The organism is Azospira inquinata (assembly GCF_018905915.1).
GTDB classification, from domain to species: Bacteria; Pseudomonadota; Gammaproteobacteria; order Burkholderiales; family Rhodocyclaceae; genus Azospira; species Azospira inquinata.
Genome location: NZ_CP064782.1, coordinates 2,838,694 through 2,953,003 on the forward strand (window position 1 = coordinate 2,838,694; position 114,310 = coordinate 2,953,003).

96 protein-coding genes, 11 tRNA genes, 1 other RNA gene and 1 CRISPR repeat array (2 of these 109 running past the window's edge) are annotated in these 114,310 nt (G+C 61.8%); of the genes, 58 read left to right on the plus strand and 50 right to left on the minus strand.

Annotated elements, in window-relative coordinates; translation table 11 throughout:
- From der to Azoinq_RS12925, 8 genes are all read left to right on the plus strand, one after another.
- Positions 1–1,134, plus strand: the 3' portion of a protein-coding gene (gene der / locus Azoinq_RS12890) for a ribosome biogenesis GTPase Der (RefSeq protein WP_216128485.1). The gene continues 249 nt to the left of window position 1, outside the view; 1,134 of the gene's 1,383 nt are visible here — the last part of the coding sequence; the start codon falls outside the window, past its left edge; it ends in the stop codon at positions 1,132–1,134.
- An 84-nt stretch (positions 1,135–1,218) separates the two neighbouring features.
- Positions 1,219–1,461, plus strand: coding sequence for an RNA chaperone Hfq (gene hfq, locus Azoinq_RS12895; RefSeq protein ID WP_216128484.1), 243 nt, complete (start codon positions 1,219–1,221; stop codon positions 1,459–1,461).
- A gap of 98 nt (positions 1,462–1,559) precedes the next feature.
- On the plus strand, positions 1,560–2,756 hold the full coding sequence (gene hflX / locus Azoinq_RS12900) for a GTPase HflX (RefSeq protein ID WP_216128483.1): 1,197 nt from the start codon (positions 1,560–1,562) through the stop codon (positions 2,754–2,756).
- Positions 2,757–2,776: 20 nt separating this feature from the next.
- Complete coding sequence (hflK, locus tag Azoinq_RS12905) at positions 2,777–4,051, plus strand: FtsH protease activity modulator HflK (protein ID WP_216132403.1); 1,275 nt, start codon at positions 2,777–2,779, stop codon at positions 4,049–4,051.
- Positions 4,052–4,063: 12 nt separating this feature from the next.
- Entirely contained in the window at positions 4,064–4,948 is an 885-nt protein-coding gene (hflC, locus tag Azoinq_RS12910; protein ID WP_216128482.1) for a protease modulator HflC, read from the plus strand.
- A 24-nt stretch (positions 4,949–4,972) separates the two neighbouring features.
- A complete protein-coding gene (locus Azoinq_RS12915) occupies positions 4,973–5,158 on the plus strand; it encodes a DUF2065 domain-containing protein (protein WP_216128481.1) in 186 nt (61 codons plus the stop codon).
- Positions 5,155–6,309 (plus strand): ATP phosphoribosyltransferase regulatory subunit, encoded by a 1,155-nt coding sequence (locus Azoinq_RS12920; protein ID WP_216128480.1) that lies wholly within the window; start codon positions 5,155–5,157, stop codon positions 6,307–6,309. The genes Azoinq_RS12915 and Azoinq_RS12920 overlap by 4 nt, the downstream gene beginning before the upstream one ends.
- A gap of 6 nt (positions 6,310–6,315) precedes the next feature.
- Positions 6,316–7,626: an adenylosuccinate synthase gene (locus tag Azoinq_RS12925; RefSeq protein ID WP_216128479.1), complete on the plus strand. Its 1,311-nt coding sequence runs from the start codon at positions 6,316–6,318 to the stop codon at positions 7,624–7,626.
- A gap of 71 nt (positions 7,627–7,697) precedes the next feature.
- On the opposite strand, the gene Azoinq_RS12930 is transcribed toward Azoinq_RS12925, so the two are convergent.
- Positions 7,698–9,185, minus strand: a complete 1,488-nt coding sequence (locus Azoinq_RS12930) for an MFS transporter (protein ID WP_216128478.1) — start codon at positions 9,183–9,185, stop codon at positions 7,698–7,700.
- A 97-nt stretch (positions 9,186–9,282) separates the two neighbouring features.
- Here Azoinq_RS12930 and Azoinq_RS12935 point away from each other — a divergent pair, with 97 nt between their 5' ends.
- A complete protein-coding gene (locus Azoinq_RS12935) occupies positions 9,283–10,188 on the plus strand; it encodes a LysR family transcriptional regulator (protein ID WP_216128477.1) in 906 nt (301 codons plus the stop codon).
- 196 nt (positions 10,189–10,384) lie between these two features.
- The gene (locus Azoinq_RS12940; protein WP_216128476.1) at positions 10,385–12,139 is read left to right on the plus strand and encodes a PHA/PHB synthase family protein; all 1,755 of its coding nucleotides are present in this window, start codon (positions 10,385–10,387) and stop codon (positions 12,137–12,139) included.
- Positions 12,140–12,601: 462 nt separating this feature from the next.
- On the opposite strand, the gene Azoinq_RS12945 is transcribed toward Azoinq_RS12940, so the two are convergent.
- Positions 12,602–12,688 (minus strand) — tRNA-Leu (locus Azoinq_RS12945).
- 42 nt (positions 12,689–12,730) lie between these two features.
- On the opposite strand from Azoinq_RS12945, the gene rnr reads away from it, so the two are divergent.
- Positions 12,731–15,412 (plus strand): ribonuclease R, encoded by a 2,682-nt coding sequence (rnr, locus tag Azoinq_RS12950; protein WP_232368492.1) that lies wholly within the window; start codon positions 12,731–12,733, stop codon positions 15,410–15,412.
- Positions 15,413–15,656: 244 nt separating this feature from the next.
- Positions 15,657–17,009, plus strand: coding sequence for a diguanylate cyclase (locus tag Azoinq_RS12955; RefSeq protein WP_216128475.1), 1,353 nt, complete (start codon positions 15,657–15,659; stop codon positions 17,007–17,009).
- On the opposite strand, the gene Azoinq_RS12960 is transcribed toward Azoinq_RS12955, so the two are convergent.
- Positions 17,006–17,773: a pseudouridine synthase gene (locus Azoinq_RS12960; RefSeq protein ID WP_216128474.1), complete on the minus strand. Its 768-nt coding sequence runs from the start codon at positions 17,771–17,773 to the stop codon at positions 17,006–17,008. The two genes, Azoinq_RS12955 and Azoinq_RS12960, sit on opposite strands and share 4 nt — an antisense overlap.
- A gap of 249 nt (positions 17,774–18,022) precedes the next feature.
- Here Azoinq_RS12960 and Azoinq_RS12965 point away from each other — a divergent pair, with 249 nt between their 5' ends.
- The 4 genes from Azoinq_RS12965 to Azoinq_RS12980 all read left to right on the plus strand — a co-directional run bounded on the left by Azoinq_RS12965 (position 18,023) and on the right by Azoinq_RS12980 (position 20,969).
- Positions 18,023–18,913 (plus strand): Dyp-type peroxidase, encoded by an 891-nt coding sequence (locus tag Azoinq_RS12965; protein ID WP_216128473.1) that lies wholly within the window; start codon positions 18,023–18,025, stop codon positions 18,911–18,913.
- Between the two features lie 238 nt (positions 18,914–19,151).
- Positions 19,152–19,640 carry a hypothetical protein gene (locus Azoinq_RS12970; RefSeq protein ID WP_216128472.1) on the plus strand — a complete coding sequence of 163 codons (489 nt, stop codon included), beginning with the start codon at positions 19,152–19,154 and terminating at the stop codon, positions 19,638–19,640.
- Between the two features lie 75 nt (positions 19,641–19,715).
- A complete protein-coding gene (locus tag Azoinq_RS12975) occupies positions 19,716–20,282 on the plus strand; it encodes a DNA-3-methyladenine glycosylase I (RefSeq protein WP_216128471.1) in 567 nt (188 codons plus the stop codon).
- A gap of 18 nt (positions 20,283–20,300) precedes the next feature.
- Positions 20,301–20,969, plus strand: coding sequence for a hypothetical protein (locus Azoinq_RS12980; protein WP_216128470.1), 669 nt, complete (start codon positions 20,301–20,303; stop codon positions 20,967–20,969).
- Between the two features lie 4 nt (positions 20,970–20,973).
- Here Azoinq_RS12980 and ureG read toward each other — a convergent pair whose 3' ends face one another.
- From ureG to xdhA, 18 genes are all read right to left on the minus strand, one after another.
- Complete coding sequence (gene ureG, locus Azoinq_RS12985; RefSeq protein ID WP_216128469.1) at positions 20,974–21,606, minus strand: urease accessory protein UreG; 633 nt, start codon at positions 21,604–21,606, stop codon at positions 20,974–20,976.
- Between the two features lie 5 nt (positions 21,607–21,611).
- Positions 21,612–22,331, minus strand: coding sequence for an urease accessory protein UreF (locus Azoinq_RS12990; protein ID WP_216128468.1), 720 nt, complete (start codon positions 22,329–22,331; stop codon positions 21,612–21,614).
- A complete protein-coding gene (ureE, locus tag Azoinq_RS12995; RefSeq protein ID WP_216128467.1) occupies positions 22,328–22,879 on the minus strand; it encodes an urease accessory protein UreE in 552 nt (183 codons plus the stop codon). The genes Azoinq_RS12990 and ureE overlap by 4 nt, the downstream gene beginning before the upstream one ends.
- Positions 22,873–23,265, minus strand: a complete 393-nt coding sequence (locus Azoinq_RS13000; protein WP_216128466.1) for an OsmC family protein — start codon at positions 23,263–23,265, stop codon at positions 22,873–22,875. Before Azoinq_RS13000 ends, ureE begins: the two co-directional genes overlap by 7 nt.
- 2 nt (positions 23,266–23,267) lie before the next feature.
- On the minus strand, positions 23,268–25,007 hold the full coding sequence (gene ureC / locus Azoinq_RS13005) for an urease subunit alpha (RefSeq protein ID WP_216128465.1): 1,740 nt from the start codon (positions 25,005–25,007) through the stop codon (positions 23,268–23,270).
- Positions 25,004–25,312 (minus strand): urease subunit beta, encoded by a 309-nt coding sequence (locus Azoinq_RS13010; protein WP_216128464.1) that lies wholly within the window; start codon positions 25,310–25,312, stop codon positions 25,004–25,006. Before Azoinq_RS13010 ends, ureC begins: the two co-directional genes overlap by 4 nt.
- 16 nt (positions 25,313–25,328) lie before the next feature.
- Positions 25,329–25,631, minus strand: coding sequence for an urease subunit gamma (ureA, locus tag Azoinq_RS13015; RefSeq protein WP_216128463.1), 303 nt, complete (start codon positions 25,629–25,631; stop codon positions 25,329–25,331).
- A gap of 347 nt (positions 25,632–25,978) precedes the next feature.
- The gene (locus tag Azoinq_RS13020) at positions 25,979–26,881 is read right to left on the minus strand and encodes an urease accessory protein UreD (protein ID WP_216128462.1); all 903 of its coding nucleotides are present in this window, start codon (positions 26,879–26,881) and stop codon (positions 25,979–25,981) included.
- Positions 26,878–27,717, minus strand: coding sequence for an NADPH-dependent 7-cyano-7-deazaguanine reductase QueF (queF, locus tag Azoinq_RS13025; RefSeq protein ID WP_216128461.1), 840 nt, complete (start codon positions 27,715–27,717; stop codon positions 26,878–26,880). Before queF ends, Azoinq_RS13020 begins: the two co-directional genes overlap by 4 nt.
- Positions 27,718–27,940: 223 nt before the next feature.
- A complete protein-coding gene (locus Azoinq_RS13030) occupies positions 27,941–28,807 on the minus strand; it encodes a hypothetical protein (protein WP_216128460.1) in 867 nt (288 codons plus the stop codon).
- A gap of 708 nt (positions 28,808–29,515) precedes the next feature.
- The gene (gene guaD, locus Azoinq_RS13035; protein WP_216128459.1) at positions 29,516–30,853 is read right to left on the minus strand and encodes a guanine deaminase; all 1,338 of its coding nucleotides are present in this window, start codon (positions 30,851–30,853) and stop codon (positions 29,516–29,518) included.
- A gap of 96 nt (positions 30,854–30,949) precedes the next feature.
- On the minus strand, positions 30,950–32,308 hold the full coding sequence (locus tag Azoinq_RS13040; RefSeq protein WP_216128458.1) for an 8-oxoguanine deaminase: 1,359 nt from the start codon (positions 32,306–32,308) through the stop codon (positions 30,950–30,952).
- 173 nt (positions 32,309–32,481) lie between these two features.
- Positions 32,482–33,408, minus strand: a complete 927-nt coding sequence (locus Azoinq_RS13045) for an ABC transporter permease (protein ID WP_216128457.1) — start codon at positions 33,406–33,408, stop codon at positions 32,482–32,484.
- Positions 33,405–34,535: an ABC transporter permease gene (locus Azoinq_RS13050; protein WP_408627075.1), complete on the minus strand. Its 1,131-nt coding sequence runs from the start codon at positions 34,533–34,535 to the stop codon at positions 33,405–33,407. Before Azoinq_RS13050 ends, Azoinq_RS13045 begins: the two co-directional genes overlap by 4 nt.
- Positions 34,516–36,099: an ABC transporter ATP-binding protein gene (locus Azoinq_RS13055; RefSeq protein WP_216128456.1), complete on the minus strand. Its 1,584-nt coding sequence runs from the start codon at positions 36,097–36,099 to the stop codon at positions 34,516–34,518. Before Azoinq_RS13055 ends, Azoinq_RS13050 begins: the two co-directional genes overlap by 20 nt.
- A complete protein-coding gene (xdhC, locus tag Azoinq_RS13060; protein ID WP_216128455.1) occupies positions 36,096–37,403 on the minus strand; it encodes a xanthine dehydrogenase accessory protein XdhC in 1,308 nt (435 codons plus the stop codon). Before xdhC ends, Azoinq_RS13055 begins: the two co-directional genes overlap by 4 nt.
- A 16-nt stretch (positions 37,404–37,419) precedes the next feature.
- Positions 37,420–39,729, minus strand: coding sequence for a xanthine dehydrogenase molybdopterin binding subunit (xdhB, locus tag Azoinq_RS13065; protein WP_232368493.1), 2,310 nt, complete (start codon positions 39,727–39,729; stop codon positions 37,420–37,422).
- Between the two features lie 169 nt (positions 39,730–39,898).
- On the minus strand, positions 39,899–41,407 hold the full coding sequence (xdhA, locus tag Azoinq_RS13070) for a xanthine dehydrogenase small subunit (protein ID WP_216128453.1): 1,509 nt from the start codon (positions 41,405–41,407) through the stop codon (positions 39,899–39,901).
- 474 nt (positions 41,408–41,881) lie between these two features.
- Between xdhA and Azoinq_RS13075 the strand changes: the two genes are divergently transcribed.
- The 3 genes from Azoinq_RS13075 (at position 41,882) to Azoinq_RS13085 (ending at position 45,270) form a co-directional block, all read left to right on the plus strand.
- Entirely contained in the window at positions 41,882–42,904 is a 1,023-nt protein-coding gene (locus Azoinq_RS13075) for a BMP family ABC transporter substrate-binding protein (protein WP_232368494.1), read from the plus strand.
- A 109-nt stretch (positions 42,905–43,013) separates the two neighbouring features.
- The gene (locus tag Azoinq_RS13080) at positions 43,014–44,087 is read left to right on the plus strand and encodes an adenosine deaminase (protein ID WP_216128451.1); all 1,074 of its coding nucleotides are present in this window, start codon (positions 43,014–43,016) and stop codon (positions 44,085–44,087) included.
- A gap of 232 nt (positions 44,088–44,319) precedes the next feature.
- Positions 44,320–45,270 (plus strand): LysR family transcriptional regulator, encoded by a 951-nt coding sequence (locus tag Azoinq_RS13085; RefSeq protein ID WP_216128450.1) that lies wholly within the window; start codon positions 44,320–44,322, stop codon positions 45,268–45,270.
- Positions 45,271–45,394: 124 nt separating this feature from the next.
- On the opposite strand, the gene uraD is transcribed toward Azoinq_RS13085, so the two are convergent.
- Positions 45,395–45,922, minus strand: coding sequence for a 2-oxo-4-hydroxy-4-carboxy-5-ureidoimidazoline decarboxylase (uraD, locus tag Azoinq_RS13090; RefSeq protein WP_216128449.1), 528 nt, complete (start codon positions 45,920–45,922; stop codon positions 45,395–45,397).
- A 305-nt stretch (positions 45,923–46,227) separates the two neighbouring features.
- Between uraD and uraH the strand changes: the two genes are divergently transcribed.
- The 9 genes from uraH (at position 46,228) to Azoinq_RS13135 (ending at position 56,879) form a co-directional block, all read left to right on the plus strand.
- Complete coding sequence (gene uraH / locus Azoinq_RS13095) at positions 46,228–46,584, plus strand: hydroxyisourate hydrolase (protein WP_216128448.1); 357 nt, start codon at positions 46,228–46,230, stop codon at positions 46,582–46,584.
- A gap of 1 nt (position 46,585) precedes the next feature.
- Complete coding sequence (locus Azoinq_RS13100; RefSeq protein WP_216128447.1) at positions 46,586–47,770, plus strand: urate hydroxylase PuuD; 1,185 nt, start codon at positions 46,586–46,588, stop codon at positions 47,768–47,770.
- Positions 47,771–47,819: 49 nt separating this feature from the next.
- A complete protein-coding gene (gene puuE / locus Azoinq_RS13105; RefSeq protein ID WP_216128446.1) occupies positions 47,820–48,764 on the plus strand; it encodes an allantoinase PuuE in 945 nt (314 codons plus the stop codon).
- Between the two features lie 105 nt (positions 48,765–48,869).
- Complete coding sequence (gene alc / locus Azoinq_RS13110; protein ID WP_216128445.1) at positions 48,870–49,913, plus strand: allantoicase; 1,044 nt, start codon at positions 48,870–48,872, stop codon at positions 49,911–49,913.
- Complete coding sequence (locus Azoinq_RS13115; protein WP_232368495.1) at positions 49,906–50,436, plus strand: ureidoglycolate lyase; 531 nt, start codon at positions 49,906–49,908, stop codon at positions 50,434–50,436. The genes alc and Azoinq_RS13115 overlap by 8 nt, the downstream gene beginning before the upstream one ends.
- Positions 50,437–50,694: 258 nt before the next feature.
- Positions 50,695–52,392, plus strand: a complete 1,698-nt coding sequence (locus tag Azoinq_RS13120) for a diguanylate cyclase domain-containing protein (RefSeq protein ID WP_216128443.1) — start codon at positions 50,695–50,697, stop codon at positions 52,390–52,392.
- A gap of 79 nt (positions 52,393–52,471) precedes the next feature.
- The gene (locus tag Azoinq_RS13125) at positions 52,472–53,449 is read left to right on the plus strand and encodes an ABC transporter permease (RefSeq protein WP_216128442.1); all 978 of its coding nucleotides are present in this window, start codon (positions 52,472–52,474) and stop codon (positions 53,447–53,449) included.
- Positions 53,450–53,453: 4 nt separating this feature from the next.
- Positions 53,454–54,866 carry an ABC transporter permease gene (locus tag Azoinq_RS13130; RefSeq protein ID WP_216128441.1) on the plus strand — a complete coding sequence of 471 codons (1,413 nt, stop codon included), beginning with the start codon at positions 53,454–53,456 and terminating at the stop codon, positions 54,864–54,866.
- Positions 54,867–54,875: 9 nt separating this feature from the next.
- A complete protein-coding gene (locus Azoinq_RS13135; protein ID WP_216128440.1) occupies positions 54,876–56,879 on the plus strand; it encodes an ABC transporter ATP-binding protein in 2,004 nt (667 codons plus the stop codon).
- Positions 56,880–57,044: 165 nt separating this feature from the next.
- On the opposite strand, the gene Azoinq_RS13140 is transcribed toward Azoinq_RS13135, so the two are convergent.
- From Azoinq_RS13140 to gltX, 9 genes are all read right to left on the minus strand, one after another.
- On the minus strand, positions 57,045–58,931 hold the full coding sequence (locus tag Azoinq_RS13140; protein ID WP_232368496.1) for a LysM peptidoglycan-binding domain-containing protein: 1,887 nt from the start codon (positions 58,929–58,931) through the stop codon (positions 57,045–57,047).
- Between the two features lie 160 nt (positions 58,932–59,091).
- The gene (locus Azoinq_RS13145; RefSeq protein ID WP_216128438.1) at positions 59,092–59,874 is read right to left on the minus strand and encodes an NAD-dependent protein deacylase; all 783 of its coding nucleotides are present in this window, start codon (positions 59,872–59,874) and stop codon (positions 59,092–59,094) included.
- A gap of 91 nt (positions 59,875–59,965) precedes the next feature.
- A tRNA-Asp gene (locus tag Azoinq_RS13150) sits at positions 59,966–60,042 on the minus strand.
- A 71-nt stretch (positions 60,043–60,113) separates the two neighbouring features.
- Positions 60,114–60,189 (minus strand) — tRNA-Glu (locus tag Azoinq_RS13155).
- A gap of 22 nt (positions 60,190–60,211) precedes the next feature.
- A tRNA-Ala gene (locus Azoinq_RS13160) sits at positions 60,212–60,287 on the minus strand.
- Between the two features lie 121 nt (positions 60,288–60,408).
- Positions 60,409–60,485 (minus strand) — tRNA-Asp (locus Azoinq_RS13165).
- A 70-nt stretch (positions 60,486–60,555) separates the two neighbouring features.
- Positions 60,556–60,631, minus strand: a tRNA-Glu gene (locus tag Azoinq_RS13170).
- Between the two features lie 22 nt (positions 60,632–60,653).
- A tRNA-Ala gene (locus Azoinq_RS13175) sits at positions 60,654–60,729 on the minus strand.
- A 65-nt stretch (positions 60,730–60,794) separates the two neighbouring features.
- Complete coding sequence (gltX, locus tag Azoinq_RS13180; RefSeq protein WP_216128437.1) at positions 60,795–62,186, minus strand: glutamate--tRNA ligase; 1,392 nt, start codon at positions 62,184–62,186, stop codon at positions 60,795–60,797.
- Between the two features lie 124 nt (positions 62,187–62,310).
- Between gltX and Azoinq_RS13185 the strand changes: the two genes are divergently transcribed.
- Positions 62,311–62,385, plus strand: a tRNA-Val gene (locus tag Azoinq_RS13185).
- A 318-nt stretch (positions 62,386–62,703) separates the two neighbouring features.
- Here Azoinq_RS13185 and Azoinq_RS13190 read toward each other — a convergent pair.
- The 12 genes from Azoinq_RS13190 to Azoinq_RS13245 all read right to left on the minus strand — a co-directional run bounded on the left by Azoinq_RS13190 (position 62,704) and on the right by Azoinq_RS13245 (position 78,063).
- Entirely contained in the window at positions 62,704–63,579 is an 876-nt protein-coding gene (locus Azoinq_RS13190) for an HDOD domain-containing protein (RefSeq protein WP_216128436.1), read from the minus strand.
- Positions 63,580–63,777: 198 nt separating this feature from the next.
- Positions 63,778–64,407: a CRISPR direct-repeat array (repeat unit 28 nt; unit sequence TTTCTGAGCTGCCTACACGGCAGTGAAC).
- 129 nt (positions 64,408–64,536) lie between these two features.
- Positions 64,537–65,106, minus strand: a complete 570-nt coding sequence (gene cas6f, locus Azoinq_RS13195) for a type I-F CRISPR-associated endoribonuclease Cas6/Csy4 (protein WP_216128435.1) — start codon at positions 65,104–65,106, stop codon at positions 64,537–64,539.
- A 5-nt stretch (positions 65,107–65,111) separates the two neighbouring features.
- Positions 65,112–66,152 carry a type I-F CRISPR-associated protein Csy3 gene (gene csy3, locus Azoinq_RS13200; protein WP_216128434.1) on the minus strand — a complete coding sequence of 347 codons (1,041 nt, stop codon included), beginning with the start codon at positions 66,150–66,152 and terminating at the stop codon, positions 65,112–65,114.
- A gap of 47 nt (positions 66,153–66,199) precedes the next feature.
- Complete coding sequence (gene csy2, locus Azoinq_RS13205) at positions 66,200–67,276, minus strand: type I-F CRISPR-associated protein Csy2 (protein ID WP_216128433.1); 1,077 nt, start codon at positions 67,274–67,276, stop codon at positions 66,200–66,202.
- Positions 67,273–68,607 (minus strand): type I-F CRISPR-associated protein Csy1, encoded by a 1,335-nt coding sequence (gene csy1, locus Azoinq_RS13210; protein WP_216128432.1) that lies wholly within the window; start codon positions 68,605–68,607, stop codon positions 67,273–67,275. The genes csy2 and csy1 overlap by 4 nt, the downstream gene beginning before the upstream one ends.
- Positions 68,608–68,664: 57 nt before the next feature.
- A complete protein-coding gene (gene cas3f / locus Azoinq_RS13215) occupies positions 68,665–72,030 on the minus strand; it encodes a type I-F CRISPR-associated helicase Cas3f (protein WP_216128431.1) in 3,366 nt (1,121 codons plus the stop codon).
- On the minus strand, positions 72,027–73,007 hold the full coding sequence (gene cas1f, locus Azoinq_RS13220; RefSeq protein ID WP_216128430.1) for a type I-F CRISPR-associated endonuclease Cas1f: 981 nt from the start codon (positions 73,005–73,007) through the stop codon (positions 72,027–72,029). Before cas1f ends, cas3f begins: the two co-directional genes overlap by 4 nt.
- A gap of 370 nt (positions 73,008–73,377) precedes the next feature.
- Complete coding sequence (locus Azoinq_RS13225; protein ID WP_216128429.1) at positions 73,378–74,349, minus strand: DUF535 family protein; 972 nt, start codon at positions 74,347–74,349, stop codon at positions 73,378–73,380.
- A 441-nt stretch (positions 74,350–74,790) separates the two neighbouring features.
- Positions 74,791–75,151, minus strand: a transfer-messenger RNA (tmRNA) gene (ssrA, locus tag Azoinq_RS13230).
- A gap of 98 nt (positions 75,152–75,249) precedes the next feature.
- A complete protein-coding gene (gene ubiG / locus Azoinq_RS13235) occupies positions 75,250–75,951 on the minus strand; it encodes a bifunctional 2-polyprenyl-6-hydroxyphenol methylase/3-demethylubiquinol 3-O-methyltransferase UbiG (RefSeq protein ID WP_216128428.1) in 702 nt (233 codons plus the stop codon).
- A 65-nt stretch (positions 75,952–76,016) separates the two neighbouring features.
- On the minus strand, positions 76,017–76,670 hold the full coding sequence (gene ompA / locus Azoinq_RS13240) for an outer membrane protein OmpA (RefSeq protein WP_216128427.1): 654 nt from the start codon (positions 76,668–76,670) through the stop codon (positions 76,017–76,019).
- Positions 76,671–76,749: 79 nt separating this feature from the next.
- A complete protein-coding gene (locus Azoinq_RS13245) occupies positions 76,750–78,063 on the minus strand; it encodes a TRZ/ATZ family hydrolase (RefSeq protein WP_216128426.1) in 1,314 nt (437 codons plus the stop codon).
- Positions 78,064–78,276: 213 nt separating this feature from the next.
- Here Azoinq_RS13245 and gyrA point away from each other — a divergent pair, with 213 nt between their 5' ends.
- The 15 genes from gyrA (at position 78,277) to Azoinq_RS13320 (ending at position 95,982) form a co-directional block, all read left to right on the plus strand.
- The gene (gene gyrA, locus Azoinq_RS13250; protein WP_216128425.1) at positions 78,277–80,817 is read left to right on the plus strand and encodes a DNA gyrase subunit A; all 2,541 of its coding nucleotides are present in this window, start codon (positions 78,277–78,279) and stop codon (positions 80,815–80,817) included.
- Positions 80,817–81,926, plus strand: coding sequence for a 3-phosphoserine/phosphohydroxythreonine transaminase (gene serC, locus Azoinq_RS13255; RefSeq protein WP_216128424.1), 1,110 nt, complete (start codon positions 80,817–80,819; stop codon positions 81,924–81,926). The genes gyrA and serC overlap by 1 nt, the downstream gene beginning before the upstream one ends.
- 33 nt (positions 81,927–81,959) lie before the next feature.
- Positions 81,960–83,039, plus strand: coding sequence for a prephenate dehydratase (gene pheA / locus Azoinq_RS13260; RefSeq protein ID WP_216132396.1), 1,080 nt, complete (start codon positions 81,960–81,962; stop codon positions 83,037–83,039).
- A gap of 22 nt (positions 83,040–83,061) precedes the next feature.
- Entirely contained in the window at positions 83,062–84,153 is a 1,092-nt protein-coding gene (gene hisC / locus Azoinq_RS13265; RefSeq protein WP_216128423.1) for a histidinol-phosphate transaminase, read from the plus strand.
- A gap of 27 nt (positions 84,154–84,180) precedes the next feature.
- Entirely contained in the window at positions 84,181–85,053 is an 873-nt protein-coding gene (locus Azoinq_RS13270; RefSeq protein WP_216128422.1) for a prephenate dehydrogenase, read from the plus strand.
- 87 nt (positions 85,054–85,140) lie between these two features.
- Complete coding sequence (locus Azoinq_RS13275) at positions 85,141–87,081, plus strand: bifunctional 3-phosphoshikimate 1-carboxyvinyltransferase/cytidylate kinase (RefSeq protein ID WP_216128421.1); 1,941 nt, start codon at positions 85,141–85,143, stop codon at positions 87,079–87,081.
- A 173-nt stretch (positions 87,082–87,254) separates the two neighbouring features.
- Positions 87,255–88,970: a 30S ribosomal protein S1 gene (gene rpsA, locus Azoinq_RS13280; protein WP_216128420.1), complete on the plus strand. Its 1,716-nt coding sequence runs from the start codon at positions 87,255–87,257 to the stop codon at positions 88,968–88,970.
- A 10-nt stretch (positions 88,971–88,980) separates the two neighbouring features.
- Entirely contained in the window at positions 88,981–89,265 is a 285-nt protein-coding gene (locus tag Azoinq_RS13285) for an integration host factor subunit beta (RefSeq protein WP_216128419.1), read from the plus strand.
- A 105-nt stretch (positions 89,266–89,370) separates the two neighbouring features.
- Positions 89,371–89,670 (plus strand): lipopolysaccharide assembly protein LapA domain-containing protein, encoded by a 300-nt coding sequence (locus Azoinq_RS13290; RefSeq protein WP_216128418.1) that lies wholly within the window; start codon positions 89,371–89,373, stop codon positions 89,668–89,670.
- Positions 89,670–90,836, plus strand: a complete 1,167-nt coding sequence (lapB, locus tag Azoinq_RS13295) for a lipopolysaccharide assembly protein LapB (RefSeq protein ID WP_408627121.1) — start codon at positions 89,670–89,672, stop codon at positions 90,834–90,836. Before Azoinq_RS13290 ends, lapB begins: the two co-directional genes overlap by 1 nt.
- Positions 90,837–90,889: 53 nt before the next feature.
- A complete protein-coding gene (locus Azoinq_RS13300; RefSeq protein WP_216128416.1) occupies positions 90,890–92,215 on the plus strand; it encodes a UDP-glucose dehydrogenase family protein in 1,326 nt (441 codons plus the stop codon).
- 100 nt (positions 92,216–92,315) lie between these two features.
- On the plus strand, positions 92,316–93,263 hold the full coding sequence (rfaE1, locus tag Azoinq_RS13305) for a D-glycero-beta-D-manno-heptose-7-phosphate kinase (protein WP_216128415.1): 948 nt from the start codon (positions 92,316–92,318) through the stop codon (positions 93,261–93,263).
- Between the two features lie 12 nt (positions 93,264–93,275).
- A complete protein-coding gene (rfaD, locus tag Azoinq_RS13310) occupies positions 93,276–94,268 on the plus strand; it encodes an ADP-glyceromanno-heptose 6-epimerase (protein WP_216128414.1) in 993 nt (330 codons plus the stop codon).
- 3 nt (positions 94,269–94,271) lie between these two features.
- Complete coding sequence (gene cysM / locus Azoinq_RS13315; RefSeq protein ID WP_216128413.1) at positions 94,272–95,171, plus strand: cysteine synthase CysM; 900 nt, start codon at positions 94,272–94,274, stop codon at positions 95,169–95,171.
- A gap of 10 nt (positions 95,172–95,181) precedes the next feature.
- Positions 95,182–95,982 (plus strand): 3'-5' exonuclease, encoded by an 801-nt coding sequence (locus Azoinq_RS13320; protein ID WP_216132394.1) that lies wholly within the window; start codon positions 95,182–95,184, stop codon positions 95,980–95,982.
- A 37-nt stretch (positions 95,983–96,019) separates the two neighbouring features.
- On the opposite strand, the gene trhA is transcribed toward Azoinq_RS13320, so the two are convergent.
- Entirely contained in the window at positions 96,020–96,655 is a 636-nt protein-coding gene (trhA, locus tag Azoinq_RS13325) for a PAQR family membrane homeostasis protein TrhA (RefSeq protein WP_216128412.1), read from the minus strand.
- A gap of 124 nt (positions 96,656–96,779) precedes the next feature.
- Here trhA and Azoinq_RS13330 point away from each other — a divergent pair.
- The 3 genes from Azoinq_RS13330 to menA all read left to right on the plus strand — a co-directional run bounded on the left by Azoinq_RS13330 (position 96,780) and on the right by menA (position 98,443).
- Positions 96,780–96,856 (plus strand) — tRNA-Val (locus Azoinq_RS13330).
- A gap of 192 nt (positions 96,857–97,048) precedes the next feature.
- Positions 97,049–97,471, plus strand: a complete 423-nt coding sequence (locus Azoinq_RS13335) for a glycine zipper 2TM domain-containing protein (protein ID WP_216128411.1) — start codon at positions 97,049–97,051, stop codon at positions 97,469–97,471.
- A 99-nt stretch (positions 97,472–97,570) separates the two neighbouring features.
- Positions 97,571–98,443, plus strand: coding sequence for a 1,4-dihydroxy-2-naphthoate octaprenyltransferase (gene menA, locus Azoinq_RS13340; RefSeq protein ID WP_216128410.1), 873 nt, complete (start codon positions 97,571–97,573; stop codon positions 98,441–98,443).
- A gap of 136 nt (positions 98,444–98,579) precedes the next feature.
- On the opposite strand, the gene Azoinq_RS13345 is transcribed toward menA, so the two are convergent.
- From Azoinq_RS13345 to Azoinq_RS13355, 3 genes are all read right to left on the minus strand, one after another.
- A tRNA-Arg gene (locus tag Azoinq_RS13345) sits at positions 98,580–98,656 on the minus strand.
- Between the two features lie 101 nt (positions 98,657–98,757).
- Positions 98,758–98,851 (minus strand) — tRNA-Ser (locus Azoinq_RS13350).
- 62 nt (positions 98,852–98,913) lie between these two features.
- Positions 98,914–100,140: an aspartate kinase gene (locus Azoinq_RS13355; RefSeq protein WP_216128409.1), complete on the minus strand. Its 1,227-nt coding sequence runs from the start codon at positions 100,138–100,140 to the stop codon at positions 98,914–98,916.
- Positions 100,141–100,427: 287 nt separating this feature from the next.
- Between Azoinq_RS13355 and Azoinq_RS13360 the strand changes: the two genes are divergently transcribed.
- Positions 100,428–100,733, plus strand: a complete 306-nt coding sequence (locus tag Azoinq_RS13360; RefSeq protein WP_216128408.1) for a helix-turn-helix domain-containing protein — start codon at positions 100,428–100,430, stop codon at positions 100,731–100,733.
- 65 nt (positions 100,734–100,798) lie between these two features.
- On the opposite strand, the gene Azoinq_RS13365 is transcribed toward Azoinq_RS13360, so the two are convergent.
- Positions 100,799–101,656 (minus strand): radical SAM protein, encoded by an 858-nt coding sequence (locus tag Azoinq_RS13365; protein ID WP_216128407.1) that lies wholly within the window; start codon positions 101,654–101,656, stop codon positions 100,799–100,801.
- Between the two features lie 67 nt (positions 101,657–101,723).
- Here Azoinq_RS13365 and queD point away from each other — a divergent pair, with 67 nt between their 5' ends.
- Positions 101,724–102,179: a 6-carboxytetrahydropterin synthase QueD gene (queD, locus tag Azoinq_RS13370; protein WP_216132391.1), complete on the plus strand. Its 456-nt coding sequence runs from the start codon at positions 101,724–101,726 to the stop codon at positions 102,177–102,179.
- A gap of 126 nt (positions 102,180–102,305) precedes the next feature.
- On the opposite strand, the gene Azoinq_RS13375 is transcribed toward queD, so the two are convergent.
- A complete protein-coding gene (locus tag Azoinq_RS13375) occupies positions 102,306–102,767 on the minus strand; it encodes an Lrp/AsnC family transcriptional regulator (protein ID WP_216178422.1) in 462 nt (153 codons plus the stop codon).
- Positions 102,768–103,019: 252 nt separating this feature from the next.
- Between Azoinq_RS13375 and leuA the strand changes: the two genes are divergently transcribed.
- The 9 genes from leuA (at position 103,020) to Azoinq_RS13420 (ending at position 113,897) form a co-directional block, all read left to right on the plus strand.
- Positions 103,020–104,711, plus strand: coding sequence for a 2-isopropylmalate synthase (gene leuA / locus Azoinq_RS13380; RefSeq protein ID WP_216128406.1), 1,692 nt, complete (start codon positions 103,020–103,022; stop codon positions 104,709–104,711).
- A gap of 242 nt (positions 104,712–104,953) precedes the next feature.
- Positions 104,954–105,595, plus strand: a complete 642-nt coding sequence (locus Azoinq_RS13385) for a response regulator (RefSeq protein WP_216128405.1) — start codon at positions 104,954–104,956, stop codon at positions 105,593–105,595.
- Between the two features lie 280 nt (positions 105,596–105,875).
- The gene (locus Azoinq_RS13390) at positions 105,876–106,991 is read left to right on the plus strand and encodes a methyl-accepting chemotaxis protein (RefSeq protein WP_216128404.1); all 1,116 of its coding nucleotides are present in this window, start codon (positions 105,876–105,878) and stop codon (positions 106,989–106,991) included.
- 13 nt (positions 106,992–107,004) lie between these two features.
- Complete coding sequence (locus tag Azoinq_RS13395) at positions 107,005–107,373, plus strand: response regulator (protein ID WP_216128403.1); 369 nt, start codon at positions 107,005–107,007, stop codon at positions 107,371–107,373.
- A 76-nt stretch (positions 107,374–107,449) separates the two neighbouring features.
- Complete coding sequence (locus Azoinq_RS13400) at positions 107,450–107,776, plus strand: STAS domain-containing protein (protein WP_216128402.1); 327 nt, start codon at positions 107,450–107,452, stop codon at positions 107,774–107,776.
- 10 nt (positions 107,777–107,786) lie between these two features.
- The gene (locus Azoinq_RS13405; protein ID WP_216128401.1) at positions 107,787–110,048 is read left to right on the plus strand and encodes a chemotaxis protein CheA; all 2,262 of its coding nucleotides are present in this window, start codon (positions 107,787–107,789) and stop codon (positions 110,046–110,048) included.
- Positions 110,049–110,086: 38 nt separating this feature from the next.
- The gene (locus Azoinq_RS13410; protein WP_216128400.1) at positions 110,087–111,694 is read left to right on the plus strand and encodes a methyl-accepting chemotaxis protein; all 1,608 of its coding nucleotides are present in this window, start codon (positions 110,087–110,089) and stop codon (positions 111,692–111,694) included.
- The gene (locus tag Azoinq_RS13415; protein ID WP_216128399.1) at positions 111,679–112,227 is read left to right on the plus strand and encodes a chemotaxis protein CheW; all 549 of its coding nucleotides are present in this window, start codon (positions 111,679–111,681) and stop codon (positions 112,225–112,227) included. The genes Azoinq_RS13410 and Azoinq_RS13415 overlap by 16 nt, the downstream gene beginning before the upstream one ends.
- 17 nt (positions 112,228–112,244) lie before the next feature.
- Positions 112,245–113,897, plus strand: a complete 1,653-nt coding sequence (locus Azoinq_RS13420; protein ID WP_216128398.1) for a sensor domain-containing protein — start codon at positions 112,245–112,247, stop codon at positions 113,895–113,897.
- On the opposite strand, the gene Azoinq_RS13425 is transcribed toward Azoinq_RS13420, so the two are convergent.
- A protein-coding gene (locus Azoinq_RS13425; RefSeq protein ID WP_216128397.1) for a response regulator crosses the window boundary here: on the minus strand, positions 113,894–114,310 show its 3' portion. 219 nt of this gene lie beyond the right edge of the window; only the last 417 of its 636 coding nucleotides appear in the window; its start codon lies beyond the right edge, outside the window; it ends in the stop codon at positions 113,894–113,896. The genes Azoinq_RS13420 and Azoinq_RS13425 overlap by 4 nt on opposite strands.

Sequence of the window (114,310 nt, forward strand, 5' to 3'; positions counted from 1 at the left end):
GATGTGGTGGTGTTCGTGGTGGATGGCCGGGTAGGTTTGACGACCCTGGATAAGGAAATCGCCAACAAACTGCGCCGTACCCAGCGCTCGGTGCTGGTGGCCGTCAACAAGGCGGAAGGCCTGGACCGGGGCGTGGTGTCCGCAGATTTCCACGAACTGGGGCTGGGGGATCCCTACGCCATCTCCGCTGCCCACGGGGAAGGGGTGAGGGATCTGCTGGAACTGGCTCTGGAGCCCTATCCGGAGCCTGATCCGGATGAGGAAAAGGATGAAGTGCCCCGGGTGGCCATCGTGGGCCGTCCCAATGTGGGCAAGAGCACCCTGATCAATGCCCTGATCGGGGAAGAGCGGGTGATTGCCTTCGACATGCCCGGTACCACCCGGGACTCCATTTTTGTGGATGTGGAACGGAATGGGCGCCCCTATACCCTGATCGACACCGCCGGGCTGCGGCGTCGGGGCAAGGTGTTTGAAGCCGTGGAAAAGTTTTCCGTGGTGAAGACCCTGCAAGCCATTGAAGACGCCAACGTGGTGGTGCTGGTGCTGGACGCCCGCCAGGATATTTCCGAGCAGGATGCCCATATTGCGGGCTTCATCCTGGAATCGGGCCGGGCCCTGGTGGTGGCGGTAAACAAGTGGGACGGCCTGGACCCCTATGTGCGGGAGCGCACCAAGGCGGAACTGGAACGCAAACTGAAATTCCTGGATTTCGCCAAGTTCCACTACATTTCTGCCCAGCAGGGTCAGGGCCTGGATACCCTGTTCCGCTCCGTGGATGGGGCCTACCGCAGCGCCATGATGAAGCTGCCCACCCCTAAGCTGACCCGCCTCCTCATCGACGCCGTGGCCCGTCAGGCGCCGCCCCGGCACGGTCTCAACCGGCCCAAGCTGCGCTACGCTCACCAAGGGGGCTCCAATCCGCCCCTGGTGGTGGTGCACGGCAATGCCCTGGAACATCTGGCGGACAGTTACAAACGTTACCTGGAACATTATTTCCGGGAAGGGTTCAAACTCCAGGGTACGCCGCTACGTATCCAGTTCAACGTGACCCACAATCCCTATGCGGAGCGGGGGGAACGGAAGCTCACCAAGCCCTCGGACACCTTCAAGAAAAACCTGAAGCGAAAGTCCTGATTCCGGTTCCGCCCCGGTGGCGCTCCCGGGGAAAATACTTTAAAGTGACCCATTCATATAACTACGAACCATGGAGCTAATACCATGAGCAATAAAGGGCAACTCCTACAAGACCCCTTCCTCAACACTTTGCGCCGTGAGCATGTGCCCGTTTCCATTTATCTGGTGAACGGCATCAAGCTTCAAGGCCAGGTGGAGTCTTTTGACCAGTATGTGGTCCTCTTGAAAAACACCGTCACCCAAATGGTTTACAAACACGCCATTTCCACCGTGGTTCCGGCCCGTCCGGTGAATATCCAACAGGAGCAGACCACTGCTGAATCCTGATTTTTCCACGTCGGAAAAAACGGCCCGCAACGCCAAGTTGCGGGCCGTGTCGTTTCTGCCGCGCCCCGTCCGTGGGCAGCGGCTAGGGGAGACTGGCCATGTTTGAGCGTCCGGGCAAAGGGCAGGGGGACGGCGCACCCGAAAAAGAGCGGGCCCTGCTGATCCAGGTGGATTTTGGCCGGGAGGCGGTGGGGGAATCCCTGGAAGAACTCCAGCTTCTGGCCACCTCCGCTGGCGCCGAAGTGGCGGAAACCCTGATTGTGCGGCGCAGTGCCCCGGATCCGGCCACCTATATCGGCAAGGGCAAAGTGCAGGACATTGCCGCCCTAGTGTCCACCTACCAGGCTTCCCTGGTGATTTTCAACCATGAGCTGTCCCCCGGCCAGGAACGGAACCTGGAAAAGGCCATGGCCTGCCGGGTCATCGATCGGACCAGCCTGATCCTGGATATTTTCGCCCAGCGGGCCAAGAGCGCCGAGGGCAAGCTCCAAGTGGAACTGGCCCAGCTGGAACATTTGGCTACCCGCTTGGTGCGGGGCTGGACCCACTTGGAACGGCAGCGGGGCGGTATCGGTTTGCGGGGCCCGGGGGAAACCCAGTTGGAAACGGACCGCCGTCTGCTGGGTATCCGGGTCAAATACCTCAAAGAACGTCTGGTCAAACTGTCCAAACAACGGGGGGTGCAGCGCCGCGCCCGGGCGCGGCGGGAAGTGCTGAGTGTGTCCCTGGTGGGCTATACCAATGCGGGCAAATCCACCCTGTTTAATGTGCTGACCAAGGCCGGGGTTTATGCGGCGGACCAGCTTTTTGCCACCCTGGATACCACTTCCCGCAAGGTCTGGCTGGCAGAGGCGGGGTCCGTGGTGGTCTCCGACACTGTGGGTTTTATCCGGGACCTGCCCCATTCCCTGGTGGAAGCCTTTAAAGCCACCCTGGAAGCCACGGCGGACGCGGACCTGCTCCTCCATGTGGTGGATTCCGCTTCCCCCGTGCGGGATGAGCAGATCGCCGAGGTGAATAAGGTGCTAGAAGAAATCGGTGCCCTGGGGGTTCCCCAGATACTGGTGCTCAACAAGACAGACCTCACCGGCCTGCCGGCGGCGGTGGAGCGGGACGAGTGTGGTAGAATCCGGCACGTCCGCTTGAGCGCGAAAATGGGCGAAGGCCTGGATCTTCTCCGTTCGGCACTAGCCGAGTTCGCACGGGACAAGTCACGGGGCGGCGCCGGCGGCCCAACTTCCGATGGCGAATCAACGGCGGATGCCGCCGACATCAACGCGAGTTCCCCGAAATGATTTCTACCCTCGGCCTTCTTATGTCCCTCAATGATCCCCAATGGGGCAATCAAGGCAACAATTCCCAAGGTAACAACAACGGTCGCAAACCCGATCAGGGACCTCCCGATCTGGAAGAATTGTGGCGGGATTTCAATCGCCGTCTGGCCGGTCTGTTTGGCGGCAAGGGCGGTGGCAAGCCCAATAACCCCAATAATCCGGGCTCCGGCCCCGATTTCTCTCCCCGTTTCCTGGGGAGCAGCGTGGGGTTGATTCTGGTGCTTCTGGTTCTGGCCTGGTTGGCCAGCGGCTTTTACATTGTTGACGCCTCCCAACGGGGGGTGGTGCTGCGTTTTGGCAAATTCCAGGAAGTGACCGAGCCGGGCCTGCGCTGGCGCCTGCCCTATCCCATCGAATCCCATGAGGTGGTCAATCTCACCGGGGTGCGTACCGTGGAAGTGGGCTATCGGGGCAGCGAAAAGAACAAGGTGCTGAACGAGTCCCTGATGCTCACCGATGATGAAAACATCATCAACATCCAGTTCGCCGTCCAGTACTACCTGAAAGACCCGGTGGATTACCTGTTCAACAACCGCCATGCGGATGAAACGGTAATGCAGGCGGCGGAAACCGCCATCCGGGAAGTGGTGGGCAAGAGCCAGATGGACTACGTGCTCTATGAAGGGCGGGAACAGGTGGCCTCCCACGCGGCCAAGCTCATGCAGGACATCCTGGACCGTTACAAGACCGGCATTGTCATTTCCAAGGTGACCATGCAGAACGCCCAGCCCCCGGAACAGGTCCAGGCCGCCTTTGACGACGCGGTCAAGGCCGGACAAGACCGGGAACGGCAGAAAAACGAAGGTCAGGCCTACGCCAATGACGTGATCCCCAAGGCCCGGGGCACGGCGGCCCGCCTCACCCAGGAAGCCCAAGGCTATCGCCAGCGCATTATCGCCACCGCGGAAGGGGATGCTGCCCGCTTCAAGCAAATCCTGCCCGAATACGCCAAGGCGCCCCAGGTCACCCGGGAACGGATGTATCTGGAAACCATGCAACAGGTGCTGAGCAACACCTCCAAGGTGATGGTGGATGCCAAGGGCCAGGGCAAGCTCCTTTACCTGCCTCTGGATAAGCTTATGCAGGCGGCGGGTGCCCCCAATGCCAACAACGGGGCCAATGCCGCTCCGGGGACCGAGGCCAATGCCCGCAGTACCACGTCTCCGGCGGGAGGCAATGGGGCAGCCCCCGTCGGGCGGAGCGACGATCAACATTCCCGGGAAGGTCTGCGCTCCCGGGACCGGGACGGACGCTAGGAGACGGGACCCATGAACAATAGTCTGAAATTCGTCCTCGGCCTGGTAGTGGGCGTGCTGGTGCTTGCCGCCCTGTGCCTCTTTACCGTGGATCAGCGCCGTTACGCCATCGTCTTCCAACTGGGGGAAGTGAAGCAGGTCATCACCCAGCCGGGCTTGAACTTTAAATGGCCGTTGATCCAGAACGTCCGCTATTTCGACCGGCGCATCCTGACCCTGGACAGCCCGGACCCGGAACGCTTCATCACCTCCGAAAAGAAAAACGTGCTGGTGGATTCCTTCGTCAAATGGCGCATCGTGGATCCCAAGCTCTACTACATCTCCGTGGGCGGCGATGAGGAACGGGCCCGTATCCGCCTGTCCCAGACCGTCAATGCGGGGCTGCGGGAAGAGTTCGGCAAGCGCACCGTCCATGACGTGGTGTCCGGCGCCCGGGACGTGATCATGGACGACATGCGGGCCAAAGCTGACCAGGATGCCCGGAAAATCGGCGTTCAGATCGTGGATGTGCGCTTAAAGCGGGTGGAGCTGCCGGAAGAGGTGAGCGAATCCGTCTATCGGCGCATGGAAGCGGAACGGAAGCGGGTCGCCAATGAGCTCCGCTCCCAGGGCTACGCGGAGGCGGAAAAAATCCGCGCCGACGCGGACCGGCAGCGGGAAGTGATCGTGGCCGAAGCTTACCGGGACGCGGAAAAGATCAAAGGGGAGGGGGATGCCAAGGCGGCGGCCATTTATGGCCAGGCCTTCAACAAAAATCCCGAGTTCTACGCCTTCTACCGCAGCATGGAAGCCTATCGGGCCTCCTTCAAGGATAAGAGCGACGTGCTGGTGCTGGAACCCAATTCCGACTTCCTGAAATACATGAAAGGACCCGGGGGCGCCCATCACGGCAAGTGAGGACGGCCCGGTTTCCCTTTATCCATGGCGAATTCCCTGCTTCTGGCTTTTGCCCTGATGCTGGTGCTGGAAGGGCTCTTGCCCCTGCTGGCGCCCCAGGCGTGGAAGGAGTCCTTCCGCCGCCTGATCCAGCTCAAGGACGGGCAGATTCGCTTTATCGGCCTGGTGTCTTTGGCAACAGGCTTTATTCTGTTGATGATATTTAAATGAACTGGCTGCTTCCCGAATACTTCGCCGACGCCCTGCCCGCCGAAGCTCAACAAATTGAAGGCCTGCGTCGCCGCCTGCTGGACCTGTACCGGGTCCATGGCTATGAACTGGTGATGCCCCCCACCCTGGAATATCTGGATTCCCTGCTCACCGGCTCGGGCCAGGATCTGTCCCTGAAAACCTTCAAGCTGGTGGATCAGGTTTCTGGCCGCACCCTGGGGGTCCATGCGGACATTACGCCCCAGGTGGCCCGGATTGACGCCCATCTGCTCAATCGCCAGGGAGTGGTGCGCCTGTGCTATTGCGACAGCGTGCTGCACACCCGTCCCGCCAGCATTTCTGCCACCCGGGAGCCGGTCCAGATCGGTGCCGAAGTCTATGGTTACAGCGGTTTGGCGGCGGATCTGGAGGCGGTGCGCCTCATGGCTGCTTCCCTAAGCGCCGCCGGGCTTTCCGCCACCCGCCTGGATCTGGGCCATATGGGCATTTTCCGGGCCCTGGCCAAGGCTGCTGGCCTGCCCAAGGAAGGGGATGAGGAACTCTTCGCCCTGCTGCGGGAAAAGGATGTGCCGGGGCTGGCGGCGGCTTGCGCTTCTTTGCCTGAACCCTATCGTTCCGCCCTCCTGGCCCTGCCAGACCTCTACGGGGATGCCCGGGTGTTGGCCCAGGCCAAGGCCCGTCTGCCCGATTTGCCCGCGGTGAGCGAAGCCCTGCAAACCCTGTCCCGGCTGGCCGAACTGCTGGCGGATTTGCCCGTGGATTTTGATCTCTCGGATTTGCGCGGCTACCACTATCATACCGGGGTGGTGTTTGCCGCCTACGCGCCGGGTTACGCCAGTGCCATTGCCCAGGGGGGCCGTTACGACGGCGCTGGGGCGACCTTCGGCCGGGCCCGTCCGGCCACCGGTTTTTCCATGGACTTGCGGGAAGTGGCCCGTCTGGCCCCGGCCCTGCCCGTGGCAGGCGCGGTGCTGGCCCCCATTGCGGTGGAAGATGGGGCCCTGGTGGCCAAGGTGGCGGCTCTGCGCGCCGCCGGTACGGTGGTGGTGGAATTGTTGCCCGGCGAAACCCGGGTGGCGGGACCGGTTTGCGATCGACGCCTGGTACAGACCGGCGGCGAATGGATTATTGAAGCAATCAAAGAGGACTAAGCGGCAATGGCAAAGAACGTGGTGGTGGTCGGTACCCAGTGGGGCGACGAAGGCAAGGGCAAGATCGTCGATTGGCTGACCGATAACGCCCAAGGGGTGGTGCGTTTTCAAGGCGGACACAACGCCGGCCATACCCTGGTGGTGGGGGACAAGGTCTATAAGCTCAATCTGGTGCCCTCCGGCATTGTCCGGGAAGGGGTGACCTGCTACATCGGCAATGGGGTGGTGCTGGACATCCACCACTTGCTGAAGGAAATCGACGGCTTGGAAGCCGGCGGTATCGAGGTGGCCTCCCGGCTCAAGGTGAGTCCGGGCTGCCCCCTGATCCTACCCTACCACTCTGCCATTGACCGGGCCCGGGAAGCGGCCAAGTGTGCCGACCAGAAAATCGGCACCACGGGCAAGGGCATCGGCCCGGCCTATGAAGACAAGGTGGCCCGGCGTGCCCTGCGGGTGTACGACCTCTTCCACCCGGAACGCTTCGCGGAAAAGCTCAAGGAAGTGCTGGCCTACCACAACTTTATCCTGACCCAGTACCTGGGTGCCGAAGCGGTGGATTACCAACAGGTGTACGACCAGGCCATGGCCGACGCGGAACGCATCCGTCCCATGGTGGCGGATATTTCCGCCGCCCTTTACGCGGTTAACAAAGCCGGTCAGAACCTGCTCTTTGAAGGGGCCCAGGGCACCCTGCTGGACATCGATCACGGCACCTACCCCTTTGTCACCTCCAGCAACTGCGTGGCGGGTCAGGCGGCGGCGGGCAGCGGTATCGGCCCGGGCATGCTCCATTACATCCTGGGTATCACCAAGGCCTATTGCACCCGGGTCGGCGGCGGTCCTTTCCCCTCCGAACTGGAAATCGACGCGGAAGGCTGCCCGGGTTACCAAATGTCCCAAAAGGGCCGGGAATTCGGCACTGTGACCGGGCGCAAGCGCCGTTGTGGCTGGTTTGACGCCACCGCCCTGCGCCGCTCTATCCGCATCAACGGAGTCACCGGCCTGTGCATTACCAAGCTGGACGTGCTGGACGGCCTGCCCGAACTGAACATCTGTACCGGCTACCGGCTGGATGGGGAAGTGGTGGATTTGCTGCCCATCGGCGCGGACCAGGTGGAACGGTGCGAGCCCATCTACGAAACCCTGCCGGGCTGGAGCCAATCCACCTACGGGCTGAAGCACTGGGATGAACTTCCCGCCAATGCCCAGGCCTATCTGAAGCGCATCGAGGCCCTGGTGGAAACCCCCATCGATGTGATTTCCACGGGTCCGGAACGGGAAGAAACCATTCTGCGGCGCCATCCTTTCTCCGTTTGAGAAGGCTAGTTCACGGAGCAAAAAGCCGGCTTTAGGGCCGGCTTTTTTATTGCCAATATGGGCTTCGGGCTTTAGCGCAAATTTTTCTGGGACAAAATGGCCACCATGCCCAGTAGGGCCACTAGGGCCAGGGCATAAAACACCTGCTGGGCGCTGAGGAGGGCGGCCTGACGGTCAATTTCCTGGGAGAGGCGAGCCAGCCACTGGGAATCGGGGGCCGGGCCCAGTTCCGGATTCCAGACGTTGATGCGCTCCACCAGCCGGGTGCGGGCCTGGGCGCTCACGTCCTGCCAGTAGAGGTTGCCCAGTCCCGCCCCCACGGCAATGGCCAGTTGGCGCAGAACGTTTTTCAGGGCATAGGCGTGGGCGAAATCCAGGTGCTTGAATTCCCGGAAGGTGAGCCCGGCCACCTGGATGACCACCAGAATGGGAAACAGCCCCTTAAGCAAAAAAGGCCAAATCTGGGCCTGGTAAGGGGTGCTCCCGGTGACGTTGTGGGCCATCCAGGCCAGGGTGCCTCCCACCAGGGCAAAGCCCAGGGCGATGACCCGGCGCCGGTCCCCCAGATAGGGCACCAGACGGAAATAGAGGGGCAGGAGCAGGGCCGTGGCCAGGCCGGTAAGGGTCAGCACCTGGCCCGCCGTGCCCACGTCGTAACCTTCCCCCCCTTCCAGATAGAGGGGAGTGAGGTAGCTCAGGGCGCCGGTGACCAGGTAATAGAGGCCGTAAAACACCACCCCGGTGAGGTACCGGCGGCTGGCGATGCGCCCCAGGTTGAACCAGGGATCCGGGTGGCGGTGCAGGTGCCAGGCCAGGTGGGCGAAAAGGCCCAGGGCTAACAGCAGGCTGAGGACCATGCCCCGGTCCAGCCACTGGTAACGCATGTCCTGAAGGGTGTGGAGCAGGATCAGGGTGCCCAGGCTGAAGGCCAAGGCGGACATCCAGTCGAAATGGCCCAGGGAGCGGGGCAGGTGGGCCTCCTTGGGCAGGGCGAATCCCGCCAGGAGCCACATGGCGGTTCCGTAAGCCCCCTGGAGGGCGAACACGGCCCGCCAGTCCTGCCACTGGACCAGGGCGGTGGCGGCCCAAGGGGCCAGGGCCGTGGATAGGAAAATGCCGGTGATAAAGCCCCGCAGCTGGGGGCCACGCCGTTCCGCCGGGACGGACATTTGCAGCATGACCCGGGCGGCGGTCATGAGGGGGCCGCCCCCCAGGCCCTGGAGTACCCGGGCCGCCATGAGTTGGTTGAAGGACTGGCTGCAGACCGCTACCCCGGAACCGAGAATAAAGAGCCCCAGCCCCAGGCGGATCAGGGTGCGGAAGGGCAACACCCGGGATAGGCGCTCCAGCACCAGGATGGCGGCGGTGCCCGCAGCGGCGTAGAGGGTGATGATCCAGAGAAAGTCTTCCGGAGAGGCCCCAATGCCGCCCCGGATGTAGGCGCCGGACACATAGACCGTGCTGCTGGCGAGAAAATCGGTGCCGGTGATGAGACCGGCGCATACCCCCGCGTGTCGGCGGCGCAGACCGGAAAGCCAGGAACGGGGGAGAAGGAACACAGGGTCAGGGGAAAAACCGGAGAGACGCCATGGTAAGGTCTTTTGTGGTGTAAATAGCGTTATATTCCGGGCTTCTTTGTTGCAATATCGGAACAATATGGCCCTGGATGATCTTCAGCTATTTCTCGCCGTGGCGGAAGGGGAGGGCTTTACCGCCGCCGCTCGGCGTCTGGGCTTGCCCAAATCCACCCTGAGCCGGGCCGTGGCCCGCCTGGAGGAGCGCCTGGGCCAGCGCCTCTGCGAACGGAGCACCCGCCATCTGCGCCTCACCGAGGCGGGTAAGCTGCTGGAGGAACAAACCCGGCCCCTGGTGGGCCGTCTGGGGGAACTGCTGGATTACGCCCAGAGCCGTCAGGACACCCCCCAGGGCCTGCTCCGTATCGCCGCTCCCTATGAATTCGGCGTGCTGCGCCTGGGAGACGTGCTGGCCGACGTGCTGGTGCGCTATCCGGGGCTGGAGGCGGAGGTGGATTTGTCCTCCCGGGTGCCCGATCCCCGGGCCGAGGATTACGACATCGTTTTCCGTATCCAGTCCGGCCCCCTGCCGGATAGTGAACAGGTGGCCCGGCGCATTTATGCCGTGGCCCGGGGCCTGTACGGCTCCCCTGGCCTCCTGGCCCGCTACGGGGAGCCTCGTTGTTTGGCCGATCTGGCCGCCTGGCCCTGCCTGCCCAGCCCGGATGAGCTGGTCTGGTCCCTGCGCCGGGGGGATGGGAAAATCGAGGAACTGCGGCCTTCCGGCCCCCTGCGGGCCCAGAATGTGGGGATGCGGCTCCGGGGGGTGCGGGCCGGACTGGGGGCGGCCATCCTGGCCAGCGCCTATTGCCGGGACGCCCTGGCGGCCAAGGCCATCGTGCCCCTCCTGCCTGGCTACCAGATCCCTCCGGTACGGGTGTATGCCCTGTTGCCCGGTCGCCGCCTCATGCCCGCCAAGGTCCGGGTGTTTCTCGACGCCCTGGCGGAGGAACTGGCGGAACTGGACGCAGAACGCCCCGCCCTTTAAGGCCGAGGGTTTCCGCCGGGAGCGGACCATGGGCCGAAGAAAGGCTCAGGCTATGGACTTGGGGGAAAAATGGACATCGAAATGCCATACCAATGGGGGCGAAGCATCGTAGAATGTTTCCCATGCGGGAGCCGGTCCCTGGCAGTGAATGGGGGTCGGGCTCCGGACGGAATTTTCAAATCATGGGAGATTGAATATGGGTAATGCGTCATCCTCATCCGGCAGCCACAAGAACATGGATCTCCTCTCGGCCCTGCCCCTGGAGAGCATGGGTAAGGCGGTGGGCAAGAATCTGGACCCCTACGGGATGTTCACTTCCATGATCAATGCCCAGACCGCTTGGCTCATGCACCCCCGGGAGCTGAGCAAGGCCCTGACCAACCTGTCCAGCGACATGATGGCCCTCCAGACCCATCTGGCTCAGCGCTCCCTGGGGCTGCCCACGGAGGACGTAGTGACGCCCCATGGGGATGATGTGCGTTTTGCCGAGCCCATCTGGAGCGAATCCGCCTCCTGGGACATCATCAAGGAATGGTATCTGGCCTTCACCCACCGCACCCAGGACATGTATTTCGACACCCCCGGGCTGTCGGACAAGGAACGGCGCCGTTCCGCCTTCTGGGCCCGGATCTGGGTCAATGCCCTGGCGCCCACCAATTTCTTCTGGAGCAATCCGGTGGCCATGCAGAAATTCGTGGAAACCCAGGGCAAGAGCCTGAGTGACGGTTTCCAGAATCTGCTGCGGGACATGAAGGCCAAAAACATTCTCATGGTGGAACAGGATGCCTTCAAGGTGGGCCAGGATCTGGCCACCACCCCGGGCAAGGTGGTGTACCGCAACCGGTTGCTGGAGCTGATCCACTACGCTCCCACCACCAAGGAAGTGCGCAAGACCCCTCTCCTGATCGTCACCCCCTGGATCAACAAGTTCTACGTTCTGGATCTGAACGCCAAGAAGAGCCTGGTGAAGTACATGACCGACCAGGGCTTTTCCGTGTTCATCACCAGCTGGAAAAATCCCACCGCCGACATGGCCGACGTCACCTTCGACGACTACCTGACGGAAGGGGTGAATCAGGTGGTGGAAACGGTGCGGGATTTCTGCAAGGTGCCCAAGATTCACCTGGTGGGCTACTGCATCGGCGGCACCCTGGTATCCACCTACATGGCCTGGGCCAACAAGCGCTTCGGTCCGGAAAAGCTCCCCGTGGCGGACTGGACCCTGTTTACCACCCTGACGGATTTCACCCACCCGGGGGACATCGATGTCTTCATTGACGAAGACATCATCCGCCTGCTGGAAGAAAAGATGGCCAAGACCGGCTATCTGGACGGGGGGGACATGGCCACCTCTTTCCGCCTGCTGCGTTCCAACAGCCTGGTCTGGCATTACTGGGTGCACAGCTACCTTTACGGCGAGCCCCTGCCGGCCTTCGACGTGTTGTTCTGGAACATGGATTCCACCCGCATGCCTCGGGCCATGCACTCCTTCTACCTGCGGGAAATGTACCTGCACAACAACCTGGTCAAGCCGGACCACCTGACCATCGCCGGGGAATCCATCGACCTGGGCCGCATTACCCAGCCCCTTTACGTGGCCACCGCCCAGGACGACCACATCGCCCCCTGGCGCCAGTGCTACCACATCCGCAAGTCCGTGAACACGGAAGCGGAGGTGCGCTTCGTGGTTTCCACCTCCGGCCACATCCTGGGCATCGTCAATCCCCCGGTGAATCCGCCCAAGCGGGCTTTCTGGGCCGGGGAGCCCCAGCCCAACGAGCATTACGAAACCTGGATGAACCGCACTGAGCGCCAACCCGGCACCTGGTGGGGCGACTGGGTGCAATGGCTGGATAAGCGGGGCGCGGAAATGGTGCCCGCCTATCCGGTGTCCACCAAGGCCTTCCCGGCCCTGGCTGATGCTCCGGGGACTTACGTGCTGGAAAAGTAAGTCACTCCATTGCCGCGGATTGGCTACCCATGGGCCCGGGCTAGTCCCGGGCCTTTTTGTATCCGAAGGATTGGGGGCGTTTTCCCGGGAAAATACGGGAAGGGGAAAAAAGTATAGGTTTGCCCGTTTTCCCCGGTCGCCAGGGAAAGGGTGGGGGAGGGAATGGAAAAAGGGGGGAAAGGTGCCCCCTGGGGCGGAGAATCACCGGGGAAAAGGGCGCAGCCCGGCCGCCGGTGGTATGATGCGGAAGCTTCGCGGAGCAGACGGCTTTGACCGTCTGGCCTCTGCCCAGCCCCATGCTTTCCCGTCTCATCCTTTTCTGGGATGTCCCGATGTCAGCCGCAACAGGCGGTTCCGGGCCGACGGATCTTTTCCATCAACAAAAATAGGCAGGACCGGCTTGCACGCAACCCAAGACAGAAAAGAAAAAAGCCAGCTAAAAGCTGGCTTATTCCTGAAGCTTGGTGCCCAGGAGAGGACTCGAACCTCCACAGTGTTGCCACCGCTAGGACCTGAACCTAGTGCGTCTACCAATTCCGCCACCTGGGCAAGGCGTCGAAAGAAGTCGCTATTATAAGGGTTAAAACGGACATGTCAACAAGAAAGTTATCAAAAGTAAGAAAGAGCGACCCCTACTTCGCCCGGGAGGTACAAAAGTACGCAATTCCCCTCCCGTCCCGGGAGTATGTGCAAATGCTCCTGGCCGATCAGGGCAAGCCCCGCAGCTTCGAGCAGATTTGTATCTTGCTGGATATTTCGGCGGAGGAACGGGAGCTCTTCCAACGTCGCCTGAACGCCATGGAGCGGGCTGGCCAGCTGATGCGCAACCGGCGCGGGGATTACATCCTGCCGGATAAGGCGGATTTGATTCCGGGTAAGGTGGAAGGTCACCCGGATGGTTTTGGCTTCCTTTGCCCGGATGACGGCAGCGACGACCTATTCCTGGACACCAAGCAGATGGACAAGGTGTTGCACGGGGACCGGGCCCTGGTGCGGGCCGTGGGGGTGGATCGGAAAGGCCGTCGGGAGGCGGTGGTGGTGGAAGTGCTGGAGCGGGCCAACCAGGAAGTGGTGGGTCGGCTCTATGAGGAACACGGGGTCTATTTCGTGGTGGCGGAAAACCGCCGCATCAGTCAGGACATCCTGATTCCCGGGGATAAGAAGACCCGCACCAAGGCCAAGCCGGGCCAGGTGGTGGTGGTGGACATCATCGAGCAGCCTTCCCAGTATTCCCAGCCCATTGGCCGGGTCAAGGAAGTGCTGGGCAACTACGCCGACGCGGGGATGGAAATCGAGATCGCCCTGCGTAAGCACGACCTGCCCTTCGAGTTTTCCAAGGAAGCCCTGGAAGAAAACAAGGCTTTGCCGGACAAAGTGAAAAAATCCGATCTGGCGGGCCGGGAAGATCTGCGGGAATTGTCCCTGGTGACCATCGACGGGGAAACGGCCCGGGACTTCGATGACGCGGTGTATTGCGAAAAGAAGGGGCGTAATTGGCGCCTGGTGGTGGCCATTGCGGACGTCTCCCATTACGTGCGGCCCGGCATGGTGCTGGACGGGGAGGCTTACGAGCGGGGTAACTCGGTCTATTTCCCCCGGCGGGTCATTCCCATGCTGCCGGAAAAGCTCTCCAACGGCATTTGCTCCCTGAATCCGGACGTGGAGCGGCTGGCCATGGTCTGCGATATGGAAATTACCCCGAGCGGCAATATCAAGGCTTATCGCTTCTACCGGGCGGTGTTCCGCTCCCATGCCCGCCTCACCTATAACCAGGTGTGGAGCTGGCTGTCCGGGGAAAGCCAGCCGGAAAAAGCCGAACATGAGGCCGTTCTGCCCCATCTCCAGGACCTCTACAAACTTTTCCAGATTCTGGTCAAAGCCCGCAAGGTGCGGGGCGCCATCGACTTTGAGACGGTGGAAACCCAGATGCTCTTCAACGATCAGGGCAAAATCGCCAATATCGTTCCCGTGGTGCGCAACGACGCCCACCGGCTCATCGAAGAATGCATGCTGGCGGCCAATGTCTGCGCCTCCCAGTTCCTGGAGGCCCACAAACAGCCCTGCCTGTACCGGGTCCACGAAGGGCCTACGCCGGAAAAGCTGGAAACCCTGCACTCCTTCCTGGGGGAATTCGGTTTTTCCCTGGGGGGCGGGGATTCCCCCACGGCTAAGGATTACGCCGAATTACTGGCCCGCATCCAGGGCCGTCCCGACACCCAGCTGTTGCAGACCGTCATGCTCCGCTCCCTGCGTCAGGCCATGTATAGCCCGGATAACGTGGGCCACTTCGGTCTGGCCTATGAGTCCTACACCCACTTTACTTCCCCCATCCGACGCTACCCGGATTTGCTGGTGCACCGGGCCATCAAGGCCGTGCTGGCCAAGGAAAAGTACAACCCGGGGGATTGGGACGATATCGGCATGCACTGCTCCGCCACCGAACGGCGGGCCGACGAGGCCACCCGGGATGTGGAAAACTGGCTCAAGTGCTTCTACATGCAGGGCCGTCTGGGCGAGGAATTTGACGGCACCATCGCCGGGGTCACGGGCTTCGGCGTCTTCGTCGCCCTGGACGACGTCTATGTGGAAGGCCTGGTCCACGTTTCCGAACTGGGCCAGGACTATTTCCACTTCGAGCCCACCAAGCACCAGATGCTGGGGGAACGGACCGGCAAGCGCTACCGTCTGGGGGACCGGATGCGGGTGAAACTGGTGCGGGCGGACCTGGAAACCGGGCGCATCGACTTCATCCTGGCGGATAACCCGGAAGAAGAGGTGTTCTCCTGGCGGCAAGGGGCCAAGGGTAAAACGGCGGCGGTTAAGGCAGGCAAAGCCGCCAAGGCTGCCAAATCGGCTCCGTCCGCCCCTGCGGCCAAGGCAGCTGCTCCGGTGGAGGAGACCATTCTGGCTCCGGCCAAAAAAGCTGGGGCCAAAAAGTCGGAGGCTCCCAAGGTCGCTAAGGCCGCCAAAGCGGGCAGTGCCGCCCAGGCGCCCAAGGCCACCGCCGCGCCCCGGGCCACCGCGCCCAAAGCCGGAAGCAAAAAGAAGGTGGGAGCGCTCCTGACTCCCCGGTCCTCTGAATCGGTGAAGAAAGAGGGGGAGGTTTCCCCGGAAGGGGCTGACGTCCCGGTGGCGGCTCTGGCACCCAAGGCCCAGGCCTCTGGGGCTTCTTCCAAGGCCAAGGAAAGTGCCGCAGGGGGGAAGAAGAAAGGAACGGCTAAGGCCCCCCGCAAGCCCGCAGGGAAAAAAGCCGCTCCGGCCAAAGCCTCCTGAGGCCCATCCCTTCTGGATGCCCCTGTTCCAGCCAAGCCCCATGCCAAACCCATGGGGCTTTTTTTGTGGGATGGAAAAAAGGACGAGGTCCGGGTTTTTTCGGGGGGTGATGGGGTAGGGCCCGGTCTGGGAATTGCTTCCTTTTTCTGGCCGGTTCGGGCACCGTTGCTTCCTGGCCAGGGCCTTGCCCGAGGGGCGTTCGGGCGGGCTGTTTTGGCCTTCTGCCATTTTGCGAGAGATTCCTATGTTTTCTATTGAGCAGGCGACGGAGATCTTTGCCGCGCTGCCGGACCCGGGCTTCATCCTGAGCCGCAGCGGGCGCTACGTGGCCATTCTGGGGGGCGCGGATAGCCGTTACTACCACGATGGCAGCGCCCTGATCGGCCAGCGTATTCAGGATGTGCTGGCGCCGGGCAAGGCGGACTGGTTTGTGGATCAGATTCACCAGGCCCTGGCGTCCCGCCAACTCCATATCGTGGAATATCCCCTCTCCCGGCGGGACGTGAAGGGGCTGGAATCGGAGGGGCCAGACGAGCCCCTATGGTTCGAGGGGCGCATCCAGGCCCTGAATTTCCAGATTGACGGGGAGGACGGGGTGCTCTGGGTGGCCAGCAATATCACCGCCCGCCATGAACTGGAGCAGCAGCTGCGGGCTCAGAGCCAGACCGACGCCTTGACCGGCCTGTGGAACCGGCGCCATTTCGAAGCCATGGCGGTTCAGGAGCAGGAGCGGGGCCTGCGCTACGGCCATCCCGTGGCCGCCCTGCTCTTTGATGCGGACCATTTCAAGCGCATTAACGACACCTGCGGCCACAAGGTGGGGGATCAGGTGCTGGTGGACCTGGCCCATCTGGCCCGGGGCTGCACCCGGGAATCCGACTGGGTAACCCGCTGGGGCGGGGAGGAATTCACCGTACTCATGCCCCACACGGACCTGGATCAGGCTCGGGAGGTGGGGGAAAAGCTGCGCCGGGCAGTGGCCACCCATGAATTTTCCCTGGGCCTGCGGGTCAGCATCAGCCTGGGGGTGGGCCAGTGGGCCCTGGGTCAGGAATCGGCGGACAGCCTTTTTTCCCGCCTGGATGATGCCCTCTACCGAGCCAAGCAGGAAGGGCGCAACCGGGTGGTGCTGGCCGAGCCTCCGGAGTTGCCGGAGGACCAGGGGGCGGCGGACCACCCCCTGGCCTGGCGGGCCCATTACGCCTCGGGCCACGAGGTGCTGGATCGGGAGCATCGGGAGATTTTTGCCGACGCCCGGCGTATCCAGGCCCAGCTTGCCCGGCTGGAAACTTCCGGCCACTGGCAGGAGGGCATGGATGAACTGCTGGCCGGGGTGGATCAGCTCTTTGCCAAAACCCGGGCCCATTTCCAGACGGAGGAGCGGCTCCTGGGCGAACGCCTGTGGTCCGGCCTGGCCGCCCATCGGGAGCAGCATCAGGCCCTGCTGGACCGGGGGCAGGCCCTGCGTCAGGCCATGGCCGGGGCCCCCAGCGTGGCCCAGGCCGGTGAATTGATCCGCTTTCTTGCCGTGGAGGCGGTGGCCAACCACATCCTGCACCAGGACCGGACCTACCATCCGGTGTTTGCCCTGGACTAGGGGGCGGCGACTTTCCTGTCCTCCGGAGCCAGCCAGGATGGGGGCAGGGCATCGGCCCAGCCCCAGCGGCGGATCAGGTCGGCAAAGGCCCCGTCCACCGGAGCCACCAGTTCCAGGGCCTGACCCGTGAGGGGATGGTGCAGGCTCATGGCCACGCAGGCCAGGAGCAGGCGGGGGCAGGCGTAGCGTTCCGCCACCATGCGATTGTGGCGGCCCTTGCCGTAGGTGGCGTCGCCGATGATGGGGTGGGCGATGTGTTTCAGATGGCGGCGCAGCTGGTGGCGGCGCCCGGTTTCCGGCATCAGGTGGAGCAGGGCGTAGCGGCTGGTGGCATAGGTATCCACCGCCACGGGCAGTTCCACCGTGGCCAGGCGCCGATAGCGGGTGAGGGCGGGCTGGGGAGCCAGGAGGGCGTCCGGATGCACATGTTCCATGGGGTCGGGCTGGCGGCTCAGGGCATGGTCGATGATCCCAGCTTCTTCCGGATAGCCCCGCACCACGGCCAGATAGTCCTTGCCCACGGTCTGGTTCTCGAACTGGCGGCTCAAGGCCTGGCCGGTCTCCTTGTCCAGGGCGAAGACCAGTACCCCGGAGGTGCCCCGATCCAGACGATGGGCCGGATAAACCCGGCGGCCTAGCTGGTCCCGGAGCAGCTGGACGGCAAAACGGGTCTCCCGCCGGTCCAGTTCGCTGCGGTGGACCAGAAGCCCGGCGGGTTTGTGGATGACGACCAGATGATCGTCCTGATAAAGAATGGGAAGCATGGGGCCAGTGTACCGGCTCCGTCGCCCTTGCGCTGACCCAGGGCGCAGGGGCGTGAATTGGGAGGCGCTTGAACCGGACCAGCCGTTCAATACGGTAGCTCCGTTGCAAGGGGGGCCACCATGGCCGTTTTCCGGGCGGTCGCGGTATAGTGGCGGGGCCGGAGCGGGCCGCTACTTGGGGGTACCGCTCCCTTCCTTTTTCCCTGTTTTTGCGCCTGGGACCTCGGGACCTGGGGCGCAGAGGTTGCCATGTCCAACGTTGCCCTATCCTCCCATAGCCAGCCCTATATTCTTGCGCCCCTGGCGGCCCACGGCCGCTCCCTTAGTTTTCGCCTCAAGGCCGAGGCCGATCCCCGGGCTGCCCTGAGCCGCCTGGCCCGGGAATGGCAGCCCGCCTGGGGCGTGGTGGGCCTGGGGGCGCCCCTGGTGGCCGCCCTGGGCCATTCCTTGCCCGGCCTGCGTCCCTTTCCCGCCCTGGCCGGAGCAGGGGTGACCGTGCCCTCCACCCAACAGGCCCTCTGGGTCCTGCTTCTGGGGAAAGAGCGCAGCGCTCTGTTCGACCGGGCCCAGGCCCTGCAAACCTGGCTGGCTGAGGCTTTCGAGCTGGAGGATGGCCTGGATACCTTCCAATACGCCGGGGGCCGGGATTTGACCGGCTATGAGGACGGCACGGAAAACCCCAAGGAGGAAGCCGCTGTTGCTGCCGCCCTGGTGCCCGAGGGGGCCCTGGCCGCTTCCAGCTATGTGGCCGTGCAGCGTTGGAGCCACGATCTGGTCCATTTCCAAAGCCATAGCGCCCCAGAACGGGACAACCTGATCGGCCGCCGCCAAGAAGACAACGAAGAACTGGAAGACGCTCCCGAATCCGCCCACGTGAAGCGCAGCGCCCAGGAAAGCTATAGCCCGGAAGCCTTTATGGTGCGCCGCTCCATGCCCTGGGCCACGGCCCGGGAACAGGGCCTGGAATTCATCGCCTACGGCCACAGCCTGGAGGCCTTCGAGCAGGTGCTGACCCGCATGGTGGGCTTGGAAGACGGGGTGGTGGATGGGCTCTTCCGCTTCTCCCGCCCGGTTACCGGCGGCTATTACTGGTGCCCGCCTCTGGTCGGGGAAGGGCTGGATCTGTCCGCCGTGCTGTAAAGCGTATTTCCCCATCCCCTTTGTTTTTTTGGGAAAAGGGACGGGTACCTCGGCCCTTTCCCTCGGTGAGGCCCCCTGATCCGGCCACGCTCCCAATCCGGGGTGAAGCCCTTGGAGGAGGGGCGTAAAATCGCCCCTGTTCGTGGACCCGGCCGGCCCGCTGCCGTGCCGGGTCTTTTTGTCCGCCGCCCGCCCCCCGGGGTGGCAGGGCGGACGCTCCCCAATGCAGAGGCTATTCATGAGCGCAAAACTTCTTTCTTTTCTGGCCCTGGGCACCGCCCTGGCCCTGGGTTCCACTTCCCTGCTGGCGGCTCCGGCGGCGGCCAAAGTTCAGGGGGCCGAGCTGGCCAAATGTCTGATGACCAAGAGCACCAAAGCCGAGCGGGGCGAAATGGTGAAATGGGTATTCAGCGTCCTGGCCCTCAATCCCCAGCTCAAGAATATGAGCAATGTGACCAACGCCCAGCGGGATCAGCTGAACCGCTCTTCCGCCAAGCTGGTGACCAGCCTGCTCACCGAACGCTGCGAAAAGGAAGCTAAGACCGTGGTTCAGGCCAATGGCCCGGCGGTGATCCAGCAAAGCTTCCAGCTCCTGGCCCAAATGGCCGCCAAGGAACTCTTCGCTGATCCCTCCATGCAGACCGGCGTGGCTGCCGTGGGCCAGTATATTGACGCGGAAAAGTTCAAGGTCCTGCTTCCCGTCCAAGTTCCCCAACTGCCCCAATAAGGTGGCTTAGGCCCCGTCCCCGGTATGGTTAGGGGCGGGCCTTTCCCCGTTTCTCCCCACCTCCCAGGAGTTGCCATGGCCCGTTGTCCCTGGTGTGAAGGCTTTGACCTCTACCGCCGCTATCATGACGAAGAATGGGGCCTGCCCCTCCGGGACGACCGGGCCCTCTTCGAACTACTGATCCTGGAAGGGGCCCAGGCCGGCCTTTCCTGGGCCACTATCCTAAAAAAGCGGGAGCACTACCGAGCCGTATTCGATGGTTTTGTCCCCGCCAAAATTGCTGCCTACGACGATGCCAAACTGGCCCAGCTCCTGGCCGACCCGGGCATCGTGCGCAACCGGGCCAAGGTGGCTGCTGCCCGTCAGAACGCCCAGGTTTACCTGGATTACACCGCCGACGGCCGTTCTTTTAGCGAACTGCTCTGGTCCTTTGTGGGGGGCGAACCCCGGCAGAACCACTGGGCCCGCCTGGATCAGGTGCCCGCCCAGACCCCAGAAGCTGTGGCCATGAGCAAAGCCTTGCTTCGTCTGGGCTTCAAGTTTGTCGGCCCCACCATCTGTTACGCCTTCATGCAGGCGGCGGGCATGGTCAATGACCATCTGGTGAGTTGTCCCCGGCACCGGGAGGTCAAACTTTTTTAGATTATCGGAGAATATATAATGACAAGAGAGAAAAAAATTGATTTCGAGAAGATTTTTTCTGACTTCTCTGACTATCTTGGGAGTGATTCTGTTAAATCTAGAATTGCACCACTCCAGCTAATGTCTAAAGTGGAAGACTATATTACGAAAGAATTTTCGTGTTTTGTCTTTGATAAGTACAGGGGTGAATTATTCTCTTATTTGAACTACGGGGGGGAAGGGGAGAGAAAATTCGATGTTGTGTTTTTTCGGCGCTTGAATGGGGGGAAAGATTGCTGTAAGGAGAATTTTGAGGCAATAAAAATATATGAGTTAAAATATTTTGGGAATATTCATAGGACGAGTACGCGCCGAAGTGCGATAGATGAACATGGTGAATCGTTAAAGGATCTAAAACGACAGTTGCTTAGTAAAGTGGGTGATGCTCATTATAAAATAAAAACAAATATACCTCTAATTGGCGACTTGTGTGGTTTTGTTATCGTCTCTTATGCCCGGGATAGTAAAGACATTAAAAAGAAAGAAGATTATTTTAAGGAGTTTTGTGATAAGGCTAAGAAGTTTGGGTTTTCCGGCTATTATAAAGAGGATTTCTTGCGTCCTGTATATGACGACGTTTCAGTTGACGTATTAGGGAAAGAATATTTTGTCTCCATGCGTATCGGTGCCTTGAAAATAAAAAATTGAGCTTTTAATGGGCGGTTAAAATTCCTTGCTCTTCAACGAATTTGATAATTTCAACCAGCCCCTGACCGGTTTTCAGGTTACTGAAAATGAAGGGCCGTTCTCCCCGCATTTTTTTGGCATCCCGGTCCATGACTTCCAGGGAGGCGCCCACCATGGGGGCTAGGTCGATTTTGTTGATGACCAGGAGGTCGGATTTGGTAATGCCCGGGCCGCCTTTGCGGGGGATTTTGTCCCCGGCGGATACGTCGATGACGTAGAGGGTCAGGTCCGAAAGTTCCGGGCTAAAGGTGGCGGCCAGGTTGTCGCCGCCGCTTTCGATGAGGATCAGTTCCAGGTCGGGAAAGCGCTCCTGGAGCCGGGCTACGGCTTCCAGGTTGATGGAGGCGTCCTCCCGGATGGCGGTGTGGGGGCAGCCCCCGGTTTCTACCCCCATGATCCGGTCCGGGCTGAGGGCTTCATTGCGCACCAGAAACTGGGCGTCTTCCGCGGTGTAAATATCGTTGGTGACTACCGCCAGTTGGTATTTGTCCCGCAGGGCCTGGCACAGGGCCAGGGTGAGGGCGGTTTTGCCTGAGCCCACGGGGCCGCCGATGCCGACGCGGAGGGGATTGGAGCGGGGGGTGGAAGCTGTGGTCATGGTCTTTAGGAGCGGAAAAGTCGGGAATATTGGGTTTCGTGGTTGAGGGAGGCCAGGGCGAAGCCGGGGGCGAAATTGCACCATTCCTCTTCCGGTAGGGTCAGGGCCCGGGCGGCCACCGTCGGAAGCCGCCGGCCCAGGGCCAGGAGCACCCGCTGACCCGCCGCTTGCCCCAGGGGTACGGCCTTGAGGGCCGCCATCACCTGGTTTTCGGCCCAGGACCAAAGGTAGGCCACCAGGGCGTCTGCCGGGGCAATGCCCCAGGCCGCTACCGGGGCGCTCCAGGCGGTGGGAAAGGCCACCTCGGGCAGGGCGTCCAGCCGGGTCAGGAGTGCTTCCGGCAGGGCCGGGTCTTCTGGACATTGGCTCTGGGCCTGAAGTTCGTGGAACAGGCGGCGCAGGGAATAGCCCATCTGTACCGCTTCTCCCCGGAGTTCGGCCCCTTCCCGGCTGGCCAGCCAGTCGTCGTTGAGTTGGCTGACCCGGTCTTGGTGGGCGGCACTGTCCCCGGCCCAGGCCCGGATCAGCTCCCCCAGCAGGGGGGCTTCATAGCGGCCCACCGGGCCTTCCAGCAGATCCCCCACCCAGGTCAGGCAATCCGCCTCGTTTTTCAGGCGACCGCTTTCCACGGCCCATTCCAGGCCCTGGGAATAGGTGTAGGCCCCCACGGGCAGGGCCGGGCTGGCCAGCTGGAGCAGGCGGCTTAGGGCGAGGCTGGGGTTCATTTCCGGGGACGAAAGTCGTGGATTTTGGGCTGGCTGCGGTGGGCGCCGTGGCCCGGATCGAAAAGGGGATCTTCCTCCCCGTCCGGGGTGTCGGCATGACTGTGGCTGTGGCCGCTGTGCCCGCCATAGGCGCCGGATTCGGGCTGGAAGGGGGCTTCCGTGTCCTGCACCGTGCAGCCCAGGCCCTGGACCATGGCGGCCAGCACGTGGTCCCGCTGAAAACGCAGGCGCCCGCCCTGGGCTTCCGGGAGAATCTGCACCGGCACATGGCGGTTGCCCAGGTGGTAGGCGGCCCGGGCGAAGAGCAGGGCGTCCGGGGTGGCCGCTTCCACCAGCTGTTCCGGGGCGGCCTGGATTTCCACCACGGCGGAACCGTCTTCCGCCGCCAGTTTGTCCCCGTGGCGGAGCTGGTCGCCCCGCTCCAGGAATATGCCCGCCGCCGCGCCGGAGGCCAGGGTGACCTTGAGACGGCTGCGTTTCCGGTCGTCGTAGACCAGGGCGACCGAGTCGGTGGCGGCTTGTTGGGTACGTTGGTTGAGAATCAGCATGGGGTGGCTTGGGTCAGGTTGAAATGGAGCGGCTTGGATAGTGTTGTCTTAACCGGGCAGGATTCCACGGCGGCTAGCAAGCTGGTTCTATCGGCGAGTGACAAGGATGGGGGGAAGCTCACCTCGCACGCGAAGCTCGGCCCTTCTGGGGCGTTCCGATTCAGGGAAACGCTGACAGAAACTTGGTCCAGCCCCACGCCCAATTTCTCGGCGGCCATGCGCAAGCTTATGTTTAGGCAACTGGCGAGTGCTGCTTCGAGCAGGTCATGGGGCCGGAACCCTTGGCCGCCACCGCCCTTGTCGGCGGTGGTGTCGGCTGGCAGGGTAAATTCGCCGTTGCTGACGAGGGTCAGGTAGTTTTCCCGGGAACTGTTGGCGCGAACCATGGCTAGAACAGGAAATATCGCTGGGCCAGGGGCAGTTCCGCCGCCGGTTCGCAGACCAGCAGCTGGCCGTTGGCCCGCACCGCATAGGTTTCCGGATCCACGTCGATTTTTGGCGTGGCGCCGTTGAGGACCATGTCCGACTTTTGCAGGCGGCGGGTGCCCTTGACCGCAATAAGGGGTTTTTCCAGGCCCAGGGCGGCGATGGCCGGGTTTTCCAGGGCCGCTTGGGAAACGAAGGTGACGGAGGTTTTCAGGGCCTTGCCGAAGCTGGCGAACATGGGCCGGTAATGGACTGGCTGGGGGGTGGGAATGGAGGCGTTGGGGTCTCCCATGGCGGCCGCCGCAATGGCTCCGCTCTTCAGGATAAGAGCGGGTTTAACGCCGAAGAAGGCGGGCTGCCAGAGCACCAGATCCGCCAGCTTGCCCGTTTCCACCGAGCCCACCACATGGCCAATGCCGTGGGTCAAAGCCGGGTTAATGGTGTATTTGGCGATGAAGCGCTTGACCCGGAAATTGTCGTTCCGGTCCTTGTTCTGGGCCTCGGTGCCGTTCCGGGAGGGCTCGGTGGGGGCCAGCCAGCCCCGTTGCTGCTTCATTTTGTGGGCGGTTTGCCAGGTGCGCATGATCACTTCCCCCACCCGGCCCATGGCCTGGGAGTCGGAACTCATCATGGAAAAGGCCCCCAGGTCGTGAAGAATGTCCTCGGCGGCAATGGTTTCCCGGCGGATGCGGGATTCGGCAAAGGCGATGTCCTCCGCGATGGCCGGGTCCAGGTGGTGACAAACCATGAGCATGTCCAGATGCTCGTCAATGGTATTCACCGTGTAGGGCATGGTGGGATTGGTGGAGCTGGGCAGCACATTGGCCATGCCCGCGGCCCGGATAATGTCCGGCGCGTGGCCGCCCCCGGCCCCTTCCGTGTGGAAGGTGTGGATGGTGCGGCCCTTGAAAGCATTCAGGGTGCTTTCCACAAAGCCGGATTCATTCAGGGTGTCCGTGTGGATGGCCACCTGGACATCCATTTCCTCCGCTACCGCCAGGCAGTGGTCGATGGCCGCCGGGGTGGTGCCCCAGTCCTCGTGGAGCTTGAGGCCCATGGCCCCCGCCCGGACCTGTTCCCGCAAAGGTTCCAGCTGACTGGCGTTGCCCTTGCCGAGAAAGCCCAGGTTCATGGGGAAGGCTTCCGCCGCTTCCAGCATGCGGGCCAGATGCCAGGGCCCGGGGGTGCAGGTAGTGGCGTAGGTGCCCGTGGCCGGGCCCGTGCCGCCGCCGATCATGGTGGTGATGCCCGAATAGAGGGCTTCGTCGATCTGCTGGGGGCTGATGAAGTGGATGTGGCTGTCGATGCCCCCGGCGGTGAGGATCATGCCTTCCCCGGCGATAATTTCTGTCCCGGCCCCGATGGGGATGGTGACTCCGGGCTGGATGTCCGGATTGCCTGCCTTGCCGATGCCGCTGATACGGCCATCCTTGATGCCGATGTCAGCCTTGATGATGCCGCTCACCGCATCCACCACCAGGGCGTTGGTGATCACCGTATCCGCCACTTCCGCCGCCAGTTTCTGGCCCTGGCCCATGCCGTCCCGGATCACCTTGCCACCGCCGAATTTCACTTCTTCGCCGTAGGTGGTGTAGTCCTTTTCCACCTCCACCACCAGGGCCGTGTCCGCCAGCCGGACCCGATCCCCCGTGGTGGGGCCAAACATTTCCCCGTAGGCCTGACGCCCGATTTTTACGCTCATTGCAGTGCTCCCATGACCTTGCCGGCAAAGCCGTAAACCTTCCGTTCCCCGTCCAGGGCCACCAGCCGCACGCTGCGGCTCTGGCCCGGCTCAAAGCGCACGGCGGTGCCGGCGGCGATGTCCAGCCGGTAGCCGTAGGCCTTTTCCCGGTCGAAGGCCAGGGCCTCGTTGGTTTCGTAGAAATGGTAATGGGAGCCCACCTGGATGGGCCGGTCCCCCGTATTGGCCACGGTCAGTTCCACCGTGGCACGGCTGACGTTGAGCTCGATTTCCCCGGGCTCGAACAACATTTCACCTGGAATCATGGAATCTCCTGGGGCTTTAGACGATGGGGTGATGGACGGTGACCAGCTTGGTACCGTCCGGGAAGGTGGCTTCCACCTGGATGTCCGGGATCATTTCCGCAATGCCGTCCATGACCTCCTCCCGGCTCAGCAGGGTGGTGCCATAGGCCATGAGCTCGGCCACGGTTTTACCGTCCCGGGCCCCTTCCATAATGGCGGCGGAAATGTAGGCCACGGCTTCCGGGTAGTTGAGCTTCAGGCCCCGGGCCTTGCGTCGTTCCGCCAGAAGGGCGGCGGTAAAAATGAGGAGCTTGTCCTTTTCGCGGGGCGTCAGTTCCATGGGATCTCCAAAGACAAAAGAATCGGGTGGGAAAAAGGGCTGGGGCCGGTTTCCCTTCCTTCGGTCCAGCCGCCGTGAGCGGTCCGGGCGGTCGGGGAGAGGGAAGGGGGGGCGGTGGCCCAGGCCGGGGGCCAGGGTGCCCCGAGCACGGCGGTGGCCGGACCCGGTCATCCGGGAAGCCAATGGGGGCAGGGGCGCCTTGTCTGCCCGGATAGCCCAGGGCAACTCCCCTGTTTTTTCCTGGCTCCCACTATAAGAGCCCGGCCGGGGGCGGCGCCATGCGCAGTTTGGCGTAGGCCGCCGGAAAAGGGCGGGGGCGGCTGGGGTGGGCAAAGGGCGACCGGTCATCAGGTGTTCCAGATCCGGGGCGGCACAGCGTCCCGGCCCAGGAGCCGGGGGCGCAGACCGGCCCACAGGGCGGCGAACCAGTGGCGCCCCGCTTCCGTGGAATTCCCCAGATAGCGGGCCAGGAGCAGGCCGGGGAGCAGGGTCAGACCATGGTCCGCCCCATCCTCGAGGACATGGCGGCGCAGGTCCGCCAGCAGGGCCTCCCGGGCTTCCCGATCGAGCTGGTCCAGGCTTTCGTCGGCAGCCATGAGGGTGCCGTAGACCGCCTCGCCGGCCATGCCCACGGGGGAGGCCAGGAGGGGAGCGCCCCCCGCCAGTCGTCCCCGTTCCAGCCAGAGGGGGCGGCCGTTGCGGGTGAGGCGGGTGGCCAGATGGTGGTGGCCCCGGGTGAATTTTTCCCCGGCGGCGCTGCGTCCCAGACACACCAGGTCCCAGCCTATGAAGCGGGCGTCCGGGGCCAGATCCACGGTGAGGGATTGGCTCACCTTGGCGCCGTCAAAGACGATGGTTTCCTGGGGCAGCCATTCCAGGCAGGCCCCCTGGTCCAGGGTGAAATGGTGATGCTGGGCGGCCTCGGGTCCGGCGGAGCGATACATTTTGCCCGCCCCCGGGGTGGTGAGCTGGGCGTGGGCGCCCGCTTCCACTCGCACTCGGATGTTCAGCTGGTCTCCCCCCGCCACCCCGGAAGGGGGGTGGAGCAGGAGCACCTGACAGACCTCATCCCCCTCCGGATAGAGGGCTTTCTGCACCCGCAGGGGGCCGAAATGGCGCCGTTCCGCCAGCACGGTACGCTCCCCCTGGCGGCGAAAGCCCAGGGTCAGTTCAGCCTGCCAGGGGGCGTAGCCTGGGGCATTCCCGTTGGGGGGCGGGGCCGGGACGGCGGAGGCTGTCTCCAGGCTCATTGACGCACTTCCCGCACATTCCCCGGGGCCGGGAAGTGGCCGCTGCTGCGGAAGGGATTGATGTCCAGGCCGCCCCGGCGGGTATAGCGGGCGTGGACGGCCAGGGCGTCCGGGTGGCAGCGGGCCATGAGGTCCGTGTAGATGCGTTCCACACACTGCTCGTGGAATTCGTTGTGATTGCGGAAGGAAACGATGTAGCGCAGCAGTCCGGCCCGGTCCAGGGCCGGTCCCCGGTAGCGGATGACCACCATGCCCCAGTCGGGCTGGCCGGTCACCAGACAATTGGACTTGAGCAGGTGGGAATAGAGGGTTTCCTCCACCACCCGAGCCGGGTCGGCCTGGAGCAGGTGGGGCGCGGGATGATACTCCTGGCAGTCCACCTCCAGCCGGTCCAGCAGCTCCCCTTCCGGATAGCCCAGGGTGGGGAGGGGGCGGTCAGCCAGGGCGGTGAGTTCCACGGTCACCAGGGCGCCCGCTGCGGCGGACAGGTCCCGTACCAGGGTTTCCCTGACCTTCTCCAGGGCTTCAAAAGGGGTCTGGTTGAAGGAATTGAGGTAGAGCTTTAAGGACTTGGATTCGATCAGCCGGGGGCTGGCCGCCGGAATGTGAAAACAGCCCAGGGCCACCAGGGGCTTGCCCCGGGGATCGAGCCAGGAAATTTCGTAGGCGTTCCAGAGGTCTTCCCCCACGAAGGGCAGGGCCGCCGGATCAATGCCGATTTCCCGGCGCTTGATTTCCCTGGGAATGGGAAACAGGAGCTCCGGGGCGTAGTGGCAACGGTATTCGGTGGCTTTGCCCAGGGGAGACAGGGGGCTGGGATCGGTGAGTGGGTTCATGCCCCCAATTTTAACCAAGGGCCGCCCTGCCTGCCCGCCTAATGGGGGTGATAAAGAACATACGGGAAGTCCTATATGGGGAAAGGCTCGGAGGGAGGTCCAGGGACCGGGGCCGGACGTGGTCCCCAGGGAAGGCCGTGACGGGGGGATATTCAGCCATTCCGGCAAAAAAAACGCGGTGGGGATGCCCCACCGCGCCCAGTCGCCTGACACGAAGCAAGGTTTAGAAGTGGTATTCGGCCCGGATCATGGGGGTCTTGGCATAGGCGCCAGGACCGGCGGCCCCTTCGTAGTCGTTACCGAACTTGTTCTTCCAGTATTGGTATTCCAGGCCCACCTTGAAGGTGTTCTTCTTGGCGGAGAAGATGTTGCTGGCGTCGTACATGACCTGCATGTCGATATTGGTTTCCGCCTTGGTGTTGCCGCCGAACTCATCCTTGCCCTTGCTGCCGATAAAGTCCGCATAGCCCTCGAAGGACAGGGGCACGGAACCCACGTTGAAGGGGATGCCCCAGGCCAGGTTCAGCATGGGGTGGGTCTTGTAGGTGTAGCGGGAAACGGCGGTGTTGGTGTATTCGTTCTGGGGCGCGTTGCTTTCCCAGAGGGCCAGCAGGCTCACGTTCAGGAAGCCCGGCACGTCCAGCATAATGGTGGGACCGGCCACCAGCATGCGCTTCTTGGAGTTGTAGCCCGCGTCATCCTTGCTGTTCCAGTCGAAGCCCACGGTGGCGCCGTAGCTGCGCATAAAGCCGGACTTCAGGTCCTTGCCGGAGATTTTTCCCCAATCCAGGGTGTTCCGATACACCACATAGGCTTCCTGGGCCCCGGAGGTGGCCGCAGGGGAAGAGGGGTCGGTTTTGTCCGACATCAGCAGATCCACGCTGAGGAAGTTGGTGCCGTAGCTGTAGCCGCTGATGTGGCTGAAATTGATGATGTTCTTGTGAATGTCGTTGGCGCCGAACGGTTCGGCAAACTTGGTGCCGTAGCGGTAGCTGATGGAGGTGTCGCTCCAGTCGGCGGCGTGGGCGGCGCCCATGGCCATGATGGAAGCGGCCAGGACCGGGAGGGCGAAACGAAGCGGATTGCTCATGGAAATCTCCTAATGCGTCGGGATGGTGGAATCTTTGCCAGATTCGTCAGGGGCGCTGCGTTTCTGGCTTGGATCGAAGCCTAACAAGGGGGGGCATAAAAATGGACGATTAGGAATATATGAAAAAGCGGATAAGTGCCTAGACTATCTCACTGTTTATGAAGCATATTTTTATTTTTGTATGGAGGTAAAACGCTCACTTTTAGTGCGTTTTCTGAGGGCTGGCGCACAGGAAAAGTGCGTGGTTTTTTCCCGGGCCAGTGGAACTTTGGCAAAGATGATTAATTGACCCCTGGGTAAATCCGGATAGCCATATCCAATACCATGTTTTCTATGAATAAATAATCAGACAGGGAAAGGTAAAGATAGATTTTTACAGAGAAATGGGGTGGTGCATTCTTCCCGGGGGTGGAGAAATACTTTGTTCTCCGGTGCCCCGGCTTGGGGCGGAGGGGGCTGGGAGCGGCGAGGCAAGGGGCAAAAGGCGCAAAGTCTCCGGGCCAGGAGGGGGCGGAGACGGGGATTGGAGGAATAAAACCTGCCCGGGATGGGAGATAATCTGTTGTATCCATACAACAAAAAAGCCTTCATCCGTCCGGATAGCGGGCCTCCTCTGGCTCCCGGACAAAAACTATGTACAAAGGGCCCGGGGTAGGCGCCATAAAAAAGCCCCACCGGAAGGTGGGGCGTGGCGGATGGGGGGGAGGCTCAGCGGCGATAGGCTGCTTCCCCCAGGACGTGGGTGGCCACCACGCAGCGTTCGTCCCCCAGAATCATGAGGGCGAACAGGCGTTCTTCCAGGGTTTTGGCCTGTTCTTGGCGGAAAGCCAGTTCCGGGGTGGGGGCCCAGTCCAGGACCACGAAATCCCCTTCCCGGCCGGGTTGGAAACTGCCGATTTTGTCTTCCAGATAAAGAGCTCGGGCGCCTCCCAGGGTCGCCAGATACCAGCCCCGGAGGGCGGATAGGGCGGTGCCCTTGAACTGGGCCACCTTGTAGGCTTCCCCCAGGGTGCGGATCAGGCTGTAGCTGGTGCCGCCCCCCACGTCCGTGGCCAGGCCCACCCGCACTCCCGCGTTAGACACCGCGTCCAGGTCGAAAAAGCCGCTGCCCAGGAACAGGTTGGAGGTGGGGCAGAAGGCCACGGCGCTGCCGCTTTCCCCCAGCCGTTGCCGGTCCGTGGCATCCAGGTGGATGGCGTGGGCGTAGATACTGCGGGGGCCCAGGAGACCATAGTGGTCGTAGGCGTCCAGATAGCTGGTTCGGTCCGGGAACAGCTCCCGGACCCAGGCGATTTCCGCCTTGTTTTCCGAGAGGTGGGTTTGCAGGTGAAGGTCCGGATAGGCGGCAAACAGGGCGCCGGCCACGGCCAGCTGTTCCGGGGTGGAAGTGGGGGCGAAACGGGGGGTGAGGGTGTAGCCCAGCCGGTCCCGACCGTGCCAGCGCTCGATCAGGTCCCGGCAGTCCCGTTCCGAATCGGCCGCCGTGTCCTGGAGATAGTCCGGGCAGTTCCGGTCCATCATCACTTTGCCGCAGAGCATACGCAGGCGGCGCCGGGCGGCGGCCTGGAAAAAGGCGTCGACGGAGCCGGGATGGACCGTGGCAAAAACGGAGGCGGTGGTGGTGCCGTGGGCCAGGAGCCGGTCCAGCACAAATTCGGCGCCCCGTTCCGCCACCTCCGGGTCGGCAAACTGGGCCTCCGCCGGGAAGGTGTAGTCGTTGAGCCAATCCAGCAGCTGGCGACCAAAGGAGGCGATGACGCCGGCCTGGGGATAATGGAGGTGGGCATCCACCAGCCCTGGCAGAATCAGCCGTCCCCGGTAATCCAGGCGCCGGGCCCGGTCCCGGTCCGCCACGGGCATGGCGGCCAGGACCTTGTCCCAGCCGTCGGCCAGGCGGATACGGCCATTCTCAATCCACAGGCCCCCGTCCTCATGCCAGCGATAGGCCTCGGCCTGGTCATCCGGACCCGGGTCGGCGAGGAAATAGAGCAGGCTGCCACGTACCAGCAGGGGGGCGGGGGAAGGGGCGGCGGAGGGAAAGGTCATGGTGACTGAGGTCTCTTAAAAGTTGGGCAAAGGGGCGGGGCGGTGGCTGGAGCAGCCGGAAGGGGCCGCTCCAAAACGCCGGGTCCGGCTTGGGCGTTAGGCCGCCGCCAGCAACTGGGCGGCGAGCCGGTTGTGTTCTTCCACCAGCAGGGGCCGTTCCAGGGGGAGCAATTCTCCGTCCCAGACCTGCACCTTGCCGTTGATGATACTGGCGGCCACCCGGGGCGGGGTACAGAACACCAGGGCCGCCACCGGGTCGGCCTGGGCGCCGGCAAAGGCCACGTCCCCCAGGTTGAAAGCCACCAGATCGGCGGCCATACCCGGAGCCAGGGCGCCGATGTCCGTCCGGTTCAGGGTGCGGGCGCCGCCCAGGGTGGCGATTTCCAGGGCTTCCCGGGCGCTCATGGCCGCCGGGCCGAAGCCTACCCGGGCCAGGAGCATGGCCTGCCGGGCTTCCCCCAGGAGATGGGCGCCGTCGTTGGAGGCGGAGCCGTCCACCCCCAGGCCCACGGTTACCCCGGCGGCCCGCATTTGGGGGATGGGGGCGATGCCGGAAGCCAGCCGCATGTTGGAGCAGGGGCAATGGGCCACCCCGGTGCCGGTACGGGCGAAAAGCTCGATGCCCGCCGGGTCCAGCTTGACGCAGTGGGCATGCCACACGTCCGGCCCCACCCAGCCCAGGGATTCGGCGTATTCCGCCGGGCTCATGTGAAAGCGCTCCCGGCTGTAGGCCACGTCCTTGTGGTTTTCCGCTAGGTGGGTGTGGAGCCCCACCCCCTGGGCTCGGGCCAGTTCGGCGGAGAGGCGCATCAAATCCCGGCTCACGGAAAAGGGGGAGCAGGGGGCCAGGGCTACCCGGGTCATGGCGTAGGGGGCCGGGTCGTGGAAGGCCTGGATGAGGCGCAGGCTGTCTTCCAGGATGGCGGCCTCATCCTCCACCAGCCGGTCCGGGGGCAGTCCGCCCTGGCTTTGGCCCACGCTCATGCTGCCCCGGCAGGCGTGGAAACGCATACCGATTTCCCGGGCGGCGAAAATAGAATCCTCCAGGCGGCAGCCGTTGGGGTAGAGATAAAGGTGGTCCGAGGTGGTGGTGCAGCCGGAGAGCATGAGCTCGGCCATGGCGGTGAGGGTGGATACCCGGAGCATGTCCGGGGTGAGCCCGGCCCACACCGGGTAAAGGTGTTGCAGCCAGTCGAACAGCTCCGCGTCCTGGGCCCGGGGCAGGGCCCGGGTCAGGCTCTGGTACATGTGGTGGTGGGTGTTCACCAGGCCGGGCAGAACGATGTGGCCGCCCATGTCCAGCACCTCGTCCGCGGTGTCGGGTAGCTGGTCGCTGGGGCCTACCTGGGTAATCCGGTTGTCTTCGATAAAAACGGCGCCGTCGGGAATTTCCCGGCGTTCCTCGTCCATGGTGAGGAGCAGTTGGGCGTGGTGCAGGAGCAGGGTACGGGGCATGGGGAGACGGTTGGCAGGCTTGGAAATTGGGAGGAGAGGGGGGGAACAGACGAAGGGCTGGTTGGCCGGTATGAATGAGGGAGCTTCTGGAAAACCGGGGGAAAGGTCGGAATACCGGCTTTTCCCCGACCTTCCCGGCCCGCCCGGAAAAGAAGGCGGGCCAGGGGACAGGCTTACTGGCCCGGAATGAAGGGCTTACCCAGGGAGCCCGGGTGATTCAGTTGCAGGGTGCGAGGATTGCGGGAAATCACCACCAGCACCACCACCGTGGCCAGATAGGGCAGGGCGGAGAGGAGTTCGGAGGGCACGGCAATGCCCAGCCCCTGGGCCTGGAACTGGAGAATGGTGACGCCCCCGAAGAGGTAGGCTCCCAGGAGCAGACGCCAGGGTTTCCAGGCGGCGAAGACCACCAGGGCCACGGCGATCCAGCCCCGTCCCGCGGTCATGTTCTGAATCCACATGGGGGTGTAGATGGTGGACAGGTAGGCGCCTGCGATACCGGCCATGGCGCCGCCGAACATCACCGCCAGATAGCGCACCAGGAGCACCGGGGTGCCGATGGCGTGGGCGGATTCGGGGGATTCCCCCACGGAGCGCAGGATCAGGCCGACCCGGGTGCGGTACAGCACCCAAGAGACCAGGGCCACGGAAGCCAGGGAGAGATAGACCACCAGGTTTTGGTGAAAGAGGATGGGCCCCAGCACCGGAATGTCGGAAAGCAGGGGAATGGTCACGGCCTTCAGCCCGGGCAGGCTGTAGCTGACGTAATTCTGGCCCACGAAGGCGGACAGGCCGATACCGAAAATGGTCAGGGCCAGACCGGAAGCCGCCTGGTTGGCGGCTAGGGAAAGGGTCAGAAAGCCGAACAGGAAGGCGGCCCCGGCCCCAGCCAGGCCTCCCGCCATCAGGCCCATCCAGGGCCCCTGGCCGGTGCCCACGCAGGCGGCGAAACCGGCGATGGCACCGATCAGCATCATGCCTTCCACCCCCAGGTTCATGACCCCGGCCCGTTCGGAAATAAGTTCTCCCAAGCCGGCGAAAATGAGGGGGGCGGCGGCACCGAAGGCGGCGGCGAATACGGGAATGAGATGTTCCATCATGGTTGCTCCGATACCACTTGAGGTTGGGCGGGAAGGGTGGGCTTTTTGCCCCGGCTGATGAGGCGGCGCAGGCGGAAATCCACGAACACGTCGGCGCCCAGAAGGAAGAACAGCAACATGCCCTGGAACAGGCCGGTGATGGCGGCGGGGAGTTGCAGGGACACCTGAGCCGCTTCCCCGCCCAGGTAGATGAGGGCCATGAGCAGACCGGAGAGGATGATGCCCGCTGCGTGGAGGCGGCCGATGTAGGCCACGATAATGGCGGCGAAGCCGTACCCCGGGGAAATGTTCAGGTTGAGCTGGCCCACGGGTCCGGCGATTTCCCCCACCCCGGCCAGCCCGGCGGTGAGGCCGGAGAGGAGCAGGCTCACCCATACCGTGCTCTTGGCGGAGAACCCGGCGTAGCGCGAGGCCTGGGGCGCCAGACCGCCCACATTGAGCTGGTAGGAGAGAAAGCTTTTGCTGGTGAAGAGCCAGAAGACCAGGGAGGCGGCCAGGGTAATGAAAATGGACACATTGACCCGCATGCCGTCAAAGAGCAGGGGCAGGGTGGCCGCATCCCCGAACATGATGGATTGGGGGAAATTCATGCCCTCCGGGTCCCGCCAGGGGCCCTGGATCAGGTAGGTGAGGAGAAAGGACGCCACATAGGTGAGCATCAGGGTGGTGAGGGTCTCATCCGCGTTGAAGCGGGTCTTGAGCAGGGCCGGAATCCCTCCCCAGAGGGCGCCCCCTAAGGCCCCGGCCAGGAGCATGAGGGGCAGGGTCAGGTGTTGCAGGGTGGGGTTGGGGGTGCCGTCCAGAAAAATGGCGATACCGCCGCCACAGATGGCCCCGGCGATCAGCTGGCCTTCCGCCCCGATGTTGTAGATGCGGGCCCGGAAGCCGATGGCCAGGCCCTGGGCGATGAGGATCAGGGGGGAGGCCTTGACCAGCAGTTCGCTCCAGCCATTGGCGCTGGAGAGGGGCTGGATGAAAAAGACCTTGAAGGATTCCAGGGGACTCCGGCCCAGGGCCAGGAACAGCAGGGAGCCTGTCAGGAGGGTTAGGACAATGGCCAGCACCGGCGCCAGGAGGCGCATGGTCCGGGAGGACTCGGCGCGGGGTTCAAGCAGATGCAGCATCATGGGAATTCTCCTGGGCGCTGGCCGGGACGGTCAGGGCGGATGAGGCGGCAGCCGTGGCGTTGCCGTCGTCGTTGAAGAGACCGGCCATCTTCAAACCGATGGCTTCCGCATTGGTGGCGGACTTGGGTTCGGCGGGGGCCAGGCGGCCTTCCGCCAGTACGGCGATGCGGTCGCAGATTTCAAAGAGCTCTTCCAGTTCCTCCGACACCACCAGAATGCCCACCCCGGTGCGGGACAGGTCCAGCAGGGTCTGGCGCAGGAAGGCGGCGGCCCCCACGTCGACCCCCCAGGTGGGCTGGGAAACCACCAGCACCTTGGGGGCTTCCATGATTTCCCGGCCAACGATGAACTTTTGCAGATTGCCCCCGGAGAGACTGCGGGCCGTGGATTCGGTGCCGCCGCAGCGCACGTCGAAACGCTCGATGCAGCGCCGGGCCAGATCCCGGGCCTTGGCTCGCAAAACGAAGCCGTAGCGCTTCAAGCCCTGGCGGTGGGCGGTGAGCAGGGCGTTTTCCGTGAGGGTCATGGCGGGCACGGCGCCCCGGCCCAGGCGCTCTTCCGGCACAAAGCAGAGGCCCTTGTCCCGGCGCTTGCCCGCGTCCAGATGGCCCACTGCTTCCCCTTCCAGACACACCGTTTCCCGGGCCACTGGGGTTTCCCCGGAAATGGCCGCCAGCAGTTCTCCCTGGCCGTTACCGGAAATCCCGGCGATGCCCAGAATTTCGCCACTCTGCACGGTGAGGTGAATGTCGTGGAGACTGGTGCCGAAAGGATCGTCGGAAGCCAGGGTCAGGCCCTTCACCTCCAGCACCGGCTTTTGTTCGCCCGTGTAGGCCGGTGCCTCGCACACCGGCAGCTCCCGGCCGATCATCATGCGGGCCAGGCTGCCCGTGGTTTCCTGCTTGGGGTCCGCCGTGCCGGTGACCTTGCCGCCTCGCAGTACGGTGGCTCGGTCGCAGAGGCTCTGGATTTCGTGGAGCTTGTGGCTGATGTAGAGAATGCTCACCCCTTCGGCGGCCAGCTGGCGCAGGGTGCCGAAGAGGGCCTGGACGGCCTGGGGGGTGAGCACGGAAGTGGGTTCATCCAGAATCAGCAGCTGGGGGTTCTGAAGCAGGCAGCGGACGATTTCCACCCGTTGCCGTTCCCCCACGGACAGGCTGTGGATACGCCGTTCCGGGTCCAGGGGCAGGCCGTAGCGCTGGGACACTTCCTTCACCCGGGCGCCCAGGCCTTTCATGTCGTGGGGCCCCCCCAGGGTGAGGGCGATGTTTTCCGCCACGGTGAGGGTTTCAAAGAGGGAAAAGTGCTGGAACACCATGCCAATGCCCAGGGCCCGGGCTTGGGCCGGGTTGGCGATATTGACCTGGCGGGCGTTCCAGACGATTTCCCCTTCGTCCGCGTGGGTGGCGCCGTAGATGATTTTCATCAGGGTGCTCTTGCCGGCGCCGTTTTCACCCAGGATGGCGTGGATTTCCCCAGGCATCACCTTGAGGCTGATGTCCTGGTTGGCCACCACCGACGGGTAGCGCTTGGTGATGTGCCATAGTTCAAGACGAGGTGTCATCGGGAAAAGTCCGAAAGTTGATTAAAAAGCGTTGCAGGGGCAGCTGGCCCAGAGACGGATGTCTTGACGGATGCGGAAGCGTCCGTGGGCAGGCTTTCCGGGGGCCGGGCCGAAGCGCGGCAGGCATCCCTTACTTGCAGAATCTGTGCCACCACCGAGGCGGCGATGACGGCGGGTTCCTTGCCGCCAATGCCCGGGATGCCGATGGGGCAGGTGAGTTCCCCCAGCCGGGCCGGGTCCAGGCCCCGAGCCACCAGGCGATGTTCGAACCGGGCCCGCTTGGTGGCAGAGCCGATGAGGCCGAAATAGGCGTAGTCCTGGCGCCGGAAAATGGCTTCGCAGATGGCGTAATCCAGGTCGTGGTTATGGGTCAGCACCAGGAAATAGGTGCCCGGCTGGGCCTGCTGGGCGGCCCCGGGCAGGTCTTCCCCATCTTCTAGCACCAGGGGGGTGACCCGGGGGGGCAGGTCCCCGGGAAAGAGTTCGGGGCGGCAATCCACCCAGGTAATGCGCACATCCAGGAGGGAAAGGGCCCGCACCAGGGCGGCTCCCACGTGGCCGGCGCCGAAAATCATCAGGGGCAGAGCCCGGTCCGTCAGGGTTTCCCGGTAGCGGAAATAGGCCGGGGAGGGGGTGGCGGAGGGGGCCGGCGCGGACCCGACCCGGAGTTCCGGAGCCAGCCAGCCCGCGTTGCCGGGCAGGGGATGGAGGCCCTGGCATGGTGCGGCCTCCCAAGTCTGGTGCGCGGACAGGGGCGTGGCCTCTGCCTTTGCGCCGATGCCCGGGAGAGAATCCTTATGTTCAGGGCCTTCCAGGGGCGTGCCCCGGGACAGGGCGCGGGCATCCCGATCCGTCAGGGGGCCCACCACCTCACGCCGCCAGGAGTCGCCCCGGGCCAGGGCCCGGCTGACTTCCTGCCAGGCAGCCAGGGCATCCGGAGCGATGACCTCATAGAGCAGCCACAGGGTGCCGCCGCAGCACTGGCCCAGGGTGGCGGCCAGGGAATAGGACACCAGCCGGGGGGGCTGGGCCGCCTCCGGGTGGGCCTGCCCTTCCCCCAGCAGGCGCCGGGCCTCTTCCAGGGCCACCCATTCCAGGTGGCCGCCGCCGATGGTGTCGGCAAAGCCCTGCTTGCCCACCACCATGGCAGCCCCCGTTTCCCGGGGGGTGGAGCCCTGGAGCCGGGCCACGGTGACCAGCACCGCCGGACCTTCCCTCAGGAAGTCAGCCAGGGCGTGGAACCAGGGCAGGGGGCTGGCCGGGGGGGCGGCGTTGGGGCGGGCAGCAGGGATGGGGGCAGTCATGGTGATTCCCTTGCAATCAGCGGGCCAGGTCCCGGATGGCGTTCAGCAGGGTTTCCGGGGTGGCCGGGGCGTCCATGGCAATGAATTTGCGCCCCGTGGGGTCCGTGGCCCCCACCGCTTCCCGCAGGGCGAAAAAGACGGAGAAGGGCAGCATGAGGGGCGGTTCTCCCACGGCCTTGGATTTGTGGATGCTGTCTTCCACATTGGCGTTGTCGAAGAGCTTGACGTTGAACACCGGGGGCAGATCGGCGGCGGTGGGAATCTTGTAGGTGGAGGGGGCGTGGGTCATGAGCCGCCCGTCCGGCCGCCACCACAGTTCTTCCGTAGTCAGCCAGCCCATGCCCTGGATGAAGCCCCCTTCGATCTGACCCAGATCCAGGGCCGGATTGATGGAGCGGCCCACGTCGTGGAGCACGTCCACCCGCAGCACCCGGTATTCCCCGGTGCGGGTGTCCAGAATCACCTCGCTGGCGGCGGCTCCGTAGGCGAAGTAGTAGAAGGGGCGGCCCCGCATGGTCTTGGGGTCGTAGTGGATTTTGGGGGTCTTGTAGAAGCCGCTTTCCCAGAGTTTGATGCGGGCGTTGTAGGCGGCTTTCACCAGTTCCTGGAAGGTCCAGGTCCGATCCCCCGCCGTCACCCGGCCGTTCTGGAACTGGACGGTGGCCGGGGCCACCCCGGCCTGTTCCGCGGCAAAGGCGGTGAGCCGTTCCCGGATGGCGGCGGCGGCCTGCTGGGAGGCCTTGCCGTTTAAGTCCGTGCCCGAGGAGGCGGCGGTGGCGGAGGTATTGGGCACCTTGCTGGTGTTGGTGGCGGAGAGGCGCACCAGGTCCACCGGAATACCCAGTTCCTGGGCCACGATCTGGCGAATCTTGGTGTAGAGCCCCTGGCCCATTTCAATACCGCCGTGATTGGCCAGCACGGTGCCGTCCGAATAGACGTGCACCAGGGCCCCGGCCTGGTTGAACTGGGTCGCGGTGAAGGAAATGCCGAATTTCACCGGGGTGAGGGACAGGCCCCGCTTGAATACGGCATTTTCCTGGTTGAAGCGGGCGATGGCGGCCCGCCGGGCCCGGTAGTCGCAGTCCTTTTCCAGCTGGGCCACCAGGGGGGCGATCACGTTGTCTTCCACGGTCATGCCGTAGTGGGTGACATTGCGGCCCTCTTCCGGGGTGCTGCCGTAGAAATTGGCCCGGCGCACTTCCAGGGGGTCCAGCCCCAGGTAGCGGGCGATGTCTTCCAGCACGGTTTCGATGGCGAAAATGCCCTGGGGCCCACCAAAGCCCCGGAAGGCCGTGTTGGATACGGTGTGGGTCTTGCCCCGCAGGCTGCGGATGGCCACCTGATCCAGGTAATAGGCGTTATCCACGTGGAAAACCGCCCGGTCATTGACCGGCCCGGAAAGGTCCGGGGAGTAGCCGCAGCGGGACACCAGGAGCACCTTGAGACCCAGGAGCTGGCCCCGGTCGTCAAAGCCCGCATCGTATTCGATGTGGAAATCGTGGCGCTTGCCGGTGAGGGCCATGTCGTCGTCCCGGTCCAGGCGCACCTTGACCGGATGACCGGTGAGCTTGGCGGCCACGGCGGCCAGACAGGCCCACTGGGCGGGCTGGGATTCCTTGCCACCGAAACCGCCCCCCAGACGCCGGGCTTCCAGGGTCACCTGATTGACGCTGTAGCCCAGGGCGTGGGCCACGGCGTGCTGCACTTCGGAGGGATGCTGGGTGGAGCTCCAGACGTGGATGGTGTCCTCTTCCTTGGGCACCGCGTAGGCGATGTTGCTTTCCAGATAGAAGTGTTCCTGGCCTCCCAGGTGGGTCTTGCCCTGGAGCCGGTGGGGCGCGGCCGCCAGGGCGGCGGGGGCGTTGCCCCGGTTCACTTCCACCGGGGGCAGCACCTCCGCATTGGCGGCGGCGGCCGCTTCGGCGGTGAGCAGGGCGGGCAGGTCTTCGTAGGTGATTTTGGCGAGACGGGCCGCCTTGCGGGCCTGTTCGTGGGTCTCCGCCACCACCAGGAAAACCGGGTGGCCGTAGTAGAGCACTTCCTTTTCCGCCAGCAGGGGGTCGTCCTTCAGGGTGAAGCTGAAGTCATTGACCCCGGGAATGTCGGCCCCCGTAATGACGGCCCGGACTCCCGGGGCCTGGCGCACCGGCTCCAGGTCCATGGCCAGGATGCGGGCGTGGGCCCGTTCGGACCGGCCTGGGGCACCGTGGAGGGTGCCGGCCAGTTCCCGGATGTCGTCGCAGTAGGTGGCGGCGCCGGTCACATGGAGGACGGCGCTCTCATGGGGAAGGGGGGTGCCTACGGGGGGCAGGGCGGAAGTGTTCATGGACTGCATTCCTATCGCTGGCGGGTGGGTTCCGGGGCCGGGCGTTCCTGGGGCCTGTTGGGGTTGGGGCGGACGCGGGGCGCTGTTTTTGGGGGCCGGAAACCTTTCTCGCAGAAGACCCGGGGACGGCCCCTGGGGGCCGCCTGCCGGTGAGGGTTCAGGGGAGCGTTTAAATGGGGGCGAAGTCCCGCAGGCTCTGGGGCGTTTCCGGGGTCTGGCCCGGGACGCCGGTCTCCTGCCAGAAGCGCTGGAGCAGGTTGGCGGCGGCGGTCAGCCGGTATTCCTTGCGGGCTCGCACGTCGCTCATGGGCTGGTAATCCTGGGCCAGGGCCTGGGCACCGGCCGCTGCCGTGGCAGCGCTCCAGGGCTGGCCCGCCAGTACCCCTTCCGTGGCCGGGGCCCGTTTGGGGGTGGCGGCCATGCCGCCGAAGGCCACCCGGGCATTGAGGATCTGGCCGGTCTGGTCCAGGTGCAGGGCGAAGGCGGCGCAGACGGCGGAAATGTCCTGCTCGTAGCGCTTGGCCAGCTTGTAGGTCCGGAACACCAGTCGGCCGGGCTGGGTGTGACGCCGGGGCAGGCGGATGGTGGCCAGGAATTCCCCCGGGGTCAGGGCGTTTTTCTGGTAGCCCAGGTAAAAGTCTTCCAGGGCCAGTTCCCGGCGCGCCGTGCCTTTTTGCAGCACCACCGTGGCGCCCAGGGCGATCAGGGCGGGCATGGAATCCCCGATGGGGGAGCCGTTGGCCACATTGCCCCCCAGGGTGCCGGCGTTTTTCACCGGGCGGGAGGCGAAGCGCCGGGCCAGATCGGCCCATTCAGGCCATTCCTGGGTGAGACAGGCAAAGGCGTCGGTGAGGCTGACCCCGGCGCCGATGTCCAGGGTGTCGTCCCCCACCTGGATCAGTTTTAGTTCGGCCACCTGGCCCAGGTGCAGGGTGTCCCCCAGGTCCCGGAGCTGTTTGGTGACCCACAGGCCCACGTCCGTGCTGCCCGCCACCAGCCGGGCCTCCGGGTGGTCCAGGCGCAGCTGGGCCAGTTCCGCCAGATTGCGGGGCACGTAGGCCCGATGGCCGCCCCCTTCATAGACCAGGGCCGGGGCGGCGGCCATTTCCCGCAGAGCGGCCAGAATCGGCCCCTGGTCCCAGACGGCCCGGGGCTGCTGGTAGGCCACCGCCACCGAATCCACAATGGGCCGGTAGCCGGTGCAGCGGCAGAGGTTGCCCGACAGGGCGTCCAGTACCGTTTCCTTGTCCGGGCAGCGCTCGTGATTTTCGTAGAGGGCCCAGAGGGACATGATGAAGCCCGGGGTGCAGAAGCCGCACTGGGAGCCATGGGTATCCACCAGGGCCTGTTGTACCGGGTGAAGCTGGCCATTGCCCTGGAGCAGTTTGGCCACGTCTTCCACGGTGAACAGGGCCTTGCCGTCCATGGCAGGGAGGAGTTGGATACAGGAATTGAGGGCCCGGAGCTGGAGCTTTTCCCGGCCTGCCGCGTCCAGGACTCGCTCCCCCACCACCACGGTGCAGGCGCCGCAATCCCCTTCGCCGCAGCCTTCCTTGGTGCCGGTCTGGGTCAGATCTTCCCGCAGGTATTGAAGCAGGGTGCGGGTGACGGGGGCGTGTTCCACCCGGTGGATGCGCCCTTGATAGTAGAACTGTATGGGTCGGTAAGGGGTTTCCATGGTCGTGTCGGCGGTGAGCAATTGAAGAATGTTGTTATAGGGTCAGGTTGGAAAGTAACAAATTCGTTCCGGCCTGGGGCTTATAAAGGTCATTACGTTTCGTTATGGGGTGGGGCCTCATTCATTAAGGCCCGGGGAGCCGGTTAAAAGGTCGGAGCGAGGAAGGCTCCAATTCCCAGGGGAGCCCTGATATGGGCGGCCCGGCCCGGGGAATAGGGCCGGGGCAGGGGGCGTTGCCGGGACGCATCATGGCGCCAAAACCGCCCTCCGACCTGTGTTTCCCTTTATAGGCTCCATAATCCTCCCGACATGGGTACACCCGGGGGGGATTGCTACACTGGCCCCGCATTCGCGAACTCCTTGTTCAACTTACGGCCCCGCTTCAGGGCGGGGGCTTTTTTGGAGAGATCGACCATGGTGTCTGTCCCTAAGCGTTTTAAATCCCTGCTGTGCTGTCTGTCCCTGGCTTGCGGGATGGCATCTCCGGTCCTGGCGGAACAGGCCAAGATCGGCTTCGTTTACATCGGCCCCACCGGGGACCACGGCTGGACCTATTCCCACGACCAGGGGCGGAAAGCCCTGGAAGCTAAGATGGGCGACAAGGTGAAGACCACCTTCGTGGAAAATGTGCCGGAAACCGCCGACTCGGAACGGGTTTTCCGGGACCTGGCCTCCCAGGGCTATAAAGTGATTTTCGGTACCTCCTTCGGCTATATGAACCAGGAAGCCAAGGTGGCCAAGGCCTTCCCCAATACGGTGTTCATGCACGCCACGGGCTACAAGTCCGGCAAGAACATGGGTACCTACGATGTGCGCACCTATGAAGGGGCCTACATGCTGGGGGTGGTGGCTGGCAAAATGACCAAGACCGGCAAGCTGGGGGTAGTGGGTTCCATCCCCATCCCGGAAGTGATCCGCAACATCAACGCCTTTACCCTGGGGGCCCGCAGCGTCAACCCCAAGGTCACCACCCGGGCCGTCTGGGTGAACAGTTGGTTTGACCCGGGCAAGGAACGGGAAGCCGCCCTGTCCATGATTTCCCAGGGGGTGGATGTGCTCATGCAGAACACCGACTCCCCCGCCGTGGTGCAAGCCGCCCAGCAAAAGGGGGTGATGGCCTTCGGTTGGGATTCGGACATGAGCAAGTTTGGTCCCAAGGCCCAGCTGGCTGCCTCCGTGCTGAAATGGGACGTGATCTACGAAGAAACCGTGGATGAAGTCCTGAAGGGCACCTGGAAGCCCAAGGATATCTGGTGGGGTGTGAAGCAAAGCGCCATCAATGTGGAAAACTTCGGGCCCCTGGTTCCCGCCCCGGTGAAGAAGCTGGCGGAAGAACGCCGGGACGCCATCAAGGCGGGCAAGCTCCATCCCTTCGCCGGTCCTCTGAAGGATCAAACGGGCAAGGTTTTCGTCCCCGCGGGCAAGGTCTATTCCGATGCTGATCTGCGCAAGATGAATTTCTACGTGGAAGGTGTGGAAGGTAACATTCCCAAATAAGGCGCCCCTTGGGGAAGGCCCGGGTTCGGCCCGGGGCTTCTCCAGCCAGCCAGGACGGCCGCCCGGTGCGGCCGTTTTTTATGGATTTTTCTCTTACCCGGAGACCTGCATGACTGATTTTCCCCCATCCGCCCCCGACGCCCAGGACCCGGTGACGGCCCTGGCCTGTGGCATGCCCAAGGCCGAGCTGCACATCCACATCGAAGGCAGTCTGGAGCCGGAACTGGTGTTCGCCCTGGCGGAAAAAAACCGGGTCCCCTTGCCCTACGCCAGTGTGGAGGCCCTGCGGGCCGCCTATCGCTTTGACGATCTCCAATCCTTTCTGAACCTCTACTACGCCTGCGCCGATGTGCTGCGCCAGGAGGAAGATTTTTACCGCATGGGTCTGGCTTACCTGGAACGGGCTCGGGCAGATAACGTGATCCACGCGGAAATCTTCTTTGATCCCCAAACCCACACCGCCCGGGGTATTCCCTTGGCCACCGTCCTGCAAGGCCTGAAACGGGCCCAGGCGGAAGGGGAAAAGCTGGGGGTGAGCAGTCGCCTGATTCTCTGTTTCCTCCGCCACCTCTCGGAAGAAGAGGGCCTGGCTACCCTGGAAGCCGCCTTGCCCTATCTGGACCAGATCGACGGGGTGGGCCTGGATTCCTCGGAAGTGGGCCATCCCCCGGGCAAATTCACCCGCCTCTTTGCCAAGTGCCGGGAACTGGGTCTGAGCACCGTGGCCCACGCCGGGGAAGAAGGTCCGGCGGCCTATGTGTGGGGCGCCCTGGATCTGCTTCAGGTGAAGCGTATCGACCACGGGGTGCGGGCCATGGAAGACCCGGCCCTGGTGGCCCGGCTGGTGAAGGAAAAGGTGCCCTTGACCGTCTGCCCCCTGTCCAACGTGAAGCTGCGGGTGTTTCCGGACATGGCCGCCCACAACCTGCCCCAGCTGCTCCAGGCCGGGCTCATGGTGACGGTGAATAGCGACGATCCGGCCTATTTCGGCGGCTACATGAACGCCAATATCCGGGCCGTCCAGGCCGCTTGTCACCTGAGCGCCCGGGATTGGTATCAGCTGGGGAAAAACAGCTTTGATGCCTCCTGGCTCACCCCGGAAACCCGCCGGGCTTATCTGGCCCGGCTGGACGATTATTTCCGTAGCCAGGGGTACGGTGGGGAAATTCCCTCCCAATCCTGATAAAGCCATGCACGAAACCGGTGCGGACACCCCGTTGCGGGGCGTTCCTCCGGTGATCGGGGTGGAGGAGCGCCAGGACGGTGCGACTATCCTGGGCCAGGGAAGGGCCCGCCGGGCCCGGTGGCACAGGGCTCGCGGGGAAACGGGTGGCCCAGGCCCCGGGGAAATGGGGTCAGCTCCCGGTCAGGAACAATGCTTGCTTAAATAGGGCGTCTTCTCCGAGGAGCCCATCTTGCAAAACCGTTCCACCCTATCTTGGGAATCCATTGACGTGCACCTCCTGCGGGTGCTCCATTCCCTGCTCACCGAAGGCAGCGTGTCCCGGGCCGCCCTCAAACTGAATCTGTCCCAACCGGCGGTGAGCACGGCCTTGCGCCGGCTCCGGGAAATTTCCGGGGATCAGCTCCTGGTGCGCAGTCGCAACGGCATGACGCCCACGGAGCGGGGCGCGGCCCTGCTCCAACCAGTGCGGGTGGCTTTGCAGCAGATCGAAATGATCTCCTCCCAGAAGACCACCTTTGATCCTTCCACCAGCCGGCGCCTGTTCAATATCGCCTGCCCGGATTACTTCCATTCCGGCTTTATCGCCGAGGTGATGAGCCGTCTCCTCTGTCAGGCCCCCAACGCCCAGTTTTCCTTCCATTCCATGGGCCAGGACTTCGATTATCAGCAGGCCCTGGAAAACGGGGATCTGGATGTGGTGCTGGGCAACTGGCCCCAGCCTCCGGAAAATCTGCGCCTCTCCACCCTGTTCGACGACACCATGGTGTGCCTGATGCGCAAGGGCCATCCCCTGGCGGACAAGGAATTGACGGTGGAAGACTACCTGCTGGCGGAGCATCTCCTGCCCACCCCCTATTCCGTGGGGCGGCGGGGGGTAATCGACACCTATCTGGCCAAAGAACGGCTACGGCGCAATGTGGCCGCCTATCTGCCTTACCAGAACATCGTGCCCTTCGTGCTGGTGAAATCCAATCTGGTCTTTACCGGCCCCCGGAATTTTGCCGAACACTATGCGGAAACCCTGCCCCTGGTGGTGAAGCCCATTCCCCTGGATTTTCCCGTGGTGCGCTACTACATGCTGTGGCATGACCGTACCCAGTATTCGGACGAGTGCCGCTGGTTGCGGGAGCAGATCACCACGGTGACCCGGGCCCTGGCTTCCGGCGGCATGGAGGAATAAAAACAGCCCCCGGGGTTGAGTCCGGGGGCTGGGTTTGGCTGGGCCGCAAGAATGGGCCCGAGCCGAGAGGTGGGGCACCCCGGGCTTCTGTCCCTGGGGGGCGCCGGCTATAAGGGGAGGATGCCTAGGCTTCTTCCACCAGCCGTTCCCGGAGCCGCAGGGCGGCGATGCGGGCGATCTGGCGCAGGGCTTCGGTGAATTCCTGGTCCGGGGAATTGTCCAGGCGGCTTTCAAAATTGCGGATGATGTCCTGTCGGCTCAAGCCCCGCACCGCCAGGATAAAGGGGTGGCCGAACCGTTCCCGGTAGGCCCGATTGAGTTCCTGAAGGTGGGCGTATTCCTCCGGGGTGCAGGCGGTGAGGCCCGCATTGGCTTGTTCATCCGTGGATTCGGCGGTGAGTTCGCCCCGGATGGCCGCCTTGCCCGCTAATTCCGGGTGGGCCTGGATCAGGGCCTGCTGTTCCGCCGGGCTGGCCTGGTGCAATTCCGCCTCCAGGGCCTGTTCCAGGGCTTGCAGGGTGGGGAAGGGGCGGCGTTTCCAGGCCCGCTGGCTGACCCAGTCCGTGTGTTCGAAAATGCCCGTCAGGGCGGCCACGAACTGGGGCTCGGGAAGGGACGAGAGGTGTTGGGGGGACAGTCTTTCGGTGGCCATAAATAGTCCAGTGGGGCGGGTAGGGCGTGGTTGGTGTTGTTAGGGGCGACGATACGGGCCCGCTCCGGGGGCGACAACCGGCCCCCATGAATAACCACCTTTCGGGTTTCCGCATAGTGGCCCGGCCTGCTGCCAAAGCCCTGCCCTGGGGCGGAAAACCTTAGGGGACGCCAATATACGGGGGGAGCGATAAAGGATATTCATCGGTCCGGGAGCCGGAATTCCTATAATCCAGCCGTGCAAGGACTTCATCCCGCCGGGCTTTTCCCGGGTTCGGGGCAGGAGTCGGAAGGGAAAACACTCACATGGGACGACTCACCACCCACGTCTTGAATACGGCGGAGGGCCTGCCCGCCGCCGCCATGGGCTACGCCCTCTATCGCCTGGATGAAGGCCAGGCGCCCCGCCTGCTGTGCCAGGGTGCCACCAACCATGACGGTCGGGCCCAAGCCCCCCTGCTGGAAGGGGAGACCTTCCTGCCCGGGGTCTATGAACTGGTGTTCGACGCGGGGGCCTATTTCGCCACCCGGGGCCAGGCCCTGGCCCAACCCGCCTTCGTCGGCCAGGTGGTGCTGCGCTTCGGTATTGCCGACGCTACCCAACATTTCCATGTGCCGCTCCTGGTTTCCCCCTGGAGCTGGTCTACCTACCGGGGTTCCTGAAATGGATAGCGCTTACCTCATTGAATGCGGCACCCTGTTGCTGCGCTGGCTCCACCTGGTGGTGGGTATTGCCTGGATCGGTTCTTCCTTTTACTTCGTCTGGCTCGACAATCACCTGCGGGTACCCACGGACCCGGATTTGAAGGAAAAGGGGGTGACCGGGGAAATTTGGGCGGTGCATGGGGGCGGTTTTTACAATCCCCAGAAATACGCCGTGGCCCCGAAAAAGCTGCCGGACGAACTCCACTGGTTCAAGTGGGAGTCCTATAGCACCTGGATGACCGGCTTTTTCCTGGTGGGCACCCTGTATTACTCCCAGGCTGCCACCTACATGGTGGATCCCGCCGTCTCCAGCCTGACTCCGGGCCAGGCCGTGCTGGTGGGGCTGGCGACCCTGGTGGGGGGCTGGCTGTTCTATGACGGCCTCTGCCGCCTGTTTATCAAGCGCAGCCAGCTGGTGTTCGGGGTGATCTACTTCGCCTTCGTGGTGGGGGTGGCCTATGTGCTGACCCATCTGCTGTCCGGCCGGGCCGCCTATCTCCACGTGGGAGCCATGATCGCCACCACCATGAGCGCCAATGTGTTCTTCTGGATCATTCCCGGCCAGAAAAAGGTGGTGGCTGCCCTGGCCCGGGGGGAAACGCCGGACCCGGTGCACGGCCAGCGGGGCAAGCAGCGTAGTGTGCATAACAACTACCTGACCCTGCCCGTGCTCTTCTGCATGATCAGCAACCACTACGCCTTCACCTACACCAATGCCCATGCCTGGCTGGTGCTGGCCCTGATTTTCTTTGCTGCCGTGCTCATCCGCCATTTCTTCAACCTGCGCCATAAGGGGGTGTTCCGCTGGCAGTTGCCGGCGGCGGCCCTGGTGGTGCTGCTGGGCACCTTTGCCTGGATTGCCCCGGCCCAAAGCAAGGTGGCGACTGGCCAAGCCCCCACCCTGGCGGAAATTCAGCCCATCATCGCCCAGCGCTGTGCCGTCTGCCATAGCGAAAAGCCTAGCCTCATGCCCTCTGCCCCGGCGGGGGTGCTGCTGGATACCCCGGAGCGCATCCATGCCCTGGCGCCCCGCATTGTGTTGCAGGCGGTGCAGCTGAAGGCCATGCCCCTGGGTAACGCCACCCACATGACCGACGCTGAGCGGGCCAAGATCGCCGCCTGGGCCCTGGCCGGCGCCCGTTAAATTCCCCGGGGCGGGAAGCTGCCCCGAATCTCGTCTGGAGAAAGTCATCATGTCTGCTGTCATCAACGATCCTGCCGCCTACCCCCGGGACATGGTGGGCTACGGCCCCCGTCCCCCCCGGGCTGACTGGCCCGGGGATGCCCGGGTGGCGGTGCAGTTCGTGGTCAATTACGAGGAGGGCGGGGAAAACTCCGTGCTTCACGGGGATGCGGGGGCGGAGCAGTTTCTCTCCGAAATGTTCAACCCGGCGCCCTATCCGGACCGGCACCTGTCCATGGAGTCCATTTACGAATACGGCTCCCGGGTGGGGGTGTGGCGCATCCTGAAGGAATTTGAAAAGCGGGGCCTGCCCCTCACCGTTTTTGGCGTGGCCATGGCCCTGGAGCGCAATCCGGAGGCCACCGCCGCCTTCCGGGAACTGGGTCATGAAATCGCCTGCCACGGCTGGCGCTGGATTCACTACCAGGAAGTGCCCGAGGCCGTGGAGCGGGAGCACATGGCCATCGGCATGGCCCTCATGGAGCGGCTCACCGGGGAACGGCCTTTGGGCTGGTATACCGGCCGGGATTCCCCCAATACCCGGCGTCTGGTGGCGGATTACGGCGGCTTTCTCTACGACTCGGATTACTATGGGGACGATCTGCCCTTCTGGACCCGGGTTGCCAAGACGGACGGGGAAACCACGCCCCACCTGATCGTGCCCTATACCCTGGACGCCAACGACATGCGTTTTTCTCTGCCCCAGGGCTTTTCCCACGGGGAAGAATTTTTCCAGTACCTAAAGGACAGCTTTGATGCCCTTTATGCGGAAGGGGAAGATTCTCCCCGGATGTTGTCCGTGGGGCTCCATTGCCGCCTGACGGGTCGTCCCGGGCGTATTCGGGCCCTGCAACGTTTTCTCGATTACCTGGAAAAATTCGATAAGGTATGGATCTGCCGCCGGGTGGATATCGCCCGCCATTGGCGGGAAAAGCACCCCTATCTGGCGGCCTGAGCCGTCCCGCTTCGCCCGGCGGCCCAGGGGCTGTGCCGGGCGCCCCTTGAACCCTCCCGGTGGGTCAGGCATGGCCTACCGGTTTTCTGTCCTTAGGGATTGTCCATGGAAAATCTGCTCACCGCCCACCCCGCCCAGCTGCCGGACTGGGCCGCCACCGCCCTGAATCTGGCCGATCCCCGCCTGGGGGCAGAGGCCGTGGCCTGCTCCGACGATTTTTTCGCCCCCATGGCACGCATGCTCCAGGCCACCCCAGCCATCTTTGCCGTGGGCCGCTACGACGACCACGGTAAGTGGATGGATGGCTGGGAAAGCCGCCGCAAGCGGGGGCCGGGCCATGACTGGGCGGTGGTACGCCTGGGGCGGCCCGGCGCCATTGCCGGTTTTGAAGTGGATACCAGCTTTTTTACCGGCAATTTTCCCCCGGCCTGTGCCATTGACGCCTGCGTTTCTCCGGACCCGGTGCCCGGGGCAGCAACGGTATGGGAAACCCTGCTGCCTCCCACCCCATTGGAGGGGGATAGCCACCAGTTTTTCTCCCTGGGGGGGCGGGGCGAGGACCGGGCCTGGACCCATGTGCGTCTCAATATCCTGCCCGACGGGGGAGTGGCCCGGTTGCGGGTTTACGGTCGCCCCGTGCCCGCCTGGCAGGCCCTGCCGGCGGGGACGGAAGTGGATCTCTTAGCAGCGGAAAACGGTGGCCGGGCGGTGGCCTGGAATGACGCCCACTTTGGCGCTGCCGCCAACCTCATTCTGCCCGGCCGGGGCGTGAATATGGGGGATGGCTGGGAAACCCGGCGGCGCCGGGAGCCAGGTCATGACTGGTGCATCCTGGCCTTGGGGGCCCCGGGCACGGTGAGCCGGATTGAGGTGGATACGGCCCACTTCAAGGGCAATTTCCCGGATCGGGTCTCCCTCCAGGCGGTTTGTCTGGAAGGGGCGGCGGACCAGGCCCTGCCCACCCAGAGCCTGTGGTGGCCCACTTTGCTGCCCGAGCAGCCCCTCACGGCGGATGCCCTCCATAGCTTTACGGCGGAAGTGGCGGCCCTGGGGCCCATTACCCATGTGCGCCTCAATCTCCATCCGGACGGGGGGGTTTCCCGCCTGCGCCTGTGGGGCCGTCCGGCCCTTGAGGGCGGCCGTGGTTGAGGCGGTTGGGGGCAAAGGGGCGGAGGAGGCCGGGGCCCGGCTGCCGGTCCAGCCCCTGACCCGGGAAGCCTTCGCTCCCTTCGGCCAGGTTCTGGCTGCCGAGGGGGCGGAGCATTTCACTATTAACGGGGGCAATACGGAGCGTTTCCACGATCTGGCCTCCTTGGACCCGGGGGCCGGGGGCCGGGTGATTGTGAGCATTTTCCGCGGCCAGCCCCGGCCCCTGCCTTTTGCCGTGACCATGATGGAGCGCCATCCCCTGGCCAGCCAGGCTTTCATGCCCCTGGATGGCCGTCCCTATCTGGTGGTGGTGGCACCCCCCGGGGCAGCGCCCCAGGCCGGGGAGCTGCGGGCTTTTCTCGCCACCGGCCATCAGGGGGTGAATTACGCTCCCGGGGTCTGGCACCATCCCCTCCTGGCCCTGGGCCAGGTTTCCGATTTTCTGGTAATAGACCGGGCCGGTCCCGGCCCCAATTGTGACGAAGTGGCCCTGGAAGCCCCGGTTATGTTGCATTTGGATTAAGGAAACGCCCGTTTCCCTGGTCTTTTCCTTGTCTTTTTGCCGTCTTTCTCCCACCGAAGTGAGCACTGGTTTTTCCCTGTTTTCAGGGACTGGCCCGTCCCCGTCGATTCCGCCGGGACGCGGGGCTTGCCGAAACGGTCCCGATGGGGCAGGATTTTTCCTATAGCCAAAAGGGAAGCGCTTTTCCGGCTGCCGATCAAGCACCGGAGCCGACTTCCTGTAGTGAGCGAGGAGTCATGCCGTGAGAGAGGGGACGTAGTGCCGCGTCTGCGATTTTCAGAATCCGCCTACAGCCGCTGGGACGTGTTGGGGATTATGGTGCTGTTGTCCTTTTTCCCCGCCGCCTGGTTGTGGGCGGACAACGGTAGCCTGCCGTCCCTGCCGGACCGGGGGCTGGCCGTGGGGGTGGTATTGGGCCTGGGGGCCTTCATCCTGCTCTTGCTCCTGCGTCTCTACCACCTGCACCAGCTCATGGCCCGCCAGGCTCTGATCCTGGCCCGGAGCCGCGCCGAGCAGCAGCGCCGGGACGCATTCCAGAACACCAAAAACGAAGTGCTGAACCTACTCATTCAGCACCGGCCCCTGCCGGACGTGCTCCAATCCCTGGTCCTCAGCGTGGAACACAGCAATCCGGGCATGCTGTGCAGCGTTCTGCTCCTGGACGAGGAGGGCAAGCGCCTGCTCACCGGCGCCGCCCCCAGCCTGCCGGAGTTTTACAACCGGGCCATCCACGGCACGGAAATCGGCCTGGGGGTGGGCTCCTGCGGGACCGCCGCCTATATCGGGGAGCGGGTTATCGTCTCCGACATCCAGACCCATCCCTACTGGGAAAAATTTAAGGGGACGGCGGCGGAGGCCGGTTTGGCCGCCTGCTGGTCCGAGCCCATTCGGGGCAGCTCGGGAAAAATCCTGGGCACCTTCGCCATCTATCACCGCACCCCCCACGCCCCCAGCGCGGACGACATGGAATTGATCGCCTATCTGGCCCAGCTGGCGTCCCTGGCCATAGAACGGGCCCGTATGCAGCAGGCCCTGGAGGAAAGCGAGGAGCGCTGGAAATTTGCCCTGGAGGGGGCGGGGGACGGGGTTTGGGACTGGAAGGTGAAGACCGGGGAGGTGATCTATTCCCCCCGTTACCGGGAAATGCTGGGCTACGGGGTGGATGATCCCTATCCCAACCGGATCGACAGCTGGTTGTCCCGCATTCATCCGGATGACGTGGCCCGGGTCCAGACCACCGTCCAGGGGGTGCTGGAAGGCCAACTTCCCAGCCTCTCCATGGAATTCCGCATGCGCTGCAAGGATGGGCGCTGGAAGTGGATGCTGTCCCGGGGCATGGTGGTGGGGCGGGACAAGGAAGGCCATCCCCTGCGCCTCATCGGCACCCACGCGGATGTGAGCGACCGCAAAGCGGTGGAAGAGCAGATGCGCCTCCTGGCCCAGTACGACCCCCTGACCGGCCTACCCAACCGGGCCCTGCTGGCGGACCGGCTGCAAATGGCCCTGGTCCAGGCCAAGCGGGACGGGGACATGGTGGCCCTGCTCTATCTGGATCTGGATAATTTCAAGCCGGTGAATGACCGCTTCGGCCATGCCGCCGGGGACCATCTGCTGCGCGAAGTGGCAGCCCGGCTGCGGGATACGGTGCGGGATTCGGACACGGTGGCCCGCATCGGTGGGGACGAGTTCATTCTTCTTTTGCCCGCCGTGAAGAGTAAGGACGACGTGCTGGCGGTGGGGGCCAAAATACTCCAGGTGCTGGCCGAACCTTTTTCCCTGCCCGGGGGGACCGCCTCCGTTACCGCCAGTATCGGCGGGGCCATTTACCCCCTGCACGGGGCGGACGGCAAGGAACTGACCCGGCGGGCCGATGCCGCCATGTACCGGGCCAAGGAACTGGGGCGCAACAACATCCAATTGAGCGAATCCGCCGCCATTCTGGATAAGCCGGCCTGATGGGGCCGGTTTCCCCTTCCCGGGCCTTTCCCCGCCCCGCCGGTAGGCAGTCCGGTGCGGGCTTGGTATAGTCCCCGCCATGTTTGCCTACCTGGTCCGCCGCCTCCTCTATGCATTGCCTATTCTGATCGGGGTCAATCTGCTGACCTTCGCCCTGTTTTTCGTGGTCAATTCCCCGGATGACATGGCCCGGATGCAGTTGGGCAACAAGCGGGTGACGGCGGAAGCCATTAGCCAGTGGAAGGCGGAGCGGGGCTACGACAAGCCCCTGTTCTGGAATGGGGATGCCCCGGGGATGGGCCGGGCCACCCAGACCATTTTCTTTCAGAAATCCGCCCGCCTGTTTGTGGGGGATTTTGGCCGGGCCGAGGATGGCCGGGACATTGGCCAGGAAATCCGCAGCCGCATGGGGCCCTCCCTGGCCATCGCTCTGCCCACCTTTATCCTGGGCCTTTTCGCCGCCATTGCCATTGCTCTGACCCTGACCTTTTTTCGGGCCACCGCCCTGGATTTCTGGGGCGTGGTCACCTGTGTCGCCCTCATGTCCATTTCCGGGCTGTTCTACATCATCGGGGGCCAATGGCTGGTGGCCAAGATGTGGCGCCTGGTGCCCATCTCCGGTTACGGGGCGGGGTTGGAAGCCTGGAAGTTCCTCATTCTCCCGGTGGTTATTGGGGTCCTGGCGGGCCTGGGGGGCAGTGCCCGGTGGTATCGCACCCTGTTTCTCGAGGAAATGGATAAGGATTACGTGCGTACCGCCCGGGCCAAGGGCCTGGCGGAGCGGGTGGTGATGTTCCGCCATGTACTGCGCAACGCCCTGATTCCCATCCTGACCGGGGTGGTGGTGGTCATTCCCCAACTCTTCATGGGCTCCCTGCTCACCGAATCCTTCTTTGGCATTCCCGGCCTGGGCAGCTACACCATTGACGCCATTGCTGCCCAGGACTTCGCCGTGGTGCGTTCCATGGTCTTTCTCGGCTCCGTGCTCTACATCGTCGGCCTCATTCTCACGGACATTTCCTACACCCTGGTGGATCCCCGCATCCGCTTTGACTGATCCCATGAATTTCCTTCCCGTGGTTCTCTGGTCCGATGTGCTGGTCTGGCTCCTGGTGGCGGGGGCCTTGCTCCTGGCCTGGGGCATTGCCCGCAATCCGCCTTTGCGCAGCGCCTGGGCCCGGGTGGGGCAAAGCGGGGTGGGGATGGGGGCGGCGGTGCTGCTGGGGGTCTTTGTCCTGGTGGGCCTGCTGGATTCCCTCCATTACCGGGAGCGGCTGGCGGGCACCCCAGGAGCGGCTCCCCTCTACGGGGTGGAGGTGCTCTCCGCCCTGGATGGGGCCCTGAGCGCCCTGCGGGAAAATAACGAAAAAACCTATTCCGCCCCCCTGGCTACCCGAAGTTTCGCTATGGAAATGGAGACTACCCTGGGGCCGGATGGCCAGCACCTGGAGCGGCGCCAGTTTCCCCGCCTGCGCTTCGGTGGCGCCCACCTGGGTAGCCGGGAAGGGGCGCGGGGGGCGGATATTGCTAAGCGTCTGGCTCTGGCCTGGGGACTGGCGGTGCTCCTCTGGCTGGGGAGTTTGACCGGAGTCCTGGCCCGTTTCTCGGGCAATGCGTGGGGCGCCCGCTGGCAACGGCTGTGGCACCCGGGACCGGAGGAGTTTGCCTGGCGGGGCGTGCTGGTGGCCTGGGGCGGCATTCTGGCGGTGGCCTTACCCCTCTTTTGCCTGGTTCCCGAATATCACGTGTTTGGCACGGACAAGGTGGGCCAGGACGTGCTCTACCAGGTGCTAAAAAGTATCCGCACCGCCCTGGTCATCGGTCTGGTCACCACCCTGGTGACCCTGCCCCTGGCCGTGCTGCTGGGGACCATGGCTGGCTATTTCCGGGGCTGGGTGGATGACCTGATTCAGTACCTCTACACCACCCTGAATTCCATTCCCGGGGTGCTGCTCATCGCCGCGGCCGTACTCATGATGCAGGGGGTGCTGGACCGCCATCCCCAATGGTTCGATACGGCGGCGGAGCGGGCGGACATGCGCCTTCTGGCCCTTTGCTTCATTCTTGGCCTGACCAGCTGGACCGGCCTGGCTCGCCTGCTGCGGGGGGAAACCCTGAAACTGGCCCGCCTGGAATACATCCAGGCCGCCCAGGCCTTTGGTGTTTCCAGCCTGCGTATTTTGCTGCGCCACATCCTGCCCAATCTTTTCCATCTGGTGCTGATTTCCCTGGTCATGGACTTCTCCAGTCTGGTGCTGGCGGAGGCCGTGCTCTCCTATGTGGGCATCGGGGTGGATCCCTCCATGATCAGTTTCGGCACCATGATTAACAATGCCCGCATGGAGCTGGCCCGGGAACCTATGGTGTGGTGGTCCCTGGTAGCCGCTTTCCTCTTCATGTTCGCCCTGGTGCTGGCGGCCAATTTGTTTGCCGACGTGGTCCGGGATGCCTTTGACCCCCGCCGGCGCGCCTAGGATTTGCCCATGAGCACTAGCCTTCTCAGCGTTACCGACCTGCGGGTCGGCTTCCTCAGCCGGGGCCGCACCCTTACCGCTATCGACGGGGTTTCCTTCCAGGTGGAGGCGGGGGAAACCTTCGCCCTGCTGGGGGAATCGGGCTGTGGCAAGTCCGCCTCGGCCCTGGCCCTGATGCGGCTGCTGCCCTCTGGCGGGCGAGTGCTGGGGGGCACGGTAGAACTGGAAGGCCGCTCCCTTCTGCCCTTGCCCGAAGCCGCCATGGGCGACCTGCGGGGGCGGGCCATGGCCATGATTTTTCAGGAGCCGGCCACCAGCCTGAATCCGGTCCTCACCATTGGCCGCCAGATTGGGGAGGTGCTGAGCCGCCACCGGGGTCTGGAAGGGGCCGCGGCCCGGGCCGAAGCGGAGGGGCTGCTGGCCGCCGTGGGCATTGCGGACCCGGCCCAGCGCCTGGAGGCCTATCCCTTCCAGTTGTCCGGGGGTATGAAACAGCGGGCCATGATCGCCATCGCCCTGGCTGGGGAACCTCGCCTGCTCATTGCGGATGAGCCCACCACGGCCCTGGATGTGACCATTCAGGCCCAGATCCTGGATTTGCTGGCCCGCCTGCAAAAGGAACGGGGCATGGGCATGCTGCTCATCACCCACGATCTGGGGGTGGTGGCCCGCAGCGCCCACCGGGTGGGGGTGATGTACGCTGGGGAACTGGTGGAAAAAGCCCCCCGGGAGGCTTTTTTTCAGCACCCTCGCCATCCCTATACTCAGGCCCTGTTTGCCGCCCTGCCCGAAGTGGGGGAACAGGGCAGGGTCCTGGCCACCATCCCCGGCCAGGTTCCCGCCCTGGGGGCCATGCCCGCCGGTTGCCGCTTTGCCCCCCGCTGCCCCCACGCCTGGGAGCGCTGTGGGGAACAATCCCCGGATTGGGCGGCCGTGGGGGACGACCATTGGGTCCGCTGCCACTTGGTGGCGGAACCGGCCCGGGCCGTGGACAAAGTGGCTGCCGGTAGCGCCTCGCCGCATACCGTAGCGGACCAAGCCGCACCCCTCTTGGCGGTAGGGGATTTGCGGGTGCATTTCCCCATCCGCAAGGGCATCCTGCAACGCACCGTGGGCCATATCAAAGCGGTGGATGGGGTATCCCTGGAACTGGCCAAAGGCCGCACCCTGGCCCTGGTGGGGGAATCGGGCTGTGGCAAGACCACGGTGGGGAAGGCGGTCTTGCGCCTCCTTTCCAGTACCGGCTCCATCCGCCTTAGGGGGCAGGAATTGCAGGGCCTGGGAAACCGGCAGCTGCGCCCCTGGCGGGGACGGATGCAGATGGTGTTTCAGGACCCCTTCGCTTCCCTCAACCCCCGGCTTACCGTGGGAGAAATTATCGCGGAAGGCATGGGCGCCCTGGGGGCCGTGCCCCGGGAAGGCTGGAACGACGCAGTGGCAGCCCTGTTGGCCCAGGTGGGGTTGCCCGCGGACGGGGCAGGGCGCTATCCCCATGAGTTTTCCGGCGGCCAGCGCCAACGTATCGCCATCGCCCGGGCCCTGGCGGTTCAGCCTGAGCTGGTGGTTTGTGACGAGCCTACCTCGGCCCTGGATGTGTCCGTTCAGGCCCAGATTCTCAACCTGCTGCGCCGTCTCCAGGAAGAGTTGGGTCTGGCCTATCTGTTCATCACCCACAATTTCGCCGTGGTCCAGTATCTGGCCCACGATGTGGCGGTGATGTACCTGGGCCGTATCGTGGAGTGGGGGGAGGCGGCCTCCCTGCTGGCTACCCCCCGCCATCCTTACACCCGGGCCCTGCTGGGGGCGGTGCTCAGTCCTTCCTTAACTCCCTCTACTCGGGAGGCGGCGCCCCTGCTGCCTGGGGAAACCCCTTCTCCAGCCAATCCGCCCCAGGGGTGCCATTTCCATCCCCGTTGCCCCCTAGCCACGGATCGGTGTCGCCAGGAATACCCGGAACCCCGGGAGGCAGCGCCGGGCCATTGGGTGCGCTGCCACTGGTGGGAGAAAGGCTGAAGCTTCCTTTCCGGTGGGCTTGGGGATCGGGAGGCTTGAGATGCTTGGAAAGCCCCACTGTGAGTGGCCCGCTTGCCCATAAAAAAACACGCCCTGGGGCGTGTTTTTTTATGGGATCAGCTTGGCATCCCCGGCCCTAAATTCCCGGGGCCGGTGCCTGGGAGCTTATTCCTTGTCGTTCTTGGCCAGCTGGATGGTCAGGGTTTTGCCCGGCTTCAGGTTGGTGCCCGCCAGATGGTTCCAGCGCTTGAGATCATCCGCATCCACCTTGAATTTGCGGGCGACGGCCACCAGGGTGTCCCCCTTGCGGATGGTGTAGCGGGCCATCTTGGATTTCTCCTCGGCCTTGGCGCTCTTGCTTTCCCGTTCCTTGGATTTCTTGTCGTCCTTCTTGGCGCTGTCCTTGTCTTCCGACTTTTTGCCAGCTTTGCCGTCCTTGGCCGACTTGCTCTCATCCTTGGCGGTCTTGCTGTCTTTCACCGCCACCATCACGGTTTTTTCCTGGGCCGGAGCCACGATCAACTCGGCACCCGGGGTCATTTTCTTCGCCAGCTTGGGGTTCCAGTGTTTCAGGTCTTCCACCGCCACATCGTAGCGGCGGGCCAGGGAAAAGAGGGTGTCCCCCTTGCGCAGGGTATGGGTCTTGGGGGCACTTTTTTCCACCTTGGCTTCCAGTACCGGGCCAGCCTTGGCCGCGGTGGCCGCCAGGGTGGGGCTGCTACGGGGCGTCGGGGCCGGGGTGGGCTGGGCCACGGGCATTTCCGGTGCCTGGGTGATGGCCGCCAGATCCCCCGTATCCGCTCCTTCCTTATTGGGCACCAGGAGGGGGGTGCCCGGGGCGACCCGGCCCCGGTCATCCAGGCCATTGGCGTTTTTCAGGGCGGCCAGGGAAATATCGAAGCGGGCGGCTACGTCCTCCAGCCGTTCCCCCTTCTGTAAGGTGTAGGAGGCCCAGGAAGACAGGGGGGTTTCGGTATTTTCCAGGTTGGCCTTGAAAATCTCCACCTTGTCCGTGGGCAGAATCAGGGGGGAGTTGGCCTTGATGACCGGCCGGTTATGGGCCGGGTTCAGGGCAAGGAACTCATCCATGGGCATTTCTGCCAGCTTGGCCGCCATTTTCACGTCAATGTCCGTGGTCTTGGCTACGGTGCTGAAGTAGGGCCGGTTGGCGATGGGGGGCAGGTTGAGCTGGGCGAAGAGGCGTTGGTTGCTAAAAATGTTTTTCAGGGCCTGAAGTTTGGGAACGTAATTGCGGGTTTCCGTAGGCAGGGTCAGGCTCTGATAATCCGTGGGCAGACCCCGACTCTGGTTTTTGGCCACGGCCCGGGCCAGGGCGCCTTCGCCCCAGTTGTAGGCAGCCAGGGCCAGTTGCCAGTCCCCGTACATGTCGTAGAGGGATTGGAGATAATCCAGGGCGGCGGAGGTGGAGGCGACGATGTCCCGGCGTTGATCCACCCACCAGTTCTGCTTCAGGTTGAAGTTCTTCCCCGTGGAGGGGATGAACTGCCAGATGCCGGAGGCGTGGCTGCGGGACAGGGCCATGGGGTTGTAGGCGCTCTCCACCATGGGCAGCAGGGCCAGCTCCATGGGCATGCCCCGTTTGCCGATTTCATCCACGATGTAATAGAGGTAGCGGCTGCTCCGTTCCACCATGCGCCGCACGTAATCCGGTCGGTTCACGTAATACTGCTCGTGGGCGAGGACCAGGTCATTGCGCAGATTGGGCATGGAAAAGCCATTGCGAATCCGGTCCCACAGGTCGTCCGGGGTGGCGGTCAGGTCAATGGCCTGGGGCAGCTTGGGGAAGGGGCGGATTTCTTCCCGGGGCAGGTCGCCGGAAAGCTGGCTGAATTCGGCTTTAGCGGTAGCGGCGGGGGAACTGTCCTGATCGGCGTCCTGGGGAAAGTCCTTGAGGGTGGCGGCCAGGGAGAGGGAGAGGGGGCTGTCTCCGGCGTGGGCCGGGGTCAGGGTGAGGGTACTGAATCCCCAACTCAGCAGGCTGACGCAACAACAGCGGAACAGGATGCGGGGGGACAGACCAAGGGACTTCATCAGCGTCATAGGGGTCCTTTTTGGCGGACCTCTCCCAGGGTGGCTGGGGGAGGGGCTTCCCGGCGCTGACGGTCGGGAAACGCTGGAAACTTGGTGGAAATTTAGCGGGCCATTATACCCTAATGGTGATAGGGATAAATATGCTTTATTTTCAAAGAGATCAGCGTTTGCCCTCGGCCCGCGCCACGGCCTCCAGCAGACTGGCCATGGCGCTGGCGGCCCCGGCTCTCCAGCGGTGGCTAACCAGAGCACTGACCTGGGTTTGCCCCGGATTGATTTCCACCGTGGGAATGCCCTGCTGCCTGGCCCACAGCACCGGCTCCGCAATGTAGGGAAAGACGCTGGTGGTGCCGATGCTGAACACCAGGTCCGGCCCCGCTTCCAAGGCACCGACCAGCCTCCGGATGGCGTCCTGGGGCAATGCCTCGCCAAAGAGCACCACCCGGGGTCGCAGCCAGGCACCGCAATCCGGACAAGGGGGCGGCAAGGGCAAATCCCGGTAATCCCGGCGTTGTTCCTCATGGCCGCAGCGGGGGCAGTAAATCTCCCGCAGGCAGCCATGAATTTCGATTAAGTCTGAACTACCCCCATCCCGATGCAGGCCGTCGATGTTCTGGGTGAGGACGGTAATGTGTCGGGTCGGGCTTTCCAGGGCGGCTATGGCCTGATGGGCCCCATTGGGGCGGGCCTGCCGGCAATTGGCTTCAATCTGGGCCAGATATTTCCAGGTCAGGGCCGGCCGGGTTTCCAGCATTTCCCCGGACAAGGCATCCTCGATGGCGTAGCCCTCCGCCGTATCTGCCTCCTCATACAGACCGCCCACTCCCCGATAGGTGGGCAGACCGGAATCAGCGGATATTCCCGCTCCGGTGATGAAGAGAATATGGCGAGCCTCCCGGACCTGCCGGGCCAGGGTGGCGAGAAAGGGAACGGGGGCGGTCATGGGAGGGAGAAAAGAAGGGGAAGACCGGGAAAGTATAGTAAAAAACAAAAAAGCCTTGTTAATCGATGACTAACAAGGCTTTTCTGAATTTTGGCGGAGTGGACGGGACTCGAACCCGCGACCCCCGGCGTGACAGGCCGGTATTCTAACCAACTGAACTACCACTCCAAACCAGTTTTGACTCACAGGAAAAAGTGGCTTCCCGCAAGTGGTCGGGAAAATAACAACCCGAGAAAACTTGGCGTCCCCACGGGGATTCGAACCCCGGTTATCGCCGTGAAAGGGCGGTGTCCTAGGCCTCTAGACGATGGGGACCCGGACTTTCTTTCGCGCAATTTGGTGGAGGTACGCGGGATCGAACCGCGGACCTCTTGCATGCCATGCAAGCGCTCTCCCAGCTGAGCTATACCCCCGCCGCGAAAGAAGGCTGAATTATATGGAACTAACTCAGCGTTGTAAAGCTTTTTTTGGAAAAACTTACGAAACCACTACAAATCTGAAAAAAGCCTCAAAAAGACAACTTTTCTCAAATGTTGGCGGAGTGGACGGGACTCGAACCCGCGACCCCCGGCGTGACAGGCCGGTATTCTAACCAACTGAACTACCACTCCGAACCAGTTCTGACCCGCAGCAAATGTTGCTTTCTGCAAGTCATCGGGAAGAGTTACAACCCGAAAAACTTGGCGTCCCCACGGGGATTCGAACCCCGGTTATCGCCGTGAAAGGGCGGTGTCCTAGGCCTCTAGACGATGGGGACCCGAACTATCTTTCGCGCAATTTGGTGGAGGTACGCGGGATCGAACCGCGGACCTCTTGCATGCCATGCAAGCGCTCTCCCAGCTGAGCTATACCCCCGCCGCGAAAGAAGCGCGAATTATAGGAACATGATTCGCGCCTGTAAAGGCTTTGGTGAAGATTTTTTAATATTTCACCGCTGTCAGCCGATTTAGCACCGTTTCCCGGGGGAAGAGGGCGATCACGGCCCCCACGGAGGGGGTGTGGGTCTGGCCGGTAAGGAGTACCCGCAGGGGCATGGCCAGCTTGGGGAATTTCAGCCCGTGCTTGGTGACCATTTCCTTGATGAGAGCCTCAATGGCCGGTTCTTCCCAGGGGATGGACTTTAAGGCGGCGGTGATTTCCGCCAGGGCCGGGACGGCGGCGGGAATCAGATGCTGGGCCAGCAGGTCCGGATTGGGTTTCACCTCCCCATAGTACATAGCCGCCGCATCCGCCAGTTCGTTCAGGGTTTGCACCCGTTCCTTATGGAGGGCCATCACGGCGGGAAGGGCCGGTACCGCGGTGACCGTGAGGCCCCGTTGTTCCAGGCGGGGGCGGATCAACTCGGCCAGTTCTCCATCATCCTTGGCCTTGATGTACTGGGCGTTGAGCCACTTCAGCTTTTCCGTATTGAATTGGGCGGCGGAAGGGGTGATGTGGTTGAGGTCGAACCATTGGCAGAACTGGTCCATGGAAAACACCTCGTCGTCCCCATGGGACCAGCCCAGGCGGGCCAGGTAATTCAGCACGGCCTCCGGCAGGTAGCCGTTGTCCGCGTAATCCGTCACCGCTACCGAGTTGCGCCGCTTGGACAGCTTCAGGCCGTCGTCCCCCAGAATCATGGAGAGGTGGGCGTATTGGGGCACTTGGGCGCCCAGGGCCTTGAGGATATTGATCTGCCGGGGGGTGTTGTTCACATGATCGTCGCCCCGGATGACGTGGGTGATCTGCATATCCCAGTCATCCACCACCACGCAGAAGTTATAGGTAGGGGTGCCGTCCTTCCGGGCAATGATCAGGTCGTCCAATTCCCCGTTGGCAATTTCAATGCGCCCCTTGACCATATCATCCCAGGCCACCGTGCCTTCCTGGGGGTTCTTGAAACGGATCACTGGCTGTATTCCGGCGGGCGGGGTGGGCAGCACCTTGCCCGGTTCCGGGCGCCAGCGGCCATCGTAGCGGGGCTTTTCCCCCCGGGCCCGTTGGGCCTCCCGGATTTGTTCCAGCTCTTCCGGCGTGGTGTAGCAGTAATAGGCGCTGCCGTCCGCCAGCATTTTGGCGATCACTTCCCGGTAGCGGTCCATGCGCTGCATTTGGTAGAAGGGGCCTTCGTCGTGGTCCAGTCCCAACCATTCCATGCCGTCCAGAATGGCCTGCACCGCCTCCGGGGTGGAACGGGCGATATCCGTATCTTCTATGCGTAAAACGAATTTTCCGCCGTGATGCCGGGCAAAAGCCCAAGAAAAGAGGGCGGTACGGGCTCCCCCGATGTGCAGATAGCCGGTGGGGCTGGGGGCGAATCGTGTGCGAATCATAGTCAATAGAGGCCAGAGGGATTGGCAGAGGCCGTAGGTTGGTGAAGTCGTTATTGTAAAGGATGCAGAAAAAATTTGACCCACTTAGAGGTTTATGGTCTAATGCGCGCCTCGACAGACATTTGGGTGGTTAGCTCAGCGGTAGAGCACTGCCTTCACACGGCAGGGGTCACAAGTTCGATCCTTGTACCACCCACCAAATTCCTGTTAAAAAACCGACCCTTAGGTCGGTTTTTTACTTTCTGGGTGCTGGGTGGAAAAGGTATAAAAACAGCCTCAATTCGCCCCAATCCTGGGAAACACGCCACAAAATACGCCCCATAGAAAAAGCCCCCGATCCTTGGTCATTTCCAAAGATCGGGGGCTTTTCTGCTTTCTGCGTCCTTTCTGTCACTTTCCCTGTGCTGGGGCCTTGCTGGGGGCCGTGGGGGCGGGTGTTCCTTGGGCTTCTTTTTCCCTCGGCCTTTTCTTGCCCGGGCCTGGTTTTTCGTGACCGGGAGCCGGGGTTTTTCGTCCTTTAGTTTGCGGCGTAGAGGGAAGAAAACTCCTGGGTAGCCTGGACGATTTCCTCTTTCAATTCCCCGTACGCGATGTCCAGCTGTTCCTGTTCTCCCTCATCCAGGGAGCTTTCGTGAATCAGCCAGGCCGCGTGGCCGCCGGCCAGGAGATTACTCACATAAACCACGTCGGCCAGATTGGCGATGGGGTCCGGCAGGGGGCGGGGATGGTCGTGGTCGTGGGCCGCTTCGATGAGGGCTTCATCCAGGCCCAGGGCCGCGAACAGCACATCGCCGATGCCCTCGTGCCATTGGGCGATCAGATGCTTCACCGTATCCGGCCGGATGCGCAGTTCTTCGTAATGGGCGGCCCGGTACAACATATAGAAAGCCCCCAGATCGTGCATCAGCCCGGCCAGAAGGGCCTCCTCCGGGTTGAGGCGGGTGTATTTCCGGGCCAGCACCTTGGCCGCGCAGGCCGTTTCCACCGAGTGCTCCCACAGATTGGCCATCAACTCTTTGAAGCAGACCATTTCCTTGGAGAGCAGCAACTGCTTCATGGCCAGGGCCAGGGCCGTGCTGCGCACCGCCTGGAGACCGATGCGCTGAATAGCCGCCATTAAATCCCGGCATTGCAGACCCTGGGGGTTGTAGGCCACCGAATTAGCCAGATGGAGAATTTTGCTGCTGATCAGGGGCTCGGCGCTGAGAACGGCCACCAGGCGGGGGAGGGAAATGTCCGGATCGTTGAGGACCTTACGCAGGCGCAGGGTGACATCAAAGCAGGTGGGGAAAACCACATCCCCTTCCAATTCTTTGGCTATGTCTTCCAGCATCTGGAAGCGCTGAGCCTTGAGGGCGTCGCCGGTTTTATCTTCTGTGGCGGGGGTATCCATGGGGAATCCTGAAAGGGTGGGTACTGGGAAGCCGTTTTAAGTTTTATGAAAAAAGCCCGGAAAAGGGCTTGGGCATCCTACGCCATACTTTGGTCAGAGAATATCCCAAATTATAGGCAGTCGGGCCATGAAGCAGGCCACGAAAAAGGGGGGAAGTAACGGATTTTTCGAGTGTTTTTATCAAGTGAAGGGGGGCGGTTGGGGAGCTGCCTACACGGCAGTGAACTTTTATTCGCTCGTACGTCCCCGCCTTGTTGATTTCTGAGCTGCCTACACGGCAGTGAACGCGTATTCGATGTGCATTTTCGTCTCCCGAGGATTTCTGAGCTGCCTACACGGCAGTGAACGCACCGGCCACCAGCACGACCCGCCCCCGTAATTTCTGAGCTGCCTACACGGCAGTGAACTACATCACGTTTTGAACGTAGGGGATGCGCTTTTTCTGAGCTGCCTACACGGCAGTGAACAACGGAAACTAAGGCCCCGCCGGAAGCCAAAACTTTCTGAGCTGCCTACACGGCAGTGAACATCTACTCCCTGGCTATTGGGGACCGCCTACTTTTCTGAGCTGCCTACACGGCAGTGAACCAGGAACTTACCGGATGGGCCCGCCGCCAGCCTTTCTGAGCTGCCTACACGGCAGTGAACTTAGGTGAGGGGGGGGGCGAGTTAGGCGGTATTTCTGAGCTGCCTACACGGCAGTGAACATGCAGTACGTATCTGGAGAAACTCCGCGCATTTTTCTGAGCTGCCTACACGGCAGTGAACTCCTGCCCCGGCTGCTGGGTGACATGGACGGTTTTCTGAGCTGCCTACACGGCAGTGAACTAGACAGAATATTCCCCAATCCATTGATATAAAAACAAAAAATGTGAAATTGCCCGCGCCACCCCTTTTTTGGGGGTGGCGGGCAATGGACTGATTTTTATCGGTTTTTTAAAGAGCGAAAAAAAAGGGTCAAAACCAGGGGACGGTGGCTTTGGGGCTTAGGCCGTAGCTGTTGAAGTCCCCGGTTTGGGGGGAGGGCACCAGGGGGCCGTGGCGGATGAAGAGGGGGAAAGCGGGTTGGCCGGTGCTGCGGCTGCCCAGGGTGACAAAGGGCAGGTCCAGCCGTTCTTCCGCTGCCAGGGGAATGCGGGCGGCAGCTTCCGCCTCGGCCAGGCCGTGGCGTTTCATGGCCCGGCGGCGCAGGCGGTCCGCATTGCTCTTGGCCTGGACCCGGCTAACGACCCGGTATTGGGCATTGGCCGGGGCGGGGTGGATGGGGCTCCGCTCCAGGTAGTCTTCCATGCCCCGCAGCCAGGGGGTGGCCATGAGCCGCTCCAGTTCCGCCCCCGGGCCATGAAGGCGCATCCGGCTGCCCAGGCCAAGGGGGTGTTGCTGGTGGTCGGGAAAACTGAGGCCGATGTGGCGGCTGTCCAATTGCACCAGGGCCCGATGGAGCCGGGCGTAAAGCCCGGCCAGCAGGTGGGAGGGCGCCAGTTCCGGGTCGCTCCGCAGGCGGATTTCCAGGTAATGGGTGGTCATGGCGCTTAGTTCCCGTCTCCGAAGACCCCGCCCCGGACCAGAACCGCCATGACGAAATGCTGTTGGGCCACGGGGGGCACCTGGTCTTTCAGGAGCCAATTGTCCAACAGGGTGTAGAAGTCCATTTTGTCCCGGGGGGTCCGGTAGGCCTTGCCCTGGGTGGTGACCGAGCCGTAGGGCTCCACGGCGATGGGGCCGTTGGCATCGGCCTCCGGATACCAGGTGTCGATGGTGCGCAGGGCATTGCCGATTTTCTGGGAGTGGATGGCGGCGATGGCCTTTTCTCCTTCCCCCACCCGGTACAGGGTTTTGCTCTTTTTGCTGGTGCCCCGGTCCAGAATCAGCTCCTGGGAGGGGAAAACTTCCTGGCCCCCTCCCACCCGCAGATAGGCGGTGATTTGGAGCAGCAGATGGGATTGGCCGGCCAGGGCCTGGGCGATTTTTCCGGCGAGGGCGGTTAGGGCCGCCCCTTCCGTAGCCGGGGCCTGGAGCCGGCGCTGGTCGTGGTCCAGGGCCTGAAAGGTCCATTGCTCTGCCACCTGTCCCTGTTGCAGTCGGGCCACTTGGATTTCCACCTGCTCCGCCCCTACCCGGTTACGCCAGAGAAAGCGACCGTTAGCCAGGTTGGCTGCGTAACGCCGGGCCAGCTCATCCAGCCCCTGGCTGGCTATATAGGCCGTCGTGGTGTCCAGGAGTTTGCGCCGGTAATCTCCGTCGTTGCAGGCGGAAAGTTCCCCCAGGCCCCCCAGGACCCGCAGGGTGAACTGGACTTTCAGGGTGTCCCTGTCCCCCGGGAGGGTGGCTACATCCACGGTTTGCAGATTGGGGTTTTCAATGGCGGCATCCAGCTTGGCCGGGTCCTGATCCTTGGTTTTAAGCCGGTTGGAGATGGTGCCCCGCACGGATTTTTCCCGTACCGGCACCGGTGCCCAGGCGGCGGGCTGGCCCCGATCCGCCCATTGGCCACTGAAAAAGAGGGCGTCGGAAGGGTCCAGCTTGCGTTCAAAGGCGAGGACGGAGGCGGTTTTCAAGGTGTCATTAGCCATGGTGATATTCCTTAAGAAGTAATTTTTTGCGCAATAGAAAAAAGGCTTCAATCCTCCCCGTCCGTTTGGTCCGGGGTTGGGGGGCAATAGTCGTTGCGGCAGCGGTAGTGGCTCCAGTCGGGTTTGCTTTTCGAGTTGGGCGTGGTCTCTGAGCCGGGGTGGCTTTCCCCGTACCAGAGCAGCTCCTGGGCACTATTCAGGCGATGGGGGCTGATCCATTCCCCCAGGGAATAGAGGCTTTCCACAAAGCAGAAGGGCGTTTCCTGATCCCGGGCCCGGGCGACGGTTCCCGGAAGCTGGACCGGCCCCAGGGCGCCGTAGCCCACCGGCAGGGGCACGATCCATCCCCCCTTTTCCCGGTCGTGGTGCCATGCCCCTTTTTCCGAATCCCCTTCCCGCTGGTACCGCCAGTTGAAGCGGCATTGGCTGAGCCAGGCTTCCAGTCGTTCCGGCAGAGCCGGGGCGGTGCCCGGGTTCGTTTCCGAGATGGCTTCCCCTGTTTGTTCGGAGGTCTGATCCTTTGTCGGTGATGGCTTATTCAGGAGAAGGTCGTCCCGGGCCACCAGGGCAAAGCCGGGCAGGAGGCGTAGCCGGGCTTTATGAAAGGGGTCCTGGGGCACGCCCCGGGGGCCGGTCTGGTCCAGCCGGTAAGGCTGGTAACGGCGTCGCTCCGGGGCTGGGGGCGGCAAAAGGGAACCGCCTGCAATGCGCATTTCGGCCAGCAGGTCCGCCACCTGGGCCAGATCGGCATCGGCCCGTTCCGGGTCTTCCCGCCAGCGGAGGCTGGAAACGCCGAAGAGGAGACTGATGTCCAGGTGGATGCGCCCTTCTTCCACAATGGCGGCGGTGCGGCCGTCCTTATCCACCGGGTTGCGGGTGAGGCGGAAACTTTTGACGTAGCCTTCCTGCACCTGTTCCTGGTAGTCATGGCAGACCACCCCCACGGAGGAAAAGGCCAGATCCAGTCCGGCAGCCCCGGCCTTGCGGTCCAGGGCCCACATCAGGCCAAGAAAGGCGCTCATGGCGGGGAAGCCGTGGGTGAGGGGGCTGGAGATGGCGTTGGCGTTCTGCACCCGGAGGTGGGGAAACACCAGGAGATGGTCGTAGTTCGGCGCGCTATTCATGCTGCTCCCCCTGCCCGGCGTTGCTGGGGTACGGGCCAGGCCGCATCAATGACGGCCTGCCGGGCCCAGTGCCGGTATTCCCCATCCCCGACGGTGGTAAGCCCGGCTTTGCGCAGCCGGTCGTTGAGCCAGTTGGCAAAGCGCCCGGCCACCTGGTCCGGCCAGTCCCCCCAGTGATAGGCGGCCCGGAAGGCTTGATCCTCTTCCAGGTGATCCGGCCGGTTCGGCAGGTCCAGGCGTTCCGGGTCCAGCCACAGCTGTTCGCAAAGGGGCAGACGGCAGTCGGCGTGGCGGCTCCAGCCTGCTTCCAGGCTGGCCTGGACCCGGGCGGCGAAGAGGGGGAGTTCCATCCCCAGGGCCTGTTCCATTTTTCGACGCCGTTCCCGGGTGGCGTCGTTGGGGGGCGGATCGGTGAGGAGAAAGTCCGCCAGGGCCCGGGTGAGGCGAGCTACCTCCTTGCCTGCCCCCATCCGTTCCAGGGCGGAGTCCAGATTCAGCAGCCGGGGCGCCTGAGCCTCCCGCCAGCGGGGTGGCAGGGAGGCCAAAAGGTAGTTGTTGCCACCCCGTTCGCTGTTTAACTGGCTGATATTTTGGGGCTTGGTGCCCCCCAGCTTACGCACGGCCAGATGGGGATAGTCCCGGTATTCCCCCTCCCAGGGATGCTTTTCCCGTTTGGCTTTGCGGGCCGCCCCGTTGGCCTCACCAAAGCGGGCATCCTGGATTTCTCCGTGCACCGCCTGGGCCAGGCTACTGGAGAACAGGGGCTGGAGCAGATGAAACTGGCGGTTGTCCGAAGGGTTGTCCCCCATAAGCCAGTAGACCTGCTTGGCGGCGGGGTGGCTGGCCGGGGTGGCCTCCTGGCGAACCAGTCCGGAAAAAGCTTCCATCCAGGCCTGGGCAGTGGCCCCGTCCCCATCCAGGGCTTGGGCTAGGTCCGGGTCTTTGGCCTGCATCCAGTCCAGTAGCCGTCGGCCCTCCACTTCCAGCTTGAGAAATTTGAACACATCCAGGGCCGCCGCATTGCCCACCACATCTTCGGCGTAAGCCTCGCCCAGCACATGGCTGCCGATTTCCGGGCGGGAAGGGAGGGTGGCGGGGGGCACATGGAGATTGGTGCCCCGGGCATCCGGGTGGGTAGCTTTGAGGACGTGGGTGACGGCCTGAATTTGACCGACCCGGCGGGCGGCGTCGGCCAGCCAAGTGGAGTAAGCGTATTTTGCTGCCCGCTCTCCATCGTCCTCCTGGCCCTTCAGCTTGGCTTCCCGTCGTCCGTCAATAAAGGCGGCGATGGCCGAGCGGAAGGCTCGGCTTCGTTCAGACAATTCCGTCATAGACTTCCTCCATCACAAAATCCTCCTGTGGTTGTAGGGCAGAGACCTGGGCAGGGATCAGGGGGTGAAACCCAGCCAAGGGTGATAACGCCAGCCCTGGGGGCTTTCCGGCACGTCCACCGTGGTAAAGCGCCGGGCGCAGGTATCCAGGGATAAATCCAGGAATTCGGCCTGTTCCCGGAGTAGGGTGAGTAGGTCAAAGCTGCCCCAGGGCGTGATGCCCGGGCCGGGCACCAGGTTCAGGTCATGGCGCAGGCTGGCGTCCACGGGGACGTAGAGGGGGTGGCCTGGGGCCTGGCCGTCCTTTTCCATACGATGAAGTTGCAGGCGATCTTCTCCGTCAGGGAGAAAGACCAGGGTGGTATGGGGCTCGGTTTCTTCCCGGAAGGGTTGCTGTTGGGGGAGGACCCCGGTGAGGGCGGCCTGGGGATAGACCCAGGCGCTGGCGGCTTCGTCCCGCTCCAAGGGAGGAACGGGGGGCAGGTAGCGGGAGATGGCAGGCGCGTTTTCCCGGGGCCGGGGGGCCATGGCGGCCCGGATGCGAGCTTGTTCCAAATCCACCCAATACTGTTGGGGTTGCCAGGGCTGGGGCGGTGGCTGAATCCGGGGGATGGCGCTTAAGGCTTGATATTCCTCGGGACGTAACAGGTCGTGGAGCCAGTGGCTGGTGAGCCGGAACCGGGATTGGTCCGGGGCCGTGCTTTCAAAGCCAGGGCGGAGGAAGGCGGGTTGATCCTGGCCCCGGCGGCGGAAGTGGCGGAGATTGGTGTTGAAAATCAGCACATTGGGCTGGTCCGGTTCCCTGCATCGGTGCCGTTGGACCCGCCCGGCAAGTTGGATCAGGGCGCGTAGGGAAGAGGGTTCTCCCAGGGCCCAGTCTCCGTCCCAATCCCGGCCCACCTCACAGACCGGGCTGGCCAGAACGATGAACAGCTGGTCCGGCTCCGGGTGCAGGTCCAGCGCCGCCCGAATGGCCGGGTGCCCCAGGCCGCCACCCGGGGTTTGGTCCCGCCGGTCCAGGACGCCGTCCAAGAGGTTTTCCAGGGCGGAGCGTTGGATCAGGGGCAGGCGGGCGTGATAGACGCAAAGGTGGATGCGTACCCCGGCGGGGGCGCCCTGGGTAATGAGGGCCTGGGCCACCTGGAACAGGGGGCCGATGTTGGCCAGCCGCACCAGGCCGAAACTGACCCGCTTGCCGCTTAAGGCGTCCTTTTCCCCCTGGGAGCGATGGAGATCCAGGCAGGCTAGTCGCACTTTTTCCGCGAAGGCCGGGTAAAGGGCCTCCTCTTTGCCGAGGGGCAGGTCCAGGGGCAGAAGGGCGGCCCGGCGCAAGGGGGGGGCTTTTTGGAGCTGGGTGACCCGGTGGGCCACAAAGGCTTCATGGGCCCGGGAAAAATCCTCTTCCCCAAGGCAGGCCGGGGGCTGGCAGCTGAATTCATCCACCCACAGGCAGGGAATGTCCGGGGGCGTGCCAGGGTGGCCCCGGTTGGCCCGGTAGATGGCTCGTCCGGCCCGGTAGGCGGCGAACATGCCTTGGACCAGATCCGGGGGGAGGGTGGCGGAGGAGAGCAATACCCGGGTTCCCAGCATGCCCGCCAGATGGACCAGCCGGGTGAGGGCGGGCAGATCCTGGAGGTCGTAATCATCCAGTTCGTCCAGTACCAGGTCGCCGCTCATGAGCCGGAGCATGGGGGCGATCTGCCGTCCGCCCCGAAGGGAGTCGCTGGCGGGAATCAGATGATCCACGGTACAGACCAGCAGGGGGGCGGCGATTAGCTGGCGGATGGCCGGGTCTTTGAGAGCTCGGGCGAGGAGGGGATGGTTGCCCGTATCTCCGCTGTAGAGCACGTGGCTGTCTTCCTCCAGCAGGGCTTGGGCGGAGGCTGCTCCCCGGGCTTCCTGGCGGGCCTGATAGTAGTTGAACAGGGCCCGGTTGGCGGAGCCGCCCACCAGTACGGCTAGTTCATCCTCCGCCAGATGGAGGTCTTGCCCATAGGCCCGGCCGGTTTGCAGGGTGAGGGTGCGTAGCCCCAGGGCAAAGGTGGCCCGCAGGCCCAGGCCCGGGTCGGCCAAGGCGTAGAGAATGCGGGCGTTGGCCAGGGTTTTGCCGCAACCCGTGGAGGCCATGTTGATGATGAAGGCCCCCTGATCCAGGGCCTTTTCCCCCAGGCTCCGAGCTGCTTCGGCGGCCTTGTTCTGCCAGGCGAAGCGGGGATTGGGGCTGGGCTTGCGCAGGCCCCGGTGACGGGCCAGGCGGGGCAGGTGGCGGGCAACTCCGGGGAGGGCGTGGGCAATGAGACCCGCCTCCCGGGCTACGCCCAGGAGATGTTCGGCCAGTTCCTGCTTGAGTTCGCCGGGTCCGGAGGTATTGGCGTATAGGGCCTTGGGGGCTGGGGGAGATTGCCGGGGCTCCGAGGGCAAGCTGGAATAATGGTGATCCGCCAGCATCAGGCTCAGGCGGGCCAGGTGCAGCACGTAGGGATTTTCCAGCCAGGGCGTTTGCCAGAGGGGCAGGCGGGCCAGCAGTCCCTTGGCTATCCGGGCGGCCTGGGCTTGCCAGGCCGGGGATAGGACGGGCAAGGGGGCCGCCGGTTGCCAGAAGGGCGTGATTTGTTTGGCCGGGGCGGCTTTTTCCCCTTCATTCCAGGCATGGGTAACCAGGGCCAGGGGCTTTTCCAGCCAAAGGCGGTTGAAATGGGGGGCCCGGCAACCTAGCCACCGCTGTTGCCCCTCCGGGTCCTTGACCGGAATGAGGGGGAGGCGATGGTGGCTGAGGATTAACCAGGCCAAGGCGGCGGCCAGGGGTGGCAGATGGGGAAAGGGGGTGGGGGCTGGCGCGTCCAGCCCATCCCGCCCGTAGCGGCCCGGGGCCGTCCAGGTGTCCTGATCCCAGGTTGCCGGGGCGGCCAGCCGGGTTAGCCAGGCTTCATCCCCATCTTGGCCCACAAAGGCTTGGAAAAGTCGCAGGGACACCCACTCGTGGCGGTAAAGATTGGGCCCCACATCCCGGCCTCTCAGGCGGGCCTGAAACGCCCGGCTGGCCTTGCCCAGATCATGGAGGAGGGCGGCCAGCTGGGCCAGGAGCCGGATGTCTTCCCCTCGGTGCCAGTCGTTTTCATCCCCGGTTTTTAGAATGTTGCGCCGGGTGGTATTGGTGGGGACGGCGCCGGCAGCGTTGAAACGGCGGGCGTCTCCCACGATCCAGAGCAATTCGCTATGGTTTTTGCCCCGTATCCAGTGGCAGGCTACGGCGGTATTTTTCCGTGCCGTTTGGCGCAGGAGGCGGCGCAGGGTATCCAAGCCCGCCTGGGTGATGGGGGTCTGCCAGGTACGTTCTCCCCGGCGCTCGGCGAACTGATCCAGGATACGGCGGGTTTCCACCAGCGCTCCCTTGCTGCATTGGGAGACCAGCAGCACATTCATGGGCCGGGAACCTCCCGGGCCAGGGCTACGGCTTTGACCGTGTCGATAAGAAAATCCAGGGCTTCGCTCTGAGCCAGATCCTGGATGCAGGCTTCCCGGAATTCCTGTTCCCCGTCCCCTGCCATGGTGGAAATAAAGGCCCGGGGCAGGATGTGGGCATCCTTGATTAAATCCGCAATATCGAAAACCAGACCGCCCCGCCGGGTTTTGCCGTGCAATACGGCTAGGCCGTGGGGCAGGCCCAGGACCCAGGCAGCGGTAGCCCCCAGGCCATAGGCCAGATAATTGCCGTGGTCGAGAAAGCGATTGGCGGCATCCGTGCCGCTGCCGTCCTTGGCCCGGACAAAATTCCCATAGGCGGTGGTTTGGCAGGCGAGGCGAAAGAGTCCCTTGGTAAGTCTGGCTTCTTCGGTGAGCAAGATAGTGGTATCCGGCGCCTGGGCCATGGCTTGTCCGGCATCCCGGAGAAGGGCTCCCAGTTCGTCCGGATTGGGGCTAAAACCTGCCTCCGCCAAACTCCCAAGGCCCCAGGATTGGGCGATGCGGACCAGCCTAGCCTGTTGAAACGCTTTGGCCGCTGCTAACCGGTGGGCGTCGTTGAACCAGAAGTGAACCCATCCCTGAAGGTATTCCGTGGGCCGGTATTCACTCTGGGGCGAAAACCAGGCCACCGCCTGCTCCACCTCGTTGGCAGCGAATAGGGGTGTCCCTCCACCGCCGCAAAACCCCACCATTACCCCTGCCCGGGCCAGTTCCCGCATGGCCGCCTGGGTGATGGAGGTGCCCGTCCCCAACAACAGCGCGGTGGTGTTGGCGATGGGGATGTTCCAATACTGGGATTCAGCCCCCGCCTCCGTCACGTACTCCACCCGCCCCCCATTGACTAACACCCGGCAGTGCTCCAGGTAATACAGATTGGCCCGCTTGGAATGGAGGATGGTTTTCAGGTCACCCGAATGAATGGGGGCGGGAGGCATGGCAAGGGCCTAAGGAAATAAAGGGAGCAAGCGCCAGTTCGTTTTGTATCTAAATGTTACATGGATATTTGATTGGAATGCAGGGGGTATGGTGCAGCCGAGCTGACTCGAAGCTTTGGTAGAAGCAGAAACGAGTAAATTCAAGGGGGGCATCTTTGACCCGATGGGGCCTGATGTGAAAGAAATTAAAGCGTTAGATATGGAATTTCTGTATCTCAATTGGCATTGGCGAGACTTTTGCTATAGCCGTTAATATGCGCTTAATCCTGACGCAATAACTCTCATCTTCTCGGTGAGAGTTATTGAGAAATAATGGTTCGTTTTTAGGGTATTAGATGAATTGCGTTTGCTGCTGTTTTAAAAAAAATAATTAATATGAAAAATTTGATAGGTGGGCTTTTATCCCATGGTAGCAACCTTCTCTGATGCTATCCCTAATTTTTCGTTTCTTTAATGTTCTGCTTCTATGCCGCCTCGTGATTAGCTCAATGGGCTTAAGCTGAAGGGGTAAAGAAATTATATATAGATGCCCTGGGATTTTTAACGCGCCAAGTGCTTCGAAAAAATTATCGTAAGTGGTTTTAAATTGCTCTGCGTAACTGGCTTTGTAGCTTGATTGGTGAATGGAGGATATTCCTACAATTGCTCTGATGCTAAGAGCTTCTGCTATACCGGATAAACCTGAAAATAAAATCCATTGAGGGGAAACCTCACATAGGCTGGATGAAATTTCCCTTGCTAACTCATGATTTCCCTTGGCTGTCTGCATTCGAGTTAAAAAGCAGACATTACTTTCTTTTAAGCCAAAAATAATACCTGGCGAAAAAGAAAAAGATAATTGATAAATGGGCTTGTTTTTGAAATAAAGATGCAGGCTTAGATCGCCTTCCTTATTTGTTTCTGTGGGTGAGCCCAATGAAACATTCAGGCTAAATCCTCCTACGTCTGAGGAAAATATTTCAAGATCACTTCTGTATATAGTATCTATTGCTTTTTTTTGTAAAGTACTGGATATGAACTTATGGTGGTTTATCAGAATCCTTGCTCTGTCTTTTATTGATAGGTTTGTTGATAGATACCCGATTGTAATGTAGTTGAGCGGAACTTGTGGGTCGGTATCAATGTCTGCAGACAGGTTTAGGGAACTTACTGCTGCCAGGGATTTTTTGTAAGTTCTGAGTGAAAGCAAAAGAATGAGTAAATACTTTGCTCTTAGCAGTATGGCGCTGTGGTTCCATTTGCATTGGATCAGTGCGTGAAAAGGCAATGAAATATAATTTAGCTTTTCACTTAAACTTATCTTTTGAGGAAGGGCCTCAAAAAATGTGTTTTTCCCTAGCAAAAATCTCTCCTAATCTATTATGGGCTAACAATTTCTTGATAGGAAAGCCATGGTCGGAATTGACACGATATTTCCAGTCAGCCCTACTTTGATAATGCTAGGTATTTTACACAACTTTACATTGTTCTGCCTATTGGAAATTTCCCGGAAGAAGGATGGGGAGGGGGGAGCGGCTGCGTGGGCCGTAGGGTTGAGGCTCAGGATCTTTAGCGCGGAGTGACTGAGCCGGTAATCTTGTTTCTTGTAATATGACGAGCTAGCGTTTGTTCTATTGGTTGTTGCTTTCAAAGGCTTTGGTGAGGTGAGCTAGGTACAAATGCGAAAGCATATCGGGTATCTGGTTTTTGCTGATGGGAAATTGGATGGAAATATGCGTATGGCAATAAAAAAACCGGCGACCTGAATTCCAGGTGACCGGTTTTTTAGTTTTACAGCAAGTTTTGGTGGAGGCGGGGGGGATCGAACCCCCGTCCGCAAGTCCTCTACAGGCAGTTCTACATACTTAGCCTCATTATTTGATTTAGCTGCACAACCGCCAGTGGGCAGGCTGCCGTACAGCGATCCGCTAAAGTTTTAGTGCTTTGCCTCACGGAGGGGTAAAGCCTTAGCTAGTGTATCTGACTCTGCTGCTGGTTACCCAGCCCAGCCCGTTAGCAAACTGGTGCAGAGCTCACCGGTTTAAGCGGCGAGAGCGAAACGCTCGTCGTTGGCGTTTGTAAGTTTCCAGATGGATTTACGAGGTAACTGGGCCTCGGTATGCCCTGCTCTGCTTTGCAACCCACGTCGAAGCCAGGTCGCCCCCAAAGAACTACATCAATCTTTTCAGGTGATTCGACTGGGTCATCCCGAAAAAGTTCTTTAAGCCAAGCCATTATAGCAAGCTTGGCTCCTGGCGGAGGTTTAGCTGGCTTCTTTTTTGACGTGGATGAGGTAATTCACGCTGGTATCTTTCCCCAGGCTGTAGCTTTTGGTGAAAGGGTTGTAGCTCATGCCCACGATTTCCACCACATTGAGCCGGGCGTTGTCGCACCAGCGCTTCAGTTCCGAGGGCTTGATGAATTTTGCGTAGTCGTGGGTGCCCTTGGGGAGCATGTTTAGCAGGTATTCCGCCCCCACTACCGCCATCAGATAGGACTTGAGATTGCGGTTGAGGGTGGAGAAAAAGGCTTCTCCGCCGGGCTTCAGCAAACTGGAACAGGCCTTTATCACACTGGCGGGAGTGGGAACGTGCTCCAGCATTTCCAGGCAGGTCACCACATCAAAGGAATTGGGTTGGGCGTCCGCTAAGGATTCCACGGCCGTCTTTTGGTAATCCACCTGGCGACCGCTTTCCAGAAGGTGGAGTTTGGCGACTCCCAGGGCTTTCTCGGAGAGGTCGATACCGGTGACATCGGCGCCCAGGGCCGCCATGCCTTCAGAAAGCAAGCCGCCACCACAGCCCACATCCAATACCCGCTTGCCGGCCAGGGAAACGGAGCGGTCAATCCAGTCCAGGCGGAGGGGATTGATGTCGTGGAGGGGTTTGAATTCGCTTTGGGGGTCCCACCAGCGATGGGCTAGGTCACTGAATTTTTGTACTTCCAGGGGATCCGCATTAGTCATATGAAACTCCGGTGCAATAAAAAAGCCCTGCGGAAGCAGGGCTTTTGGAAGAAATCGGGAACCGATTATTTGGTGCCGATAACTTCGATTTCCACGCGACGGTCGGGTTGCAGGCAAGCGACCAGCTTCTTGTTCTTGCCGCTTTCCTTGCCCATCTTCTTGCACTTGTCGCCGGTGACGGGTTGCTTCTTGCCCTTGCCTTCGGTGTAAACCCGATTGGCTTCCACACCCTTGCTCACCACGTATTCCTTGACGGCGGCGGCACGACGTTCGGACAGCTTTTGGTTGTAAGCATCCTTACCGATACGGTCAGTATGACCCACGGCAATGATCACTTCCAACTTCAGGTCCTTCAGTTGGGCGATCAGCTCGTCCAGCTTCGCCTTGCCTTCGGGACGCAGCACGGCCTTGTTGAAGTCGAACAGGGCGTCGGCGGACAGGGTCACCTTACCGGCGGTCGGAACGACGCCAGCAGGGGCAGCGGCTTCGGCCTTGGCCGGAGCTTTGGCCAGATCCCCGTCGCATTCAGCGATAGCGGCGGCGGGAGTCCAGTAGCCAGTGCGCCAGCACAGGCCAGTACCACTCCGGGCAACTTCATTGCGGGAGTCGGTCAGGTAGGCACCCTTGTCGGAGCCTTGAGCTTGGGCCATGGAGGCGCCCAGGCTTAGACCGGCGGCAAGCAGAACCAGCAAGGATTTCTTGGCGAATTTGTTAGTCATCTCTCTTTTACCTCGTGTTCAGGAAAGGCTGCCGAATCAGCCACTCGCGAGTTTTTATATGCAGCCGAACCGCGCGGGACTAATCACGAATTTTATTCTGCCATAATCTGGCGAGATTTATCAAATCATTTTTCCCTATTTCCTGCAACTCCCCGTTGTTTAAGCGCAACTGTCCGTGGGTCCAGACGTGGGTTACTGCTGAACGATCCAAAACATAGACCAAATGGGATTGGGGCGAGTAACAGGGCTGAGTTTCGGGAGCGGTGATGGCCAGGGCGCAAATATCCGCCTCTTTGCCTTTTTCCAGACTGCCGATTTTGTCTTGTAATCCCAGGGCCTGGGCGCCGTTTAAAGTGGCCATGCGCAGCATCTGGTGGGCTGGGGCCGCTTCCGCGTTTTGGGTGACGCCTTTGGCTAGCAGGCTGGCCAAGCGCATTTCCGTGAGCAAGTCCAAGCGGTTGTTGCTGGCGCTGCCGTCGCTTCCCAGGCCCACGTTAATACCCGCATCCAGCCAGGCCTGGAGCGGGGGAATGCCGCTGGCTAGCTTGAGATTGGAAGAGGGGCAGTGGGCAATTGAACAGCCTTGTTGAGCCAGCAGAGCAATTTCCCCAGCATTGAAGTGGACGCCATGGACCGCGATGAGATTGGGGCTTAACAGGCCTAATTCCTGGAGTCGTTGTAAGGGCCGCAGACCATATTGTTTTAGGCTGCCGTCAATTTCTCCCTGGGTTTCATGGAGATGGACGTGGATGGGTAGGTCCAGCTGCTCGGACAGGGTGAGGACCCGCTCGAAGGTTTTATTGGACACCGTGTAGGGGGCATGGGGGGCCAGACAAAAAGAAAGCAGGGGATGGGCTTTCAGCCGGTCCCGGGCTTCCAGCCCCTTGTTCAGGCAGTCTTCCGCATCCGACGCATAGGAAGTGGGGGCCTCCAGGACGGTGAGGCCCAGGGCGGCCCGGATGCCCAGGGTTTCAGCTGCTTCGGCAGCGGCCTCTGGGAAAAAGTACATGTCATTGAAGCAGGTGATACCGCCCCGCAGCATTTCCGCTGCCGCCAGCAGGGTGCCGTCATGCACGAAGTTCTTGGAAACATGGCGGCCTTCCGCTGGCCAGATATGGTTTTGCAGCCACTCCATGAGGGGCAGGTCGTCCGCCAGGCCTCGCAACAGGCTCATGGCGGCGTGGGTGTGGAGATTAACGAGGCCCGGAATCAGAAGATGGCCCGGCAGGACTTTAATCTCCCGGGGGAAGTACAAGGCCCGGGCCTGGTCGATGGGGAGGATGTCCAGAATACGTCCCTGGTTCACCGCAATGGCATGGTTTTCCCACAGGGTATGGGCCGGTTCCACGGGAATGATCCAGCGGGCTTCAATGAGGAGGTCGATGGTTTGCATGGCTTGCCGCCGGGAAAGGGGCGGGAGGGGCGGAATGGTCAGAATTCCGTGATTTAAACAAAGGGGGCGGCCCCGGGCAAGGCGTGGGCTCCCCAAGGGCAGCATTCTTCTCCCCAAGGGGCGGGTCGGACGGGGCAGGGGGGGCGTGTTAGAATCAACGTTTTTGTTTCACCCGAAACAATTCCTTTCTCGCCCGCGTGGCCATTGTGAGCTATGGATCAATTCGCCAAGGAAACACTCCCCGTCAGTCTTGAAGAGGAAATGCGCCGTTCCTACCTGGATTACGCCATGAGCGTAATCGTCGGTCGGGCTCTGCCCGACGTGCGGGACGGCCTCAAACCCGTGCATCGGCGGGTGCTGTTCGCCATGCATGAGCTGGGGAACGACTGGAACAAGGCTTATAAAAAGTCGGCCCGTATCGTCGGGGACGTTATCGGTAAGTACCACCCCCACGGCGACACGGCGGTGTATGACACCATTGTGCGGATGGCCCAGGACTTTTCCCTGCGCTACATGCTGGTGGATGGGCAAGGGAACTTCGGCTCGGTGGACGGGGACAATGCGGCGGCCATGCGGTACACGGAAGTGCGCATGGCCCGGATCGGCCACGAACTGCTGGCGGATATTGACAAAGAAACCGTGGATTTCGGGCCCAACTACGACGGCTCCGAAGAAGAACCCCTGATTCTCCCGGCCCGTATTCCCAACCTGCTGATCAACGGCTCCTCCGGTATTGCCGTGGGGATGGCCACCAATATTGCCCCCCACAATCTTTCCGAAGTGGTGTCCGGCTGTCTGGCCCTGCTGGAAAATCCGGAAATTACGGTGGAAGACCTGATCCAGTACATCCCGGCTCCCGATTTCCCCACCGGGGGCATCATCTATGGGGTGAACGGGGTGCGGGAAGGCTATCGCACCGGCCGGGGCCGGGTGGTGATGCGGGCCAAAACCCACTTTGAAGACCTGGAAAAGGGCAACCGTCAGGCCATCATCGTGGATGAGCTGCCCTATCAGGTGAATAAGCGCAGCCTCCTGGAAAAGATTGGCGAACTGGTCAATGACAAGCGGATCGAAGGCATCTCCGATCTGCGGGACGAGTCGGATAAGTCCGGCATGCGCATGGTCATTGAACTGAAGCGGGGGGAAATGCCGGAGGTGGTGCTCAACAACCTCTTCAAGCTGACCCAGCTGCAAGACACCTTCGGTATGAATACGGTGGCCCTGGTGGATGGTCAGCCCCGCCTGCTGAATATCAAGCAGATGCTGGACTGCTTCCTGGCCCACCGCCGGGAAGTGATTACCCGCCGCACCATTTTCGAACTGCGCAAAGCCCGGGAAAAAGCCCACATCCAAGAAGGTCTGGCCGTGGCCCTGGACAATGTGGATGCCATCATCGCCCTGATCAAGGCGGCGCCGACTCCGGCGGACGCTAAGCGGGAATTGATGGCCCGTTTGTGGGTTTCCCCCACGGTGACGGAAATGTTGGCCCGGGCCGCCCTGGACGCGACCCGGCCGGAAGGGCTGAGTATCGAATACGGTCTTTCCAAGCAGGGCTATCTGCTCTCCGACGCCCAGGCCCAGGCCATTCTGGAACTGCGTCTGCAACGCCTGACCGGCCTGGAACGGGACAAAATCGTCACCGACTTCCGGGAATTGCTGGAAAAGATTGCGGACCTCATGGATATCCTGGCCCGGCCGGAACGGATTACGGAAATTATTGGCGACGACCTGAAGGAAATCCGCACCCAGTTCGGGGACGGGCGCCGCTCAGAAATCGTCACCCATACCCAGGATCTGGGCATTGAGGATTTGATTACGCCCCAGGACATGGTGGTCACCCTGTCCCACTCCGGCTACGTCAAATCCCAGCCCCTGGCCGACTACCGCTCCCAGCGCCGGGGCGGACGGGGCAAACAGGCGGCGGCGGTGAAGGAAGACGATTTCGTCGATCACCTGTTCATTGCCAACACTCACGATTTCATTCTTTGCTTCTCCAACCGGGGCCGGGTCTATTGGCTCAAGGTTTATGAAGTGCCCCAGGGCAGCCGGACCAGCCGGGGCAAGCCCATCGTCAATATGTTCCCCCTGGAAGAAGGGGAAAAGATCAACGCCATTCTGCCGGTCAAGGAATTTTCCGAAGACCGCTATGTCTTCCTGTGTACCGCCCAGGGCACGGTGAAGAAGACGCCCCTGTCCGAATTCTCCAATCCCCGCAAGGCGGGCATTATCGCCGTGGGCCTGGATGACGGGGATCACCTGATCGGCGCGGAAATCACCAGTGGCAACAGCGACATCATGCTGGTTTCCGATGGCGGCAAGGCGGTGTGGTTCGACGAAGAAGATGTGCGTCCCATGGGCCGACCCGCCCGGGGTGTGCGGGGCATGAAGATGCAGGCCGGTCAGCAGGTGATTTCCCTGCTGGTGGCGGAAAGCGAAAGCCAGACCGTGCTGGTGGCGACGGAGAACGGTTTTGGCAAACGTACCGTGCTGTCCGAGTTCCGCCATTCCGGCCGGGGCACCCAAGGGGTCATCGCCATTGCCAGCAGCGAACGGAACGGCAAGATCGTGGGGGCCAAGCTGGTGGGGGATGAGGATGAAATCATGCTCATCACCACGGGGGGCGTCCTGATCCGCACCCGGGTCTCGGAAATCCGGGGCATGGGCCGGGCAACCCAGGGGGTGACCCTGATTTCCCTGGATCAAGGGGAGAAGCTGGCCGGTTTGGAAAAGGTTGTGGAAAGCGAGGAAGAGTAATGCGCTTGTGGAATTTCGCCGCCGGACCGGCGACTTTGCCCGAAGTGGTGCTGGAACAGGTGCGGGATGAGCTGCTGGACTGGCGCGGCGCTGGTTGCAGCATCATGGAACTGAGCCACCGGGGCAAGGAATTTTCCGGGGTCATTGCCCAGGCGGAAGAGGATCTGCGGGAGCTGATGGGCATCCCCCAAGGCTACAAGGTGCTGTTTCTCCAGGGCGGGGCGACCCAACAGTTTTCCCAGATTCCCCTCAATCTTCTGGCCGGGGAATCCGCCGCCTACGTGGTCACCGGCTCCTGGTCCAAGAAGGCCTACAAGGAAGCCCAGCGCTTTGGCGCCGTCACCTGCGCTGCCAGCACGGAGGCGGCTGAGGCTGTCTCTGGCGGCTTTACCCGCCTGCCCGCCGCCGAGGCGATCCAGGTGGATGAACGGGCGGCCTACGTCCATGTGTGCACCAATGAAACCATCCACGGGGTGGAGGTTTTTGATAGCCCCCGTCTTCTGGCCCGTGTACCGGCTTCTGTACCCGTGGTGGCGGACATGTCTTCCCATATCCTTTCCCGGCCCATGGCGGTGGAGGATTACGGCCTGATCTATGCCGGTGCCCAGAAAAACATCGGCCCTTCGGGCCTGACCCTGGTCATTGTGCGGGACGATCTGATTGGTCGGGCCGGCCCCCAGGTGCCTGCCCTGATGGACTATCGGGTGCAGGCGGATAACGGTTCCATGCTCAACACCCCGCCCACCTTCTCCATCTACGTGGCCGGGCTGGTATTCAAGTGGATCAAGGCCCAGGGTGGTGTGGCCGGGCTGGAAAAGGTTAATCGGCAAAAGGCTGAACTGCTTTACCGGACCATCGACAACAGCGGCGGTTTCTACCGCAATCCGGTGGCGGCGGACTGCCGCTCCCTGATGAACGTGCCCTTTACCCTGGCCGATCCGGCCCTGGACAGCGCCTTCCTGGCCCAGTCCAAGGAAGCCGGTCTGTTGGCCCTCAAGGGACACAAATCGGTGGGGGGCATGCGGGCTTCCATCTACAACGCCTTGCCGTTGGCCGGGGTTCAGGCCCTGGTGTCCTTCATGGAAGATTTCGCCAAACGGAACGGTTAGGCCATGAGCGATCAGCAAGACCCCCAAGCCGCCCTGCATCAGGACCTGGCGCCTGTGCGCCAGGAAATTGATCGCCTGGATGGAGAACTCCTGGCCATTCTCAACCGGCGGGCCCAATGCGCCCAGCAGGTGGGCCGTATCAAAGCCGCCCACGGGGCGGATGGCCAGATTTACCGCCCCGAGCGGGAAGCCCAGGTATTGCGCCGTATTCAGGAGTTGAACCAGGGCCCCCTGGCGGACGAAAGCGTCACCTTCTTTTTTCGGGAAGTGATGTCTGCCTGCCTATCCCTGGAACGCCCCCTGAGTGTGGCCTGTCTGGGGCCCCTGGGCAGTTTTTCCGAAAGCGCCGCGGTAAAGCAGTTCGGCCATGCGGCCAAGCTTTTGCCCATGGGCACCTTTGACGAGGTGTTCCGGGAGGTGGAAGCGGATCACGCGGATTACGGCGTGGTGCCCGTGGAAAATTCCACGGGGGGCGCAGTGGGCCTGGTTATGGACCGGCTGCTGGCCACTCCCCTGAGCATTTGCGGCGAAGTGGTGCTGCGGGTGCACCAAAATTTGCTGTCCCACTGTGCGGCTTTGGACCAGATACAGGTGGTCTATTCCCACGCCCAGTCCCTGGCCCAGTGCCATGAGTGGCTGGATGGACATCTGCCCCACGCCCAGCGCATTTCCGTGGCCAGTAATTCCCTGGCCGCCCAGATGGCGGCGGAAAAGCCGGGGGCGGCAGCCATTGCGGGGGACGGGGCGGCGGATCGCTATCAGCTACCCCGGCTGGCCACCACCATCGAGGACGAGCCCAACAACACCACCCGCTTTCTGGTGCTGAGCCGCCACGATGGGGGGGTGAGCGGGCGGGATAAGACCTCCTTGGTCATGTCCGCCCCCAACCGGACCGGTTCCCTCCATGAGTTGCTACTGCCCTTTGTTTCCGCCGGGGTCTCCCTGATCCGGCTGGAATCCCGGCCGGCCCGCCATACCCTGTGGGAATACGTGTTTTTTGTGGATGTGGAAGGGCATCGCAACGATGCCCCCGTCCAGCAGGCCTTGCAGGAACTGGCCCAGCGGGCGGCATTTTTGAAGGTCCTGGGATCCTATCCCGTAGCGGTCTATTGATCTCGCTTTTGAAAGGATGGTCATGAACGTGGTTGAACAAGCCCTGCCCTATGTGCGGGCCATTGCCCCCTATCAACCGGGCAAACCTATTACGGAACTGGCTCGGGAAACGGGCATTCCGGTGGAAAAGATCGTCAAACTGGCTTCCAACGAAAATCCTTTAGGCATGAGCCCCAAGGCCCGGCAGGCGGTGGAACAGGCCATTGCTTCCCTGGAGCGCTATCCGGATGATTTTGACCTGAAACAAGCGGTGGCCCGACATACGGGCAAGGCCATGGACCAGGTGGTATTGGGCAATGGCTCCAACGATGTGCTGGACCTGGTGGCCCGGGTTTTTCTGAGCGCAGGGCGTTCCGCCCTCTATTCCCAACACGCTTTTGCCGTCTATCCTCTGGCTACCGTATCCGTGGGCGCGGAAGCCATTGCCGTGCCCGCCAAGAATTTCGGCCATGACCTGGACGCCATGCTGGCCGCCATCCGCCCGGATACCCGGGTGATCTGGATTGCCAACCCCAACAACCCCACCGGTACCTTCCTGGCCTATCCGGAATTGAAGGCCTTTCTGGCCAAGGTGCCTGCCCATGTGATGGTGGTGTTGGATGAGGCCTACAACGAATACATTCCCCCGGAAGAGCGCCTGGATACCTCAACCTGGTTGGGGGAATTCCCCAATCTGCTGGTGACCCGGACCTTTTCCAAAATCTACGGTCTGGCCGGGCTGCGGATCGGCTATGGCCTGACCAACAGCGCCGTGGCTGACCTCATGAACCGGGTGCGCCAGCCCTTTAACTGCAACAATCTGGCCCTGGCGGGCGCTATCGCCGCCCTGGACGACCAGGCATTTGTGGCCGAGAGCTACCGGGTGAATCACGAAGGCATGGTGAAAATTCAGGCCGCCCTGACCCGTCTGGGCCTGGATTACATTCCTTCCCACGGCAATTTCCTTACCTTCCGCCTGCCGGACGCGGCAGAGGTGAACCGGCGCCTGCTGCAGCAAGGGGTGATCGTCCGTCCCCTGGTGGGTTACGGTATGCCCGACTGGCTGCGGGTGACCATCGGCACCGAGCCGGAAAATGCCCGTTTCTTGGAAGCCCTGGAACAGGCGCTGAAATAGGCCCTTTTGCCCCCATTCCCGTCCGCCATGCCTGAGTTCAATAAAGTCGTTATTTTCGGAGTCGGTCTCATCGGCGGCTCCTTTGCCCTGGCGCTGAAGGCGGCGGGGGAGGTGGGGGAAGTGGTGGGCTTTGGCCGCAGTCCCGGCTCCCTCAAGCAGGCCCTGGCCCTGGGGGTGATCGATCGGGCGGGCATTAATCCGGCCCATGAACTGGGGGATGCGGACCTGGTGCTCCTGGCCACCCCGGTGGGGCAGATGGGGGACATCATGGCCCGCATCGTGCCCTATCTGGGGCCGGAGACGGTGGTGACCGACGGGGGCTCCACCAAAGGCAATGTGGTGGCCGCTGCCTATCGGGCTTTTGGGGAGCGTATCCGCCAGTTTGTTCCGGCCCATCCCATTGCGGGGGCGGAAAACAGCGGCCCCGGGGCGGCCCGGGCGGATTTGTACCGGGAGCGGAAGGTGATTCTCACCCCCCTGCCGGAAAACCCGATTTTGAACGTGGCCAAGGTGCGCTCCGCCTGGGAATGGTGTGGCGCCCGCATCTATGAACTGACTCCCGCTGAACACGATCAGGTGTTCGCCGCTGTCAGCCATCTGCCCCATCTCCTGTCCTACGCCCTGGTCCACGATCTGGCCCGGCGGGACAACCGGGAACAGTTTTTTACCTTCGCTGCCAGTGGTTTCCGGGACTTCACCCGTATTGCCGCCAGCCATCCGGAAATGTGGCGGGACATCTGTCTCGCCAATCAGCCCGCCCTGTTGGAAGAGCTGGACCGTTACCGCCAGCAGCTGGATGAAATCCGGGAAGCCCTGGCCCAGGGGGACGGCCCCCAGCTGGAAGCCATTTTTGCCCACGCCCGGGAAGCTCGTCGCGCCTGGGCTGGCGACGGGGAATAGGGCGCCGCTTGCCCTTGTCTGGGGCCTTAAAAGCCCCGCTCCTTTGTTTTCTTTCTCTTGACCGTTTGTTCCGGAACTTTCCCTGCCATGGAATTTCTCGATCTCCCCCCCTTCCTTTCTGCCACCGGTACGGTGCGTCTGCCTGGTTCCAAGAGTATTTCCAACCGGGTACTGCTCCTGGCTGCCCTGGCGGAAGGCACCACCGAAGTTCGGGACCTGCTCGCCTCCGATGATACTGAGCGTATGTTGGATGGGCTGGGGACCCTGGGGGTGACCATCCGCCAGCAAGCGGATGGGGCCTACCTGGTCCAGGGGGTAGGGCGGCAGGGATTCCCGGTGCGGGAGGCGGATCTTTTTCTGGGGAACGCGGGCACCGCTTTTCGCCCTTTGACTGCCGCCCTGGCATTGGCTGGCGGTCATTACCGGCTCACCGGGGTGGCCCGTATGCACGAACGCCCCATTGGCGATCTAGTGGATGCCCTGGCCCAGCTGGGTGCGCGTATTGAGTACCGGGGGAATCCGGGCTTTCCGCCCTTGGAGATTCACCCAGCGGCGGTCCATGGCGGTGGGGTGGTGCGGGTCCGGGGCAATGTATCCAGCCAGTTTCTGACGGCCCTGCTCATGGCGTTGCCCCTTACCGGGGTGGCTACCCGGGTGGAAGTGGTGGGGGAATTGATTTCCAAACCCTATATCGCCATTACCCTGGCCATTATGGAAAAGTTTGGCGTGACCGTGGAACGGGAGGGCTGGCAGGCCTTCACCGTGCCAGCGGCCAGCGCCTATCGTTCCCCCGGGGTGTTTTACGTGGAGGGGGATGCTTCCTCCGCCTCCTATTTCCTCGCAGCCGGAGCCCTGGGCCAGGGGCCGGTTCGGGTGGAAGGGGTGGGTTCCGCCTCCATCCAAGGGGATGTGCAATTTACGGAAGCCCTGGCCCAGATGGGCGCCCGCATCAGCGCGGGGCCCAATTGGATCGAGTGCCGGGGGCCGGAAAACGGCAGCCTGCGGGGGGTGGATCTGGATTGCAACCAGATTCCCGATGCGGCCATGACCCTGGTTCCCCTGGCCCTGTTTGCCCAGGGGCCCACCCGTCTGCGCAACATCGCCAGCTGGCGGGTGAAGGAAACGGACCGGATTGCCGCCATGGCGGCGGAGGCCCGCAAGCTGGGGGCGGAGGTGATCGAGGCGGAAGATGCCTTGACCCTGATTCCCCCTGCCAGCCTGAAGCCCGCTGCTATCCATACCTACGACGACCATCGCATGGCCATGTGTTTTTCCCTGGCGGCTTTTGGTACGCCCTTGCGGATTCTGGACCCCCAATGCGTGGCCAAAACCTTCCCGGACTATTTTCAGCGTCTGCAAGCCCTGGTACGTCCGGCTCCGGTGATTGCCATAGATGGCCCCTCTGCTTCCGGTAAGGGAACCGTGGCGGCCCGGGTGGCGGCCCGATTGGGCTTTGCCTATCTGGATTCGGGAGCCCTTTACCGGCTGACTGCCCTGGCCGCCCAGGAAGCGGGAGTGGCTTGGGAAAATGAAGGAGCGGTGGCCCCCCTTGCCGCCGCCCTGGAAGTGACTTTCCAGGAGGGGGCCATCACTCTGAACGGTAAGGATGTGGGGGATGCCATCCGTAGCGAAGCTATTTCCCAGGGAGCCTCGAAAGTGGCTGCTTTGCCCCAGGTGCGGGAGGCCCTGCTCTTCCGGCAGCGGGCTTTTTTGCGAAGCCCCGGGCTGGTGGCCGACGGCCGGGATATGGGGACGGTAGTCTTTCCTCGGGCAGCCCTTAAGGTGTTCCTGACGGCTAGTGCGGAAGTGCGGGCGGAAAGACGCTATAAGCAGTTGATCGAAAAAGGGTTCCCTGCTAACATGGCCGCGATTTTGCAAGAGTTGCGGGAACGCGACCGCCGGGATAGTGAGCGGAGTGTGGCGCCTCTCAAGCAAAATGGGGATGCGCTGCTTCTGGATACGTCAGACCTTTCCATCGACCAGGCGGTCGATCAGGTGCTGACGTGGTACGGGCAGGCGTCCCTTTAGGTGTCGCCGTTCCTCGCTTTTTCCCTTGTAAAACGACTGATCGGGCTTTCCCCCTCTGACGAATCGGAAGGAGTGCGCCGAACCTGTCTACCCCGTAGTGCTGGGGGCGATGGGTTCCGGAGCGGTGGCGGTGTTTAACCTCAACCCGCAGCCATGCGGTTAGGTACCTTTTCATGACTACTGCTTCTTCCGCTTCCCCCCTGTCCCAAGAAAGCTTTGCCGCCCTCTTTGAAGAGAGCCTGTTGCGCCAAGAAATGCGCCAAGGCGAAGTGATCACCGCCGAAGTCGTTCGCGTCGACCAAAATTTTGTCGTCGTGAATGCCGGCCTGAAATCCGAATCCTATGTGCCGGTCGATGAATTCCTCAACGACCAAGGCGAACTCGAAGTCAAGCCCGGCGACTTCGTGCAAGTGGCTATTGAACAGCTGGAAGACGGCTACGGTGAAACCCGCCTGTCTCGGGACAAGGCCAAGCGTATCGCCGCCTGGAACGACCTGGAAAAGGCCCTCAACGACGGTTCCCTGGTGACCGGCGTGATCACCGGCAAGGTCAAGGGCGGTCTCACCGTCATGACCAATGGGGTGCGTGCCTTCCTGCCCGGTTCCCTCGTGGACGTGCGTCCTGTCAAGGACACCACGCCGTACGAAGGCAAGACCATGGAATTCAAGGTCATCAAGCTGGATCGCAAGCGCAACAACGTGGTGGTCTCCCGCCGCGCCGTTCTGGAAGCCACCATGGGTGAAGAACGGGAAAAGCTGCTGGCGACTCTGCAAGAAGGCGCCGTGGTCAAGGGTATCGTCAAGAACATCACCGACTACGGTGCTTTCGTGGATCTGGGCGGTATCGACGGCCTGCTGCACATCACCGATCTGGCCTGGCGTCGTGTGCGTCACCCCAGCGAAGTGCTGGCCGTGGGCGACGAAGTGACCGCCAAGGTGCTGAAGTTCGACGCCGAAAAGAACCGGGTTTCCCTGGGTCTGAAGCAACTGGGCGAAGATCCGTGGGTCGGCATCTCCCGCCGTTACCCCTCCGGCACCCGCCTGTTCGGCAAGGTAACCAACCTGACCGACTACGGTGCCTTCGTGGAAATCGAACAAGGCATTGAAGGTCTGGTGCACGTTTCCGAAATGGATTGGACCAACAAGAACGTCCATCCCACCAAGGTGGTTCAGCTGGGCGACGAAGTAGAAGTCATGATCCTGGAAATCGACGAAGATCGCCGTCGTATTTCCCTGGGTATGAAGCAATGCATGCCCAATCCTTGGGAAGAATTTGCCCAAAACCACAAGAAGGGCGACAAGGTCTCCGGCCAAATCAAGTCCATCACCGACTTCGGTGTGTTCATTGGTCTGCCCGGCAACATCGACGGTCTGGTGCACCTCTCCGACCTGTCCTGGAGCGTGGCTGGCGAAGAAGCCATCCGCAACTTCAAGAAGGGCGACGAAGTGCAAGCCGTGGTGCTGGCCATCGACGTGGAAAAGGAACGCATCTCCCTGGGTATCAAGCAACTGGAAGGCGACCCGTACACCAACTACATCGCTACCCACGAAAAGAACGCCGTGGTTCGTGGTGCCGTGAAGTCCGTGGATGCCCGTGGTGCCGTGGTGCAACTGGATGGGGATGTGGAAGGCTACCTGCGCGCTTCCGAATTCTCCCGGGATCGGGTGGACGATCTGTCCGCTATCCTGAAGGTGGGCGATTTGGTGGAAGCCATGATCACCAACGTGGATCGCAAGTCCCGTGGCGTGAATCTGTCCATCAAGGCCAAGGATCAAGCCGAACAGCACGAAGCGCTGGCGAAATTTGCCTCCGAAAACACTGCGGCCAGTTCCGGTACCACCAACCTGGGTGCGTTGCTGAAAGCCAAGCTGAACAACCCGCAAAACTAAGGTTGTTGGTATGACCAAATCCGAGCTGATCGCCCGGTTGGCGGTGCGGTTTCCCCAACTGGTGGCGAAAGACGCCGATTTCGCGGTCAACGAAATTTTGGATGCCATGTCCTCCGCCCTGGCGGCGGGGGACCGCATCGAAATTCGAGGGTTCGGTAGTTTTTCCCTAAACTACCGCCCGCCGCGGCTGGGGCGTAACCCCAAATCGGGGGAAAAGGTCAGCGTTCCGGAGAAGCATGTGCCTCACTTTAAGGCCGGAAAAGAGCTGCGCGAACGGGTGGATGCCCTGGCCTAGCCGGGTTATCCGCTCCCGGGCGCTGCCCGTTAGACCGGTCCTGTGGTAGATTGCGGGCGGCAACTTAGGTTGCCGCCCTTTTTCTTTTTCTGATCGGGTAAGTGTATGCGGGTTCTGCATTGGCTTTGGCGCATCGTCCTGTTCCTCCTCTTGTTTTTGTTTGCCGCCAAGAACACGGCTCCGGTCAGCATCGGTTTTTTCCTCAATTATCAGTGGCAGGTGCCTCTGGTGGTGGCCCTCCTGGCTTTCTTTGTTCTGGGCGCTTTGCTGGGCGGACTGGCCCTGAGTGGCCTGATTTTTCGCCTGCGCCGGGATTTGGCCCGGAGCCGGGCCGAACTGGCCGCCGCCCGGGCTAACCCGCCGGTGGCGGAAGTGCCGGTGGCGGGTGAGGCGGTATCCCAATGATCGACTTCCATTACTGGCAGCTGCTGCTTTTTCCCCTCTTTTTTGTTTTTGGCTGGGCAGCGGCCCGCATTGATATTCAACATTTGGTCCGGGAATCCCGGGCCTTGCCCCGCTCCTACTTCCAGGGGCTGAATTTTTTGCTCAACGAGCAGCCGGACAAGGCCATTGAGTCCTTCATGAATGTGGTGAAGGTGGATCCGGAAACGGTGGAATTGCATTTCGCCCTGGGGAGCCTGTTTCGCCGCAAGGGGGAAATGGAGCGGGCCATTCGTATGCACCAGAACCTCATCGATCGGGAAGGATTGCCCAACGATCTAAAGCTCCAAGCCATGGCGGAGCTGGGCCAGGACTACCTTAAGGCGGGCCTGCTGGATCGGGCTGAGGAAATTTTTCTGCGCCTGCGAACCTCGTCCCGGGATGAGGAAGCCAAGCGCAATCTCCTGGAAATTTATCAGCTGGAAAAGGACTGGGAAAAGGCTATTGCCATCGGGGAGGAAATGCCCGAATACGCCACCCAGAAAGAAATTGCCCACTACTACTGCGAGTTGGCGGGCACGGAAATGATTAATTCCCGGCCGGATAATGCCCGTCGCTATCTGGATCAGGCCCTGGCGCTCCACCGCAGTTGTGTGCGAGCTAGTGTCATTCAGGGGGATTTGCTGGCCCAGGAAGGTCAGGACGAAGGGGCCATTGAGGCCTGGCAGCATATCGAACACCAAAATCCTGCCTACCTAGCCCTGGTTGCCCAAAAGTTGCAGGAAGCCTATCTCCGTCTGGGACGCCGGGATGAAGGCTTGCAACTGTTGCGGGGTTACTTGGCGGCTTATCCCTCCCTGGATTTGTTGGATACGGTGTTTCGTCTGGTGCTGGAAGGGGAGGGGCCAGAGGCCGCCTATCGCCTGGTGCGGGACGAACTACGCCGTAATCCCACCCTTTTGGGCCTGGATAAGCTCCTGGAAGCCCAGGTCCTGGTGGTGGCGCCCGAGCGTCGGGCGGATCTGGAACTGGTCCGTAATCTGGTCCATAACCATACCCGCCGGTTAGCCCGTTATCGGTGCGATAATTGCGGCTTCAAGGCGCGCCAGTTCTATTGGCGCTGCCCGGCCTGCGGCGGTTGGGAAACCTATCCGCCCCGGCGCAGTGAGGAATTCGATTTGCTTCCCTGAATAAAGGGCAGGGGAGCGTGAATGAAATTATCTGATTAAGTTGGGAGAGTATTTTGAAAGTTACGGTGGTTGGTACGGGCTATGTGGGCCTGGTGAGTGGTACCTGTCTGGCGGAAGTGGGCAACGAAGTACTCTGCCTGGATGTGGATCCCAACAAAATCCGCATCCTGAACGAAGGGGGCATCCCCATTTTTGAACCCGGCCTGCTGGATATGGTGAAGCGTAATGTGGCCGCAGGCCGCCTGCGTTTCACGACGGACGTAGCTCAGGCCGTGGCCCATGGCACCGTGCAGTTTATTGCCGTGGGCACCCCTCCCGATGAAGACGGTTCCGCTGATTTGCAGTACGTGCTGGCTGCCGCTCGCAATATCGGCAAGCACATGACCGATTACAAGGTCATCGTGGACAAATCCACCGTCCCCGTGGGCACCGCCGACAAGGTACGGGCCGCCATTGGGGAAGAACTCCAGGCCCGGGGCCTGACTACCCCCTATAGCGTGGTATCTAACCCGGAATTCCTTAAGGAAGGGGCGGCGGTAGATGATTTCATGAAGCCGGACCGGATCGTGGTGGGGGCGGATGACGAGCGGGCCGTAGGGGTCATGCGCAGCCTGTATGGGCCTTTCCAGCGCAACCACGAACGGCTCATCATCATGGATGTGAAGAGCGCGGAACTCACCAAGTACGCCGCCAATGCCATGCTGGCTACCCGCATCAGCTTCATGAACGAATTGGCTAATCTGGCGGAAAAGCTGGGGGCCGACATCGAAGCGGTGCGCCACGGTATTGGTTCTGACCCCCGCATTGGCTATCACTTCCTCTACCCGGGCTGCGGCTACGGTGGCTCCTGCTTCCCCAAGGACGTCCAGGCGTTGCAGCGCACCGCCCGCCAGGATGGGGGGATCGAACTCAAGGTCTTGAATGCGGTGGAAGAGGCTAATGAGGCTCAGAAGCACATTCTCGGTGCCAAGATCAAAGCCCGTTTTGGCGACGACCTTTCCGGTCGCCGTATCGCCCTCTGGGGCCTGGCTTTCAAGCCCAATACGGACGATATGCGGGAGGCGCCCAGCCGCTACCTGCTGGCGGATTTGTTTGCCGCCGGAGCCACCGTGACCGCCTATGATCCGGTGGCCATGGAAGAAGCCCGGCGCATTTTTGGTAACGAGCCCCGCCTGACTTACAGTGACGATCCTTTGTCTTCCCTGGATGGGGCGGATGCCCTGGTTATCGTGACCGAATGGAAAGTGTTCCGCAGCCCGGATTTCGATACGGTGAAGGCCAAGTTGAAACAGCCTCTGATTTTCGATGGCCGTAATCTTTACGATCCCAAGGCCATGGCCGAAATGGGCTTTACCTATCTGCCCATTGGGCGGAAGTAGACTTTCCGGCCCATCTTCTTTGCTGAGGCCGCTCCTGGGGAGCGGCCTTCCTCTTTGAGGTTGTTGCTGTTTCCAGTCAAAACCTATATCAGTTACCGCTATGAGTCTTTTGCCTGATTTGTCTGCCGCCCGCATTCTGATTGTGGGTGATGTAATGCTGGATCGTTACTGGTTTGGCGATGTTTCCCGGATTTCTCCGGAAGCCCCGGTGCCGGTGGTGAAGGTGGAGCGCAACGAGGAGCGCCCGGGGGGGGCGGCCAATGTGGCCCGTAATTGCGCCGCCCTGGGGGCCCAGGTCTGCCTGTTGTCCGTTGTTGGGGATGATGAGCCGGGGGAGGCCCTCCGACGTTTGGTGGCCGGTCAGGGGATTCAGGTATCCCTTCAGGCGGACCCTACCATCAGCACCACGGTAAAGCTCCGGGTCATCGGGCGGCAACAACAGTTGCTGCGCATCGATTTTGAAACCCAGCCCTCCCACGAGGTGCTGGAAGCCAATCTGGCCGATTTCAAACAACGCCTGCCTGAGACTGACGTGGTGATTCTGTCTGACTACGGCAAGGGTGGGCTCACCCATATCCGGGCCATGATCGACGCAGCCCGGGCGGCCGGTAAGCCGGTCTTGATCGACCCCAAGGGGGATGATTACAGCCGCTATGCGGGGGCTTCCGTACTGACTCCCAACCGGGCTGAACTGGGGGAAGTTGTGGGCCGCTGGCAGAACGAGGCACAGCTGACCGCCAAGGCCCAGGGTCTGCGCCAGGATTTGGGCCTGGAGGCCCTGTTGCTGACCCGCAGCGAGGAGGGCATGACCCTCTATCGGGAGCAGGGCAGCTTTACCCAGGGTGCTCAAGCCCGGGAAGTTTTCGACGTGTCCGGCGCCGGGGATACGGTTATTGCCACCCTGGGGGTGCTCATGGCCGGTGGAGCAGACTGGGAAACCGGGGTACGGGTCGCCAACTTGGCTGGCGGTATCGTGGTCGGCAAGCTGGGAACGGCCGTGGTGAGCCGGGATGAACTGGAAGCCGCGCTGGCGGCGGCCCAATCTTAAAGGACTGTTATCGTGTATACCATCGTCACCGGCGCCGCCGGCTTCATTGGCTCCAATCTGGTCAAAGCCCTCAATGAGCGGGGCATCACCGACATTATTGCGGTGGACAATCTGACCAAGGCGGATAAGTTCAAGAATCTGGTGGATTGCCACATTGCGGACTACCTGGACAAGAACGATTTCCTGGAACGGCTCATGAGCGGCCAGTTCGATGGGGACGTGGACGCCATTCTCCACGAAGGGGCCTGCTCCGACACCATGGAAACGGACGGCCGTTACATGATGGAGAACAACTACCGCTACTCCCTGGCCCTTCTGGACTGGTGCCAGGATCAGGAGGTCCAGTTTCTCTACGCCTCCAGTGCCGCTACCTACGGGGGCAGCAACGTGTTCAAGGAAGAGCGGCAATACGAAGCGCCCTTGAATGTGTACGGCTACTCCAAGTTCCTCTTCGACCAGATCGTACGCAAGCGTCTGCCCGAAGCCTCTTCCCAGATCGCCGGTTTCCGCTATTTCAACGTGTACGGCCCCCGGGAAAGCCATAAGGGACGCATGGCCTCCGTGGCCTTCCACCACTTCAACCAGTATCAGGCTGAAGGCAAGGTGAAGCTGTTTGAAGGCTGTGACGGCTACGGCAACGGGGAACAGCAGCGGGACTTTGTCTATGTGGGAGATGTGGCCAAGGTGAATCTCTTTTTCCTGGACCACCCGGAAAAGTCCGGCATCTTCAACCTGGGTACGGGCCGGGCCCAGAGTTTTAACGATGTGGCGGAAGCCACGGTGAATAGCTGTCGCGCCCTGGAAGGCAAACCCGCCCTGGGCTTGGAGCAATTGCGGGAACAGGGGCTGGTGGAATACATCCCCTTCCCGGAAGCCTTGAAGGGCAAATACCAGAGCTTCACCCAGGCCGATCTGACAAAACTGCGGGCCGCCGGCTACGACGCCCCCTTCCATACCGTCGCCCAGGGCGTGGGCGAATATGTGCAATTTTTGAATAGGCGCTGAAACATGTTTAAAACCTTGGAACAATTCGTCTGCGACACTCCCCTGGTGCGTTTGCAGCGGATTCCCGGTGCGGAAAATGAAGCCCGGGGCAATGTGATTCTGGTGAAGCTGGAAGGCAATAATCCGGCGGGTTCGGTGAAAGACCGGCCCGCCCTGTCCATGATTTCCCATGCGGAAGCCCGGGGCGACATCAAGCCTGGGGATACCCTGATCGAGGCTACCAGCGGCAATACGGGCATTGCCCTGGCCATGGCGGCGGCCATGCGGGGCTACCGGATGATTCTGGTCATGCCGGAAAACCAGAGCCTGGAGCGGCGTCAGACCATGCGGGCCTACGGCGCGGAACTGATCCTGACCCCCAGGGAAGGGGGCATGGAGCTGGCCCGGGATACGGCCACCAAAATGCGGGACGAAGGCCAGGGTATTATCCTGGACCAGTTTGCCAACCCGGATAATCCTTTGGCTCACTACGAAAGCACCGGCCCGGAAATCTGGCGGGACACCCAGGGTAAGGTGACCCATTTTGTTTCCAGCATGGGGACCACCGGAACCCTGATGGGGATTTCCCGTTACCTGAAGGAACAGAATCCGGCTGTCCAGGTCATTGGCTGTCAGCCGGACGAAGGGAGCCAGATTCCCGGTATCCGCAAATGGCCGGAAGCCTATTTGCCCAAGATTTTTGAAAAATCCCGGGTGGATCGGCTGGAATACGTCTCCCAGGCCGATGCGGAGGAAATGACCCGCCGCCTGGCCCGGGAAGAGGGCATCTTTGCCGGCATTTCCTCTGGCGGCGCCTTGGCCGTGGCCCTGCGGGCGGCCAAGGAAGTGGAAAACGCCGTGATCGTTTCCATCGTCTGTGACCGGGGCGACCGCTACCTGTCCACCGGCGTATTCCCCGCCTGAGCGTGGCGTGATGGTTCCCGTACTGGTTTTTGACATCGAGACCATTCCGGATGTCCCCGGGCTGCGCCGCCTTTACGGGGTGGGCCCGGAGCTCTCCGATGGGGAGGTGGCGGAACTGGCCTTCCAGCAGCGGCGTGCCCAGAACGGCACGGATTTCCTTCCCCTCCATCTACAACGGGTGGCGGTGATTTCCTGCGCCCTCCGGACCAAAGAGGGCTTTCGGGTCTGGTCCCTGGCGGAGCCGGAACAGTCGGAAAAGGAAATCATCCAGCGCTTTTTCGATGGCATCGAGAAATTCACGCCCCAGATTGTTTCCTGGAACGGAGGGGGGTTCGACCTCCCCGTGTTGCACTACCGGGGCATGATTCATGGGGTCATGGCCCCCCGTTACTGGGATCTGGGGGATGGGGATTACGCCGATTCCCGGGATTTTAAGTGGAACAACTACATCAGCCGTTACCACACCCGGCACCTGGATTTGATGGATTTGCTGGCCCTTTACCAGCCCCGGGCCAATGCCCCCTTGGATGACCTGGCCAAGCTCATGGGCTACCCGGGCAAGCTGGGCATGGATGGGGGCAAGGTGTGGGAGGCTTGGCAGGCCGGTCGCCAAGCGGAAATTCGGGACTACTGCGAAACCGATGTGGTGAATACCTATCTGGTCCTATCCCGCTTTCGCTTGATGCGGGGGGAGTGTTCCCAGGAGGAGCATGGGACTGAAATGGCCTTTATTCGGAGCGAACTGGACAAGCTCCACAAGCCCCATTGGGAGGAATTCCTGGCCGCCTGGCCCGATGCTCCAGCCCTTTGATGGGCCGCATTACCAGCCATCCCTCGGGATGGCTTTTTTATGCCGCGTACCAGAGGACGGCGAAAAAGTGGCAGATGCTGCCCGCCAGCACGAACAGGTGCCAGACAAAATGGCGGAAGCGGCGGCTGTCCGTGATAAAAAAGTACACGCCTGCGGTATAAGCGATGCCGCCGCCCGCCAGCCAGCCCAAACCCACCCAGGACATGCGCTGCACCATGGGCACGGCGGCGATGAGCACCAGCCAGCCCATGAGCAGATAAAGGCTGGTGGAAATCCAGGGGCGGGTGAGCCGGTTGGTGAATTTCAGCACCAGGCCCAGGGCCGCCAAGCCCCAGACCAAGCCGAACAAGGTCCATCCCCAGGCGCCGCGAAGTACTCCCAGGGAAAAGGGGGTGTAGCTACCGGCGATGAACAGGTAAATGGCGCTGTGATCCAGTTTGACGAAAAACTGCTTGACCTGCCCCATGGGAATGGCGTGGTAGAGGGTGGAAATCAGGTACAGCAGAATCATGGTGGCGGAGAAAATGCTAGCGCCCACCACATTGGCGGCGTGGCCGTTTTGTACGGCCCAGACAATCAATACGGGCATAGCGGCCACGGCGGCGAGAAAGCCCACACCGTGGCTGATACTGTTGGCGATTTCTTCGCCGAAGCTTTGAGGACGTTCCATCATGGTGGGAATTATGCGCTTGCTGGCTGGGGATGGGGTAGGGGGCGGGCCGGGCAATTTGACCCAATTTTTCCGGAGCAGCCCTTGCTTTTCTGAAGAAACCCTATATAATTCGCGCTTCTTCGGGAGGCGCGTAGCTCAGTTGGTTAGAGCATCACCTTGACATGGTGGGGGTCGTTGGTTCGAATCCAATCGCGCCTACCAAGCATTTCGCTTGGGTCTCCGAAAGCAAAAGCCGCTTACAGCGGCTTTTTTTGCGCCCGGATTTTGGCCTTTTTGACGGCCTCTCTGACTCCGAATGGGTTCCGGGTGGCGATTCTTTTCTGGCTCCCTTTGTGCCTAGGCTTGCCAGCGGTATAGTCTTCCCGTGTTCCTCAAACGAGTTGGAGGTGGAAGATGCAAGCCATCAATCGTTTTATCTGCGTTGCCCTGGGCTGCGCCCTGATGGGGGCCGCGGGCTTGGCCGAGGCGGGTTGTACCAAATCCACCTGCGGCGTGGTCACCGAGGTGGAATCCCATACGACCCAGGGGGAGGGCACCGGGTTGGGTGCCATTGCCGGTGGGGTGGTGGGTGGCCTGGTAGGCAATCAGATCGGAAATGGCACGGGTAACACGATCGCCACCATTGCCGGGGCGGCCGGTGGTGCCTATGCGGGCCATCAAATCGAAAAGAAAGTGCGCAGCAAAGCCAATTACGAAGTGCATATAAAATTGCGCAATGGCACGGCCAAAACCTTTGCCTATGACAATAAACCGGATTTTTCTTCCGGGGATAAGGTGCAGATTAAAAACGGCCAATTGGTTAAGCTGGGTAATTAATTCTATTAGGACCTTCTTTTGCGAAATCCAGAAAATACCGTCGGGGAATTACTTTCCCCCTTATTGATCAAGCCTTCTTCCCGATTGGCTATTTTCTGGATGGGCATTCGCCCCAAAACCCTGAGCATTTCTCTGGCTCCGGTTTTTTTAGGGAGTGCCTTGGCGTTTTGGAATCAACGGGCTTTTGTTGGGTGGGTTTTGGGGCTTTCTTTGGTGGCGGCCCTGTTTATTCAAGCGGCCACCAATCTCCTCAATGACGCGGGAGACGGGGAATCGGGAACGGATACTCCGGACCGGCTGGGTCCCCCCCGGGTGGTGGCGTTGGGGTGGGCTTCTCCGGCCCAGGTCAAGGCCTGGGCCTACGCCCTGATGCTGGCGGCTTTTGTGTTAGGCATTGCCTTGGTGCGGCAGGGTGGCTGGCCTATCGTCGGGCTGGGGTTGGCTTCCCTGGTGGCGGGCTGGGCCTATACCCACGGTCCCTATCCCATTTCCCGCTCACCTCTGGGGGAACTGTTTGTCTGTCTTTTTTTCGGGTTGGGGGCCGTGGCTGGCACCTATTATCTGCAAACCCTGACCCTATCCCCCTCGGCCCTAGTTCTGGGGACTTTGCAGGGCGCCTTGGCCGCAGCTGTCATTGTGGTCAATAACACCCGGGATCGGGAAGAAGATCAAAAGGCCGGGAGGAAAACCCTGGCGGTCCTAGGGGGGCGGCTTTTTTGTTGTCGGGAATACGGGGTCTTGCTGTTGCTACCCTGTCTCTCGGCGGCCCTGTGGGCGTTTTGTGTTGGGGTAGCGTGGGCTGCCTGGGGTGCGTTGGCCTGCAGCCTCTGGGGAGTGGTTCTGGTCCGGCGTTTTTTCCTGGCTCGGGGTGGCGCTGAATTCAATTCCCTGTTGGCAGCAACGGCCCAATTCCAGCTCCTATTCGGTGCGCTGATTTCTCTGGGAATTATGGCTGACGTAATATTTAAATAGAATATCCTTGTTGCGGGTATTCCATAATCATTCTCCCGATTAAAAATTGCTTAAGGAGGATTTTTTTTCTGAGGGGAATGGGGGGGAATAAAAGAAAATAAAAAAGCCAGGCAGAGCCTGGCTTTTTTATTGAATCTGGTGCGCTCGGAGGGATTCGAACCCCCTACCCCTTGGTTCGTAGCCAAGTACTCTATCCAGATGAGCTACGAGCGCGTTTCGAAGAAGTCGAAATTATACTGACTTTTTCTAATTTGTCCAGATTTATTTAATTGCTATTGTTGCTTCAGCGCTTAAATAAACTGGCCAATTGTTTCTGGCGGAGACGGAGGGATTCGAACCCTCGATGCAGGTTTATGCCCGCATGCTCCCTTAGCAGGGGAGTGCCTTCGACCTCTCGGCCACGTCTCCGTTAGAGGGCGGCATCATAACCGGAAGCCGTCCTCGGGTCAAATCACTTTTGCGGCCTTGCCTTAAGCGGCTTGGTCCAGCCCGAAGGTGCGATGCAGCACCCGTACTGCCAGCTCCAGATACTTCTCGTCGATTACCACGGAAATCTTGATTTCAGAGGTGGAGATCATCTGGATGTTGATGCCTTCCTCCGCCAGGGTGCGGAACATCTGGCTGGCGATGCCGGGGTGGGAACGCATGCCCACGCCCACGGCGGAGACCTTGCAAATCTTTGCATCTCCCAGGATTTCCCGGGCGCCGATGTGTTCCTGGACGGAATTCAGTACCGCCAGAGCCCGATTGTGTTCGTTCCGGTTGACGGTAAAGGAGAAGTCCGTGGTGCCGTCCCGGCCCACGTTCTGGATGATCATGTCTACGTCGATGTTGGCGTCGGCGATGGGGCCGAGAATCTGGTAGGCGATGCCGGGACGATCGGGAACGCCCAGCACCGTCAGTTTGGCCTCGTCCCGGCTGAATGCGATGCCGGAAATGATGGCCTGTTCCATGTTCTTGTCTTCCTCAACGGTAATCAAGGTACCTTCTCCTTCGTCCTGAAAGCTGGATAACACCCGTAATTTCACTTTGTACTTGCCGGCGAATTCCACCGAGCGGATTTGCAGCACCTTGGAGCCCAGGCTGGCCATTTCCAGCATTTCTTCAAAGGTGATGGTGTCTAGCTTGCGGGCTTCGGGCACGACCCGGGGGTCGGTGGTGTAAACCCCGTCCACGTCCGTGTAAATCTGGCATTCATCGGCCTTCAGGGCGGCGGCCAGGGCTACGGCGGAGGTATCGGAGCCTCCCCGGCCCAAGGTGGTGATATTGCCGTCCCCATCCACCCCTTGAAAACCGGCTACCACGACCACGTAACCCTGGGCCAAATCCGCCCGGATACGCTCGTCGTCGATTTGCAGAATGCGGGCCTTGGTGTGGGAACTGTCGGTCAAAACCTTGACCTGGGCGCCGGTGTAGCTCTTGGCCTGTAAACCTTCTTCCTGGAGCGCCATGGCCAGCAGGCCGATGGTCACCTGTTCGCCGGTGGAGGCGATCACGTCCAGCTCCCGGGGGCTGGGCGTGGCGGAAATATCCTTGGCCAGGGCGATAAGACGATTGGTTTCCCCCGACATGGCGGAGGGGACGACGATCAGGTCGTGACCCTGGGCTTTCCATTTGGCTACCCGTTTGGCCACGTTCTTGATGCGGTCGGTGCTGCCGACCGACGTGCCGCCGTATTTCTGAACTATCAGCGCCATTCCTTTTCCAATTGCTCGTTTGAAAACAAACGGCAATTTTAACTGATCTGGGGTGCGGGCTGGAGACTTTGCGAAAACGTAAAAATTTGCAACGGCCAACCATGCCACTTGCAATTTTATGTTTATGGTCTATACTCGCGTTATGACTTAGGTCATAGCAAGTAGGTAATAGCTTCAGAACCCCAACAGGAAATGAAGTTGTCGCTCGCAGGTGATCCTTCTTGGTCTTACTGGTCGAGCTCCTTGCCGTCCTTTGCCTTTTGATAGATCAACTCACGAGGTCCAATATGAGCAACGTAAAACTGGTCGAAAAAATTGATCCCCGGGAAATCCGCCGCAAGCTGGGGCTGAACCAACAACAGTTCTGGTCCAAGATCGGCGTTACCCAGAGTGGCGGTTCCCGCTATGAAAGCGGCCGCAATATGCCCAAGCCCGTGCGGGAACTGCTCCGCTTGGTTCACGTGGAACAGGTGGATATCCAGCACATTAAGCGGGAAGACATGGAAGTCATCGACTACCTGAAGACTTCCGAACCGGAAACCTTCAAGGCTTTGAAGAAGGCGGCCCGCGGCAAGCAAAAGAAAGCGGCCTAAACCGCCCAGAAGTTTTCCCGGCCCGGCTCCTATGCCGGGCCCCGGGAGCCACAAGAAGCTCGGAATTACGGGGTCATGCGCACCGGAATTCCGAGTTTTTTTATGGCCTGGGCAATGCTCTCCATTTGTTCCGGGGCCAGACGCTCTAGGTGGGAAAGTTGGGCTGTCTGTTGGGGGGGGCGGGCGATACCGTAAAGCAACACTCCCCGGATAAGATCCTTTACCTGCACCAGCAGGGCTAGATAGGCCTCCAATTCCGTTCCTGACAAAGTGGGCTGGCCATCCCAGGCGAAGGCGCAGGTTTGTACCCAGGTGGGGGCCAGGGCGGCGCAGCAGCGCAGGTTGTCCAGGGTATGGCGGGGATTCTGGCGGGTGGCGTTGACCCGGGCGGCCCCTTCTTCCGTAGCTTGATCCACTTTGAACCAGACTTCGCCCTGGTGCCGGCCCAGCCAGGCCAAGCCCTCCTGTACCTCTGCCTTGTGGATTAGGCTACCGTTAGTAATGAGGCGCACGGGCAGGCTTTCACGCAACCCGAATCGTTCCATCACCCCATAGACCCGAGCCAGGGCCGGGGTGAATTCTGCCGCGCTGGTGGGTTCTCCGTTCCCGGAAAAGGCCACATCCACCAGCTTCCGGAATTCGGGAGGGGCGGCTTGCTGGAGATAATCCCCATGTACGGCCTCCTGGAAAAAGCCGTCCAGCTCCTGCTCCAGCCGCTCCAGGTCCACCGGGGGCGGGCCGCCCCGGGTCAAATCGGGGACCTGGCAATAGACGCAAGCCCAGTTGCAAGCGTTATTGGTGTTCAGATTAATGCCCACTGACACGCCCCCAGCCCGGCGGGAGAGAACGGGGTAAACATAGGTCAGACCGGCGCTGTCCCGGCTATGGTCGGTGGTGCTCAGGGCGTGGGGGGTGTCCCGCATGGGAATCCTTCAAGTGGTCCAGGGGGTGAATGTTATAATTATGAGCTTTGTCCTGACAGAAAAATCCATGCTTATCACCCGCCGTCTTGAATTCGATGCCGGTCACCGCATTCCCGATCACCGCAGCCAGTGTCGCCACCTGCACGGGCATCGCTATGTGCTGGAAATTACCCTGTCCGGCGGGGTGATCCGGCAGGAGGGAGATCCGGCCAATGGCATGGTGATGGACTTTTCCGAGGTCAAGGACATTGCCCAGCGCCATATTGTGGATGCCTGGGATCACGCCTTCCTTGCCTACCGGGGCGATACCCAGGTGGTGGCTTTTCTCCGTACCATGCCCGGGCACAAGACGGTGGAGCTGGATTGCGTGCCTACCGCTGAAAACTTGGCGCTCCAGGCCTTCCGTATCCTGGATCAGGCCTACCAGGACCGCTATGGCAATCACCTGCGTCTGGAGCGGGTGCGCCTCTATGAAACCCCCAATTGCTGGGCGGATGCGGAGCGGGAGTCCCTGGGGGACTAACGACCGGGCCCTTGGCGCGCCCCAGTCAGAAAAAAAGGCCCGCTTCCGGGCCTTTTTCTTTTGGGGAGGTAGTCGTCGGCAGGTGGCCGGCGGGGGCTGGTCCCATCCCCCCAACTAGGTGGCGTTCTAGACCGGCAGGGCGGTTTTATCCACCACGTGGCGCAGCACAAAACTGGTATGGACCCCGCTTACCCCTTCGATGCGGGTAATGCGGTTGAGGAGCAGCTCCTGGTAGGCGTCCATGTCCCGAATCACCACCTTGAGCTGGTAATCCGCATCCTGGCCGGTGATGAGCAGGCATTCCAGCACTTCGGGCAGGGCGGCGATGGCCGCTTCAAAGTGGGCGAAGCGCTCCGGTGTGTGTTTGTCCATGGAGATGTGCAGCAGGGCCATGATGGAAAGGCCCAATTTCCGGGCGTCCAGCACCGCCCGGTAGCCGGCGATTAAGCCGCTTTCCTCCAGAGCCCGGACTCGGCGCAGGCAGGGGGAAGGGGAGAGACCGATACGGTCTGCCAATTCCAGATTGCTCAGCCGTCCTTCCGCCTGCAGAGCTTCCAATATTTTTCGGTCGAATTTATCCAGGTCCATGGGGTGCTCGGTGCATAAGGTGATTAATTTCAATAATAGGATAAAAAATAAAATTATTGAAAATATATTGGCGATTTTGTTGGGTATTTTGCAATTATTTTCCTCGCGTGGCTGCCTATACTGTTCTTCATTCCAACACGGTGGCAGTCCCACTGTCCGGCGGCTCACAAGGCGGTCAGGACGGTTTCCTCCTCACAAGGGCGGAAGGGGAAGGGCGCCGATCCTTTCAATTTTTTCCACGGAAAGATTCCCATGTTGAAGACACCACAAACCAAATACCATCCGGAGCCGCCGGTCCAACTCACGGACCGCCGCTGGCCTGATCGGGTCCTTACCCAGGCCCCCCGCTGGATGAGTACGGATCTGCGGGACGGCAATCAGGCCTTGTTCGAGCCCATGGATGGTGAGCATAAGCTGGCCATGTTCCGCATGTTGTGCCAGATCGGGTTCAAGGACATCGAAGTGGCTTTTCCCGCCGCTTCCCAGACGGATTTTGATTTTGTCCGTACCCTGATCGAGGGGGGGCATATTCCGGACGACGTGACCATTGAAGTGTTGACCCAGGCCCGTCCCCATTTGATTGCCCGCACCATCGAATCCCTGGCCGGTTGTCGCCGGGCCATTATCCATATCTACAACGCCACTTCCCCGGCCTTCCGGGAGCGGGTGTTCGGCATGGACCGGGATCAGGTGGTGGCCATGGCGGTGACGGCGGTGCAGCAGGTGCGTGCCCTGTGCGACGCCCATCCGGAAACGGAATGGACTTTGGAATATAGCCCGGAGACCTTTACCGCCACCGAGCTGGATTTCGCCCGGGACATCTGCGATGCGGTGACCGCCGCCTGGGGGGCCACGCCCAGCCGCAAGGTGATCCTCAATCTTCCGGCCACGGTAGAAATCACCACCCCCAACGTTTATGCGGACCGGATTGAGTGGATGGATCGCCATTTGGCCCGGCGGGACAGCGTCATCCTCAGTGTGCATCCCCACAATGATCGGGGCTGCGCCGTGGCGGCTGCCGAGTTGGCCTTGTTGGCGGGGGCGGAGCGGGTTGAAGGGTGCCTCTTCGGCCACGGGGAGCGTACGGGCAATGTGGATTTGGTGACCTTGGCCATGAATTTCTATGCCCAGGGCATTGATCCCCAATTGGATTTTTCCGACATGGATCGGGTCCGTCGCATGGTGGAAACCTGCACCCAGTTGCCGGTGCATCCCCGCCATCCCTATGCGGGGGATTTGGTCTTTACCGCCTTTTCCGGATCTCACCAGGACGCCATTAAAAAAGGCATGGCCGCCCGGCAGGGGGAAGATCCCTGGGAAGTTCCCTATTTACCGGTGGATCCGGCGGATTTGGGGCGTAGCTACGACTCCATCATTCGGGTCAATAGCCAGTCCGGCAAAGGGGGGATCGCCTATCTGCTGGAGAGTCATTACGGCCTGGTAATTCCCCGGCGCCTGCAAATCGAGTTTAGCGGCATTGTGCAGCAATACACGGATGCCAATGGGGGCGAAGTGACGGCGGAGGGCCTGTGGCGCTTGTTTTCCCAGACCTATCTGGATGTCCCCGGGGCCTACCGCTACATCCGTCACGAACTTTTTGAGCATCGGGGGGCCCAGGGCATTCGTCTTACCGTGGAACGGGATGGTCAGTCCCAAACCCTGGCCGGCATGGGCAACGGTCCCATTGCCGCCGCCCTGGATGCCTTGGGGCTTCCGGTCCATGTGCTCAATTATGAAGAGCGGGCCATGGGGCAAGGGGCAGGGGCCCACGCTGCCGCTATGGTGGAATTGGCCTGGGAAGGCCGCCCCGGTAGCCTGCACGGGGTGGGGCTGGACGCCAACATTGTGACCGCCTCCATTCGGGCCGTGTTGTCTGGCATTAACCGGCTGATGGCGGCCCAAGCTTGGCAGGAACAGGCGGTCGCCTTAAGTTCGGGGGATTGAGCCGCACTCCAAACGAAAGCGTAAAGGAAAGGCCGGGTATGGTGACATACCCGGCCTTTTTTATGACGAATTAATTTTATCAGAGGCGATATTTAAGAAAATATTGCAGACGAAAAATGTCCTTGCCGAAATAAATATTTGGCAATAAATATCTTTGCTGACATTTACAATTTTTTTTGGTAAAAATTATTATGAAAAGCTATATTTTATGATTACCGTTTAATGAAGGTGCTGGTTTTCTTATGAGCATATCGGTATTAATTGCTGACGATCATGCCCTGATCCGCGTCGGGATTCGGCAGCTTCTGGTGACAACGCCGGATATCCGGGTGAGCGGAGAAGTCTCTGATGGGGATGAAGTGTTTGGGGCGGTGGAAAAAAATGCTCCTGATTTATTGGTAATGGACGTTTCCATGCCCGGTTGCCATGGGGAACAACTGGTGTCGGCATTGGGGCGGCGTTTTCCCGCTCTACCCATCCTCATATTGTCCATCTATAAAGAACATCCTATTGTGCAGGGACTGTTTCAGTCAGGCATCAAAGGGTACGTGACCAAGGACGCGGAGCCCGAGGTGCTCATCGAAGCTATCCGCAAAGTGGCGTCTGGTGGCCATTTCATCGATCCTAAGCTGGTGGATGTGGTGATCTCCGGCTACGCCAACCCCAGTCCCATGCTCCACGAGAGCCTGTCCGCCCGGGAGCGGGAAATTTTTCAGTTACTGGTGGATGGGGTGTCGGTCAGCGAGGTAGCCAATGTGCTGAATATTTCCATCAAAACGGTGAGTACCCATAAGGCCAGAATCCAGAAAAAACTACAGGTAGCTTCTACCGTGGAAATGGTGCATTACGCCGTTCGCCATCATTTGGGTAATGGGCAATATTGAAATTTTCCCACAAAATAAAATAAGAACAATATAGGAATATTCTTACTTATATAGAGGAAATATTCCTATAAAAACTTCGGCTTTTTGTCTCTTGTCAAAAAGTCATATTTAATCCATCATGAATTGTGTAAAAAATTTTTTACACGTTTATTGCTTATAACAAATTGGTTTTGTTTTTTTGCACTTACGGTGCCGGGGTGGGGAAATTCACCCCCGGGGGGTTTGGGTCATGAATCAGTGGCGCGTTTTACTGTGTTGGGGATTACCCGCAGGGGTATCCATGGTCGTGGGGGGCGTGTGCTATTTCGCCCACGACTGGCCTGGCGTGGTGTTGTTGCTGATCGCCCTGGGGATGCCGTTACTGGCCTCCTGGGGATGGTGGGCGGCCAACCGGGAGGAAGTCCTTAGCCTTCCTTCTCCGGGCCCGGAGCCTGGGGGTGGGGCAGAAAGCGGGCCGGGAGTGGTGGGCCTGGATGACCTCTGCCGTCAGGTGCTGCCGGTATGGGGCGACCATCTGGGTACGGTACGCCGCCAGGCGGAGGACGCCATCGCGACTCTTTCTTCCCAATTCTCTACCCTGGCCCAGCGTCTGAACGCCGCCGTTGAGGCGTCCCGGCGGGAGGTGGAAGGGGATGAGACCCATGGTTTGGGGGTGGTGCTGGACGAAAGTGAAGGCCGTTTGCAAACCGTCACCCAGTTTCTCCGCAGTTCCTTGGACAACAAGCAGGCCTTGCTGGAGGAAATGGGCCAGCTGAGCTCCCTCACCGAGCAGCTCCGCGCCATGGCGGAAGACGTGGGCAAGATCGCGTCCCAGACCAACTTGTTAGCCCTGAATGCGGCCATTGAAGCGGCTCGGGCGGGGGAAGCGGGGCGGGGGTTTTCGGTGGTGGCGGACGAAGTGCGGAAGCTCTCCAACGAATCAGGGCAGACCGGTTCCCGGATACGGGAAACGGTGGGGGTGGTGAATAGCACCATCGCCTCGGCCCTGGCGGCGGCGGAGCAATACGCCAAAGAAGAACAACAGGTGATTTCCACGGCGGAAGGAGAAGTGGCGGGGGTGCTGGAAGGCTTCCGACGCTCCATGGAAAGCCTGGGGGAAGCCTCGGCCCACCTCCAGGAAGAATCCGCTGGCATCGGCAGCGAAATCGCCGGGGTGCTGGTATCCCTCCAGTTCCAAGACCGGATCGACCAAATCCTCTCCCACGTCTCCCGGGACATGGACAAACTCAAAGACCTGCTGAGCCACCCGGATACGGACGAAGGCCAGGTGCCGGACGCCCGGAGCTGGCTGGGGGCCCTGGAAGATACCTACACCACGGCGGAACAACACGCCGTGCATCACGGCAATGCCCCGGGCGGCAGTAATCCGGAACCGGCGGGCATCACCTTTTTCTAGGAGAGCGCAACCCATGGCTAAAACGATCCTCATCGTGGACGACTCCACCTCCCTGCGGCAGGTGGTCAAGATCGCCCTCAGTGGCGCGGGCTACGACGTGATCGAAGCCTGCGACGGGGTAGATGCCCTAAGCAAGCTGGACGGACGGAAAGTACATCTGGTGGTGAGCGACGTGAATATGCCCCGGATGGACGGCATCACCTTCGTGCGGCAACTGAAACAAAAGCCCGGCTACCAATTCACGCCGGTGATCATGCTCACCACCGAATCCGAAGCGGAAAAGATGAAACAGGGCCAAGCCGCCGGGGCCAAGGCCTGGGTGGTGAAACCCTTCCAGCCAGCCCAAATGCTGGCGGCGGTGGGCAAGCTGGTGATGGCCTAAAGCAAATTCCCAAGCGGCGGATCGCCGCTCCACACCCGGAAGTTCAAACATTCATGGATAGATGAAGGGGGGCTTCATGTCGCTACGTATCGAGCAACAAGGGCAAATCAGCCGGGCCATTCTGGACGGAGAACTGACCATCTACAGCGCCACGGACGTGAAAGACGCCCTGATGGGCGAACTGGAACGCTGCCAGGAAATGGAAATCGACCTGTCCGGCGTGGAAGAAGTGGATACGGCAGGGTTTCAAGTGCTGATCCTGGCCAAGCGGGAAGCGGCCAAAGCCTTAAAGACCCTGCGCATGGTGGCCCACAGCCCGGCCACCCTGGAAGTGCTGGAACTGCTGGACATGTCCGCCTATTTCGGAGATGCCCTGCCGGTGAAAGAAAACTGGGCAGCGTAAAGGAGCGGACATGGACAATCCCCTAGCCGGCCTGGAAGCAGCTCTCCAGACCTTTTACGAAGAAAGCCGGGATCTGCTCCAGGTCATGGAAGAGAACCTGGAAGCCCTGGCGGATGGCGACGCAGATCCGGAGCGGGTCAATGCCCTGTTCCGGGCGGCCCACACCATTAAAGGGTCGGCGGGCATGTTCGACCTGGCCCCGGTGGTGAGCTTCACCCACAACGTGGAAACCCTCATGTCCCAGGTACGGGACGGCAAAGTGAGCCTGGACGGCAACCTGGTCCAGCTGCTCCTGGAATGCCGGGACCACCTGGAAGACCTGATCGCCTGCACGGAACGTCAAGAAACCCCGGCCGCCCCCATGGCGGCCCGGGAGCAAACCCTGGTGACTCGCCTGCACCAGGCCGTGGGCGCCCCGGAGGCCACCCCTGGCCCGGCGGGCGTGGGTACGGGAGTGGGGGCAGGGAGCGACAGCGCCGCCCCCTCCGCCTCCGCCCCCGGGGTCATTCCGGAAGCCGTGGAAGACGGCGCCCCGGCGGGGGACGCCCCGGGCCGGGACGCCTGGCACCTTTCCCTGCGCTTTAAGCCCGGGGTGCTGCAAAACGGCATGGACCCCTTGGGCTTCCTCCGCTACCTCTCCCAGATCGGCCGCATCGCCCACATCACCACCCTGCCGGACGCCATGCCGGAGGCCGACCAGATGAATCCCCTGGACTGCTACCTGGGGTTTGAAATCGAGCTGGAATCCGAGGCGGACAAAGCCACCATCGAACACGTCTTCGACTTCGTCTGGAGCGACTGCCAGCTGCGCCTCCTGCCCCCCCGGAGCCGGGCCCAGGACTTTGTGGACCTGATCCACGAACTGCCGGAAGGACCGGAGCGGCTAGGAGAAATCCTGGTGGCGGCCGGCGCCCTGACCCCCAAGGAACTGGAACTGGGCTTGGCCCACCAGGCCAAGATCGGCAATGCGGCGGAAGTACCCCTGGGGGAAATCCTGGTGGAGCAGGGCATGGTCCAGCCCAAGGTGGTGGAAGCCGCCCTGGAACACCAGCACGTGGCCAAGGAAAAAGAAAAGCGCGCAGGAGAAAACCGCTTTGTGCGGGTCCATGCGGAAAAGCTGGACATGCTCATCAACCTGGTGGGGGAACTGGTCATCGCTGGGGCCACGGCCCACCTGGAAGCCAAGCGGCGCAAGGACCGGCAGCTGATGGAATCCTCCTACTCCGTCTCCCGGCTGGTGGAAGAAATCCGGGACGTGGCCTTAAAGCTACGCATGGTGGAAATCGGCGATAGCTTCAACCGCTTCCACCGGGTGGTGCGGGAAATGAGTAAGGACCTGGACAAGGTCATTGCCCTGGACATTACGGGAGCGGAAACCGAGCTGGACAAAACCGTGGTGGAAAAGATCGGGGACCCCCTGATGCACCTGGTGCGGAACTCCATCGACCACGGCCTGGAAACCCGGGCCGAGCGGCTGGCGGCGGGGAAGGCGGAACAGGGCCATATCCGGCTCAACGCCTTCCACGACTCGGGGAGCATTGTGGTGGAAGTGGGGGACGACGGCCGGGGCCTGAATCGGGAAAAGATCCTCAGCCGGGCCCGGGAACGGGGCTTGGTGCCGGAAGGCCAGGACCCGGAAGACGGGGAACTGTACGCCCTGATCTTCGAACCCGGCTTCTCCACCGCGGAGAAGGTCACCAACATCTCCGGGCGAGGCGTGGGGATGGACGTGGTGAAACGGGAAATCACCGGGCTCCGGGGCAATGTGGAAATCGACACGGAGGCGGGGAAGGGCACCACCATCCGGCTGCGCCTGCCTTTGACCCTGGCCATTATCGACGGCTTCCTGGTGCGGGTAGGGGGCGTGCCCTTCGTTCTGCCCCTGGAAGCGGTGCGGGAATGCGTGGCCCTGCAAGACATCGGCAACGACCGGCGGCACTACACCAACCTGCGGGGAGAAGTGCTGCCCTACGTACGGCTGCGGGAACTGTTCGGAGTGGAAGGAGAAGTGCCCCGGCGGGAAAACATCGTGGTGGTCCATTACCTGGGCCGGCGCATCGGGGTGGTGGTGGACGAACTGCAAGGGGAATTGCAGACGGTAATTAAACCCCTGGGCCAACTCTTCCGGCACCTGCGGGGCATCTCCGGCTCCAGCATCCTGGGCAGCGGGGAAGTGGCCCTGATCGTGGATGTCTCCGCCCTGGCTCAGATCGCCGCTAACCATGAAAAGACGGTGGATGGGGCCAGTCGGCGGGAAATGCTCGAAATTTAAATCAGCTTGTTTCTATTCATTTGTTGAAGGGATTGACCATGTTCAAAAATTTGAAAATTGGGGCCAGATTGGGGATCGGCTTCGGCTTGGCCGTGGTTTTGACGGTGGCCATTGTGCTAGTGGCTCTCTCCCGGTTGTCGGCGTTGAATGAAGAGGTTCAGTCATTGGTCCATGGTCGTTGGGAGGGCGCGGTAGCGGCCAATAAAATTGTGGAAAGTTTGGGCAATATCCGCTCCGATTTTCGGACCCACTACATCACTAACGATAAGAGTGTAGAGCGGAAAAAGTTGGAGGATATTGAAGCTTCAGCTAAAACGATCAAAGAGGAATTTGCCAAGCTTGACGCCATAGCTAAAACGGAAAAGGGCAAGAAGCTGGTTAGAGATGCGGCGGATGGCTTCGATAAATTGTTGCCTATGTTTGATGTTCAGAAAGGCCTCGCGGATACCAGCTCAGCTCAGTACAACAAGGACAAGGCGGCTGAATTCTTGCTGGGGGAATTTACGCTGGCTATTCGGGCAGAGCGAGCCAAGGTTAATGATCTGTTGGAATTTGAAGTCCAAGCCTTCGCTGATTCCGGCGAAGCGGCTACCCAGGCCTACACGGATGGTCGGAATACATTGATTACCATCACTGTGATTCTCGTCATACTTTCCCTGGGCATGGCTTTCTGGATCACCCGTTCCATCACCCAGCCGGTGGGTGAAGCCCTGGGGGCGGCCAATGCCCTGGCGGCAGGGGATCTGAGTGTGCAGCTGGTGGCGAACTCCCGGGATGAAGTGGGCCAGCTGATGGGGGCCATGGAAAACATGATCACCAAGCTCAACCACATAATCGGGGAAGTGCGGAGTTCGGCGGACAATCTCTCCAGTGCGGCGGAGGAAGTGTCCGCCACCTCCCAGTCCCTGTCCCAGTCTTCTTCCGAACAGGCGGCCAGCATTGAGGAAATGAGCGCTTCCGTGAATCAGAATACGGAAAACGCTAAGGTCACCAATGGCATGGCCTCCCAATCCGCCGGTCAGGCCAACGAAGGGGGCGAAGCGGTACGGGAAACCGTCACCGCCATGAAACGCATCGCGGACAAAATCGGCATCATCGACGACATTGCCTACCAGACCAATCTGCTGGCCCTGAACGCGGCCATCGAAGCGGCCCGGGCCGGGGAACACGGCAAGGGCTTTGCGGTGGTGGCGGCGGAAGTGCGCAAGCTGGCGGAACGGAGCCAGGAAGCGGCCCAGGAGATCAGCGAAGTGGCCAGCGGCAGCGTACAACTGGCGGAAAAAGCGGGCAACCTGCTGGATCAAATGGTGCCGGCCATCCATAAAACCTCCGACCTGGTTCAGGAAATTACTGCCTCTTCCCAGGAACAGGCTACCGGGGTGGGCCAGCTGAACCAGACCACCCAGCAGAACGCTGCCGCCTCCGAAGAACTGGCGGCCACCGCCGAGGAAATGAGCAGCCAGGCTTTGCAATTGCAGGAAATCATGTCCTTCTTCAAGCTCAAGGCGGAAGGCCGGAGCGCGGCCAGCCAGGGTAAAGGGGCCAAGCGGGGCAAAGTGGCGCCCAAGCTGGCCAATAACCGGGCCGGTGGAGAGGAAAAGGACTTCGAACATTTCGAAGGAGGTGCGGAATGGGTGCGCTCGTAACCACTAACCAAGGGAGCCGGGCTTCGGCCCGGGACGGGGGGGCGGTGGAACAGCAGCAGTTCCTCACCTTCCAGTTGTCCGGCGAATTATTCGGCCTGAGTATCCTGACGGTTAAGGAAATCATCGAGTTCGGCACCCTGACCCCGGTGCCCATGATGCCCCCCTACATGCGGGGGGTGATTAACCTGCGGGGCGCCGTGGTGCCGGTTATCGACCTGTCCGTGCGCTTTGGCCGTCCCCCTTCCCAGGTCACCCGGCGCAGTTGCGTGGTGATCGTGGAGGTGGAAACGGAGGCGGGCCAGCAGGTGCTGGGGGTGATGGTGGATGCGGTGAATGAGGTGCTGGATATTCCGGCGGATCAGATCGAGCCGCCCCCCAGCTTCGGCGCCCGCATCCGGGCCGAATTCATCGCCGGCATGGGCAAGGTGGCCAAGGGCTTTGTCATTCTGCTGGCGGCGGATCGGGTGCTGTCGGTGGAGGAACTGGCCGACCTCAGTAGTCGGGCGGAATCCCCGGTAAGCGCCGGGGAATAGCAAAATGGGGATGGCGTATGGACTTTCAGATTGGCCTCGATTCCTTCTCCGACGCCGACATGGGTCATCCCCTGATTTCTCTGATCGACGCCCCTTGCCTAGTCAGTGATGGCAACGGCTGCATCCTGAGTTGTAACAAAGGACTGGAGGCTCTGTTGGCCTGTCCCCAGTCCGATCTGGTGGGCCAGCCCCTGGCCCAGATTCTCTCCCCCAAGGTTTTCGGGGCCCGGCTGGAGGGCGGAGCGCCTCGCCCCGTCCAGGCTCACCGGGTGGGCCTCTCCATACCCCTGGGGCGGCGCCAGTTATGGCTTTTGTCGGTGGAAAGCAAGGGGGAGCCAATCTCTCAGCCCTCGCCACCGACCCGAATCGGAGTAACTGTGGCACAACGGGATGGCCTGACCGGCCTATTGGAACGGAGTCCCTTTCTGGCTTGTCTGGGCAAAGCCCTGGTGGCGGCCCGGAAATGCGGGGAAAAGATCGGGGTGATCTGTCTGGATTTCGATCACCTGAAGTACATCAACAACGCCTACGGCCTGAAAGCCGGGGATCGGGTGCTGCGGGAGGTGGGGCAGCGCTTGCAAAACTTCCTGGGCAAGGAAGGGGTGGTGGCCCGTAGCGGCGGAGACGAATTCGCCATCATGCTGCGCTGCGTGGAAGGGAAGCAGGACCTGTCCATGGTGGCCGGGGTGTTGAATAGCCTTATTGCCGCCACCTTGAAGTGGGAGGAGCAGGAGCTGAATCCTTCCGCCAGCCTGGGCATTGCCCTCTATCCCGACGATGGGGCGGACCCGGAAAGCCTGTTTTCCGCCGCTACCATTGCGGCGGCCAAGGCCAAGGAAGAGGGGCGGGACACCTTCTGCTTTTTTGATGCGGAATTGCAGCATCAGGTCCATGAGCTGGTGAGTCTGGACACCTTTCTCCATCATGCGCTGGATAAAAATCAGCTGTATCTCAAGTATCAGCCCCAGGGCGCCCTGGAATCGGGGGCTCTGGTGGGGGGGGAGGTGCTGGCCCGCTGGCACCACGAGCGCCTGGGGGAAGTGCCGCCGGACCGGTTTATTCCGGTGGCGGAACGTACGGGCTTGATCGTGGAAATCGGGGAATGGGTGTTGCGCACCGCGTGCCGCCAGTACCGGCGCTGGGCGGATCAGGGCTATTCCTTGCAGCGTCTGGCCGTCAATCTGTCTCCTTTGCAGTTCCGCCAGGCCAATCTTGTCTCCGTGGTCAAAGGTGCCCTGGCGGATAGCGGGGTGCCGCCGGAAGTGGTGGAACTGGAAATTACGGAAACTTCCCTGATGCGGGACCCCCTGCGGGCGACCCAGGTGTTGCGGGAGTTTTGCGACATGGGCATCCGGGTGGCCCTGGATGACTTTGGCACCGGCTATTCCTCCCTGGGCTATTTGCAGTCTTTTCCCCTGCACCGCATCAAGATTGACCGCTCCTTCGTCAAGGATTTGCCCTACAACGCCAATAGCCGGGCCATTGTACGCACCATTCTTTCCCTGGCCCGCAACCTTCAATTGCAGACCATTGCGGAAGGGGTGGAGACGGAGGAACAGCGGGAGTTTCTTTTGGCGGAGGGCTGCGATGAAATCCAGGGCTATTTGCTCAGCCGTCCCCTGGATGCCCAGGGCTTTGCCGCCTTTATGGCCCGGGGGCCGTCCCATTAGGGAGGCAGGGGGTAGGAGAGGGCGTAGCGGATTAAATCCCCGTTATTCTTGAACTCCATTTTTTTCATGATGTTCTTTTTGTGGGCGGCCACGGTTTTGTAGCTGATGTGGAGGCGCTCGGAAATTTCCTTGGGACAGATATCCCGGGCCAGAAGGGCCAGCACCTGCCGCTCCCGGGGGGTAAGCCGCTCCGCCCTGACCTGGGGCAGGGGCCCCAGGGCCGCTTCGAAAGCCACGTCCTGAGCCAGGCTCGGGTCCAGGTAACGGCGCCCTTCCGCGACCCGGCGAATGGCCAGGAGCAGGGTTTCCGGGTCCCGGTCCTTGGGGACGTAGCCGTGGGCCCCGGCCCGCAGGGCGTCCTGCACGATGCGAGGGTCGTTGTGCATGGAGAGAACCAGGATGGGTAGGGCCGG

Bases quoted from the DNA above. Each gene is read 5' to 3' on its own strand.
- csy3 (WP_216128434.1), bottom strand. From the start codon at position 66,152: ATGGCTAATGACACCTTGAAAACCGCCTCCGTCCTCGCCTTTGAACGC.
- guaD (WP_216128459.1), bottom strand. From the start codon at position 30,853: ATGACCTTTCCCTCCGCCGCCCCTTCCCCCGCCCCCCTGCTGGTACGT.
- Azoinq_RS13335 (WP_216128411.1), top strand. From the start codon at position 97,049: ATGCAAGCCATCAATCGTTTTATCTGCGTTGCCCTGGGCTGCGCCCTG.
- csy1 (WP_216128432.1), bottom strand. From the start codon at position 68,607: ATGACGGAATTGTCTGAACGAAGCCGAGCCTTCCGCTCGGCCATCGCC.
- Azoinq_RS12955 (WP_216128475.1), top strand. From the start codon at position 15,657: ATGTTTTCTATTGAGCAGGCGACGGAGATCTTTGCCGCGCTGCCGGAC.
- Azoinq_RS13360 (WP_216128408.1), top strand. From the start codon at position 100,428: ATGAGCAACGTAAAACTGGTCGAAAAAATTGATCCCCGGGAAATCCGC.
- Azoinq_RS13410 (WP_216128400.1), top strand. From the start codon at position 110,087: ATGTTCAAAAATTTGAAAATTGGGGCCAGATTGGGGATCGGCTTCGGC.
- leuA (WP_216128406.1), top strand. From the start codon at position 103,020: ATGTTGAAGACACCACAAACCAAATACCATCCGGAGCCGCCGGTCCAA.
- Azoinq_RS12975 (WP_216128471.1), top strand. From the start codon at position 19,716: ATGGCCCGTTGTCCCTGGTGTGAAGGCTTTGACCTCTACCGCCGCTAT.
- queF (WP_216128461.1), bottom strand. From the start codon at position 27,717: ATGAACCCACTCACCGATCCCAGCCCCCTGTCTCCCCTGGGCAAAGCC.
- cas3f (WP_216128431.1), bottom strand. From the start codon at position 72,030: ATGAATGTGCTGCTGGTCTCCCAATGCAGCAAGGGAGCGCTGGTGGAA.
- Azoinq_RS13420 (WP_216128398.1), top strand. From the start codon at position 112,245: ATGGACTTTCAGATTGGCCTCGATTCCTTCTCCGACGCCGACATGGGT.
- rfaE1 (WP_216128415.1), top strand. From the start codon at position 92,316: ATGAGTCTTTTGCCTGATTTGTCTGCCGCCCGCATTCTGATTGTGGGT.
- cas6f (WP_216128435.1), bottom strand. From the start codon at position 65,106: ATGACCACCCATTACCTGGAAATCCGCCTGCGGAGCGACCCGGAACTG.
- Azoinq_RS13245 (WP_216128426.1), bottom strand. From the start codon at position 78,063: ATGCAAACCATCGACCTCCTCATTGAAGCCCGCTGGATCATTCCCGTG.
- Azoinq_RS13045 (WP_216128457.1), bottom strand. From the start codon at position 33,408: ATGATGGAACATCTCATTCCCGTATTCGCCGCCGCCTTCGGTGCCGCC.
- rpsA (WP_216128420.1), top strand. From the start codon at position 87,255: ATGACTACTGCTTCTTCCGCTTCCCCCCTGTCCCAAGAAAGCTTTGCC.
- Azoinq_RS12925 (WP_216128479.1), top strand. From the start codon at position 6,316: ATGGCAAAGAACGTGGTGGTGGTCGGTACCCAGTGGGGCGACGAAGGC.
- trhA (WP_216128412.1), bottom strand. From the start codon at position 96,655: ATGATGGAACGTCCTCAAAGCTTCGGCGAAGAAATCGCCAACAGTATC.
- xdhC (WP_216128455.1), bottom strand. From the start codon at position 37,403: ATGACTGCCCCCATCCCTGCTGCCCGCCCCAACGCCGCCCCCCCGGCC.
- Azoinq_RS13320 (WP_216132394.1), top strand. From the start codon at position 95,182: ATGGTTCCCGTACTGGTTTTTGACATCGAGACCATTCCGGATGTCCCC.
- Azoinq_RS13385 (WP_216128405.1), top strand. From the start codon at position 104,954: ATGAGCATATCGGTATTAATTGCTGACGATCATGCCCTGATCCGCGTC.
- Azoinq_RS13135 (WP_216128440.1), top strand. From the start codon at position 54,876: ATGAGCACTAGCCTTCTCAGCGTTACCGACCTGCGGGTCGGCTTCCTC.
- Azoinq_RS13375 (WP_216178422.1), bottom strand. From the start codon at position 102,767: ATGGACCTGGATAAATTCGACCGAAAAATATTGGAAGCTCTGCAGGCG.
- Azoinq_RS13395 (WP_216128403.1), top strand. From the start codon at position 107,005: ATGGCTAAAACGATCCTCATCGTGGACGACTCCACCTCCCTGCGGCAG.
- Azoinq_RS13270 (WP_216128422.1), top strand. From the start codon at position 84,181: ATGCCTGAGTTCAATAAAGTCGTTATTTTCGGAGTCGGTCTCATCGGC.
- Azoinq_RS13040 (WP_216128458.1), bottom strand. From the start codon at position 32,308: ATGCCCCGTACCCTGCTCCTGCACCACGCCCAACTGCTCCTCACCATG.
- Azoinq_RS13050 (WP_408627075.1), bottom strand. From the start codon at position 34,535: ATGATGCTGCATCTGCTTGAACCCCGCGCCGAGTCCTCCCGGACCATG.
- Azoinq_RS13405 (WP_216128401.1), top strand. From the start codon at position 107,787: ATGGACAATCCCCTAGCCGGCCTGGAAGCAGCTCTCCAGACCTTTTAC.
- uraH (WP_216128448.1), top strand. From the start codon at position 46,228: ATGGGACGACTCACCACCCACGTCTTGAATACGGCGGAGGGCCTGCCC.
- Azoinq_RS13290 (WP_216128418.1), top strand. From the start codon at position 89,371: ATGCGGGTTCTGCATTGGCTTTGGCGCATCGTCCTGTTCCTCCTCTTG.
- menA (WP_216128410.1), top strand. From the start codon at position 97,571: ATGGGCATTCGCCCCAAAACCCTGAGCATTTCTCTGGCTCCGGTTTTT.
- ubiG (WP_216128428.1), bottom strand. From the start codon at position 75,951: ATGACTAATGCGGATCCCCTGGAAGTACAAAAATTCAGTGACCTAGCC.
- Azoinq_RS12960 (WP_216128474.1), bottom strand. From the start codon at position 17,773: ATGCTTCCCATTCTTTATCAGGACGATCATCTGGTCGTCATCCACAAA.
- Azoinq_RS12990 (WP_216128468.1), bottom strand. From the start codon at position 22,331: ATGAACCCCAGCCTCGCCCTAAGCCGCCTGCTCCAGCTGGCCAGCCCG.
- Azoinq_RS12980 (WP_216128470.1), top strand. From the start codon at position 20,301: ATGACAAGAGAGAAAAAAATTGATTTCGAGAAGATTTTTTCTGACTTC.
- Azoinq_RS13000 (WP_216128466.1), bottom strand. From the start codon at position 23,265: ATGGTTCGCGCCAACAGTTCCCGGGAAAACTACCTGACCCTCGTCAGC.
- ompA (WP_216128427.1), bottom strand. From the start codon at position 76,670: ATGACTAACAAATTCGCCAAGAAATCCTTGCTGGTTCTGCTTGCCGCC.
- uraD (WP_216128449.1), bottom strand. From the start codon at position 45,922: ATGGCCACCGAAAGACTGTCCCCCCAACACCTCTCGTCCCTTCCCGAG.
- Azoinq_RS12970 (WP_216128472.1), top strand. From the start codon at position 19,152: ATGAGCGCAAAACTTCTTTCTTTTCTGGCCCTGGGCACCGCCCTGGCC.
- Azoinq_RS13400 (WP_216128402.1), top strand. From the start codon at position 107,450: ATGTCGCTACGTATCGAGCAACAAGGGCAAATCAGCCGGGCCATTCTG.
- Azoinq_RS13285 (WP_216128419.1), top strand. From the start codon at position 88,981: ATGACCAAATCCGAGCTGATCGCCCGGTTGGCGGTGCGGTTTCCCCAA.
- Azoinq_RS13355 (WP_216128409.1), bottom strand. From the start codon at position 100,140: ATGGCGCTGATAGTTCAGAAATACGGCGGCACGTCGGTCGGCAGCACC.
- Azoinq_RS12940 (WP_216128476.1), top strand. From the start codon at position 10,385: ATGGGTAATGCGTCATCCTCATCCGGCAGCCACAAGAACATGGATCTC.
- xdhB (WP_232368493.1), bottom strand. From the start codon at position 39,729: ATGAACACTTCCGCCCTGCCCCCCGTAGGCACCCCCCTTCCCCATGAG.
- Azoinq_RS13010 (WP_216128464.1), bottom strand. From the start codon at position 25,312: ATGATTCCAGGTGAAATGTTGTTCGAGCCCGGGGAAATCGAGCTCAAC.
- hisC (WP_216128423.1), top strand. From the start codon at position 83,062: ATGAACGTGGTTGAACAAGCCCTGCCCTATGTGCGGGCCATTGCCCCC.
- cas1f (WP_216128430.1), bottom strand. From the start codon at position 73,007: ATGCCTCCCGCCCCCATTCATTCGGGTGACCTGAAAACCATCCTCCAT.
- queD (WP_216132391.1), top strand. From the start codon at position 101,724: ATGCTTATCACCCGCCGTCTTGAATTCGATGCCGGTCACCGCATTCCC.
- Azoinq_RS13075 (WP_232368494.1), top strand. From the start codon at position 41,882: ATGGCATCTCCGGTCCTGGCGGAACAGGCCAAGATCGGCTTCGTTTAC.
- rnr (WP_232368492.1), top strand. From the start codon at position 12,731: ATGTCAACAAGAAAGTTATCAAAAGTAAGAAAGAGCGACCCCTACTTC.
- Azoinq_RS13100 (WP_216128447.1), top strand. From the start codon at position 46,586: ATGGATAGCGCTTACCTCATTGAATGCGGCACCCTGTTGCTGCGCTGG.
- serC (WP_216128424.1), top strand. From the start codon at position 80,817: ATGCGCTTGTGGAATTTCGCCGCCGGACCGGCGACTTTGCCCGAAGTG.
- ureG (WP_216128469.1), bottom strand. From the start codon at position 21,606: ATGACCACAGCTTCCACCCCCCGCTCCAATCCCCTCCGCGTCGGCATC.
- hfq (WP_216128484.1), top strand. From the start codon at position 1,219: ATGAGCAATAAAGGGCAACTCCTACAAGACCCCTTCCTCAACACTTTG.
- Azoinq_RS13140 (WP_232368496.1), bottom strand. From the start codon at position 58,931: ATGAAGTCCCTTGGTCTGTCCCCCCGCATCCTGTTCCGCTGTTGTTGC.
- Azoinq_RS13080 (WP_216128451.1), top strand. From the start codon at position 43,014: ATGACTGATTTTCCCCCATCCGCCCCCGACGCCCAGGACCCGGTGACG.
- ureA (WP_216128463.1), bottom strand. From the start codon at position 25,631: ATGGAACTGACGCCCCGCGAAAAGGACAAGCTCCTCATTTTTACCGCC.
- ureE (WP_216128467.1), bottom strand. From the start codon at position 22,879: ATGCTGATTCTCAACCAACGTACCCAACAAGCCGCCACCGACTCGGTC.
- puuE (WP_216128446.1), top strand. From the start codon at position 47,820: ATGTCTGCTGTCATCAACGATCCTGCCGCCTACCCCCGGGACATGGTG.
- Azoinq_RS12935 (WP_216128477.1), top strand. From the start codon at position 9,283: ATGGCCCTGGATGATCTTCAGCTATTTCTCGCCGTGGCGGAAGGGGAG.
- hflK (WP_216132403.1), top strand. From the start codon at position 2,777: ATGTCCCTCAATGATCCCCAATGGGGCAATCAAGGCAACAATTCCCAA.
- Azoinq_RS12915 (WP_216128481.1), top strand. From the start codon at position 4,973: ATGGCGAATTCCCTGCTTCTGGCTTTTGCCCTGATGCTGGTGCTGGAA.
- ureC (WP_216128465.1), bottom strand. From the start codon at position 25,007: ATGAGCGTAAAAATCGGGCGTCAGGCCTACGGGGAAATGTTTGGCCCC.
- Azoinq_RS13130 (WP_216128441.1), top strand. From the start codon at position 53,454: ATGAATTTCCTTCCCGTGGTTCTCTGGTCCGATGTGCTGGTCTGGCTC.
- Azoinq_RS13145 (WP_216128438.1), bottom strand. From the start codon at position 59,874: ATGACCGCCCCCGTTCCCTTTCTCGCCACCCTGGCCCGGCAGGTCCGG.
- Azoinq_RS13415 (WP_216128399.1), top strand. From the start codon at position 111,679: ATGGGTGCGCTCGTAACCACTAACCAAGGGAGCCGGGCTTCGGCCCGG.
- alc (WP_216128445.1), top strand. From the start codon at position 48,870: ATGGAAAATCTGCTCACCGCCCACCCCGCCCAGCTGCCGGACTGGGCC.
- Azoinq_RS13020 (WP_216128462.1), bottom strand. From the start codon at position 26,881: ATGAGCCTGGAGACAGCCTCCGCCGTCCCGGCCCCGCCCCCCAACGGG.
- csy2 (WP_216128433.1), bottom strand. From the start codon at position 67,276: ATGAATAGCGCGCCGAACTACGACCATCTCCTGGTGTTTCCCCACCTC.
- Azoinq_RS12920 (WP_216128480.1), top strand. From the start codon at position 5,155: ATGAACTGGCTGCTTCCCGAATACTTCGCCGACGCCCTGCCCGCCGAA.
- Azoinq_RS13030 (WP_216128460.1), bottom strand. From the start codon at position 28,807: ATGAGCAATCCGCTTCGTTTCGCCCTCCCGGTCCTGGCCGCTTCCATC.
- gyrA (WP_216128425.1), top strand. From the start codon at position 78,277: ATGGATCAATTCGCCAAGGAAACACTCCCCGTCAGTCTTGAAGAGGAA.
- Azoinq_RS13275 (WP_216128421.1), top strand. From the start codon at position 85,141: ATGGAATTTCTCGATCTCCCCCCCTTCCTTTCTGCCACCGGTACGGTG.
- Azoinq_RS12965 (WP_216128473.1), top strand. From the start codon at position 18,023: ATGTCCAACGTTGCCCTATCCTCCCATAGCCAGCCCTATATTCTTGCG.
- gltX (WP_216128437.1), bottom strand. From the start codon at position 62,186: ATGATTCGCACACGATTCGCCCCCAGCCCCACCGGCTATCTGCACATC.
- Azoinq_RS13055 (WP_216128456.1), bottom strand. From the start codon at position 36,099: ATGACACCTCGTCTTGAACTATGGCACATCACCAAGCGCTACCCGTCG.
- Azoinq_RS13390 (WP_216128404.1), top strand. From the start codon at position 105,876: ATGGTCGTGGGGGGCGTGTGCTATTTCGCCCACGACTGGCCTGGCGTG.
- hflX (WP_216128483.1), top strand. From the start codon at position 1,560: ATGTTTGAGCGTCCGGGCAAAGGGCAGGGGGACGGCGCACCCGAAAAA.
- Azoinq_RS13125 (WP_216128442.1), top strand. From the start codon at position 52,472: ATGTTTGCCTACCTGGTCCGCCGCCTCCTCTATGCATTGCCTATTCTG.
- Azoinq_RS13190 (WP_216128436.1), bottom strand. From the start codon at position 63,579: ATGGATACCCCCGCCACAGAAGATAAAACCGGCGACGCCCTCAAGGCT.
- cysM (WP_216128413.1), top strand. From the start codon at position 94,272: ATGTTTAAAACCTTGGAACAATTCGTCTGCGACACTCCCCTGGTGCGT.
- xdhA (WP_216128453.1), bottom strand. From the start codon at position 41,407: ATGGAAACCCCTTACCGACCCATACAGTTCTACTATCAAGGGCGCATC.
- Azoinq_RS13365 (WP_216128407.1), bottom strand. From the start codon at position 101,656: ATGCGGGACACCCCCCACGCCCTGAGCACCACCGACCATAGCCGGGAC.
- hflC (WP_216128482.1), top strand. From the start codon at position 4,064: ATGAACAATAGTCTGAAATTCGTCCTCGGCCTGGTAGTGGGCGTGCTG.